This window comes from Kitasatospora sp. NPDC058048 (assembly GCF_042885555.1).
In the GTDB taxonomy this organism is placed as follows: domain Bacteria; phylum Actinomycetota; class Actinomycetes; order Streptomycetales; family Streptomycetaceae; genus Kitasatospora; species Kitasatospora lactacystinica.
Window position 1 is genome coordinate 1 of record NZ_JBHVRT010000004.1, and the last position, 111674, is coordinate 111674.

Here is a 111674-nt window from a genome sequence, read left to right on the forward strand (position 1 = left end):
GCTCCGTGGGGGAGCACCCGGCCGATCGCCGTGCGCGTGCGGTGGGGCGGGGGCGTCCGCCTCCGCGCGGGGTCGGGCGAGCGCGTCCGCGTCCGTGTGCGGGTGGGCAGCCGGGCGGGGCCTGCGGCCGTCCGGTCGCGGCGCGGACGGGCCTGCGGTGCCCGTCGGCTACCGGGGTGCCCGGCCGGCGCCGGAGGCGAGCTCCTTGGCCGCCTCGGTGAGGTCCTTGGCGGTGTCGATGGCCCGCCAGTACACGCCCTGCGGCAGCTGGTAGCCCGCCAGCCGCTTGCCGCGGGCCAGCTGGGGGAAGGTGGTGCGCTCGTGGTCGCCCACGTCCGGCAGCAGCTCGGCGAACTCCGGGCTGAACACGTACAGGCCGGCGTTGATCAGGAAGGGCGAGGGCGGGGCCTCGATGAAGTCCAGCACGTTGCCGAACTGGTCGGTCTCCACCGCGCCCCAGGGGATCCGCGGCCGGGCCAGCGCGAGCGTCGCGACGGCGTCCCGCTCGTGGTGGAAGGCGGCCATCTCGCGCAGGCTGAAGCGGGTCCAAATGTCGCCGTTGGTGGCGTACCAGGGCTCGTCCGGGCGGGGCAGCGCCTTGGCCGCGTACTTGAGCCCGCCACCGCGCCCGAGCGGCTCCGCCTCGACCACCGTGCGCACCCGCAGCGGCAGGTCCGCCTTGTCCAGCCACTCCTCCAGCACGTCGGCGAGGTGCCCGCAGGAGATCACGACGTCGGTGACGCCCTCCTCGGCCAGCCAGGCCAGCTGGTGGCCGAGGATCGGCGTGCCCGTCCCGGGGATCTCGACCAGCGGCTTCGGGCGGTCGTCCGTGTAGGGGCGCAGCCGGGAGCCCTGGCCGCCGGCCAGGATGACGGCCTGGGTGACGGGCGTCGTGGTCGGCCGGGGCGGGTGGGGCTGCGGGGGCCGGGCGGACGGGAGGTCGGCGGTGGGGCCGGAGTCAGCGGTCATGCCTGAACAATAAGGCGGCGGACGGGGGTGTCCGCCGCCTCGGGGACCGGGGTCCTCCCGGCCTTCCGCAGCCGTCCCCGACCGTCTCCGACCGCCTCCGGCGGTCTCCCGGCCTTCCTCAGCCGACGACGCCGGCCGCGAACGAGCCGTCGCAGACCGGGCGGGCGAAGGAGCGGGCCCGCTGGACGTCGCCCTGGTACTTGCGCACCGCCGCCTTGCCCAGCTCGCCGGCCAGCGAGGTGCAGTAGGGCGTCAGCGAGGGCTGCTCGCGCATCGAGCGCTCCAGCAGGTCCAGCGCGGCGGAGGGGTTCTTCGCGCGCAGCTCGTCGAGCAGCGCCACCCGCAGCGAGTCCTGCGGGGCGAGCCCGTCCGAGGCCCTGGCCGCGGCGCCGGCCGCGTTGTTGGAACGCCCGATCCCGGCGCCGTCGCCGCTCGACGCCGCCACGACCTGCTGGTCGAGCCCGGTCGGCGGGGCCCACGGGACCCGGGTCACGGCGAGGGTGCCGGTGGTCACCAGGACGACCGGCAGGGTCAGGGCGACGGTCTGGCCGATACGGCGCACTAGCTGCTTCACCCTCAGGAGAGTAGCGGTGGGTACGGGCAGGATCGCCCTCCGTTACACCATCGAGTGACACACTGTCCGGTTTCGTCCCTCCGCCGTGTTGACGCGGGGGTGCACGGACGGAGCCCGCCGGACCACGGGGGTCCGACGGGCTCCGGGGAGGCGCGAGGTCGCGTCAGTTGCTCAGGCGCAGGCCGGAGCTGGTGGAGAAGACGTGGGTCTCGTTGGCGATCGGCACGACGTGGATGGTCTCGCCGCGGGCCGGGATCTGGCGGCCGGGCACGCGGACGACCAGCTCGTGGTCCTTGCCGCCGATCTGGGTGGTGCCGTAGACGAAGCCGTCCGAGCCGAGCTCCTCGACCACGTTGACGGTCACCGCGACGCCCTCGATGCCGCCCGACGGGACGACCTCGAAGTGCTCGGGGCGGATGCCGACGGTCACCGTCTTGTCGGCGCCGGCGCCGGACAGGTCCTCGCGGGAGATGTTGACGACCGAGCCGCCGAACTTCACGCCGCCGTCCACCAGCGGCACCTCGACCAGGTTCATGGCCGGCGAGCCGATGAAGCCGGCCACGAAGAGGTTGGCGGGCTTGTCGTACATGTTGCGCGGGGTGTCGACCTGCTGGAGCAGACCGTCCTTGAGCACCGCGACCCGGTCGCCCATGGTGAGGGCCTCGGTCTGGTCGTGGGTGACGTAGACCGTGGTGATGCCCAGGCGGCGCTGGAGTCCGGCGATCTGGGTGCGGGTCGAGACGCGGAGCTTGGCGTCCAGGTTCGACAGCGGCTCGTCCATCAGGAAGACCTGCGGCTGGCGGACGATCGCGCGGCCCATCGCGACGCGCTGGCGCTGACCGCCGGAGAGCGCCTTCGGCTTGCGGTCCAGGTAGTCGGTCAGGTCGAGGATCTTCGCCGCCTCCTCGACCTTGGTGCGGATGTCCGCCTTGTTCACGCCGGCGATCTTGAGCGCGAAGCCCATGTTGTCGGCGACGGTCATGTGCGGGTAGAGCGCGTAGTTCTGGAACACCATGGCGATGTCCCGGTCCTTCGGCGGCAGGTGGGTGACGTCGCGGTCGCCGATCCGGATCGCACCGGCGTTGACGTCCTCCAGACCGGCCAGCATGCGCAGGCTGGTCGACTTGCCGCAGCCCGAGGGGCCGACCAGCACGAGGAACTCGCCGTCCGCGATCTCCAGCTCCAGCGCGTCCACCGAGGGCTTGTCCGCCCCGGGGTAGACGCGGGTTGCCTTGTCGTACGTGACAGAAGCCATGGTTGTCGCTCTCCTTCACCGGCAGGAACGTGCCGGACGATCCGAGTAAAGGGGGGTTTGTCAGGGTTCCGCCGGGCCGCCAGTGGTCTGAACCACTGCTCGAACCGACTCCCGGCGACGCTACCTGCGGTTCCGTGACTTGTCAGCCCCCACCCGACCCGATTTCGGCATCGGTTCCATCACGCCCACCCATCCCACCAAGCCCCGGATATCCCCCCATCCCGTCACCCGGGCCCGGTAGACTGCCCCCGGTGCCGCCGTGATCCGTCGCGGACGGCCACCGTGCCTCCTTAGCTCAGCTGGCCAGAGCACCGCTCTTGTAAAGCGGGGGTCGTCGGTTCGAACCCGACAGGGGGCTCCGTGGCGGAGACGCCAGAAGGGCCAGCTCACCGGGGTGATCCGGTGGGGCTGGCCCTTCGTCGTTGCTGCGGTGCTACTCCGGCTGTGCCACGGGCGTGCCAGAAGGGTCCGGCGGATCGTCCTTGCCGAGTTCCTTGCGGGCGGCTTCGCCCATGCGATCCGCGATGGCACGATCGCGGTCGTTGCTCCGGTGCTGGTAGATCAGCGCAGCCCGGAAGGTGCTGTGGCCCATCCGTGCCATGAGTTCGCGGAGGGTCGCGCCGTTCCGCGCGGCGAGCTCGTTCCCGAAGTGCCGGACGTCGTGGAAGTGGACCTGCGACGGGAGGCCGGCCTTCTCCTTCGCCGCCACCCAGTCGTCCCGGAAGTTGCTCCGGCGCAGTCGACCGCCCCGCGGACCGACGAAGAACAGGCCGTCCTGGCCCTTGGCGGCATGGAGCTCCAGGTGGTGCTCCAGGTCCGGGACGATCAGGTCCGGGAAGGCCACCGGGCGGAAGCCGGCGTCACTCTTGGGTGCCTTGGTGATGAGCTTGCCGCTGCTCAGCTCGGCTTGGTTGCGGCGGACCCAGAGGATGCGCGCTTCCAGGTCCACGTCACGCCGACGCAGGGCAGCCAGTTCGCCGAGCCGCAGCGCGGTGAACGCGGTCAGCAGCACCAGCGCCCGCCACTGGGGCTGGATGGCTTCCGCCACGGCGTAGATCTCCTGGAGGGTCAGCACCGGGCGATCCGGGACGTCGTAGGTGTCGGCGCCCTTGATCCGGCACGGGTTGCGCTTGATCAGTTCGTCGTCCACGGCGGTGGTCATGATGCTGCGGAGCAGTTGGTAGGCCTTGACGACGGTCGGCTCGCCGGCTCCCGCTTCCAGGAGGCGGGTTCGCCACGTCCGGACCCGGGCGGGCGTGATGTCGGAGAGGAAGCGTGAGCCGAACGTCGGCTTGATGTGCAGCCGGAGCACTCCCTCGTACCGCTCCCTGGTGGTGTCCTCCAACTTCCGCTCTTTGAGCCACTCGTCGGCGAAGTCACCGAACTTGACCTTCCCGGCGTCCGGGTCGGTCCACTGATTGCGCTTGATGTCGGCCTCGATGAGCGTGAGTACGACGTCGGCGTCCGTCTTGGTGGGGTAGGTCTCCTCACCGGGCCGCATCAGGCCGGTGACCGGGTCGGGATAGCGGATCTGCCAGCGGCCGGACGGGAGTTTGCGGACCGAGCCGAAGCGCCGGCGGTTGCCCTTGTCGTTGGCCATCAGGCCACCGCCCGCAGCCGACGGGACCGGGTGATCGGCTGGACGGTGTTGGCAGCCACGTATGCGGCGAGGGCTGTTTCCGGGATACGGACGTGGTGGCCGACCTTGACGAAGGTGATCCGGCGTTCCGCGACCAGGCGGCGGGGGAAGCGTTCCCCGCTGCTCTCCCAGGTGCCGAGGCGTTCGGCGACTTCCTTGACGGTCAGCAGGCGGTCCATGCTTCGTCCCCCTCTTCTCGCGCGAGTTGTGCGCGCATCTCCTGTCGGTCGGTGGTGTGGCGTTCGTGCAGGTCCCGGGCGATGGTGGCGGCGAGCAGGGACTCACCCGGGGAGTTTCCGGCGCCGGCGAAGGCCCAGTGGGCGACGACCAACGTTTCGGCTTCGGGCAGGTCGTCCAGGTCGGGGAGGCCTGCGGCGAGCAGGCGTTCCCGGAGCTCGGTGCGGGCCTGGTCGGCGCGGTAGTCGGCGCGGACCTGGCGGAGGGCGCCGAGCGTGGTCGAGTAGGTGGGGGACTTGCTGGAGAAGTGGCCGCGGAAGCCGAGCATGTGGGACCAGTGGGCGAGCAGGCGGCCGGGGTAGTGCTGGTCGAGGTCCCAGCAGGCTTCGATCAGGCGGCGAGTGTGGGCGGGCAGGTCGGGCCGGTCGAGTTCGTGGCGTTCAAGGATGCGGCGGTCCACGGTCTCGGTGGTCTCGGCGGACTTGGTGGCGTATTTGGCCACGTACGAGGCGACGGCCTGCTCTGTGATCTCTCCGGTCGAGAAGGCGCCGATCGGGCGCACGTCCACCTGCGTGCCCCACTCCAGGACTCGGGCGGGCTGGTCACCACCGGCGGCGACGGGGACGCTGGCGCGGCGGGCAGCGGCCCGGATCGCGGCGTCCAGGAGCGCGACCGTGGCCCACGCGGGCGGAGGCGTGCCAGGGCCCTTGGGTCCGTCGATGCGGATCACGGCGTGGAAGTGCACGGCGCCCCGGCGCTGGTACTCGGCGACCTTGCCGAACGAGATCTTCGCCTGCTCCTTGAACTCGTACTGGCACAGCCCGGCCATCTTCGCCATCACCCGGAACAGGTAGATCGTGAAGCGGCGCCACAGGTCCGGGGCGTGGTTGTTCCACAGCACCGCGTGGCCGTAGTCGTAGCGCTCCGGGTTGAGCGGCGTGCCGAGCAGGGGCGAGCTGGAGGGGTGGGTGGAGCTGCAGCGGCAGGTGCCGTTGTCGGGCCGGTTGTGGACTGGGCCGAACGAGGGGGCGGTCAGGGTGGCGAAGACCCGGGGGTGGGAGCGAACGGTGGTCGGGACGCCCTTGGCGGTGTCTCCGGCGAGGCCGGCGCGGATCAGGTGGAATGTGTCCGCCGAGTAGGTGCGGGCGCACGAGGGGCACCGGGAGGCCCGGCGGTTGCCGCAGGCGATCTTGAGACGCCCACCGGGCTCATGGACGGTGGAGTAGCGGTGCCAGACGGCGCCGGTCGGGGCGTGCGTGAGGGTGCGAAAGCCAGCCAGATGAATCGGGTTCGAGCAGCCGCCGGTCCGGCGGATCTGGTCGGCGAGTCGGGGAAGGTCTCCCCGGGAGGCAAGCCGGGCCAGGTCCGCGAGGGCCAGCCGGTTCGGGAGTTGGTCGAGCACGGGGTCATCTCCTGTGGGAGGGCCCCGGAGCCGGGCGAGCGAGCGGCTCCGGGGCGGAGCGGCTCAGGACTGGTCGGCGGGCTTCTGGTGGCGGTTGGTCCACTCCTCGGCGCAGACCTTGTGGACGGGCTTGCCACGGTCGGAGCGGAGGTTGGTGGGCTTGTCGCAGACGCCGCAGGGCTCGGGCTTGGTGGCCCAGTGCTTGGAGTCGCGCCAGTCGAGGAGGGCCATCGGTCAGGCCGCCTTGGCGGCGGTGGCCAGCGGGCGGGCGACGGTGCCGGCGCCGTGGCAGGTCGGGCAGGTGACCGGGACGGTGGCGCGGGAACCGTCGCGCAGGCGCACGCCGGTGGCGATGTGTGCGGTGGCGTGACCCGAGCAGTTCGGGCAGATGCGGGTCGGGGCGTGGCTGTGCTGCGGCATGATGGTGCTCTCCTTCGTGGGCTTCGGTTCGGGAAGGGGTTGCGGCCTCGGGGCGGCGGGATGCTTGGCGGCGTGTTGCCGCCCCGGGGCCGGTCTTCGAATCAGCGGCGGCGGGAGGTGCGACCGTCGCGCTTGTGCGCGTACATGTCCCGGTCGGCGGAGGCGAGCGCGTCCGTGAGCGAGGCGACCGGCAGCTCGGCGACGGGGCAGATGCCCACCGAGGCGGAGGCCGGGAGCGTGAACCCGGCGTATGGGACCGGCTGGTTGAGGGCCGCGCGGAGGTCGGGCAGGCGCGCGGGGGCGTTCAGGACGGCGGCGGCGAACTCGTCCCCGCCGAGGCGGGCAGCGATGCCGGGGCGGCCGTACCAGGCGGACAGGCGGACGGCGGTGGCGGTGATCACGGCGTCGCCGGCGGCGTGGCCGTAGGTGTCGTTGGTGGCCTTGAAGTCGTCCAGGTCGATCAGCAGCACCGAGGCGCGGTCCGGGTGGCGCTGGGTCAGCCGGTGGGCGCGGGCGGTGAAGCCGTCGCGGGTGTGGAGCCCGGTGAGTGGGTCACGACGGGCGGTGGCGAGGCGCTGGCTCAGCCAGGTGCCGTGGGTGGTCCATCCGATCAGCGGTACACCGGCGGCAAGGATCGTGGGCACGTCCATGTGCGGTCCTTCGTGATGGGTGTGGTTGGGGTCGCGGTCTCCGGGGCGCCGGGATGCTGGCGGCGTGTTGGCCGTCCCGGGGAGGTCAGAGGCCGAGGCGCTGGGCTCGGCCGGCGGCTTGGTCGAGCAGGCGGTGGATGTCGGCCCGGCGGGTGGTGGGGCGGTCGTTGTACTCGTCCGGGGAGCGGACGGGGCGGCCGGTGGCGTGCAGGATCTCCATGAGCTGGACCCGGGCGGTGGTGACGGTGGCCGGGGTGCCATAGCCGTGGGCGAGGACGGCGGCCTGGGCGCCGAGGAGGCAGACGCGCCCGGCCGAGTCCCACATGGCGCCTTGGAGCCAGCCGAAGGCGTCGATGTAGCGGGAGGTGAGCCGGAGGTGGTCGGCGGCGCTCACGGGGACAGGGCGAACAGGGCGGTGGGTGATCCGGTCGAGGAGCGTGAGCCGCGGGGCCGGGTAGCCGGCGTTCCAGGCCTGGACGGTGGAGCCGAGCGGCGAGACGTACGGCACGGCGATGCGGGCCGGGGCGGGCAGTGAGGCCAAGTACGCCTCGATTTCGGCGACGAGGCCGGAGCCGTCCACGGTGACCAGGGGCGGCAGGCGGACAGTGGTCTTCACGGGCAACTCCCTTGTTGTGTTGTCTACTTGGTGGTGGTCTTGTTGATGATGTTCACGCCGTCGTGGGTGGTGTTGTCGATCAGCGGGGCGGCGGAGGTGTCGGCGAGGTAGAAGCCGAGGAGGACCAGCGCGGCGACGGCCCACCAGCGCAGTCGGAGGTTCCGGACGATGAACCAGGCGGCGAGCGCGAGGATGAACAGGAAGGGCAGCTGGACGTTCATCACGTAGGTCCTTCAGGCGAGTTCGGCGGCGAGCGCCGAGGCGAGCGGGTCTTGGACTCCGAGGCGGGCGCGGAGTGTGGCGGCATCGATCGGAGTGCCGGTCCGGGTGCGGTGGTCGTCGGCGACCTTGCGGGCGTGGTCGAGGAGGAAGCCCGGAACCGCGGGCGTCGGGGCCGGCGCGGGGACCGGGGGCGGTGCCGGGGCGGGAGCCGGTTCGATCGCCGGGACAGCCGCGGGCGGCGGGACGGGCGTCGGCTCGACATCCGGTTCGGTGATCGGTTCGGCGGCCGGAACGTACAGCGGCGGGACGTCGTCAGCCTTGGCGTCGTCCGGTTCCTGATCGACCGGCGGGGCTTCCTCGGCGGGCACGGCAGCCGAGTGGGCCAGCAAGGTGCCACCGAGGAACGCGGCGGCGGGCCAGCCGGCGACCAGGACTCGGAGCCAGGCCGGGGCGTTGCCGAGGTCGAGCAGTCCGGCGGTGCCTACGTTGGCGCCGAGCGAGGCCGCCAACGCGATCACGAACCAGCACCATGCGAGCCGGCGAGCGGCCCCGGAGCGCATCCGGCGCCAGGCGGCGACGAGCAGGAGGTCGACGGACACTGGGTAGGCCCAGGACTTCCAGCCGCTCTGGCCGGCGGCCTCGGCGAGGTCGTGCAGGTGGGCGAAGGAGAGAGCGGCGGCGATCACCGCTTGCGCCAGTACGGCGTCCAGCTTGGGAAATCGGCGCATATCGATTCACCCGGTACTGGTCGCTCGGCGGGTGGCGGTGACGTAGAGGCGACGCTGGCCGGAGTCCCGCGCGGGGAACTCCTTGACGTCGTGCACCCGCCACAGCCGACAGAGGTCGGCGACGACAAGCGGCACGTCGTTGACGTCGCAGATCACGCGAATCTGGATCACAGCGATGCCTCCAGGGCGACGCCGGTACCGAGGCAGTCCAGGCACGTGGCCTCCTGCTCGGCGATCCGACGACGGTGGGCGCCACGGCCGACGTACACGGACTCGGTGGTCTGGCCGGTGCCCTTGCAAGGCTGACAGGGCGCAGGCTTCGGCGGCGCGGTGCGCTTGCGGGCGGCCACCAGGGTCACCGGCGGTTGCGCTGGGCGCGGTCGGCGGCGGCGCGGGCCTCTCGGGCGACCTGGGCGGCGTCGCGGTCGTCCGGGTTGGCCTGGGCGATGCGCTCCAGCAGGTCCGCCTTCTCGGCGAGCAGCGGACCGGTGTCGGTGTCGTTGTCGCGGGCGGCCTTGAGGCGGCCGAGGAAGGCGCCGATCTCGGCGATGGACGGCTTGCGGGACATGGGCGGGTCTCCTCCTGGTCGAGGCATGGCGGGGGTAGGGACTTGGCGCGAAGCGGTCGCGCCGGCCGTTGGGTGAGGTGTCGCTACTCGGCGGCCGGGACCGGCGCGAAGCTCGGCGGCGCGGAGGGCATCGGCGGGATGTTCGCCGGCGTGGCGGCCGGCGGGCGGAAGGCCGCCAGGCGGTCCAGGTCGGGCGTCAGGTGCGCGAACTCGGCGCAACGCTCGGCGACTTCGGTGAGCGAGCGGAACGGGGTGCGGATCGCGGACCACTGGCCGGAGGTGTCGCCGGCGACGGCCATCCCGGGCATGTCGGGGCTGATCCGGGTGGACGCGGCGACGGCAGCGTCGGAGATGTCACCGAGCCCCATCTTCGCCGTCTCCAGGTCGTTGACCCGGTGGACGGTGCGGCCGGTGAGCTGGGAGCGGAGCAGGGTCGCGCCCTTGCCCAGCTCGGAGCCGAAGCGCTGGCCCGAGATCTCCAAGAAGATGCCGGCGGCGCGGGCGAGTTGGGCGAGCCGGATGAGCGCGGTGACGATCTGGTTCCGTCGCTCCTCATCGGCCTTGCTGGCCACGAGAAACAGCTCCGCGATCTCGTCCACCACGACCACGATCGGCACCGGCCGAACCTTCGCGGGCAGGCCCCAGATGTCGGCGGTCAGGTCCTCGGCCGCCACCGATCCAGGGACACCCTGGTGGTCGCGGATCAGGTCGTACCGGTCGTCCATCTCGACCAGCAGCGCGAGCAGCAGGCCGAGCGCTTCCCCCTGGTCGGTGGCCAGCGCAGACATCCGCGGAGCGAAGGGGCGCTGTTCGACGCCGCGCTTGCAGTCGATGCCCACCAGGGCAACGGGCTGCGGAGCGAGGCCGTGGATCAGGTTCCGGGTGAACATCGACTTGCCGGACTGGTTGGCGCCGAGGTTCAGCCCGTTCGGGGCCTGCCGGTAGTCCCGGTGGTGCACGGTGCCGTCGGCCCGCAGCGCGACCGGGATCCGCAGCAGCTCACGAGACTTGGCGCCGGCACGACGCGGCATGCGCACGTTCCGCAGTACGTCGAAGCCGACGATCCGCAGGTCCACCACACCGGGCTTGACCTCCGAGACGTGCACCGCGTGAACGCCCCAGGCGTGCCGCAGGCGCTCGGCCGCATCGTCCAGGTCCGACGTCTGCTGACCACGGGCGAGCCGGAGCCGGACCCGCAGGCCGGTCGAGCTCGCCTGCATGCCCCGGATCCTCGGCATCGCGGGCTTCGCCGGCCGGTTGGTGGCGGACGAGGCCATGGCGCGCCAGAACGAGGGTTCCACAGTGAGCCCGCAGGCCTCCATGACGTTCTCGAAGTCATGCCGGATGCGGTGGATGGTCAGCGGGAGACCGACGGTCGCCCAGTAGGTCCGGGGCATCTTCGCCTTGGCGTAGAGCGCTCCGGAACCGACGGCGGCCGCGGGGACGCTCAGCTCCAGGAGCGTCGCCGTCAGGGTGTTCACGGCGATCAGGCGTTCGTGCCGGCGAGGGCCGGCGCGGCGGCGACGGTCACGGCGTCGGCCCGGAAGGCGATGCCGGAGCGCTTCTGACCGTTGAACTCGTTCTCCCACGGCCGGGCGATGAGCCGGGTGAGGCTGACCAGCACGCCCGGCGCCAGCCCGTCCGGGATGCCCGGCTGCGGAACGGTCAGGGACAGGATGTCGGCCTCACCGTTGGCCACGAACGTGACGTCCAGGGTGACCAGCGGCGCGCCGGTCTCGGCGTCCATGGCCATCTCGCCGGTACGGCGGTCCTTGAGCTTCGGGCGGGGCGCCTGGGCGACCATCACCAGCGCGGCGGTCGTGTCGACGGGGATGAAGCGCATTCTCTGGCTCCTTCATCGGGCACCCGGGTCCATGAGCACAGCCGGGTGCTTCTCCTCTAGCGGAGTGAAGCTCATGCACTCATGTACATGAGCTGATGGATAGAAGAGTGCCTGACTCCTGTACATGAGTCAACCCGCCGCGAGGAAGAATCTCGCGACGGGCTGCTGGAGTTGAGGTGGCGTCAGTCCCGCGCTGGGAAGCGGTAGTCAAGAACGAACTGGTCAGCAGCCATCACGGTGTCACAGACCTCGACGACGCGGCCGGCGTCCGAGATGGCGTCCCGGACGAGATGGATCACCGGGGAGCCGGGGCTCAACGCCAACGCCGCCGTCTCCGCCTTGGTAGCCAGGCGGGCCCGGACCGTCTCGGTGAACTCAGCCAGCCTGTGGCCGTGCTCCTCCAGCCGTGCGTAGATGCCACCGCCGCCGGGGTTCTCGGCGAAGGTCTCCGGGATGTCCTTGACCACGTCCCACGGCAGGTAGGACGTTGCTTCCTCGGTCGGAGTCCCGTCGCGGAAGTACCGTCGCTTGCGCGCCAGCACCTTCGAGCCGGCGGGCACGTTCAGCCGCTCGGCGATCTCCTCCGGGGCGTCGACCGGTCCGACGAAGAGCACGTTCACGGAGGGCTTGCCGCCGGATTGCTCGGCCTCGGCAAGGTAGGCCGCCTTGCCGGCGAGCCGGTGGGCACGGCGGAAGCGGTCCGAGGACTTGCGCTGCACCGGAGGGCGGGAGCGGACGAAGGAGCCGCGGCCGTGGTGCGTCTCGATCAGCTGCGTCGTCCGCAGTTCGGCGACGGCCTTGCGGACCGTTCCGGAGGCCACTCCATAGCGCTCCATGAGCTCGGCTTCGCTGGGGATCGCCGCCCCGGGGGCCAGGACCCCGGACCGGATCTGCGATGCCAGGTCATCCGCGATCTGCTGGTACTTCGCCTTCGCCGTCGATGCGGCCTCGCCACTCGCCATGGTGCTGAAAGGTCTCCTATTCTCCTGTACATGAGTACCAGTCCCTCGCAACAACTTTCAACGCCTCTCCACTCCGTGTCTGTGGCCGGGGCGGTAGTGCGTGAGGACGGCCGGATTCTCGCGATCCGGCGGGCCGACAACGGCACCTGGGAACCGCCCGGCGGAGTGCTGGAACTGTCGGAGACGGTCGAGGACGGCGTGCGCCGCGAGGTGTACGAGGAGACCGGGATCAAGGTCTCGGTGGAACGGCTAACCGGGGTCTACAAGAACGTGACCCGGGGCATCGTCGCCCTGGTCTTCCGGTGCCACCCCGAGGGCGGCAGCGAGCAGCTGTCCGACGAGTCGACGGCCGTCGCCTGGCTCACCCCGGAGGAGATCACCGACCGCATGGGCGAGGTCTACGCCGTCCGCCTGCTCGACGCCGTCCGGAGCGACACGGTCCCGCTCGTCCGGACCCATGACGGGCGGACGCTCATCGACATGCCGCGGGCAAACTGAGTCAGCGAGTCTTCTTTCCGCGCTTGCCTATCTGGCTCCAGACATGGCGGTGGCGAGCGATGGTGAAGACCCGGTCCACCCTGCTCGGGGACAGTGCGGCAGGCCGGGTGGGCAGGACGTCGGCGATCTGTTCGCCATCGATGACCGTCACCGCCGGCGCCGCCCCAAGCGTGATCTTCTGGGCGCCGACGACGGCGATGACCGGGTGAACAGGCACCTCGAAGCCGCACCACTCGGTGAGCAGCCTGGCGGTACGGCTCGCCTCGAACTCCGAGTTCTCCAGGTACGGGAAGCCGTTGCGGTTGACCTTCACCACCTTGTCGCCGACCCAGACGGTGGCGCCCGGGTGGTGCTTCGAGTTGACCGTGAAGACGCCCGGCGGACCGATCACCACGTGGTCGATATCGGACCCGGACGGCAGCGGCACCCCGTGAAGAACCTTCCAGCCGGCGACCTTCAGCGGCTCCAACCGGGCCCCGACGATCTGCTCGCCCTCCAGGCCACGAAGCGTGCTCGGATCGCCGAGACGCTGGCGGGAGAGCTTGGCAGCGAGGCGGACAAGCAGCCCGTACCGCTCTTCGCCCTCACGCACCAGGCTCTCCAGCCCGGCACCGGGCCGGTTCCGCGAAAGGTCGTCCTCCTCGCGCATCGGAGGCAGAAACGGGACCTCCGTCCGCGGCTGCGGTACCGGTGCTGTGCGCACTCTCGGAGGTGGGTTCTTCTCTCCGCGGCGCTGGATGGTGTGGGGTGGGACGTGACTGCCGAAGGACCGGCACCACTCTTCGACCTTGGCCAGCGCGGACTCCTCGAACTCCGGGAGCTCGACCATGACGACGCCGGTTTTGCAGTCCAGCCAGGCCACCGAATCGCTGCGGTCACCAGCCTTGTTGACGTAGAGCCGTTCCTTCCCCGGCACCCGCCAAGCCTTGACCACCAGCTCCGCCATTCGTCCCCCTCCGGCATGGCCCGTCTGACCAAGGTCAGCATGCCCACGGACCGATCGGCAGGAACGCTGAGAGTCAGCCAGCCATGCCAGCGGCTAGGAAGCGCGGCCGGAGCAACCAGGGGTGTCTACAAGTTCTATGGCGTGGGCGTCGATGCCCGTGCACAGCCAGGCGGGCGGTGTGTGGGATGGGGAGAGGTAGCAGGGGAGTTGGGGTGAGGGGATGGGGTGGGAAGGTGACTGTTACGAGTTTCGCTACTGGTTCAAGGGCGCGCACAGCGCGCCAGCGCGCGGCCCAGCCGCTCGCCGTCGCTCCTGTCTTGCGCCCCGCTTCGGCGGCGGCCGGCCGCGCACATCGAGCGTGCGGCCGGGAGGGATGCCGAGGTCAGAGCCCGCCGGGGCTGGGGCGGGCGGCTCCACGGTTTTACCCACCTCCCAGGCTCGGGACCCGAGTCGAGCAAGAACGGGGGGCCACTCGGCCAAATTGCGGTCAGGCCCAGAAGCCCTGACCGAGTCGCAACAGCTTACGGCCCCCCGATCATGCCCGACCCCAAACCAGGCAGGACACCGGCCAAAACCGCTCCACCGCCCTCGTTCTGAGCCTTGCAGCTACAGCGAGTTTGTTGCTTGTCGGCACGCTAGAGAGCAGAACCTCTTCCAGAGATCTGGCATTGACGACCGCACCTCCATCATCGGCTGAAGCTTTGCCCCATCCCATTTTGAAAACCAAGAAGCCAGCCCAAAGTCGTCATACTTGACGACCTTTACTATTGATCGGCGCAATTCGCTGGTGTCGCCGCGGATGCCGGCCAATTCAAATAGGTCTATGTAATTCTCGGAGGCCCTTCTTCTCCCCTCGGAGGTGGCTTCATCATTTATTGGCCCGACGGTCTCTAGAGTCGCCTCGCCTATTTGATCGAAGGAATCTCCATTGAAGCGTGGCGCTATCATGCCCGTGTCAATGTCGAGCACGAGGTGGCGCCACGGGTCGGTTCGCGTGGGGTTTATGAGTAGTGGCTGGCCGTTGCCATCAAGGGGAAACCTGGCCCCCTTGCTCCTGTTGCATTCAGGGCAAATGAGAATTAGGTTTGACCATCGAAATGCCAGCTGATAGTCCAGTTTGATTGGATGAAAGTGATCAACGTCGGCTGAGCGAGAGTCCACACAGTATGCGCACCTCTTCCTGGCTCCAGACATGTGCGCCAGGACTTGAACAACGCGACTGGCCGCGACCGTACCTCGATACCTGTCCCACTCGGCGCGCGACTCGCCGTAGTTTGATACCTTTTTACTTCGCTTGTGTAGCTCAAGTCGCGAAGCGATAGGCAGAGCTTCTCGCACCACACTTCTCATTGTGGCCAGCCTTCAGACAAAGAGCTGGAGCTGTTCAAGCTCCCGCTGCTCCTCGGGGGCCAAATTGGCGCCTGCCATTTCTTTAGCCTTGAGCCTGGCTCGCCGTGTACGAGCTGTGACCGCCCGCGGAGAGCGCGTGTTCCTTAGGCCAAAGGCGGGAGTTAGGAGAATTTCGTCAGGCTTCCCGGCGATCACCCTGGCATAGTCCTCTTCTGTGAGCATGAATGGCTCACCCTGGCCAGGTTGAGGGATGTGATAGATGCGACCATTGTCTGCAGCCTGGCATACCAATGGACTGTGCGTGGTGACGATGAACTGGACGAGCGGGAAATGCTGCTTCAGCCAGAATCCGATCTCTCGCTGCCATGCCGGGTGGAGATGTGAGTCAACTTCGTCAATCACAACAACCCCTGGGCGATTGACGTAGTGGATGCCGTCCTCATTCATCTTCACAATGTCGGATGGGCCATAAACTTCAACCATGTGCCTGAAAATATCGATCAGCATAGCCAGTGCAGATCGGTATCCTTCGCTCATGTCAGAAAGCGGCATTCTCCGATTTGCGGAATCTGTCAGCCATATCCCGTCTGAGTTTACCTCATCGATTTGAACCCCTTCGCGAAGGAAGTTGTCTCCAAGGATCTTTAGGAGATTGTCAAGGGTGACACTCTCGATACTTTCGGTCAGCTTCGATTCGAGCTTTTTGTAGTTGAGTTGCTTCACCCACTGCTCGCATTCGCTGAGTGTTGCGTCCTCCTTGAAGAGAGTTGCAAATCGCGGAATTCTCCCGGGGATTACCATTAGGCGCTGAGCCTCTGGAGAACTCCCATAGAGCCTCCTGAATGGACCGTATCCGAGTGTGAACCATCCGGCTGTGCCGGGTGCCCACGGGCCGTTGACTGCACCCTTCTTCTTGTTTCGGAAGACGTCAGCTGGAGACATCGTCCAGGCGTTGTTCTCTCGCTCAAACTCGACTTCTGCCCAGAACGTGCTCTGGATGGGGAATCCGCCGCGGGAGCTTTTGTCGTATTCGTGATTTGGCTTGATTTCGAGTGAAATTGTGCCCGAGTCGAAGCCTTCGGTCGCCCATCCGCGAAGATCTGGAATCAAAGCCCTTGCGTCACTGGGGCCGAGAAGGGAGAGTGCGATTGACTTCAGGAGGGCGGTCTTTCCTGACCCGTTATCCCCTGTGATAACGCACCATCCTGCGTAATTCTCGCCGTCTTCGCAAAAATCAAGGTCGGCGTGCTCGAATCCCTTGATGTTCTTCACTACTAGGCGCTTGATATACATCGATCACCTGTCAAGTCACATGGGGCGGCGTCTGCTCGGTGCGGGCGAAGCCGCAGGGTCATCCTCTCGCAGCGCTATAAGTGCAGTCCAGAACCCCGCGGCCACGCGGCGCCGAGCGCTTAACTGCTTGGAGCATGTCGATGGGGGAGGAGCTCCTCAGACAGGGAACAGGCTTCCTTCCCGAAGCGCCGGTGACGCGGGCTTCACAGTTGGGCTGGCCCACAGCCGCCGCTTGCAGCGTGGCGAACGGGCCGCGTGCCACAGGCGTGCCAGAACGGGCGGTACGTGGCGGTGAATCGCGGGCGCCGGCGGTGAGGCGAGCCGGGAACCCGCAGGGTGGCCGAGCCGCAGGTCACGCTGGGTGTCGAACGCCTGTCCTTGTAAAGCGGGGGTCGTCGGTTCGAACCCGACAGGGGGCTCAGGTGTACGAGGGAAGGGCCGGTCCGACGGGTTGTCGGGCCGGCCCTTTCGCGTGGGCGGGGTCAGTCCGGGGGGAGGGCGAGGGTGGCGACGGCGCCGCCCTCGGGGTGGTTGGTGAAGGTCAGGGTGGCGCCGATGACGCGGGCGTGGCCGGTGGCGATGGTGAGGCCGAGGCCGTGCCCGCGGCCGCGTTCGGGGGCGTTGGTGCGGAAGCGCTGCGGGCCGTGCCGGAGGAGGTCCTCGGGGTAGCCGGGGCCGTGGTCGCGGACGGTGATCCGCAGGCCGTCGACGTGCAGGTGAACCGGGCCGGCGCCGTGGCGGTGGGCGTTGAGGATCAGGTTCCCGAGGATGCGGTCCAGCCGGCGCAGGTCGGTGCGGACCTGCCGGTCGGCGGTGATGTCGACGGTGACGTCCAGGCCGGTGAGGGAGACGGTGCGGCGTGCCGCGCGCTCCAGGGGGACGGCGGAGAGGTCGGGGGACTCCGCGTCGGCGTCCAGGCGGGAGACCTCCAGCAGGTCCTCGACCAGGCCGCGCAGTGCCTGGACCCGGTTCTGCACGAGCTGGGTGGGGCGTCCGGGCGGCAGCAGCTCGGCGGCGGTGACCAGCCCGGTGAGCGGGGTGCGCAGCTCGTGGGCGACGTCCGCGGTGAAGCGCTGCTCGTCCTCCAGGCGCCGGTGCAGGGTGCGGGACATCAGGTCGACGGCGGCGGCGAGGTCGGCGACCTCGTCCTTGCCGTCGACGAGTTCGCCGATCCGGGTGTCCGTCCCGCCGGCCGCGATGCCCCGGGCGGCGGTGGCCGCGGTGCGCAGCCTGCGGCTGATCCGGTCGGCGACGAGCACGCCGGCCAGCACGGTGGTGAAGACCGCGGCGACGACGGTGAGCAGGATGATCCGGTCCAGGTCGGCGATGGCCTGCCGGTCCTGGGTGAAGTCCACCCGGACGGACAGCACCCCGTTCTGCACCGGGCCGGCCGCCCACATGGACTCGCCGGTGCCGTCGGCGGCGAGCAGCGAGCCGTGCCGGCCGCCGTCGGCGAGGGCGCGCAGTCGGTCGGGCAGGGCCGGGTCGTTCACGGCGGCGCCGTGGCCGGCCACCTCGCCGTCGCGCCCGTAGCCGGCCAGGGCCGAGTCGAGGGCGGCGAGTGCGGAGGAGCCGGCCTGGTCCACGTGCTGACGGATCATCGCCTGGTGGACCAGCAGGCCGACGGCCACCGCGACCAGGACGGCGATGGCGGCGACGGCGGTGGCGATCTGGCGGCGCAGGGTCATGCCGGGCGCCGCAGCTTGTAGCCGAACCCGCGGACGGTCTCGATCCGGCCGGAGCCGATCTTGGCGCGCAGCCGCTGTACGTGGACGTCCACGACCCGGGTGTCGGCGCCCCACTCGTAGTCCCAGACGCGTTCGAGCAGGGTGGAGCGCTCCAGCACGATCCCGGGCGCGGCGGTGAACTCCAGCAGCAGCCGCAGTTCGGTGGGCGTGAGCGGGACGAGGCGGCCGTCCACCCGGACCTCCATGCTGTCGGTGTCCACCTGGAGGCCGTCGAAGCTGCGGACGGACGGGGTGGGGGCGGGGGCGGTCGGCGGGACCGCCGGCTGCGGAACTCCGGGGACTCCGGGGGTGCCGGGGAGCGGCGGGGCGTCGGCCGCCGGGGCGTCCGCTGGCGGTGGGGCGTCGGTCGCCGGGACGACCCGGACGCGGCGCAGCACCGTACGGATCCGGGCGACCAGGACGGCGCTCTCGAAGGGCTTGACCACGTAGTCGTCCGCCCCGGCCTCCAGCCCGGAGACCACGTCCACCGGGTCGGTCCGGGCGGACATCATCAGGATCGGCAGCTGGCTCTCCTCCCGGATCCGGCGGCAGAGGCCGACCCCGTCGAGCAGCGGCAGCATGACGTCCAGCAGGAGCAGGTCGGGCCGGACGGCGTGGAACGCCTCCAGCCCCTCCAGGCCGTCGGCCGCCGTGGTGACCGGGAAGCCGTAGCGCTCCAGGGCCATCCGGGTGGCCTCGCGGATCACCTCGTCGTCCTCGACCAGGAGGATGTGCGGGTGGGCGGGGGCGGTGGCGGGGGTCATCGCTTGGCTTCCGGGAGCACGGCGGGGACGGAGGGCCCCGAGGGGGTGGAGGGCGCGGCGGGCCCGGAGGACGGCCGGACGGGGCGCGGGGACGGGACGGCGGCCTCGGGGGCCGCCTGCCTCGGCGCGAACGGGGTGGGGCGTGCCACTGCCGGGCCGGACTCGGGGGCGGCGGTGTCCGCGCCGGTGTGCGGGAGCAGGCCGACGCCCTCGTCCTTGCGTTCCTTCAGGACGAGCCTGTTGTCCTTCCACTGGTAGAGGCTGGTGGTCCGGGCGTAGGCGCTGGTGGGCTCGAACAGCCGCAGGTCGGTGCCGACGGTGGCGGCGCTGAACGCCGGCAGGACCTGTACCTGGAGGACGGGCAGCAGGTGCTCCTCGGCGAGGGCGTAGACGTGCAGCACGACCCGCCCGGGGGTGGTGACGACGGTGATCAGCTCGGGCTGCCCGTCCCCGGAGAGGTCGCGGAACTCGGGGGCGCGGACCTCGCACCCGGCGCAGGAGCCGAGCGCCTGGCGCTCCTCCGGGCCCACGTTCGGGTCCTTGGCGAGGACGGTGCGCACGTCGACCGCGGTGATGTCGTGCCCGGGGACGGTCACGTCCGGTACGGGCTGCGGCGGCTCCTGGGTGACGCCGGCCGCGGCCGCGGACGGCGGCGGGGAGGTGGGCAGCTTCGGCCAGAGCGGCTGGGGCACCGGCGGCGGCGTGACGGCCCGGACCGGGCCCTGGTCGCGCAGGTCGCCGGGGGTGGCGCGGCCGAAGGCCAGGCCGGCGAGGGCGAGGACGACGACCAGGCCGGCCAGGGTGGCCACCTGGACGGCGCCGGGCCGGCGGCGGGGTGGTGGTGTCGCTGCCACGGTCGGTGTTCGTCCTCCTGCTCTGCGGCGTCGCTCCGGTCGTCGTTCCGGTCGTCGCTCCCGTCACCGCCCCGGTGGTAGGTCGCGCGGTCGGCGGTCGGCGGTTCCGCGACGGTAACTTCGTGCGGGCCGTGCGGGCTGTGCGGGCTGTTCGGGCTGTTCGGGTAGTCCGGACCACGTGGGTCGTACGGCTCGTACGGTCCACGTGGTTCATGTGGTTCATGTGGTCCGTACGACCCGTCCCGGCCGTCAGGCCAGGTCCGCCAGCACGATGATGTTGTCCGTCCAGTGGCCGTCCGAGCCGATCCGCCCGCCGCAGGTGATCAGCCGGAGTGCGGGCGCGGGCGTGTCGCCGTACACCTGCTCGGTCGGGAAGTGGTCCTTGGCGGCCTGGAGCAGCGTGCGGACCTTGAAGTCCACGGTGCTGCCGTCGGCGCGCCGGATCCGGATCAGCTCGCCGGGCCGCAGCTTCGGCAGCTGCTTGAAGACCGCCGGGCCGTGCGCGGTGTCGTAGTGCCCGATGAGCACGGCCGGGCCGTTCTCCCCGGGCGTGGGGCCGTTGCGGTACCAGCCGACCTCCTCGCCCCGGTCGGCCGGCGGCACCTCGACCGTTCCGTCGGCGTTCAGGCCGAGGTCGGTCACCGGTGCGTCCACTCCGACGGAGGGGACCAGCAGGCGGGTCGGCGGCGAGGACGCGTACGGCTTCGGGGCGGTGGACGTGGATGTGGACGCGGCGCCGGTCGTGGCCGGGGGGCCCGGGGTCATCGCCGGGGCGTCCGTGCCGGTGCCGGTGCCGTGCCCGGAGGTCTCGACCCGCACCACCGGGGTCTCCCGGCCGGACAGCGCGAGCGAGGTGCCGAGCACCAGGCAGAGCAGGCCCGCGGTGCCGAAGGCGGTGCGGCGCAGCGGGCCCGGAGCGGGCCGGGCGGCGCGTCGGCGGCCCCGCCGGTGGTCCTTGGCGCGACGGCGGGTGTCGGTCCCCGCCACCGGGACGGCCCCGGCGCCGCTTCCCCGCCCGGCCGGGTTCGGGGAAGCGGCGCCGGGGTGCCCGGCGGACTCGGGACCGGTGTCAGCCGCGCGCACCGGAGCGGCGGCGCAGAACGGCGAAGCCCAGGGCCGCGGCGCCGACGGCCGCGACGGTGCCGCCGCCGGCGAGCATCAGGCCGGAACCCTCGGAGGCGGCGGAGCCGTCACCGGCCTGCGCGGCGCCCTTGGGCACCTCGCGGACCTGCGGCTGGGCGCCACCGGGCGCGACCGGGGCGGGCGAGGCGACGCCCTTGGGGGCGGCCACGGCCGGCGAGGCGTCGGCCTTCGGGGCGGCGGACGGCGTGGGCACGGCGGTCCTCGGCGCCGCGTCGCCGCTCGGGGCGGCGACACTGGGGGCGGCCGGCTTCGGCACGCCGTCGGCCCAGGCCTGCCCGCCGCTGATGGTGGCCAGCAGCGCGGCGCCGGTCAGGGCGCAGACCGCCAGGACGCGGCGGGCGGGCGAGTGGTGGGTACGGCTCCTGCTCATGCGGGGTGTCTCCATCTGCATCGGTCGGTACCTGGGCGGCCGGCGGTCCGCGGTGCGGTGCGCGGTGCGGTTGGCACCGCGTTCGCTCCGCGCTTCGCGGGCCCCGGTGTGCTGGTGTCGCGGGACGTCCGTCGTCGGCGCCGGACGCGTACGTCCTCGTCGCGGACGCCCTCCGGCCGGCTCGATCGGTTCGGCCGGTGGCGTCGAGGACGACGGTAGGAGGGCCGTGTCGCGGTCCTCGGCCGGTCGTGTCACGGCTGCCCATCGGCTGCGTAACGGCCGCCGCCCGTGACGTCACTCGGGGCCCGAAACCCCGCCGCGCGCCGCGCGCCGCCGCCCTGCGGCTACCGCCCCGCCCGCAGTCGGCGGAGGGTCCAGCCCGGGCCGAGCGGCCGGGTGTGGGCCGTGAAGAGCTCGGCGGCCCGGCGGTAGGAGAGGCGGGCGTGGCCGGTGTACGGGCAGCGGTCGCGGGCGGGGGTGCCGGCGGGGGCGCGGCGGTCGGTGAGGAAGAGCGGGCCGGTGGCGCGGCCGGCCACCAGGAGGGGGAGCAGCCGGGCGGTGCCGGACTGCCAGTGGATGGTGGCCTGCCCGGGGCGGGTGCGGCGGCGGGGCAGGTCGAGGTGGTCGGCGTCCAGGGCGAGGACGGTCTCGATCGCGGCGCCGGACTCGTGCAGCAGGTGCCAGAGCGCCTGTTCGCGCAGCGGCGCGCGGAGGGTGAACAGGGCGTGCAGTTCCTCGGGGGTCAACGGGCCTGCGGCCGCTGCGGGTTCGGGCAGCGGGCGGGCGAGCAGGCCGGTGGTCGGGTCGCCGTCGAGCCAGCCCCTGGCCCGCCACCAGGCCACGGCCGCGCGCAGGGTGGAGAGCTCCCGGTTGAGGGTGTGCGGGTCGGTGTCGGCCGCGCGCCGGGCGGCCGCGTCGCGCAGCCGTTCGGCGGCGTCCGGGTGGTCGAGCAGTGCGAGCGGCAGGACGGGCGGCCGGGCCCGCCGCCGTTCGGGGCCGGTGGGGGAGGGCCGGTCGGCGAGCGCCCAGGCCCAGGTGTCCAGCGCGATCCGGTAGATCCGCCGGGAGCCGGCGGCGAGCCCGGAGGCGGCCAGGTAGCGCTCGACGGCGACGGCGTACTCGACCGGTGGGAGTCCTGCCGCAGTTTCTGTCACGATCGCCTTCTTCCGCAGTAAATCAATTCCGCCAAGCCGCTCGAACCCTAGCCAGGAATCGCAGTAAAGGGCAGGTCGGGAGCCCTTGAAAGACGAATTTACTGCGGCAGTTCGCTCCGTTCGGAAAATTGACTCCAAAAGGCTCAACTTTTTCGCCGGAATCCCTTGAAGCGCTCCCCGCCGGACCGCAGACTTGCTGCACATGGCAATGCAGACCGAACGGATCCCGGCCCGCAGAAGGCGACTGGGAGACCGTCTCGCCGTGCTCGGCGAGCGCGAATTCACGTGGTTCTTCATCGGATACACGACCTCCCTGATCGGCTCCTCGATGGCGCCGGTCGCGGTCGCCTTCGCGGTGCTCGACGGCGAGGACGGCGCCGGGGGAGCCGGGGGAGCCGGGGGTGGCGGCGGCACCGCCCTGGGATGGGTGATGGCGGCCCGGATCCTCCCGGTGGTGCTGGTGCTGCTGGCCGGCGGGGTGATCGCGGACCGGCTCGGCAGCCGCCGGGTGATGCTGGGCTCGGACCTGCTGCGCGGCCTGGTCCAGGCGCTGTTCGCCGGACTGCTGGCGGCCGGGCACGCGCCGGTCTGGTCGATGGTCGCGCTGGTGGCGCTCTGGGGGGTCGGCGAGGGGCTGTTCATGCCGGCCTTCGGCGCGATCGTGCCCGATCTGGTGCGCCGCAAGGAGCTGATGGCGGACGCCAACACCCTGCTGGGGCTGGCCCGTTCGGTGTCCACCGTGGTCGGCCCCGCCGCCGCCGGGCTGGTCACCGCCGCCTGGGGGCCGGCGACGGTGCTGCTGGCCGACGCGGTGACGTACGGCGTCGGCGCCTTCGCGCTGGCCAGGTTGCGGCTGCCGGTACGGGCGGCGGCGGGCGGCGAGGAGTCGATGATCCGGGACCTGCGGGCCGGGTGGTCGGAGTTCGCCTCCCGCCCGTGGCTGTGGATCACCACCGCGCAGATGGGCCTGTTCAACCTGCTGGTCTGGGCCCCCTTCCTGGTGCTGGGCCCGCTGCTCTCGCAGCGGGACCTCGGCGGCGCCCGGGCCTGGGGCCTGGTGATGGGCGTGTACGGCGCCGGGGCGGTGCTGAGCGGCCTGCTGATGCTCGGCCGGGCGCCCGCCCGTCCGCTCGCGGTGGCGTCCGCGGCGGCGCTGGCCTGGGCGCTGCCCTCCGGGGCGCTCGCGGCCGGGGCGGGGCTGCCCTGGGTGGCCGCCGGCGCGCTGGTGGCCGGGGCCGGCTCGGCGGTCTGCGGGACGCTCTACAACACCACCCTGCAGAAGTGGGTGCCGGTGGAGCTGCTCGGCCGGATGACGGCCTTCGGCGTCCTGGGCGCCTTCGCCCTCGGCCCGCTCGGACTGGCGGCGGCCGGGCCGCTGGCGGGCCGGTTCGGCGCGGACACCGTGCTGCTCGTCGGGGCGGTCTGGCAACTGGCGGCCGGGGCCGTAGTGTTGGCCGTACCGGCGGTACGGAACCGCCGCTGGGAGGAGGGCCCGGACAGCTGACCAACCCCTCGGACGGCTTCGGGGCGCACCCCCGGCCCACCGCGCACCGCGCCCGGCCGGCCCCGGAGCGCAACCGGCTGCCCCTCCCGCGCACGCAGGCCTCCGCGGCGGGCGGGGCGGCCGACCCGGTCGTACGGTGGAGGACGGGGGAGACGGAGGAGGTCGATCATGCCCGGCTCGCTCACCATCAGCCATCACGGGACCGCGGTAACCCTGGACCACGCGGACGCGGAGCGGCTCGCCATCGTACTGGCGGACCTGGCGTACCTGCTGGAGATCCCGGGGTCGAACCGGCTCAGTGACGACCAGCTGGCCGTGCTGTGCGAGGGACGGTCCCCGGACCGCGCCGATCTGGTGCACTGGTGCGCTTCGCTCGCCCGCGGGCTGAAGACGCAGCTCTGACCGGAGCCGCCCGTGCCGCAGGCGGGCCGTCGTACGGCGGACCGCCGCGCGACGGCCTGCCACCCCGGTACCCGTCGCGCGACGGCCTGCCGCACGACGGCCCGGCGCGCGATCGCCCGCCGTACGATGGCGCGCGGGGCGGGGACGCCCCCCGGGTGCCGGGGTGGCCGGCGGCCGGTCCGGCGGAGGGTGGGGGCCCGAGCGTGTCGCAGTCCTGGTCGATGTCCTGGCTGACCGTGCCCACGCCGCTGCCCAGCGGGCCGATGCGCATCGCGGTGACCCCGCTCGGCGTGGCGTCGGCCGGTTATACCGGGTCGCGCGAGGGCGAGGTGCCGGCGTGCACCGACGAGTCGAAGATCACCGCTGTCACCGAGCGGATCGGCGCCTACCTGGCGGGCCGCACCCGCGAGTTGGGCCTGCCGGTCGACTGGAGCCTGAGCTCCGGCCCGCACCGCGCGGTGCTGCAGACGCTCTGGCGCGAGGTGCCGTACGGCCGGACCATCACCTACGGCGAACTGGCCGCCCGCAGCGGGGTGTTCGAGGACATCACGGAGCCCGGCCTGGCCGCCCGCACGGTCGGGCAGATGATGGCCGCGAACCCCGTCCCCCTGCTGGTGCCCTGCCACCGGGTGGTGGCGGCGGACGGGATCGGCGGCTTCGGCGGCGGCCGGGTCGGCATCGAGGTGAAGCGCTGGCTGCTCACCCTGGAGGGCGTGCTGGAGCCGACCCTCGACTGGAACGGCCCGCTGTAGCGGCGGGGGTGCGGGCGGCGGCGAGCGGCCCGCGGCCGGCGGTGGGCCCGCCGCCCACCTCGGTCGTCACACCCTGGCCGCCGCTCCCGCCGCTCCCGCCGGCCGTCACACCCGGGCCGCCGCCGGCTGCGCCCCCGGAGACACCCGCCCGGGCCCCTGCTGCGGGTGCACCGGCCGGATGCCGGGCACCAGGGTGTACTCGATGCCGCGCACGTCCGGCTCCGCCCCCGAGCACTCCGGCCGCTCGCCGAGCGCCAGCCGCACCGCGTCCCACGGCAGGTTGAGTCCGCACAGCCGCAGCTGGTGGAGCCCGGCGGCGGGGCGGGTGTTGACGTCGATGACCACCGGCAGGCCGTCGAGGCGGCGGAACTGGACGTTGGACAGGTACGCCATCCCGGTCGCCCGGACCAGCCGCCGGACGGGCTCCAGGTAGCACTCCTCGGTGGTGAAGCCCCGGCGGCGGCCCTCCTTGGTGCGCCCGACCGCGGCGAGCGGGCTGCCGTCCCGGTCGGCGAGGCAGTCCACCGAGACCTCCGGCCCGTCCAGGTGGGGCATCACCAGCAGGTCCACCGGCTCGCCGTCCGGGCCGCCCCCGGCCAGTGCCGCGGCGACCTGTTCGACCTGCACCCGGTGGTCCCAGCCGGCCAGCCGCCGTGCGTCGTAGGGCTCCCGGGTGAGTACCCGGAAGCCCGCGCCGCCGGCGCCGGTGGTGGGCTTGAGGCAGGCGGTGCGGCCGGTGTCCTCGATCCGTTCGACGGCGTGCCACAGCTCGGCGGGGGTGCGGACCCGCCACCAGGGCGGGGTGGGCAGTCCGGCCCCGGCGATCGTGGCGTAGCCGTCCGCCTTGCTGGTGAAGGCGGCTATCGCGGTGGCCGGCGGGCAGAGCAGCGTGGTGCCGATCGCCTCGAACTCCGGCCGGGCGAGGGCGATGGCGAGCTGGTGCAGCTGGGGGACGAAGACGTCGATCGCGTGCCGGGCGCAGTAGTCCAGGGCGTATCCGACGTAGCCGTCCGCGGCCAGGCCGGCGGGCTCCGGGGTGCCGTGGTCGGCGGCGGCGAGCACGGGGGAGTCCGGGTCGCCGTGGGTCGCGTGGACCACGACGGGGCGCGGGGCGGCGCGCAGTTGCTCGATGAAGAAGACGTTCTCGGCGTAGGTGCGGTTCAACCAGACACGTACGGGTGCACTCATGTGACCCTCCCAGGAGGGAAGTTGACGAAGGGTCAGGGCACCCTAGCGGCCTGTTCGAACGGCCCGGACGGCAGGGGCGCCGTGGGCGGATGGTGGCGCGGGGTGGCGCGGGCCGGGGCTTCGATGGGGGAGGATGGGGCGCGGCACTCCGATATGTTCGAATAAATAGTCGAACAAATATCGATCGGGTGATCCATTCGTACTATTTGTTCGGCCATTCGGAACCACTCGAACGAGTGATTGCGGGGCGCCCCTGAATGGGCCCACCATGAAGCTGCAACACGCATGTGCAAGGCGACGCTTCATTGGGATATGCGAAGGGCTCCCCTCATGTCGACCGAAACGAATGCCGGTATTCCCGCGCCCGGTGCGCAACCGGAGATCCGGCAGCAGCAGAGTCTGAGCACGGCGGGCGCGCGGAACCTCGCGACGACCACCAAGTCCGCGCCGCAGATGCAGGGCATCAGCCCGCGCTGGCTGCTCAGGAGGCTGCCCTGGGTGCAGGTGTCCGGCGGCACCTACCGGGTGAACCGCCGCCTGCGCCACTCGGTCGGCCGCGGCCGGGTGGGTTTCGTCAAGACCGGCGCCGAGGTGCGGATCGTCCCGCCCACGCTGGCCGAGGTGCCGGTGCTGCGCGGCTTCCAGGACGAGGCCGTGCTGGAGGAGCTGGCCTCGCGCTTCGTGCAGAGGGACTTCGGCGCGGGCGACGTCCTGGTCCAGGCCGGGGCGCCGATCACCGAGGTGTTCCTGATCGCCCACGGCAAGCTCGACCGGCTGGGCACCGGCAAGTACGGCGAGGAGACGGTGGTCGGCACCCTCGCCGACGGCGACCACCTCGGCGACGAGGCGATCCGGCAGGACGGCGGCGACTGGCCGTACACCGTCCGCGCCGCGACCTCCGGCACCGTACTGACGCTGTCCTGGCCCTCCTTCCAGGAGCTGCACGACCGCTCCGAGGCGCTGCAGCTCCAGGTCATCGAGTACCTGAACGGCTTCCAGCAGGCGCAGAACAAGCACGGCGAGGCCGCGATCGGCCTCGCCGCCGGCCATCAGGGCGAGTACGAGCTGCCCGGCGCCTTCGTCGACTACGAGCTCAAGCCGCGCGAGTACGAGCTGAGCGTCGCGCAGACGATCCTCAAGGTGCACACCCGGGTCGCCGACCTCTACAACCAGCCGATGAACCAGACCGAGCACCAGCTGCGGCTGACCATCGAGGCCCTGCGCGAGCGCCAGGAGCACGAGCTCGTCAACAACCCCGAGTTCGGCCTGCTCGCCAACGCCGCGTACGAGCAGCGGTTCCAGACCCACTCCGGCCCGCCCACCCCGGACGACATGGACGAGCTGCTCAGCCGCCGCCGCGGCACCAGGATGTTCCTGGCCCACCCCAGGGCCATCGCCGCCTTCGGCCGGGAGCTCAACAAGCGCGGCCTCTACCCGGGGACGGTCGAGGTCGAGGGCAAGCAGATCATGTCCTGGCGCGGCGTCCCGGTCTTCCCGTGCAACAAGATCCCGATCGTCGGGAGCACCAGCTCGATCATCGCGATGCGCATCGGGGAGGACAACCAGGGCGTCATCGGCCTGCACCAGACCGGAATTCCGGATGAATACCAGCCCAGCCTTTCGGTGCGGTTCATGGGAATCGACGACAAGGCCATCATTTCCTACCTGGTGAGCGCCTACTACTCCGCCGCGATCCTGGTGCCGGACGCGGTCGGTGTCCTGGAGAACGTGGACATCGCGCAGTACTGACGGATCGCGCAGTACCGACGGTTCGCGGGGCCGCTCGCAGAGCCGCGCCGTCCGCCGGGGCCGTCCACCGGCCCCGGCCGGGCGGGTGCGTACCGGCCCGGCGCGTACCGGCACAGCGGCCCGGCGCGTACCTGCTGCGCAGCGGCCCGGCGCGCACCGGCACAGCGCAACCCCGGCCCGCCGCCGGCGGGCCGTCCCACGACAGGCGCCCGACAGGGGGAACCACCCATGACCAGTCCCACGCTGGAGCGGGACCACAAAGAGGGCCACGAGGCGGCCGACATCCTCGCCCGGACCCGCGCCCTGGTCGACCCGGTCCTGCGGGCCGCCGTCGACTCGCTGCCCGGCACCATGCGCAAGGTGGCCGGCTACCACTTCGGCTGGTGGGAGGCGGACGGCACCCCAGCCCAGGCCTCCGCCGGCAAGGCGATCCGACCGGCCATGGTCCTCGCCGCCACCCAGGCCCTGGGCGGCAAGCCCAACGAGGCCGTCGCCGCGGCCGCCGCGGTGGAGCTGGTGCACAACTTCACCCTGCTCCACGACGACGTCATCGACCGGGACGACACCCGGCGCCACCGGCCCACCGCCTGGCGGGTGTTCGGCACCACCGAGGCCATCCTGGCCGGGGACGCCATGCACTCCCTCGCGCTGCGCCTGCTCGCCGAGGACACCCACCCGGCCGCCCACGGCTCGATCCGCCGGCTCGCCGACTGCGTGGTGGAGCTCTGCGAGGGCCAGCAGATCGACTGCGCCTTCGAGCGGCGCAACGACGTCTCGCTGCCCGAGTGCCTGGCGATGGCGGAGGCCAAGACCGGCGCGCTGCTGGGCGCGGCCTGCGCGATGGGCGCCCTGTACGCGGGCGCCTCCGAGGAGGCGGCGCAGGCGCTGGACTGCTTCGGGCGGGAGATCGGCCTGGCCTTCCAGCTGATCGACGACCTGATCGGCATCTGGGGGGATCCGGCGGTCACCGGCAAGCCGGTCGGCGCGGACCTGGTCGCCCGGAAGAAGTCGCTGCCGGTGGTCGCGGCGCTGGGATCCGGCACCGTCGAGGGCAAGCTGCTGGCCGAGCTGTACGCGATCGAACGCCCGCTGGACGCCGAGGAGTTGGCGCAGTGCGCGGCGGCCGTCGAGGCGGCCGGCGGGCGCGGCTGGGCGCAGGGCGAGTCCTGCGAGCGGATGGCCGCGGCGATGGCGCAGCTGGCCGCCGCCGTCCCGGAGCCGGCTGCGGCGGATGAGCTGCTGGCGCTCGCCGAGCTGGTCACCCGCCGCACGCACTGAACGGGGCACCCGCGCCGAACGCGTCCCCATGGGGCTGTGAGGAGCGCCCTGAGGAGCGCCCCAAGGAGTCCTGCCGGGCGTGGCGCCGGGAGCGGGACCGGGAGTGGCGCTGGGAGTGGGAAGTCGGCCGGACCGACTTCCCACTCCCATCGCCGGGCACCGCTGCCGACCGGCGCCGCCGTCAGCCGAGGGCGGCCAACAGCCGCCGTTCCTTGGCGGGTTCGATGCCTTGCCGCACCGCCGCCCCCGGCCGCCCCTTGCGCCCCTCGGCGTCGGTGTCCTCGACCGGCCCGCGCCGCCGCAGCCACTCCCAGGTGTCCCGCGCCGTCTCGGCGAACGGGCGGCAGCGCAGCCCGGCCGCCTCCGCCCGGCCGGTGTCGGCCAGCCAGGCGCCCGCCATCTCGGGCAGGTCCGGTACCCAGAGGGGGAGTTCGGTCCACGCGCCCACCTGGTCCGGCCCCTCGGCGAGCAGCGGCTCGTCCGGCACCCAGACCAGCTCGGTGTCCGCGGCCCCCGCCACCTCCCGGCAGGTCGCCAGCCACTCGCCGAAGCTCAGCCGCCCGGGCGGCGCCGTGGTGATACAGCGCCCCGCCGTCCCGGCCGTCAGCAGGTCCAGCCCGAAGCCGGCGAAGTCCCGGACGTCGATCACCTGCATGGTCCGCCGGGGATCCCCCGGGGCCAGCACCCGCCCACCGCGCGCCATCCGCTCCAGCCACCAGGGCAGTCGGCCGCCGAACTCGTACGGTCCGACGAGCAGTCCGCTGTTCAGCACCAGCGTGCGCCCTGCGCCGAACCCCGCCAGCACGGCGCGCTCGCAGCCGGCCTTCAGGGCGGTGCCGGGCGGCTGGCCGGGCGGGGTGTCGGCGGGGCAGGGGTGCAGTGCGGAGTCCTCGTCGACCGCCCGGGCGGGCCAGTCGGCGAAGGCGTGCACGGAGGAGACGAAGGTGTAGTGGCCGGCCCGCTCGCTCAGCAGCCGGGCGCTGAGCGCGGCCTGGGCGGGCTGTTGGGCGGAGGTGTCGACGACGGCGTCCCAGCTGCGGCCGTCCACCAGCCGGGCGAGGTCCCCGGCACTGTCGCGGTCGCCCCGGACCGCCTCGACGCCGGGCAGGTCGGCGGCGCTGCGACCGCGGTTGAAGGTGGTCACCCGGTGGCCCCGGGCGAGGGCCTCGGCAGCGTAGGCCCGTCCCAGGAAGGACGAGCCCCCAAGTAAGAGGATCTTCATACCGAGGACCCTCTCCCGGCCGCACCGCCCGTACGCCCGGATTCGCGGTCAGCAGATGCCGGGCCGGATAAGTCGGGCCGCAGAAGTCGGGCCGCAGAAGTCGGGTCACGGGAGTCGGTTCGCCGGATGCAGCGGGGCGTCCGGTCCGACATGCCGCCCCACCCGGCCCCGCTTAGCATCCGAGGTGTACCGCGGTCGGCGACCGAACCCCGGTCCGGCGCCCGCCCGGAGCACGGCCCGGACCGCGGACCCGTCGGCCGCCGCCGGTGACGAACGGCCCGCCGACGCCGAGCACTCCGCCGACCGGCTGCCCGCCCCGGACGAAGGACCCGCGATGAACCAGCCCGAGCTGGAGGCCCTGGCCGCCGACGCGTACGTCTACGGCTACCCGCTGGTCGCCGGCCTCACCATGGTCGAGCGCTTCGCCCGCGGCGGCCTGGGCACCCTGCCGGCGGCGCCGTTCAACCACATCAGCCACGCCACCCGGCTGGCCGGTCCGGCCGACCGCTTCGTCTCGGTCAACAACGACACGATCTACTCGATCGCCCAGCTCGACCTCTCCGAAGGCCCCCAGGTGCTGCGCGTCCCGGACACCGCGGGCGCCTACTACGTGCTGCAGATCATCGACGCCTGGACGGACAACGTCGCCTACCTCGGCCGCCGGGCCACCGGCACCGGCGCGCAGACCTGGCTGATCGTCCCACCCGGCTGGCACGGCACCCCGCCGGACCCGAACCGGGTGATCGAGCTGCCGACCACCGTCGGCACCCTCGTCGGCCGCTTCGCCTGCACCGGGCCGGAGGACCTGCCCCGGGTCCGGGCCCTCCAGTCCGCCCTGGAACTGGAGCCGCTGGAACCCGGCGGCCTGGTCGCCGGACTCCCCGAGCCGGACGGGGACGTCCCCGAGCGGCTGGCCTTCTTCGAACGGCTGCGGGTCTGGATGCAGGCCTTCCCGCCCGCCACCGCGGACATCGAGTACCAGCGCCGCTTCGCCCCGCTCGGCCTGCTGGACGACGGCGCCTCGCCGTACCGCTCGGCCGCCCCCGAATGGACGCTGACGCTGGCCAAGGGCCTGGCCGCCGGGCGCGAACGGGTCGAGGACGCCACCCGCCCGCCCGAGGACCACCCGCCCGGCGAGTGGCGCAGCACGCTCCACCTGTTCGACTACAACACCGACCACCTGGGCCCCGGCACCCTGGACGACCCCGAGTGGCGCATCCCCGACCGCCGCGCCGCCTACCTCAGCCGGGCCGCCGCCGCCCGGGCCGGCCTCTGGGGCAACCACGCCTACGAGGCCTCGTACGCGATGACCTACGACGACTCCGACGGCCGACCCCTCACCGGGGCCCACGACTACACCCTGCGCTTCGACCAGCCGCCTCCGGCCGGGGCCTTCTGGTCCGTCACGATGTACTCCGTCCCGGACTACTACCTGGTGGAGAACCCGATCGACCGCTACTCGATCGGCGACCGCACCCCCGGCCTCGTGCACGGCGAGGACGGCTCCCTCACCCTGGCTCTCCAGCACGACCAGCCCGAGGACCCGGCCGCCGCCGCCAACTGGCTCCCCACCCCGTCCGCCGAGTTCCGCCCCATCCTCCGCATCTACCAGCCCGAGCCCGCCGTCCTGGACGGCAGCTACCAGCCCCCGCCGATCCACCGGGCCTGACGCCCCGCAACCCGCCCACCGCCCTCTCCCGCTGGTGTGCTGGCTCCGCACCTCGCACGGGAAGTCGGCCTGGTCGACTTCTCGTGCTTCCTCGGTCCGGCCTCTGGGGACGGAATTGGCAGGCCGGTCTGCATCGCCGCTGACGCCCGACGCGTTGGGCGTGAGAAGTCGGCCCGCTCGACTTCTCACGCAATCCTCCCCGCCCGGGCTCGCGGCCGGGACGTGCAGGCCGGTCCACGCGCGCTGCTGGGCTGACCCTGTTGCGCGCAAGAAGTCGGCCCGCTCGACTTTTCGGGCGCCCTTGGCCCGGCTTCTGGGGGTGGCAGTGGCCGGCCGGTCTGCATGGCCGCCGATGCCCGACTCGCTGTGCGTGAGAAGTCGGCTCGGCCGACTTCTCACGCGCCCGGGTGCCCCGGCGGGCTGTGGCGTCAGCGAGATGGCGGTGGGGTGTTCGGACCGGGGGCGGTGGTGGCCGTGCCCGAGGAGGACGAGGAGCCGGACGGCGAGGGGGACGACGTGGGCGGGCTCGACGTGGCGGGGGCCGCCGTGGGCGAGGTGCCAGCGGAACCGGTCGGTGTCGGCGTCGGCGCCGGTGCCGGTGCCGGTGCCGGTGTCGAGGACGGCGACGGATCGGCCGGGGAGGAGGCGGAGCCACCGCGGTTGTGCGGCCCGCCCTCCAGGGTGACCACCGCCTGCGAGGGTGGCAGCGCGATCCGGGCGGTCCAGTGCGCGGTCGGCGCCTGGTCCTCGTCCACGGTGACGATCACGGTGATCCGTTGGCCGGGCGCCAGGGTGCCGGAGTCGCGGCTGAGCCGGAGCCAGCCGGCCTCCGTCACCGCGTGCCAACGGATCTCGGTGGTGCCGGAGTTGGTGAGGGTGAGGATGGTCCGGCTGCCGTACTCGGCGGCCTCGACGGTGAGCAGCCCGGCCGGGGCGGGTTCTCCGGTGCCCGTCGCGGAGGCCCGGTCGACGGATGGGGCCGGTGCGGCGACCAGGGCCGGGCTGTCGAGCGGGGTCGCGCCGTGGGTCGGGACCGGGATCACCGAGCCCTGGAAGGTGAGCCGCGGAAACCCAGGAAGCAACGTTTCTGCACCGTCCACACCGGCACCATCCGCGACCATCCCGGCCCCGGCCCCCGCCAGCTCCAGCCCGGGCACGCCGGGCGCACCCGACCCCGTCGGGCCGTCCACCGCGGGCCGTGGCCCCTGCCCGGCGGGCCGCCCGGCCCCGTCCACCCGCACCGCCGACACCGAGGCCGCGGAACCCGAGCCGCCACCGCCCCGGTGCCCGGCCCAGAGCGCGATCACCGGCGCCGCCAGGACGGCCGCGAGCACCCCGGTGGTCACCACCCGCCGGCGCACCGCCAGCCCGCGTCCTGCGTCCGGCGCCCGGTGCCGGGGGAAGCCGCTCTGGTCGAACCGCAGCCCCGGCTCCGCCACCCGAGTCGCCGCCACCCGAGCAGCCGTCGCCGGAGCATCCGCCGCCCGAACGGCAGCCGCCCGGGCGGTCGCCGAGCCGGTGACCGCGCCGGTGACCGCGCCGGTCCCGGAGGCGTCCACCGGAGCGCGCAGCAGCGCCAGCCCCGACAGCCCGGCCGCACCCTCGGCGGCCTCGTGCGCGGCCACCCGCTCCGCCGTACCCCGGCAGGTCGGGCAGTCCAGCACGTGCTGCACGAGTTCCCGTCGCAGTGCCGGGCCGAGCACCCAGTCCCGCCAGGACTCCGCCCCGGCGCCGCCGAGCCGGTCCAGCTCCGGGCAGCTGCCCACGCCGAGCACCAGCAGAGCCGCCCTGGTCCGGGCGACCTCGGCCTCGGCTCCGGCCAGTAGCGCGCGGGTCCGCTCGAACGGCAGGCCCAGTACCGCCGCCACCTCCAGCGGGGTCAGCCGGTGCCGGACGGACAGCTCCAGTGCCTCGCGCTGTTCCGGGCCGGTGCCGGCCGCCTCGGGCCAGGCGAGCGAGGACAGCTCGCGCCGCCGCCGGGCCGCCTCGGCCTCGGTCTCGTCCGCCTCGGCCTCGTCCGGCGCGGATCCGGCCGCTGCCGCCGCCCGCCCGGTCCCGGACCCGGTCCCGGACCCGGCACCCGCCACGGCCGGGCCACCGTCCGCGAGCCAGCGCAGGCAGCAGTACCGGGCGAGCGAGAACAGCCAGGCGCGGAGCAGCCCGGGCTCGGCGAGCCGGGCGCCGTGCCGCCGGGCCAGTTCGCGGACCTCGCGCAGGGCGTCGGCGGCCGCGTCGTGCTCGCAGAGCACCGAGAGGCAGTAGGTGAACAGGCCGTCCACCTGCCGGTCGTACGCCGCGAGCGCGGCGCCGGTCCGCTGCTCGACGGGATCGGCCGAGCCTGCGGCCCCGGCCGATCCCGTGGCCCCGGCCGACTCGGCGGGCCCGACCGGTCCGGTCAGCCACCGGGACCTCCCCGGCCGGCCCGACCACCCCGGCCCGACCGCCCCGGTCGGCCCAACAGTTCTCGTCGTCACCCGTCCGACGGTAGAGAACGCGGACGGCTGACTCCGACCATTCGCCGCGTATGTACTTCTTTCGGGTAACAACATCGTCCATCTGTCTGGATGCGCGGCGGGCCCGCCGTCGGCCCATCGTTGTCACACCCAGGCGCTACGGTGGGCCGCATGCCTCCGCGTTCCAAGACCACCGCCAAGCCCCGCCCGGCGTACCGATGCACCGAGTGCGGCAACCAGCTGCCCAAGTGGGTCGGCCGCTGCCCGGAGTGCAACGCCTGGGGCACGGTCGAGGAGTACGGCGCGGTACCGATCCGCACGACGGCCGCCGGTCCGGTCAGCGCGCCCGCCCGCCCGATCGCCCAGGTGGACGGCCAGGTCGCGACGGCCCGTTCGACGGGTGTGCCGGAGCTGGACCGGGTGCTCGGCGGCGGCCTGGTGCCCGGCGCGGTGGTGCTGCTGGCGGGCGAGCCCGGCGTCGGCAAGTCCACCCTGCTGCTGGACGTCGCCGCCAAGGCGGCCACCGCGCAGCACCGCACGCTCTACGTCACCGGCGAGGAGTCGGCCGGCCAGGTCCGGCTGCGCGCGGACCGGATCAACGCCCTCTCCGAGCACCTCTACCTCGCCGCCGAGCAGGATCTCGGCGCGGTGCTCGGGCACATCGAGGCGGTCAACCCCGGCCTGCTGATCCTGGACTCGGTGCAGACCATCGCCTCCGCGGAGCTGGACGGCGCCCCCGGCGGCCCGGCCCAGGTCCGCGAGGTGGCGGGCGCGCTGATCCGCGCGTCCAAGGAGCGCGGCATGGCCACCCTGCTGGTCGGCCACGTCACCAAGGACGGCCAGATCGCCGGCCCGCGCCTGCTGGAGCACCTGGTGGACGTGGTGCTGAGCTTCGAGGGTGACCGGCACGCCCGGCTGCGGCTCATCCGCGGGGTCAAGAACCGCTACGGCGCCACCGACGAGGTGGGCTGCTTCGAGCTGCACGACGAGGGCATCGTCGGCCTGGCCGACCCGTCCGGCCTCTTCCTGACCAGGCGTGACAAGCCCGTTCCCGGCACCTGCCTCACCGTCACCCTGGAGGGCAAGCGCCCGCTGGTGGCCGAGGTGCAGGCGCTGATGGTGGATTCGCAGATCCCCTCGCCGCGGCGCACCACCTCGGGCCTGGAGTCCCCCCGGATCGCGATGATCCTGGCCGTGGTCGAGCGGCACGGCGGGGTGAAGCTCGGCAAGCAGGACATCTACACCGCGACGGTCGGCGGGGTGAAGCTGACCGAGCCCTCCGCGGACCTCGCGGTGGCGCTCGCGGTGGCCAGCTCGTCCACCGACACCCCGCTGCCCAGCAACCTGGTGGCGATCGGCGAGGTCGGCCTGGCGGGCGAGGTGCGGCGGGTGACGGGTGTGCAGCGGAGGCTCGCCGAGGCGCACCGGCTGGGCTTCACCCACGCCCTCGTCCCGCCGGACCCGGGCAAGGTGCCGCCGGGCATGAAGGTGGTCGAGGTGGCCGACATCGGCGAGGCGCTGCGGGCCATCCCGGGCCGCCGCCGATCGGCCGCCAAGCCGCGCACCGAGCCGCGCGGTGAGGCACCGTCGGCGCCGCCGGCCCCGCGTTCCGCCCGGGCCGCGGACCGCCCCGCGGCGTACCCCGAGGAGCTGATGGAGGGCTGGGAGCCGCTGGACTCCGACGAACTGCGCTGACCCAAGCCCTGCCGAAGCCACACACAGTTAGACTTTCCCCAGTCTCATTGGCCAAAAGGCAGTACCGAGCGGTACTGAGCGACAGAGCAACAGACCGCGGACCGGCGCACGGCGTGAGGCGCGCGGCACGGGTCGACCGGAGGAGTCACGTGGCAGCCAGCGACCGGGGGGCGGACAAGGCCTCCCGCGAGGAGGCCCTGCTGCGGGCCTCCCTCACCGCCATCGCGCCCGGTACCGCGCTTCGTGACGGCCTGGAGCGGGTCCTGCGGGCCAACACCGGCGGTCTGATCGTGCTGGGCTTCGACAAGACCGTCGAGTCCCTGTGTACCGGCGGCTTCGTCCTGGACGTCGAGTTCAGCGCCACCCGGCTGCGCGAGCTGTGCAAGCTCGACGGCGCGGTGGTGCTCGACAAGGACATCACCAAGATCGTCCGGGCCGGCGTGCACCTGATGCCGGACTCGACCATCCCCACCGACGAGACCGGCACCCGCCACCGCACCGCCGAGCGGGTCAACCGGCAGACCGGCTACCCGGTGGTCGCGGTCTCGCACTCGATGCGGCTGATCGCGATGTACGTCAACGGCACCCGCCGGGTGCTGGAGGACTCCACCACCGTCCTGTCCCGCGCCAACCAGGCGCTGGCCACCCTGGAGCGCTACAAGCTGCGCCTGGACGAGGTGGCCGGCACGCTCTCCGCGCTGGAGATCGAGGACCTGGTGACGGTCCGGGACGTCACCGCCGTGGCCCAGCGCCTGGAGATGGTCCGGCTGATCGCCACCGAGATCGCCGGCTACGTGCTGGAACTCGGCATCGACGGCCGGCTGCTCTCGCTCCAGCTGGACGAGCTGATCGCGGGCGTGGAGCCGGAGCGCGAGCTGGTCGCCCGGGACTACTTCCCGGAGCGGGCCGCCAAGAAGGGCCGGACGGTCACCGAGGTGCTGGCCGACCTGGAGGCGCTCACCCACGCCGAGCTGCTGGACCTCCAGACCGTCGCCAAGGCGCTCGGCTACTCGGGTTCGCCGGAGTCGCTGGACTCCGCCGTCTCGCCGCGCGGCTACCGCCTGCTGGCGAAGATCCCGCGCCTGCCCAACACGGTCATAGAGCGCCTGGTCGAGCACTTCGGCGGCCTCCAGAAGCTGCTCGCCGCGAGCATCGACGACCTGCAGACCGTCGAGGGCGTCGGCGAGACCCGCGCCCGCTCGGTCCGCGAGGGCCTGTCCCGCCTTGCCGAATCGTCCATCCTGGAGCGCTACGTCTGACCTGACGCGCAGCCGTACGGATGCCCGAACTCGGCGACGGCCCCCGGGGGGACAGACCTCCCCGGGGGCCGTCGCACGTTCGCAGGAATCGGAGCCGCTCCGAACCGGAGCCGCACCGAACGGGAGCCGTGCCGCGCCGAATCGCGGAGCACCGCGGAAAACTGCACCGAACACGCCCCCGGACGCGACGGAGCCCCCGGCCGCGCGGCGGCCGGGGGCTCCAGGAGAAGTTGACCGGTTCTCAGCTGTCCAGTCGGATCGAGGCCCGCGCCGAGACCTTGTCCCCGGAGAGCCCGGTGAGCTCCGCGAGCACCACGTAGGTGCCGCTCGGCGGCGGCGTCTGGTCGGCGGTCGCGCACTGCGGCTTGCTGCGGCTGCGGTCCCAGGTGAAGGTCTCGGTCTGGCTGCCGTTCGCGCCGAGCTGCACCCAGATGTTGCCCTTGTCGGCCGGGCAGTCGCCGGAGGACCAGACCCGGTCGTTGGTGCTTCCGCTCACCGTGATCACGGAGGCGGTGCGGCCCAGGTCCACCCGGCAGTTGGTGCCGGAGGAGTTCTTGACCGTCAGGGCCAGCCGGGGCTTGTCCTTGGGCTGGTACGAGTTCTGGGTGCCGGCCAGCTCCAGCGCCACCTGCGAGGAGGCGCAGACCGGCAGCGCCATGATCTCGGGGGTGTTAACGGCCGGGGCACCGCCCGTGCCGCCGCCGCCCGTACCGCCGGACCCGCCCGTACCGCCGCCGGTCGCCGGCGCCGCGCCGCCTCCGGGGGCCGGGTTGGCGCCGCCGGTGCCGGTGCCGCCGCTGAGGTTGACCTCGGTGCCGCCGCCGCCCGCCACCGGGCCGCCGGTGCCGCCGCCAGGACGCGCCGCGGGGCCGCTCGGGGAGGCGCCGGGCGTGATGGCCTGGGCCGGGGTCTGGTTCTGGGACTGGGACGGAACGGCCTGTGCGGCCTTGCCCGGTGAGCCGCCGTCACCGCCTCCGCCCGGGTCGATCATCAGCCAGGCGATCAGGGCGACGACCGCCGCGGCGGCGACGAGCACGACGATGCGCCGACGCCAGTAGATCGAGGCCGGCAGTGGTCCGACGGGTTGACGCAGAGAAGGCACGATCAAACTCTACGAGACTGTGTGTGGCGATTGACTCACCAACACCGCACAGTCGCCCCTTCTTTCACATGATCCGCCATTTGATCCGTTCGAGCGAGCTCCAATCGGACGATTTCCGGAGCTGCCCCGGGAGGATCCGGAGTGGCCTGATCCACTTCGGCCCGGTCGGCGGGCATGGGAGGATCGAAGGGCCATGACTGCCATCACCACCCCCGCCGTCCCTGTCTCCGCCGCCGACGCCGCCCGGCTGCCGATGCCCCTGCCGCTGTTCCACTCGACCGTCCTGGACTGGTACGAGGCGAGCAAGCGGGACCTGCCCTGGCGGACCCCCGACGCGACGCCCTGGGCGGTCATGGTGAGCGAGTTCATGCTCCAGCAGACCCCGGTCAAGCGCGTGCTGCCCGCCTGGGAGGCCTGGCTCACCCGCTGGCCGACCCCGGCCGCCCTCGCCGCCGAGCCGTCCGGCGAGGCGGTCCGGATGTGGGGCCGGCTGGGCTACCCGCGCCGGGCGCTGCGCCTGCACGCGGCCGCGGTGGCGATCACCGAGGAGCACGGCGGCGAGGTCCCGGACGACCACGCCACGCTGCTCTCGCTGCCCGGGGTGGGGGAGTACACCGCCGCCGCCGTCGCCTCCTTCGCCTTCCGCCAGCGGCACGTGGTGCTGGACACCAACGTCCGCCGGGTCTTCGCCCGCGCGGTGACCGGGGTCGAGTACCCGCCCCAGGCGACCACCGCGGCCGAGCGCCGCACCGCCACCGCGCTGCTGCCGGACGACGCGGAGACGGCGGCCACCTGGGCGGTCGGCGTGATGGAGCTGGGCGCGCTGGTCTGCACCGCGCGCGGCCCGGAGTGCGGGGACTGCCCGCTGTTCACCGCCTGCGCCTGGCAGCGGGCCGGCCGCCCGCCGTACGAGGGCCCGGCCCGGCGCGGTCAGTCCTACGAGGGGACGGACCGCCAGGTGCGCGGCAAGCTGCTCGCGGTGCTGCGCGAGGCGCACGGGACGGTGCCGCAGGCCCGGCTGGACGTGGTCTGGCCGGACGCGGTGCAGCGGGCCCGGGCGCTGGACGGCCTGGTGGCGGACGGCCTGGTCGAGCCGGTCGAGCAGGGCGTCTACCGGCTGCCCCAGTAAGCGGCGGAACACGACGGCGCCCCCGGGAGAGGACCTCCCGGGGGCGCCGTCGTGTGCGGGGACCGTCAGACGGCCGCCGCCTCCAGCGAGGCCTCGGCCGGCTTCTCGCCCTTGCCGGTCCCGCGCAGCGGCACCTCGCGGAGGAACACCGCCGCGGCGATCGCGATCACGGCCACGCCCGCGCCCCACAGGAAGACGGTGTGCATGCCGTTGGACACCGCGTGGTTGTAGGCGTCCTGGACGTAGTCCGGCAGCTTGTGCAGCTCCTCCAGGCTGCTCTGCTGCGGGTCCTTCATGCCGCCCGGGGGCATCGGCTTCCCGGCCAGCATCTCCGCCATCGTGTCGGTCACCCGGTTGTTGAACAGCGCGCCGAACAGCGCGACACCGAAGGAGCCGCCGATGGTGCGGAACAGGGTGGCGGTGGAGCTGGCCACGCCCATGTCCTTGAGCTCGACGCTGTTCTGCGCGACCAGCATGGTGATCTGCATCAGGAAGCCCATGCCGGCGCCGAGCACGACCATCCAGCAGGCCGAGGTGAACCTGCTGGTCCCGATGCCCATGGTGGAGAGCAGGATCAGGCCGGCGGTCATCACGATGGTGCCGATGATCGGGTAGATCCGGTACTTGCCGGTCTTGGTGACGGCCTGGCCGACCACCAGCGAGACGATCAGCATGCCGAACATCATCGGCATCAGCAGCAGACCGGAGTTGGTCGCCGAGGCGCTCTGGACCGTCTGCTGGTAGAGCGGCAGGAAGACGGTCGAGCCGAACATCACGAAGCCGACGATGAAGCCGATGATCGAGACCAGGGTGAAGTTCAGGTTCCGGAACAGGCTCAGCGGGAGCATCGGCTCCTCGGCCCGCTGCTCCACGTAGCAGAAGGCGATCAGCGAGGCGGCGGCGAGCGCGGTCAGGCCCAGGATCTCCTTGGAGCCCCAGGCGTACTGCTGGCCGCCCCAGGTGGTGATCAGCACCAGCGAGGTGATGCCGGTGGTGAGCAGCACGACGCCCGCGTAGTCGATCTTGGCGGTGTTGCGGACCTTCGGCAGCTTCAGGGTGACGACGACCACGGCGAGCGCGATCACACCGAGCGGCAGGTTGATGTAGAAGGTCCAGTGCCAGCTCAGGTGGTCGGTGATGAAGCCGCCGGCCAGCGGGCCGCCGATGGTGGCGAGGGCCATCACCGCGGCGAACATGCCCTGGTACTTGCCGCGGTCGCGCGGCGGGACGAGCGCGCCCATGATCGACATGACGCCGACCATCAGACCGCCGGCGCCCAGGCCCTGTACGGCGCGGAAGCCGATCAGCTCGTTCATGTTCTGCGCCAGGCCGGACAGCGCCGAGCCCACCAGGAAGATCACGATCGAGGTGAGGAAGGTGCCCTTGCGGCCGTACATGTCGCCGAGCTTGCCCCAGACCGGGGTGGAGGCGGCGGTGGCCAGGGTGTACGCGGTGACCACCCAGGACAGGTGCTCGCCGCCGCCGAGGTCGTGGACGATGGTCGGCATCGCGGTGCCGACGATCAGGTTGTCGAGCATGGCCAGCAGCATGGTGACGACCAGGCCGACCATGACGAGGCGGATCTCGCGGGGCGACCGCGGTTGCTCCTCCTCGGCCGTCCTGTCCTCCGGCGCCGGGCCGGTGGTCTTGGGCTGTGACATGAGAGGGGTCTCCCGGAGGGTGGTTCGGACGGAGCGTCGTGCCGTGCGGCGGCTCACTTACTTGTCGCCCGGCTAGTTTATCGACCGTCGGCACGGTAGGTTGTTTACTAGCCGGTCGTCAAGCCAGTTTCCCGACCGGCCTTCTGGGCAGGGAGAATGAGTCCGGGGCGGCCGCCGTCCCGGGGTCCGCAGTAGTCACCGACGCAGTCATGAGGCAGGCCATGGGCACTCCGCACAGCCCCCGCAGCGACACCCGGGCTCGCATCATCGAGGTGTCGCTGGAGCTCTTCTCCGAGCAGGGCTACGAGCAGACCTCACTGCGCGAGATCGCCGACCGCCTGGGTGTCACCAAGGCCGCGCTCTACTACCACTTCAAGACCAAGGACGACATCGTCCTGGGCATCGTCGAGCGGATGGCCGCGCCGATCGACGAGACCGTCGCGTGGGGCCGTCAGCAGGTCTGGAGCCCGGAGGTGCGCGACGAGCTGATCCGCCGCTTCGCGGACGGGATGGCCGAGCGGGCCCCGCTGCTGCGCTTCTTCCACGAGAACCAGCCCGCGCTGCGCGAGTCCCCGGCCGGGCTGGCCTTCAGGGATCGCATGATCACCATGATGCAGCTGGTGCACGGGCCGGACGCGGACTTCCACGACCGGCTGCGGGCCGCGATGGCGCTGTTCACCGTCCATTCGTCGCTGTTCCTGGTCAAGCAGGACAACGCGGACTGCGGTCACGCCCCGAACGTGTGGGGCGAGCGGCTGCCCCCCGCCGACCTGGACGAGGCGATCCGCGCGGCCCGGGACATCGCGCTGGAGATCGGCGCCCGGATCAGCCACCCCGCGCCCGGCGCCGGCTGAGCGCCGCGGGGCGGCTCAGAAGTTCGTGACGCCGTGCCCCGCGAGGTAGGCGATCGGGTTGACCACCGCGCCGTAGCGGTTGCTGGTGCGGATCTCGAAGTGCAGGTGCGGCCCGGTCGAGTTGCCGGTGCTCCCGGACATGCCGATCCGCTCGCCCGCCGACACCCGCTCGCCGGCCGAGACGGCGACCGAGGACATGTGGGCGTACTGCGCGAAGTGCCCGTCCGCCAGCCGCAGCACGACCTCCTTGCCGTACGCGCCGTCCCAGCCGGCCGACACCACGGTCGCGTCGCCGACCGCCAGCAGCGGCGTGCCCGGGGCGACCGCGAAGTCCACCCCGGTGTGGTACCCCGCCGCGTAGCTGCGGTTGGGCTTCCCGTACGGGTTGCTGGTCGGTGCGTTCGGCACCGGCGCCGACCATCCGGGAGCCGGGGCCGGCCCGGGGTCGGGCGCGGGTCCGGGCTCGGGAGCCGGCTCGGCGGCGGCTTCCGGTTCCGGTGCCGGTTCCGGTGCCGGCGGGTCGAACGGCAGCAGGTTGGCCGCCACGGCCACGGACTGCTGCGCGGAGTCGCCGTCGTCGGGCAGCTTGTAGGCGCTGGGTCCGGCCACCTGGACCAGCCCCGCGCTCGGCACGTCCACCTTCGGCACGGTGAAGGCCGAGCTGCCCGGGGTGGTGGGCAGCACGGTCTGCGCCGAGGCCGAGCCCGGAGTGGCGACCAGCAGCACGCCGGCGAGCAGCACGGCGGCCGCTCCGGCCGAGACCAGCGCGTGGTCGTGCTCGGCCCGCTGCCGGCTGCCGGGCAGCGTGGTGTGCCGGGGCGATCCGAGCGTGCGCAGCGGCGCGGCGTGGGTGCGGACGGCACGGTCGAGCCGGGGCTGCCAGGCCGCGGCCTGGGCCGCCGTACGGGCGGCGAGCGTGCGCAGCGGCGCGGCGTGGGTACGGACGGCGTGGTCGAGCCGGGGCTGCCAGGCCGCGGCCTGGGCCGCCGCACGGGCGGCGAGCCGGCGCAGGGCCGGCGCCAGGGGCGGGACGTTGGACATCGCTTGCCGTACCTCACGGGTCGTACGAGGGCAGCACGAAGGGCCCGTTCGGGCGCGTGCTGAGCGGGGGACCACTCAGGTTTAACGGTCACCGAGCGGAGTCCCAAACGGGCTGACGTACTACGGCGTGTAGTCGGCGTGGCGCCGGAGATTCAAACCGATGGAGTACCGATCATGAGATCCGATCGTCCAGGTCCGCTCCGGCGCGCCCGTCGGTCCCCTCGGGCCCGCTACTACCGCCGGTCGTACCGGGCCGCGGGCCTGTGACCAGCGCCACGCGCGGCCCGGGTTTGGCGGGCTCGAACCGCTTTCGTGCGGACCGCTGACCGGTCCGGCCCGCTGCGGCACCATCGAGCCATGTATGGCAACAGGAGCGAAGACCCCGACGCCAGTGACCGCCCGAGCCTGCCGGACCGCCGCTTCGCCGCCCTGCGCGGCTGCGAGCGGCTGCTGTCCGGCGTCCGGCCGCAGAGCATCCGCGAACGCCTCGCCGACCTGGCCGGCCCGCTCCCGGACGCCGGCCCCGGGCCGCACACCGCTCCCGGGCCGGACACCGCCGCCGGGCCGCACGCCGTCCCCGACCTGGACGGCCGCCCGGACCAGTACGGCGACGGCGTGGTCCGCACCCTGGAGCACCGGGTCGCCGAGCTGCTCGGCACCGAGGACGCGGCCTTCTTCCCGACCGGCACCATGGCCCAGCAGATCGCCCTGCGGATCCACGCCGAGGCGGCCGGCCCGCGCACCGTGGTCACCCACCCGCTGGCCCACACCGACCGGCACGAGCGGCACGCGCTCGGCGTCCTGTCCGGCCTGCGCAGCCTCTGGCCGACGACCGAGCCGCGCCAGCCCACCGCCGAGGAACTGCGCGCCCTGGACGAGCCGTACGCCGCGCTCAGCCTGGAGCTGCCGCTGCGCGACGCCGGGTTCGTGCTGCCGGACTGGGCGGAGCTGGTGGAGCTGGCCGCGGTGGTGCGGGAGGAGCACGGTGCGGCGCTGCACCTGGACGGCGCCCGGATCTGGGAGTCCGCGGTCGCCCTCGGCCGGCCGCTGCCGGAGCTCGCCGCCCTGGCCGACTCGGTCTACGTCTCCTTCTACAAGACGCTCGGCGGGATCAGCGGCGCCGCGCTGGCGGGTCCGGGCGGCTTCGTCCGCACCGCCCGGGCCTGGCGGCACCGCTACGGCGGGCAGCTCTACCAGCAGTGGCCGTTCGCGCTGGCCGCGCTGACCGGACTGGAGCGCGAACTGCCGCGGCTGCCCGGGTACGTGGCGCACGCCCGGACGGTCGCCGCGGCGCTGGACCGGGCGTTCGCCGCCGTCCCCGGCGCCCGGGTGCACCCGGCCCCGCCGCACACCCACCAGTTCCAGCTCTGGCTGCCGCACCCGGTCGGCGAGTTGGAGGAGGCCGGACTGGGGCTGGCCGAGGACACCGGGATCGGCCTGTTCGGTGCCTGGCGCGCGGGCGGGCCGCCCGGGCTGTCGATGACCGAGGTCACGGTCGCGGCGCCCGCCCTCGACTGGACCGCCGCCGACGTCACGGTGGCGGCCGCCGCCTTCCTGGACCGGCTGGCGGCCGTCCGGGCCTGACAAAGCGTCCGGCCCGCCCCCGCGCGCTGCGGGGACGGGCCGGACGTGGAGTTGTCAGAGCTGCCTGGTCACAGGCCGATCGCTACCCGGGGGGTGACGATCAGTTGTCGACCGGGCGGACCCGGATCCAGGTCTCCAGGTAGTTCGAGGACTCGTTCTCGACCTCGATGCTGGTGCCCGTCTTCGGGACGTCGACACCGGCGTACTGGTTGTCCTTGCTCCACCACGACTTCAGGTCGTTGAACTCGTCGACGCCCTTGGCCTTCGGGATGACGGTCTCGACGCCGGCCTTGTGCAGGGTCAGCGGGGAGACGCGACGGGAACCGAAGGTGGAGTCGAAGCCCTGGACGCGCGGCTTCATCAGGGCACCGTCGGACCACTTCAGCGGCGTCGGGTGCGAGTCGACCGGCAGGACCAGGCCGTGGCCCGGGTGGGCGCTGACGTTGTTGTCGGTCTGCGACTCGTCCCAGAACCAGATCAGCAGACCGGGCTGGTACGAGTAGTGCTCGACCCAGCCCGGCTTGTCGGCGAAGCCGAAGTTGTACGGGCCGGTCTTCAGGGTCTGGTCGAAGGACACGTACTGCCGGTTCTCCGCGATGTAGTACTGCGCGTAGTCCTTGGTGTACGAGCCGCTGAAGCGGGAGAACCCGTCGGCCACCCAGCCGTTGTCACCGTTCTCGACGTCGTCGCTGAACACGGTGGCGCCGTCGGCGACGACCGCGACGTTGTCCAGGGTCAGGCCGCGGAAGTGCAGGCCGCCGTCGCTGGTGTGGCGGTAGCGGAACTTGATCTTCTGGCCCGCGAAGGCGTCCAGGTTGAACGACAGGTCGCCCCAGGCGGCCACCTGGCCGCTGAGGGCCGGACGGCCGTTCTCGCGCGGCAGGGCGGTGCCGTTCCAGGTGCCGTCCACGACGGTCCAGTTCTTGCCGCCGTCGGTGGAGACCTCGCCGAACGCGTAGTCGAAGTCCTGCTCCAGCTCGTACCAGGCCTTGGCGTTGATGCTGGCCTTGGCCTTGCCGGTCAGGTCGATGTCGCGGGTGAGCGTGACGTTCAGGTTGTCGGCGCTGCCGCTCCACCACTCACCGGTGCCGCCGAACGGCTTGTTGATGTCGGTGGTGATGCTCTTCTTCGGCAGGTCGACGATCAGACCCTGCGGCAGGTTGCTGTTGTACTCCGCCGGGCCGATGTGGTGGGTCGACTCGGTGCCGGCCTTGGCGCGGTCCGCCTTCAGCCAGCCGAGCTGGTACTTGCTCCAGCCGTCGAGGTCGTTCGGCATGTCGCCGATGCTGTTCTTGCCCTCGCCGAGCCAGGAACCGGAGGACATCAGCGACCAGAAGCCGACCGAGTTGTCGATGCCCTTGCCGGCGGTGTCGTAGAGGTCCGGCAGACCGAGGTCGTGGCCGTACTCGTGGGCGAAGACGCCGAGGCCGCCGTTCTCGGGCTGCATCGTGTAGTCGCCGATCCACAGGCCGCTGTTGCCGACCTGGACGCCGCCGAGCTTGTTGCCCTCGGGACCGGCCGAGCCCTGCAGGTTGCCGTAGACGTACGAGCGGTGCGCCCACAGGGCCTTGGTGCCCTGCTTGCCGCCACCGGCCGACTTGTCCTCGCCGGCGTGCACGATCTGGAAGTGGTCGATGTACCCGTCGGGCTGGTTGAAGTTCCCGTCGTGGTGCGAACCGTAGCGGTCCCACTGGTCGTACGAGGCCAGGGTCGCCTTGATCTGCGCCTCGGTCTGACCCTTGGCCTGCTGGTCCTTGTACCAGATGTCCACGGCGTCGCGGATCAGGTCCTGGGCGCTGGCGCAGACGTTGGAGCCGCAGTAGTCGGAGCCGTACCGGGCCTCGTTCCACGGGACGCGGACCCAGTCCTGGACCACGCCGTCGACCGAGTAGCGGCCCGAGGACTGCTTCTCGTAGTAGGTCTTCAGCGAGGGCTTGTCCTTGGCGAAGTACAGGTCCTGGTAGTGCTGCTGGTTGTAGTCGGCCTGCCACTGGGTCGAGTTGTTGGTGGCCGGGTCCGGCTTCTCGATCTCGTTGTGCTTGGGGCCGGCCTCGCCGCCGTACTTGACCTTGCCGTCCGGCGTCTTGGTGGTGTTGTCCACCTGGTCACCGAAGTCGACCAGGATGGTGAAGATCTTGTCCGTGCGCTCGCGGGCGAGCTCCACGTACTTGTCCTTGCCGAGCTTCACGCTGGTGCTGCCGTTGTGCTGCTCGACCTCGGCGGTGCCGTTGAGCAGCTTCTCGGTGGCGGCCTTCTGCTCCGCCTCCACCTTCGCGGTCAGCGGGCCCGGAAGGTTGTGCTCGGTGTTCTGGACGGCTTCGGCCGGGTCCCGCGGGACCGGGGCCGAGCCGGCGGCGACGGCGGTGCCCGGGAACAGGCCCGCGCCGAGCGTGACTATGACCGCTGCGGCCGTGGCAGCCGCAGCGGTTCTCCTGGTGCTCTTCAACGTTGTGACGTCCTCCCCGACCGGGGCCCAGCTCTTGGCCAAAGCCCGGCAAACCAAAATGAAAGACAGGTGGACGTCATTTGATACAAGCGTGCACAGAAAAGATAGACCTTGACCGTGACATGGTCACGGCGCTATCCTCCGCGACTCCCTATCACCTGACCGTCTGTCAACCGTATGTTGGTTAAAGCTCGCTGAGAAACCGAGCGCACCCGCACCAGCCCATGCGGAAGCCGCCGTCCCGGTCCGCACCGGTGCCGACCGCGGAGGGGCCGGAACGCACCGAGCCCCCGGCGCGAACGCCGGGGGCTCGGTGGCTGTGAAGTTGTCTGTTAAAAGTTGGGTTACTTCGTCAGGTCCGGACCGGACGAGGCGACCGCGGCCGGGGTGTCCGCGACGGCCGACTTCTCCTCGCCGCGGAAGGTGAACTTGGCCTCCTTGCCCTCACCGTCGACGTCGACGACGACGATGTGGCCGGCCCGCAGCTCACCGAAGAGGATCTTCTCGGAGAGGTGGTCCTCGATCTCGCGCTGGATGGTGCGGCGCAGCGGACGGGCACCCAGGATCGGGTCGTAGCCGCGCTTGGCCAGCAGCTTCTTGGCCTCGACGCTGAGCTCCAGGCCCATGTCCTTGTCCTTGAGCCGCTCGTCCACCTTGTCGATCATGAGGTCGACGATCTGGATGATGTCGTCCTCGGACAGCTGGTGGAACACCACGATGTCGTCGACGCGGTTCAGGAACTCGGGGCGGAAGTGCTGCTTGAGCTCCTCGCCGACCTTCGCCTTCATCCGCTCGTACCCGGTCTGGGTGTCACCCGTGGCCGCGAAGCCCAGGTTGAAGCCCTTGGAGATGTCCCGGGTGCCGAGGTTGGTCGTCATGATGATGACGGTGTTCTTGAAGTCGACCACGCGGCCCTGGGAGTCGGTCAGGCGACCGTCCTCCAGGATCTGCAGCAGCGAGTTGAAGATGTCCGGGTGGGCCTTCTCGACCTCGTCGAAGAGGACGACGGAGAACGGCTTGCGGCGGACCTTCTCGGTCAGCTGGCCGCCCTCCTCGTAGCCCACGTAGCCGGGCGGGGAGCCGAACAGCCGGGAGACGGTGTGCTTCTCGGAGAACTCGGACATGTCGAGCGCGATCAGCGCGTCCTCGTCGCCGAAGAGGAACTCCGCCAGCGTCTTGGACAGCTCGGTCTTACCGACGCCGGACGGGCCGGCGAAGATGAACGAACCGCCGGGGCGCTTCGGGTCCTTGAGGCCCGCACGGGTGCGCCGGATGGCCTGGGAGAGCGCCTTGATGGCGTCCTTCTGGCCGATGACGCGCTTGTGCAGCTCGTCCTCCATGCGCAGCAGGCGGGACGTCTCCTCCTCGGTCAGCTTGAAGACCGGGATGCCGGTGGCGGTGGCCAGGACCTCGGCGATGAGCTCCTCGTTGACCTCCGCGACGACGTCCATGTCGCCGGCCTTCCACTCCTTCTCGCGCTTGGCCTTGGCCTGCAGGAGCTGCTTCTCGTCGTCGCGCAGGGACGCGGCCTTCTCGAAGTCCTGCGCGTCGATCGCGCTCTCCTTCTCGCGGCGCACGTCGGCGATCTTCTCGTCGAACTCGCGCAGGTCCGGCGGCGCGGTCATCCGGCGGATGCGCATCCGGGAGCCGGCCTCGTCGATCAGGTCGATCGCCTTGTCCGGCAGGAAGCGGTCCGAGATGTACCGGTCGGCCAGGGTGGCGGCGGCGACCAGGGCGGAGTCCGTGATGGAGACCCGGTGGTGGGCCTCGTAGCGGTCGCGCAGACCCTTGAGGATCTCGATGGTGTGCGGCAGCGAGGGCTCGGCGACCTGGATCGGCTGGAAGCGGCGCTCCAGCGCGGCGTCCTTCTCCAGGTGCTTGCGGTACTCGTCCAGGGTGGTGGCACCGATGGTCTGCAGCTCGCCGCGGGCCAGCATCGGCTTGAGGATGCTGGCGGCGTCGATGGCGCCCTCGGCGGCGCCCGCGCCGACCAGGGTGTGCAGCTCGTCGATGAACAGGATGATGTCGCCGCGGGTGCGGATCTCCTTGAGCACCTTCTTCAGGCGCTCCTCGAAGTCACCGCGGTAGCGCGAGCCGGCCACCAGGGCGCCCAGGTCCAGCGTGTAGAGCTGCTTGTCCTTGAGCGTCTCCGGGACCTCGCCCTTGACGATCGCCTGGGCCAGGCCCTCGACCACGGCGGTCTTGCCGACGCCGGGCTCACCGATCAGCACCGGGTTGTTCTTGGTGCGGCGGGACAGCACCTGCATGACCCGCTCGATCTCCTTCTCGCGCCCGATGACCGGGTCGAGCTTGGCCTCGCGGGCGGCCTGGGTGAGGTTGCGGCCGAACTGGTCCAGGACCAGGGAGGTCGACGGGGTGCCCTCGGCGGGCCCGCCGGCCGTGGCCGACTCCTTGCCGCCGCCGGTCTGGTAGCCGGAGAGCAGCTGGATGACCTGCTGGCGCACCCGGTTGAGGTCGGCGCCCAGCTTCACCAGGACCTGGGCGGCGACGCCCTCGCCCTCGCGGATCAGGCCGAGCAGGATGTGCTCGGTGCCGATGTAGTTGTGGCCGAGCTGAAGGGCCTCGCGGAGCGACAGCTCCAGCACCTTCTTCGCCCGGGGGGTGAAGGGAATGTGACCGGACGGGGCCTGCTGGCCCTGGCCGATGATCTCCTCGACCTGCTGGCGAACGGCCTCAAGAGAAATCCCGAGGCTCTCCAGGGCCTTGGCGGCGACGCCCTCGCCCTCGTGGATCAGACCCAGGAGGATGTGCTCGGTGCCGATGTAGTTGTGGTTGAGCATCCGGGCTTCTTCCTGAGCCAGGACGACAACCCGCCGCGCGCGGTCGGTGAACCTCTCGAACATCGTTTATCGCTCCTCAGAGCGGTCGGGCAGTTCGGGGTCCGTCCCCGCCCTGTCCTTCCGCATGCTAGTCCCGCTCAGCGGCGCGGCCCACGGATTCACTCCCCGGTAGAGGAGCGAGATGCTGCGCGACCAGCCGACACCAATCCCAACCTGATGCTGGGAAACGGTGTTCCCGCAGGCGGGCCGGATGCACCGGATTCCGCTACGCCATCGGCGAACACGCGCCGCCGGGGCGCGGCCGGAACCGTCGGGCCGGTCGCACATACTGCCCCTGGACGGGCCGAAGAACCCGTCCACCTGCATTCATACCCGGTATCGGGGCGGTTCTCGCGCAGTTTCCGCGGTGGCGGTGTTCGCCTGGCGAGAAGTCGGGCCGTGGTGACGGCGGTTCAACGGCGGCCGGGGCCGGGTACGCCGTCCCGGGTGTCCTCGTTACCGCTTCGCCCTTACAGCGTTGCACAGCCCGTGATTGTTCCGCCGCCCGAGCCCGTGCCCCGCAGGCCCCCGGTGCCGCGGCCCCGCGGGCACGCGCCGCGGGGCGCGGAGGAGACTCCTCCGCGCCCCGTGCGTGTGATGGCGGCGCCGCCTCCGGCCGCCGGGGCCCCGCACCCGCTCCGGCGGGCCTGCGGCGCCGGGATCAGGACGCGTTGGCCTTCTCGTAGGCCTCGCGGACGTTGCTCGGAACGCGGCCGCGGTCGTTGACCTCCAGGCCCTGCTCCTTGGCCCACGCGCGGATCTTGGCGGTGTCCGGGGCGCCGCCGCCGGCCGGCCGCGCCGCGGCGCTGCGGCCCGGGCGACGGGCACCGGCGAGCCGGCCGCTCTGCTTGCGGCCCTTCTCCACGTACGGCGCCAGCAGACCGCGCAGCTTGTCCGCGTTGGCGCTCTTCAGGTCGATCTCGTAGGCAACGCCGTCGAGCGCGAACGTCACCGTCTCGTCCGCCGAACCGCCGTCGAGATCGTCTTCAAGAATGACCTGCACCCTCTGTGCCACGGGCTTCCCTTTCCGCTAAACGACCCATTGCCTAAGGAAAGGAAAGCGCCTTTCTCCGGAAAACACAAACCCTTGACCCGGGTGGACCGGCTCAGAGGTGCAGCAGCATGCGCGAGTTGCCCAGTGTGTTGGGCTTCACCCGCTCCAGGTCGAGGAACTCGGCGACGCCTTCATCGTACGAGCGGAGGAGTTCTTCATAGACATCCGTAGCGATCGCCGCCGGGTCTGTCGTACCATCATCGGTTTCCTGGAGCTCGCCGATCTCGACGAAACCGTGTTTCGCGAAGAACGCGACCTCGAACGTCAAGCAGAAAATCCGACGGACGCCCAGCCAGCGTGCGGTCTGCACCAGCTTCTCCAACAGCAGGTGCCCGATCCCGGTGCCCCGGACGACCGGATCCACCGCGAGCGTGCGGACCTCGGCGAGGTCCTCCCACATCACGTGCAGCGCGCCGCAGGCCACCACGACGCCGTTGTCGTCGCGTTCCGCGACCCAGAACTCCTGGACGGATTCGAACAGTGTGACTGTGGGCTTGTCCAGCAGAATGCCGTCGCGCGAGTAGGTGTCGATGAGCCTGCGCACTGCCCGCACGTCCGTGGTCCGCGCCCGGCGGATGGTGACCTCCATGGTCCCGGACGTTATCGCGCCGCTCCCGGTTCCGTCGCACCGGTATCGGGTCCGTCGTCCGCGGAATCCGCCCCGGTCGGATCGGACGGGAACAGAGCCGCCACCCGCAAGGCGTCCCGGAGCGCTTCGCGTTGCTCGGGGGACATCAGGCCGAAGAAGTGCACCAGGGCCGCCGCCGGATTGTCGCTGGTGGCCCAGGCGTCGTTCATCAGCGCCGCCGTGTACGCCTCGCGCGAGGAGACCGGTTCATATCGATAGGCCCGGCCGACCCGCTCGCGGCGCAGCCAGCCCTTTCTGTGGAGCTTGTCCAGGACGGTCATCACCGTGGTGTACGCGATTTCGCGTTCCGACCGCAGATCCAGGAGAACCTCGCGAACCGTGACCGGTCGGTTCCACTGCCACACCCGGGTCATGATGGCGTTCTCAAGTTCGCCGAGTTGCCGGACCATAGTGCGGCCAGGATAGGGAGTGAATGGGGCAAATCTTGTGAAGTACGCCAAACCGGCGCGCCGCCACCCCCGGGAATCGGGAATGGCGGCGCGCCGGTCGTTCGGGGCGGCTGACGGCGTCGGTCGCGGGTTCCGCCCGCCGGTCCTCGCGGGGCCTGTCGGCCCGCGCGGGATCAGTCGACGTCTTCCTTGGCCCGCTGGGCCCCGCCCTGGCTGCGGACGATGGCCCGCACCAGGAATCCGAAGCCGATCGCCATGACCAGCGGCGGCACGATCGCGCTGACGTAGTCCATCAGGTCACTCCTCCTCGGTCTTCTCCGCCGTCGCGGCGGAAGCCTTCGGCTCCGGCTTCACCAGCGGGAAGAGCACCGTCTCCCGGATGTTCTTGCCGGTCAGCAGCATGATCAGGCGGTCCACGCCGAGGCCGAGGCCACCGGTCGGGGGCATCGCGTACTCCAGGGCGCGCAGGAAGTCCTCGTCCACCTGCATCGCCTCGACGTCGCCGCCGGCCGCAAGCAGCGACTGGGCGGTGAGGCGGGCGCGCTGCTCGACCGGGTCGACCAGCTCGGAGTAGGCGGTGCCGATCTCGGTCCCGAAGATCACCAGGTCCCACTTCTCGGCCACGCCGGGCTGCGAGCGGTGCTGGCGGGTCAGCGGGGAGACCTCGGTCGGGTAGTCCTTGATGAAGGTCGGCCGGACGGCGTTCTCCTCCAGCAGGCGCTCGACCATCTCCAGCACGATCTGGCCGTGGCCCCAGTCCTTCTCGAACGGGATGCCGTGCTCGGTGGCCAGCTTGCGCAGCTCCTCGACGCCGGTCTCCGGGGTGACCTGCACGCCCAGGTGGGCGGAGATGCCCGGGTAGACCGCGACCTCCTCCCACGGCTCGGCCAGGTCGATCTCGTGCTCGACGCCGTGCGCGTCCACGCCCTTGATGACCGTGGTGCCCAGCGCGTCCCGGGCCGCGTTGACGATCGTCTCGCGGATCAGCTCGGCCTGGGTGTCGTAGTCGCCGTACGCCTCGTACGACTCCAGCGAGGTGAACTCCGGGTTGTGGGTGGAGTCCGCGCCCTCGTTGCGGAAGTTGCGGTTGATCTCGAAGACCTTCTCGGCGCCGCCGACCACGAGCCGCTTGAGGTACAGCTCGGGGGCGATGCGCATGTAGAGGTCGATGTCGTACGCGTTGATGTGCGTCTTGAACGGACGGGCGTTGGCGCCGCCGTGCACCGGCTGCAGCATCGGGGTCTCGACCTCGATGTAGCCGCGGTCCTCGTAGGTGCGGCGGATCGAGCGGACGACCTTGCTGCGCAGGTGCAGGATCTCGCGGGCCTCGGGGTTGACGATCAGGTCCACGTAGCGCTGGCGGACCCGGGCCTCCGGGTCGGTCAGGCCCTTGTGCTTGTCCGGCAGCGGACGCAGGCACTTGGCGGTGAGCTCCCAGCGGTCCACCATCACGGACAGCTCGCCGCGCTTGGAGGTGATCACCTCGCCCTCGACGCCGACCTGGTCGCCGAGGTCGATGTCGGTCTTCCAGGCCGCCAGCCGCTCCGGGCCCAGCTTGTCCAGCGAGAACATCACCTGGAGGTCGCCGGTGCCGTCCCGCAGGGTGGCGAAGCAGAGCTTGCCGCCGGTGCGGGAGAGGATCACGCGGCCGGTGACACCGGCCCGTTCGCCGGTCGCGGTGTCCGGCTCCAGGTCCGGGTGCTTGGCACGCAGGTCCGCGATGGTGGTGGTGCGGGGGAATCCGACCGGGTACGGGTCGACGCCGGCCGCCCGGAGCCGGTCCAGCTTCTCGCGCCGGACGCGCATCTGCTCGGGAAGGTCGTCGGTCGCGGGAACAAGGCTCTGATCGCTCACCCCACAAGGGTAGCCAGCCACACACGGTGCTCCGCGCCGGGATTCCCGCGGGGGAGGCCGTGACGGCGGCCTCCCCCGGGGAACGGACCGGTCGGGTCAGCCGTTGCGGCGGGTCCGGAGCCGGCGGGCGGTGACCAGACCGGCGGCGCCGAGCACCACGGCGGCGGCGCTCGTCGCGGCCAGCGGCAGGGCGGCGGAGCTGCCGGTGGCGGCCAGCGGGCCGTCGGAGGCCCGGACGCTCCCGGAGCCGCCGGTGCCGGTGCCGCCGGTACCGCCGGTGCCCGTGCCGGTCTCCCGGGCGGGGCTCGCGGAGTCCTTGTCGCTGAGGCCGGCCGGGACGACCGCGGTGGTCGGCGCGGGCGAGGGGTCGGTGACGGGCGCGGTGGTGGGCGTCCCGGTCGGGGTCGGGGCGGGGGTGCCGCCGGTGCCGGGGGTGGTGGCCGGGGTGGCCCGCAGGGCGACCTTCAGCAGGTCGTTGGCGGGGTTGCGGTCCCAGCTCATGACGGCGCTGGGGTGGCCCGGCTCGTAGGAGCTCGCCATGTTCTGCAGCGAGACCGTCGCGGTGAGCTCGTCGGTGCCCGCGGGGACCGAGAGGGTCAGCTTGTGGGAGTTGGTGGCGCCGGCAGGGATGAAGAACCCGCCCAGCCCCTCGCAGTTGAACTTGTTGAGCGGCTTGTCGGACTTCTGGCCGAGGACGTAGTCGTACGGCTGGCAGGTCGACGGCAGGCCGGTGACGGTGACCCCCTCCGGGAACTGCACCTGGAGTTCGGGCGCGCTCTCGCCGCCGCTGCGGTCCATGATCGAGGCCGGGCCGCCGCTGACGGCGCCGAGGGTGAAGGTGCCGGTGGTGCCGGAGGCGTCCGGTGCCCAGGAGCCGTTCACCGCGAAGTCGGCGTAGTTGTCGGCGAGGACCTCCTGCTCGGTGGAGTAGGCGTTCATGTCGAGGCCGTCCGGGATCCCCTCGCCGGAGGTCGGCACCAGCACGGCGGGAGCGCCGGTGCCGCGCTGGAACGACATCCGCCGGCGCAGGTCCGCAGCGCTGCTGCCGCTCGCTCCCTCGTCTGGGAAGACGGCGTAGTCGGCGAAGGCGTAGCGGGCGTCCGCGCCCACGGTGAGGTCGAGGCCGTTCAGCTTGACGGCCTGGCCGGGGGCGATCTCGCCGTCGATGGTGCAGATGCCGTGCACGGTGGGCATCGGGGAACCGAAACCGTGGCCCGCCCAGTCGCCCTTGTCCTTCGCGTACTCGCAGTTGGAGGGCCAGGTGGCCACGTCGAGGCCCGGGGTCAGGTAGACCTCGACGACCGCCCGCCGGGCCGCGACCTCGCCGTGGTTGGCGAAGGCGAGAGTCGACGGGAGCGTGCTGCCGACCTTGACGTCACGCTGCTCCGAGGGCTCCTTGGTACGGAAGCCGGCACCGCCGATCTCCACCTGGATGTCGGCCTCGGCGGTCTCGGCGCCGGGGGCGCTGAGGGTGGCGTGGACGGTGCCGGTGGAGCCGGGGCGGACGCCCGCGACGGCGCTCAGCCACGGGTGGCTGGTGATGTTGATGTTCTCCAGGTCGAGGCGCCAGATGTCGCAGGTGATCACCTTGCCCGCGGTGGCGCAGCCCGGGACGCTGAGCGTGGCCAGCCCGTCGATGCCGGTGGTGTCGAACGCGAGCTTGGCGCCGGTCACGACGTCGGTGCCGGTCCGGCCGATCCGCAGGTGGATGTTCTCGCCGAACTGGGGCTGAGGGGCCGGCTGGGTCGAGATCTGGATCGTGCCGGTCGGGAAGATCCGGAGCTGGGTGCCGGCGGCGTGCGCCGGGACGGCCGCGGTGCCGGCGGCCAGGGCGGCCACGATCGTGGCCGTGCCCGCGCCGAGGATCCGGCGCGTGCGAGTCGAAAGCATGTGAATCCCCCGTGTTGGAGTGGTGAGGCTCCGCACCCTAGGGATTGTTGAACAGTCGTCAACCCGGTTGATCCGTGGCCAATTCGCCCAGGACGGGATCGAACGGCCTGGTCATCGGGGTGAAGGTTATGAAGACGTGATCGACGGCGGCCGGCGGGATCACGGCATTGTCGACACATGGACCGGCCTGCGGGCGATGGAGCGGCCTGCCGGCGGAGGGCCGGCGCACGAACGGAGGGGAGACCGCGGTGGCGGTCTCCCCTCCGTTCGGCGGACGGGCCGGTTCAGCCGGTGCCGGTGGCGAGTTCGACGTCCTCGGTCTCCTCGGGGGACAGGTCGGCGGGCGGGACGGGACGGGCCGGGGGCTTGGGGCGGCGGCCGAACAGCTCGGCGGGGGTGGGCATCCGGTGCGGACGGGGCGGGGTCTTCGCGGCGGCGGGCTGCTCCGGGCGGGACTCGGTGCTGCTCATGGTGGTCCGTCCTCCTACGGGGGTGGGGTGACTGTGCGGCGGTGCGGCGGGGCTCGGTACGGCCACCAGGTGGCGGGGCTGCCCGGTGTGGAGGGCGAGCCGTTCGCGGACGGCGGCCTCGGCCAGCGCGTGGCAGCGTCCGGCCAGCCGGGAGCGGCGGGCCCGCTCGCCCTGGCCGCAGGGCTGCCGGCTCAGCCCGCGCAGCGCGGTGAGGTCCTCGGGCCCGGGCAGGTACCCGTCGGACACCGCGTCCTCCAGCCGTTCCAGGTAGCCGGGGGCGCTGCCGGGCAGGGCGGAGCGGTAGCGTCCGAGGTCGGCGAGCAGGAAGGCGCGCAGTCGGCCGCCCTCCTGGACGGCCTCGTCGATCGCCTCGGTCAGGCGCAGGGCGTCCTGGACGTCCTCCGCCCAGAGTTCGGCGCCCGGCCCGGCGAGGGCCGGCCGGTCGGGCCGGAGGTGGACGGGGACGGCGGGGTGCAGGGCTTGGGCGAGGGCTCGGCGCAACACGCGGACTTCGTCGGCGCTGAAGGCCATACCGCCGCGCGATCCGTGTGGCGTAGGCATGGGCTGACACTACGTGAGGAATATCCGATTTGTCGGTAACGTCGCGCCGAACCACCCATGTTCGGCCTGGTGAAAAAACCTTTCGCCGCCACCTGTAACGCCATCCGGGGGCCAGCTGGTCATCCAGGTGTCAGGGGAGAACGAGCGAGGGGGCCGGGCAGGATGCAACCGGACGGTCAGGGGAAGGCGTCCCGGGGCGGGCGGCGGGACGAGGACTTCCAGGCCTTCGCGGCCGCCCGCGCCAGACCGCTCTACCGGTCGGCCTGCCTGCTCGCCGGCGGGGACACCCACCTCGCCGAGGACCTGGTGCAGGAGGCGTTCGGGCGGATCTACGTCCAGTGGCACCGCACCTTCCCGTTCGGGGCCAAGCGCCGGATCGACAACCCGGCCGGGTACGCGCACACCGTGCTGGTGCGGGTCTTCCTCTCGCACCGCGGCCGCCGCTCCAGCGGCGAGCGGCCGGTCGACGCGGTGCCGGACGGCGAGGCCCCGCAGGGCGACCCGGAACTGCGGCTGGCCCTGGTGGACGCGCTCGGCCGGCTCGCGCCGCGCGACCGCGCGGTGCTGGTCCTGCGCTACTGGGAGGACCGCAGCGTCGAGGAGACCGCGGCGATCCTCCAGCTCACCCCGGGGGCCGTCCGGACCCAGTCCTTCCGGGCGCTCGGCCGGATCCGCACGTTGCTCGGCGGCGGCCTCGACGAGCTGGCCGAGCGCTGAGCCGGCCGGCACGGCACGGCGATGTCTCCGCACGGCGACGTCTCCGCACTACTCACGTCAACTCGATTGGTAGAGAGGTTGGTTCAGCATGTCCGCTGAGCACGACGGGCCCGACGAGCGGTTCGAGCAGTCCTTCACCGAGGCCCTCGGCCGGGCGGGCGGGTCCTACGACGCCGAGGCCACCCGGCTGGTCGACACCGGCTGGTCGTACGGGCGCCGGCTGCGCCGCAGGCGGCGGATCGGCACCGTGGCGGGCGTCGCCGCGCTGGCCCTGGTCGGGGTGGGCGCGGCCGGGATCGGCAGCCTGCTGCCCGGGCCCGGCCCCGTGCCGAGCGGCCCGGCGTCCGCCGGCCCGGCCTCCTCCGGTGCGGCGGTGGGCCCGCCGGTCTCCGGCCCGGAGTTCCAGCGGATGCTCACCGAACTGCTCCCGCCGGGGACGGTGGAGGTGGGCGAGGCGCGGGGGACCGAGAGCGACACCCCGCAGCTGCGGCTGGTGCTGGACGACGGGAACGGCCCGGTCCAGTACCTGTTCTGGATCATGCGCAACGGCGTCGAGCCCGGCTGCCTGGGCCCGCTTCCGGGCGACGCCTGCAGCGAGACCGACCTCCCGGGCGGCGAGCACCTGACCCTCTACCAGGCGGGGACGCGCCCCGGTGAGCCGGCCGGCTCCAAGACCTGGTCCGCCACGTTGACCGGGACCGGCTACGAGCTGATGCTCCAGGAGTGGAACCGCAAGCCGCTGGATCAGGGCACGCCGATCACCCGTACCGACCCGCCGCTGACGCCGGACGGGCTCGCCGCGGTGGTGAAGGACCCGCGCTGGAAGAAGGTCGTGGCGGCCATCCCGAAGGACCCGCGGGCGGGCAAACCGCTCCCGACCCCGCAGCCGGGCACGACTCTGCTCACCGTCCCGACGCCCGCGCCGACCGGCCTGACCACCCTGCTGCCCTCCGACGCGGTGGCGGGGGCCGCGTCGGCCCTGCCGGGCCTCCCGACCCCCGGCCGCTGAGCGCCGCTCAGCTCGCGGGGCGGTTGCGCTCGTACACCAGGCGCAGGCCGATCAGGGTCAGCCAGGGCTCGTGCACGTCGATGGTGGCGGCCTCGCCGAGGACCAGGGAGGCGAGACCGCCGGTGGCGATCACCTGGACGTCGTCCGGGTCCTTGGAGAGCTCCCGGGCCATCCGCTCGACCAGGCCGTCGACCTGCCCGGCGAAGCCGTAGAGGATGCCGGACTGCATGCCCTCGACGGTGTTCTTGCCGATCACGTTGCGCGGGCGGGCCAGCTCGATCTTGCGCAGCTGGGCGCCGCGGACGCCGAGCGCCTCGACCGAGATCTCGATGCCGGGGGCGATCGCGCCGCCGACGTAGTCGCCGCGCGCGTTGACGGCGTCGAAGGTGGTCGCGGTGCCGAAGTCGACCACGATGCACGGGCCGCCGTACAGGTGGTTGGCGGCCAGCGCGTTGACGATCCGGTCGGCGCCGACCTCCTTGGGGTTGTCCATCAGGACGTGCACCCCGGTCTTCACGCCGGGCTCCACGATCACCGCGGGGACGTCGCCGTAGTAGCGGCGGGTCACCTCGCGGAGCTCGTGGAGCACGGCGGGGACGGACGAGCAGATCGCCAGGCCCTCCACCGCGGCCTCCTTGACCGCGGTGTGGTTGCCCATCAACCCCTGCAGCAGCACCGCCAGTTCATCCGCCGTGCGGCGCGGATCGGTGGAGATCCGCCAGTGTTCCACCACTTCCTCGCCGTCGAACAGGCCGAGCGTGGTCTGGGTGTTGCCGACGTCGATGGTGAGGAGCATGGGCCGCTTTCTGCGAGTCGGGACGGGGCCGAGCGGGTCCGGACGGTCAGGCGCGCAGGTCCAGGCCGATGTCCAGGATCGGCGAGGAGTGGGTGAGCGCGCCCACGGCCAGGTAGTCGACACCAGTCTGGGCGACCTCGCGCGCGCTGGCCAGGGTCAGTCCGCCGGAGGCTTCCAGCTTCGCCCGGCCGGCCACCAGCGCGACGGCCTCCTTCAGCTGCCCGACGGTGAAGTTGTCCAGCAGGATCAGGTCGGCCCCGGCCTCCAGCACCGGCGTGATCTGCTCCAGGGTGTCCACCTCGACCTCGACCGGCAGCTCCGGGTACGCGGCCCGGACGGCCCGGAAGGCCTCGGCCACGCCGCCGGCCGCGACCACGTGGTTGTCCTTCACCAGTGCGGCGTCCGAGAGCGCCATCCGGTGGTTGGCGCCGCCGCCGCAGCGCACCGCGAACTTCTCCAGCGCGCGCAGGCCCGGAGTGGTCTTGCGGGTGTCCCGGACCACCGCGCCGGTGCCCTCCAGGGCGTCCGCCCAGGCGCGGGTCGCGGTGGCGATGCCCGACAGGTGGCAGAGCAGGTTGAGCGCGCTGCGCTCGGCGGTCAGCAGGTCGCGGGTGCGCGAGCGCACCGAGAGCAGCACCTGGCCGGCCTCGACCCGGTCGCCGTCCTCGACGTGCCGCTCGACCTCGAACTCCTCCTCGCAGACCAGCGAGACGACCGCCTCGGCGACCCGCAGACCGGCCACCACGCCGGCCTGGCGGGCGGTGAAGTCGGCGGTGGCGACGGCGTCGGCGGGCACGGTCGCCACCGAGGTGACGTCCTCGCCGCCGGCCAGGTCCTCGGCCAGCGCCAGGGTGGCGATGTCCTCGACCTCGACCGGGTCCAGCCCGGCCTGCTCCAGCAGCTCGGCCAGCTGCGGGTCGAGACCGGTCTCGTAGCCCTCGCCGTCGCCACAGGCGCAGCCGTCGCCGCAGCCGCCCTGGTCGGCCAGGGGGAGTTCCTCGTGGGAGTGGGTCATGGTTCTACTGCTCCTCAGGGGTGCTGACGGGACCGCCGGTGGCGGCGAGGGTGGTGATCAGGTGGCGCCGCCAGTGGGCGTCGTCGCGCTCGGGGAAGTCCTCGCGCCAGTGGCAGCCGCGGGTCTCCTCGCGCTGCGCGGCGGCCGCGACCAGGGCGGTGGCGACCAGCAGCAGGTTCGCGGCCTCCCAGGTCTCCACCCGGGGGTCGGCCGGCTTCTCCTCGGCGACGTGGGCGTAGGCCTGTTCGGCGAGGAGTGCGAGCCCGGCGGCGGTGTCGGCCATCGACGCGGCGGAGCGCAGGATGCCCGCGCCGCGCGACATCAGCCGCTGGATCTCGGCGCGCGCCTCGGACGGGGGCAGCGGGACGGGCTGCGCGGCGCGCGCGGCGGCGACGTCCACCACGCGCTCGGGCAACTCGCCGGACCGGTCGCGGCCGGCCAGATCGGCGGCGATCCGCTCGGCGAAGACCAGGCCCTCCAGCAGCGAGTTGGACGCCAGCCGGTTGGCGCCGTGCACGCCGGTGCAGGCGACCTCGCCGCACGCGTACAGGCCGGGAACGGTGGTGCGGCCGTGCCGGTCGGTGCGGACGCCGCCGGAGGCGAAGTGCGCGGCCGGGGCGATCGGGATCGGCTCGGTGACCGGGTCGATGCCGTTGGCGCGGCAGAAGGCGAGGATGGTCGGGAAGCGCTGCTCCCACATCTCGGCGCCGAAGTGCCGCCCGTCCAGGAACATGTGCTGGGCGCCCTGCTCCTGCATGCGCCGGGTGATCGCCTTGGCGACGATGTCGCGCGGGGCCAGCTCGGCCAGCTCGTGCTGTCCGACCATGAAGCGGACGCCGTCCGCGTCCACCAGGTGGGCGCCCTCGCCGCGGACCGCCTCGGAGACCAGCGGCTGCTGGCCCTCGGCCTCCGGACCGAGCCAGAGCACGGTGGGGTGGAACTGGACGAACTCCAGGTCGGTGACGGCGGCGCCGGCCCGCAGGGCCAGTGCCACGCCGTCGCCGGTGGAGACCGCCGGGTTGGTGGTGGCGGAGAAGACCTGGCCCATGCCGCCGGTGGCGAGCACCACCGCGCGGGCCCGGACGGCGCCGACGCCGTCGCGCTGGCCCTCGCCCATCACGTGCAGGGTCAGTCCGGCGGCGTGGCCCGCCGCGTCGGTCAGCAGGTCGAGGACGAGCGCGTGCTCGATCAGCTCGATGTCCGGGTCGGTGCGGACGGCGGCGACCAGGGCGCGCGATATCTCGGCGCCGGTCGCGTCCCCGCCCGCGTGGACGATCCGGCGGCGGTGGTGGCCGCCCTCGCGGGTCAGCAGGATCTCGCCGTCCTGGCCCCGGTCGAACAGGGCGCCGGTGGCGATCAGCCGGCGGACGGCGTCCGGGCCCTCGGTGACCAGGGTGCGGACGGCCTCCTCGTCACAGACGCCGGCGCCGGCCACCAGGGTGTCGTCCAGGTGCTGTTCGGGGGTGTCCCCCTCGCCCAGGGCGGCCGCGACGCCGCCCTGGGCCCAGCGGGTGGAGCCCTCGTCCAGCACGGCCTTGGTGACCACCATGGCCCGCAGGCCGGCCTTGCGGACGTTGAGCGCGACGGTGAGGCCGGCGACCCCGGAACCGACCACGACGACGTCGGTGGTGGCGGTCCAGCCGGGGGCCGGGGCGGTGAGGCGGTGCGTGGACATCGGTGGGTGGCTCCTTCAGCGCGAGGCGGCGTCGGCCGCGCCGTTGCCGCCACGGTACGCCGCGTCGCCGCGCAGCAGTCCGGTGCCCTCCTGGGCCTCGGCCGGGTCCCCGCCCAGGCCGGTGATCCGGTTCCGCTCGTCCACGAAGACGACCTTCGGCTCGTAGCCCTTGGCCTCGGCCGTGTCCATCTGCCCGTAGGCGATGAGGATGACCAGGTCGCCCGGGTGGACCAGACGGGCGGCGGCGCCGTTGATGCCGATCACGCCGGAGCCGCGCGGGCCGGCGATGGTGTACGTCTCCAGCCGGGCGCCGTTGTTGATGTCGACGATGTGGACCAGCTCGCCGGGGAGCAGGTCGGCGGCGTCGAGCAGGTCCTCGTCCACCGTGACGGATCCCACGTAGTGCAGGTCGGCCTGGGTCACGGTGGCCCGGTGGATCTTGGACTTGAGCATGGTGCGGAGCATTGCGGGTCACGCCTCCTGTGAGTGCATGCCGGAAGGGGGGTGGTGCCGGTGGTTCAGCGGTTCAGCGGACGATTCCGTGCTCGACGGTCGTCCGCCTAGCGGCAGATGACGTGGACGTTGTCGATCAGGCGGGTCGCGCCCACCTTCGCGGCGACGGCCAGCACCGCCTCGCCCTGGAAGTCGTCCGCCGCCTCCGAGAAGTCGTGCGGGTCGATCAGGGCGAGGTAGTCCAGGGTGATGCCCTCGGCGCCGTCCAGGGCGGCCGAGGCGGCCTCGCGGACGGCCTTCGGGCCCTGCGCGGCGGCGTCCCGGCCGGCGAACAGGGCCTTGGACAGGGCGAGCGCCTGCGCGCGCTCCTGCTCCGAGAGGTAGCGGTTGCGCGAGGACCGCGCCAGGCCGTCCTCCTCGCGGACGGTCGGCACGCCGACGATCTCCACGTCGAAGTCCAGGTCGGCGACCATCCGCCGGATGATCGCCAGCTGCTGGGCGTCCTTCTCGCCGAAGAAGGCGAAGTCCGGGTCGGTGATGTGCAGCAGCTTGGCGACCACGGTCAGCACGCCGTCGAAGTGGCCGGGCCGGGTGGCGCCCTCGTAGCGCTCGCCCATCGGGCCGGCCGCCATGCGCACCTGCGGCTCGCCGTTCGGGTAGACCTCCTCGACGGACGGCGCGAAGACCACGTCGGCGCCGTTCTCCTCGGCCAGCCGCACGTCCTCGTCGAGGCTGCGCGGGTAGCGCTCCAGGTCCTCGCCGGCGCCGAACTGCAGCGGGTTGACGAAGACCGTCACCGCGACCCGGCCGTCCCGGCCGACCTGCTTGCGGGCGGCCCGGATCAGCGCGGCGTGGCCCTCGTGCAGCGCGCCCATGGTCATCACGACGGCGTTGTCCACCGGCTGCTCGTCCGGCCAGAACGCGGCCTCGAATTCGTCCACGGTGCGGGTCACGACGGCCCGGTGGACCTTGGGCGTCCGCTGGGGCTTGTTCGACTGCTTACCGCGTGCCATCTAGCGCTTCTCCTCGTTCAGTACGTCCAGCAGCGCCGCCGCCGACGTTTCGTCGATCGTCCCGTTGGCGAGCGCCCGCTGCGCGGTGGCGCGGGCCATCGCACGGTAGGCCGCCGGGATGTCCGGGGACACCGTACTGAGCTGCGCCAGGTGGCGCCGCACGGTGCCCGAGTCGCCCCGGGCGACCGGGCCGGTGAGGGCCGCGTCGCCGGAGCGCAGGCTGTTGTCCAGGGCGGCGCCGAGCAGCGGGCCGAGCATCCGGCCGGGCTCGGCGACACCGGCCGTGCGCAGCAGGTCCATCGCCTGCGCGACCAGGGTGACCAGGTGGTTCGCACCGTGGGCGAGGGCGGTGTGGTAGAGCGGGCGGACCTCCTCGGGCACCCACTCGGGCTCGCCGCCCATCTCCACCACCAGCGCCTCGGCGACCGGCCGCAGCTCCTCGGGGGCGGTCACCCCGAACGGGCAGCCGGCCAGCCGGGCCAGGTCCACCGAGGTGCCGCTGAAGGTCATCGCCGGGTGCAGGGCCAGCGGCAGCGCCCCGGCCCGGGTGGCGGGCTCCAGGACGGCGACGCCGTGCGCGCCGGAGGTGTGCACGAGCAGCTGTCCGGGGCGGACCGCGCCGGTGGCGGCCAGCCCGGTCACCAGGTCGGCCAGCGCGTCGTCCGGCACGGTCAGCAGCACCAGGTCGGCGGCGGCCAGCACCTGCGGCGGGGTGACGATCCGCACGCCCGGCAGCAGCGCCTCGGCGCGGCGGCGGGAGGTGGCGGACACCCCGGAGGCGGCGACCACGGTGTGCCCGGCGAGCTGCAGCGCCGCGCCCAGCGCGGGCCCGACCCGGCCGGTGCCGACCACGCCGACGGCCAGCCGGGCCGGGCGGTTGCCGGGGTCGCCGGGAGCACCGAAGACCTGGTCGCCGAGACCGTCGGCGAGCGGGGCGAACTCGCCGGAGTCGGCGAAGCCGGACGGATTCACGTCCACCCTTGTCCTGCCTTGTCCTGAATGACCGTTCCAGTCCACTCGACGGGTACCGGACGTACCGCCCCAGTCTACGGGCGCGCCCGAACGCCGGAGCGGATACGCCTCGGCGGCTCAGTCGGTGGCCCCGGCCCGGATCAGCCCGGCCTCGTACGCCAGCACCACGGCCTGGACCCGGTCGCGCAGGCCCAGCTTGGCCAGGATCCGGCCGACATGGGTCTTCACGGTCGCCTCGGAGAGCACCAGCCGGGCTGCGATCTCGCCGTTCGACAGCCCCTGGGCGACCAGCAGGAACACCTCCCGCTCGCGCTCGGTCAGCGGGCCGAGGACGTCCGAGCCGGGCGCGCTCTGCGGAGTGGGCAGCACCTCGGCGAAGCGGTCGATCATCCGGCGGGTGGTGGTCGGGGCGACCACCGCGTCCCCGCCGTGCACGGCGCGGATCGCGGCCACCAGCTCGGTCGGCGGGACGTCCTTGAGCAGGAAGCCGCTGGCGCCGGCCTTGAGCGCGGCGAAGGCGTACTCGTCCAGGTCGAAGGTGGTGAGGATGAGCACGTGCGGGGCGTTCGGCAGCGGGCTGCCGTCCTCGGCCAGGCAGATCCGGCGGGTCGCCTGCACGCCGTCCAGCCGCGGCATGCGGACGTCCATCAGGATCACGTCCACCTCGGTGCGCCGCAGCTGCTCCAGGGCCTGCGCGCCGTCGCCCGCCTCGGCGGCGATCTCGATGTCGCCCTGCGACTGGAGGATCATCCGGAAGCCGGTGCGCAGCAGTTCCTGGTCGTCGACGAGCATCACGCGGATGGTCAAGGTGGGACTCCTTGGGGGGATGGACGGCGGACGGGGGATGAGGACCGGACGGGGGCTGGGGGCTGGGGGGCGGGGCTGGACGGAGGGGCTAGTGGGCCGTCCTGAGCGGCAGGACGGCGCGGATCCGGAAGCCTCCGCCGGGGCGGGGGCCCACGTCGAGGCTGCCGCTGACCATGCCGACGCGCTCGCGCATGCCGATCAGGCCGTGGCCGAGACCGTCCACGCCGCCGGCGACCAGTTGCTCGTGGGTGCTGCCGCGCCCGTCGTCCTCCACCAGGACGGCCAGCTCGCGCTCGCCGAAGTCGACCGCGACCCGGGCGTGGACATCGGGGCCGCCGTGCTTGCGGACGTTGGTGAGCGCCTCCTGGACGATCCGGTAGACGGTCAGCTCGACGCCGCGCGGCAGCTCGCGCGGCTGCCCGGAGGTGGCGTAGTCCACGTCGAGTCCGGCCGTGCGGACCTGCTCCAGCAGCTCCGGCAGCTCCTCGACGCCCGGCTGCGGCACGTACTCCTCGGCCTTGGTGTCGGAGGTGCGCAGCACGCCCAGCAGACGGCGCATCTCGACCAGCGCCTGGCGGCCGGTGGAGGCGATCGTGCCGAGCGCCTCCTTCGCCTGCTGCGGGGAGTTGTCCAGGACGTACGCGGCGCCGTCGGCCTGGACGATCATCACCGAGACGTTGTGCGCGACCACGTCGTGCAGTTCGCGGGCGATCCGGGCCCGCTCGGCGGCGACCGCCACCTTGGACTGGGCGTCCCGCTCGCGCTCCAGCCGGGCGGCGCGGTCCTCCAGCTCGGTCAGGTAGGCGCGGCGCACCCTGGTCAGCCTGCCCCAGGCCCAGCAGAGGATGAACGGTGTGCTCATCAGCAGCGTGATCAGCGCCGCCTCGCCGAAGGTGTACGGGCGGGTGTGCGCGTCGCCCGCCCGGTCGAAGACCGTCTTCACCGGCTTCATCTGCCAGAACACCAGCGGCCCGGCGGCCAGGCCGGCCACCAGGGCCAGCCGGGAGGTCCACTTCTGGCCGAAGGCGGCGCCGGTGTAGGCGAAGACCAGGTAGGCGATCGAGGAGCCGCCCGGCGACACGTTCGCGACCACCTGGCCGACACCGATGCCCGCGGCGGCGGCCACCGTGAAGTCGGGGTAGCGCCGCCGGAAGACCATCAGCAGCGGCAGCAGCACCGCGACCAGGATCGAGGCGTCGAAGCGCCAGCCCTCGTCGAGGGAGGCGTCGTTCGGCAGCAGGCCGAAGAACAGCACAATCGACGCCCAGGCGGCGTCGACCACCATGGGGTGACGGCGGAGCCAGGCGTTGAGTCGATGCACGTGTCCAGCGTAGGCAGTCGCCCGGTGTGCCCAGGTCCGCCGGTAGGGCGATCCGTCCTACTCCGTAGGTCGGAGAAGCACCTGATCCGATGGGGAGGGGCGGTCCGGCGCCGGGTAGCGTCCCACCCCATGACTTGGATGCGGTGGGCGCCCGCCATGGAACAGGCCCTGTACGACCCCGGGCGGGGCTTCTACCGCAGGCCGGAGGGCCCCGCCGGGCACTTCCGCACCTCCGTGCACGCCTCGCCGAGGTTCGCCCGTGCGGTGGCCCGGCTGCTGCTGGAGGTTGACACGGCCCTCGGTCGTCCGGAGGAGCTGGCCCTGGTCGACCTGGGGGCCGGGCGGGGCGAACTGCTCACCGGCGTCCTGGCCGAGCTGCCCGCGCAGGTGCTGGCGCGGCTGCGCCCGTACGGCGTGGAGATCGCCGACCGCCCGGCCGGACTGCCGTCCACAGTCCTGTGGACGGACGAGCCGCCGCGCGGGGTGACCGGGCTGCTGTTCGCCAACGAGTGGCTGGACAACGTCCCGCTGGACGCCGGCGAGGTCGACGAGGACGGGGTGCTGCGCTACGTCGAGGTGGACACCGCGACCGGGGAGCAGCGGCTCGGCGAGCCGGTGTCGGAGGCCGACGCGGCCTGGGCCGCCCGCTGGTGGCCGGTCGCGGAGCCCGGCGAGGTGGTGGAGTTCGGCGGCCCCCGGGACGCCGCCTGGGCCCGGGCCGTGGCCGGGCTGGAGCGCGGCCTGGCCGTCGCCGTCGACTACGGGCACACCGCCGGGCGGCGGCCGCCGTTCGGGACGTACGCCGGCTTCCGCGACGGCCGGGAGGTGGCCCCGGTGCCGGACGGCTCCTGCGACGTCACCGCGCACGTCGCGCTGGACGCCGTCGCCGCGCCCGCTCTCCACAGCCTGTGGACAACCCAGCGGGAGGCCCTGCGCGCGCTCGGCGTGAGCGGCGGGCGCCCGGCGCTCGCGCTGGCCACCAGCGACCCGGCCGGCTACCTGCGGGCGCTGAGCGGGGCGGGGGAGGGGGCCGAACTGACCGACCCGGGCGGGCTGGGCGGGTTCGGGTGGCTGGTACAGGCCGTCCGGATGTCGGAACCTGAGAGCCTGGCGCCCCTGCCGGGATGGCAGACTCTGGGGGCATGAGGGAGACCACGGTCGGCATCGGGGCGGGAGCCGAGAACTTCACCGGCGCGGCGGGCACCACCGACATGGTGCTCAACATCGGCCCGCAGCACCCGGCCACCCACGGCGTGCTGCGGCTTCGGATGCTGCTCGACGGCGAGCGCATCGTGAGCGCCGAGCCGGTGATCGGCTACATGCACCGGGGCGCCGAGAAGCTGTTCGAGGCCCGGGACTACCGGCAGATCATCATGCTGGCCAACCGGCACGACTGGCTCTCCGCCTTCTCCAACGAACTCGGCGTCGTCATGGCCGTCGAGCGGATGCTCGGCATGGAGGTCCCCGAGCGGGCGGTGTGGATCCGCACCCTGCTCGCCGAACTCAACCGGGTGCTCAACCACCTGATGTTCCTCGGCTCGTACCCGCTGGAACTCGGCGGGATCACCCCGGTCTTCCACGCCTTCAACGGCCGCGAGGACCTCCAGCACGTGCTGGAGGAGGCCTCCGGCGGCCGGATGCACTACATGTTCAACCGGGTCGGCGGCCTCAAGGAGGACCTGCCGGCCGGCTGGCTCGGCCGGGTCCGCGCCGCAATTGCCACCGTGCGCTCGCAGCTGCCGGTCTTCGAGGACCTCGTCCTCGGCAACGAGATCTTCCGCGCCCGCACCGCCGGCGTCGGCATCCTCACCCGGGCACAGGCCGAGGCCTACGGCGTCAGCGGCCCGATCGCCCGGGCCAGCGGCCTCGACCTCGACCTGCGCCGCGACGAGCCGTACCTCGCGTACGGCTCCGAGGAACTGCGACAGGTGCTCACCGTGGTCACCCGCGAGGAGGGCGACTGCCTGGCCCGCTTCGAGTGCCTGCTGGAGCAGACCCTCAACTCGCTGGACCTCGCCGACGCCTGCCTCGACAAGCTCGCCACGCTGCCGCCCGGCCCGGTCAACCAGCGGCTGCCCAAGGTGCTCAAGGCGCCCGAGGGCAGCACCTACGCGTGGACCGAGAACCCGCTCGGGATCAACGGCTACTACCTGGTCTCGCGCGGCGACAAGACGCCGTGGCGGCTCAAGCTGCGCTCGGCGTCCTTCAACAACGTCCAGGTGCTGACCGAACTGCTGCCGGGGACGCTGGTCGCGGACATGGTGGCGATCCTGGGGTCGATGTTCTTCGTGGTCGGCGACATCGACAAGTAGGGCGGTGCCGGTGGGCGGGGCGGTGCCGGGCGGTGGCCGGTGCCGGGGGGTGGCCCGGTGCCGACCGGTGGGGCCGGTCAGTCCTTCGCCGGTCGGTCCTTCTTGGACTTCCTGACCGGGTCCGCCGGGTGCGGGGCCACCCTGCGGTCGCCCTTGGTGGCGATCCGCTCCTCGCACAGCCGGGCCAGCACCTCGTACCCCTTCCGTCCCATCAGCTCGGTGAGCTCGGGGCGGTAGCTGACGTACACCGCCTCCGCGCCCTGGTGAGCCGCCGGGGCACCGGTGCACCACCAGTGCAGGTCGTGGCCGCCAGGGCCCCAGCCGCGGCGGTCGTACTCGCCGATCGTGACCTGGAGGTAGCGGCTGTCGTCGGGGCGGTCGATCCAGTCGTAGGTGCGGCGGACCGGCAGCTGCCAGCAGACGTCCGGCTTGGTCTCCAGCGGCTCGCGGCCCTCCTTGAGCGCGAGCGCGTGCAGCGCGCAGCCGGCCCCGCCCGCGAAGTCCGGGCTGTTCACGAAGATGCAGGCGCCGTCGACCCGGCGGGTCTGGCGGTCGCCGTCCTCGTCCAGCATGGTGATGCCGCCGTCGGACGTGATCCGGCCCTCGGCGTCGGTGCCCTCGGCGAAGTTCTCCCACAGCTCGGGGGTCAGCCGGGCCGCGTGCCCCAGGACGCGCTTCTCGTCGTCCTCGTCCGAGTAGTGCGCGCCGAGCGTGCAGCAGCCGTCCGACTCGCCGCGGCCCTCGCGGATGCCGTGGCAGCCCTGGCCGAAGACGCAGGACCAGCGGGAGGTCAGCCAGGTGAGGTCGCAGCGGAAGACCTGCTCCTCGTCGGCGGGGTCGGCGAACTCGACCCAGGCGCGGGGGAAGTCGAGCGGGACCTCGTCGCGCGGGATCTCGCGCCGCAGGGTCGGCATCGCGAGATCGACGGGGGCGGGGGCGGCCTCGGGCTTCGCCTTGGACTTCTTCTTGGACGTTTCTGCTGGTGCCACCCGGCAAGGGTAGAGCTTTCGGCGGCGGGAGCGCGGTGGCGGGACCGGTGACGGGGGCCCGAAGCGGGGCCGGAGCGGGGCCGGAGCGGGCCCGAAGCGGGGCCGAAACGAGGTCGAGGCGGGGCCGGAGCGGCGGGACCGAGCGGCGTGAAGGCGGGGTGAAGAGCTCCGGCGGGCCCTGCGGGCGGGGCCGGAGGCGGGCCTACGATGGCGGCCGGTCCGCCACGGGCCGCTACCGGGCCGTCACCGGCCCGTGACGGGGAGGTACGGGGATGGCAGGCGGCAGCACCGGGGCGTCCGGCCGCGCGGGCGGGGAGTTCGTCCTCAAGCCGTGGGAACTGCACGGCGAGGGGCGGGAGTTCGAGAAGCTCGGCGGCGAGCTGGCGAAAGCCGTCACCGCCCTGGAGCAGGGCCTCGCCGCGCTCGGCGCGCCCTGGGGGACGGACCGGCCGGGCAGCGGCTTCGCCGCCGTGTACGGGCAGGCGCGCGGTGAACTCGTGGGCGGGCTGAGCGGATTGGCCGAGAGGGTGACCGGGGTCGGGGCCGGGCTGCACACCATGGCCGCGCGGACGGCCGACGCGGACAGCTCGGCGGCGAGCGGGTTCGGGGCTACGGCGGTGCCGGGGGCGGCAGGTGCGGCGGTGCCGGGGGCGGCGGCAGGTGCGGCGGTTCCAAGGGGGCCGGGGGCCTCGCCGGTGGTGCCCGCGGTGTACTCCACGGCGCCGGGGGCAACCCCGGGGGCGGCTCCCGCCGTCCCCAAGGACATGTCGGTCTGACGGACCCGGCTCGAAGGGGGAAGCGCGTGTCCCGGAAACTGCCCGAGGAACTGGTCCCGGTGCTGGCCCGGACCGGCCAGCAGTGGCCGCAGGCCGACGAGGAGGGCCTGCGCAGGGCCGCCGGGGTCTGGCGCGAGTTCGGCAAGGAGGCCGACCGGCTCACCCGCCGCTGCGGCGAGTCCGTCCGGCGGGTCACCGCCGACAACTCCGGCCACGCGGTCGAGGCCTTCGGCACGTACTGGCAGAGCTTCAGCGCCGGCGGCAAGGGCCACCTGGACGACGCGCACAGCGCGGTCGGGCTGGTCGCCGGGGCCTTCGACACCGCCGCGCGCGCCGTGGACACCTGCAAGGCCGAGATCGTCGCGACCCTGCAGCAGCTCGCCGCCGACCTCCGGCACGCCGAGGAGCAGGCGGCCAAGGCCAAGCAGACGGCCGCCGAGGTCGCCGAGGTCGCCGCGGCGGCAGGCGATGACCCGGCGCGGAGCGGGGTGGTCGGCGGACTGGAGAAGGCCGTCGGCGGCTTCGCGTCCAAGCTGAGGAACACCGCCACCGAGCAGGTCGCGGCGGGCGTGGCGGCCGTCGCCGTCGAGGCCGCCGGGCTGAAGATCGGCGGACTGCTCGCCGAACTCGGCCGCGCCATGAAGGACGCCCTGTCCGGCGTGCTCAAGGAACCGGCCGCCGTCGCCCTGCTGAAGCTCGGCCCCGCGCAGGGGACGGGGATCACCGCCGCCTCGTACCGCGGCGGCGCGTTCGACCCGCTCGCCGCCGGGCTGCCCGCCGCCCTCGGCGAACCGGGCGTGCTCGGCGCGGACGGCTCCGGACTGGTCCTGCTCGCCGGGAAGGACGGCAAGCCGCTGGTCGGCGTGCCCGGGCTGACGGTCAAGGTGGACGAGCACGGCACGCCCGTCCTCGGCCAGGACGGGCAGCCGGTCATCCTCCGCGCCGACGGCACACCGGTGGCCGACGCCACCGGGCTGCTGGTCGTCCCCGGGCCGGACGGCAAGCCGGTGGTCGGGGTGGCGGACCTCGCCGTCCGGCTCGACGAGCACGGGCAGCCGGTGCTCACCGACGAGAACGGCAAGGCGGTCCGCGGGGTGCCGCTCGCCGGGCTGACGCCGGGGGCGGACGGGCCGGGGGGACCGGGTGGGCCGGACGGGCCGGGTGGGCCAGGGGGTGACAAGCCCGGCGGGCCGTCGGATCCGAGGACGCCGGGCGTGGTGACGGTGGCCTCGGCCGCGGTGGCGGAGCCGGGGGCGGTCGTCGGTGGGCCGGACGTGGCGGTCGCGGCGAACGTGACGGCCGGGGCGTCCGCGGGGGCGCCTGCGGGCGGGGCCGGGGGCGGGTACGCCGCCGCCGGGGGCCCGCCGGGGCAGCATCGGGCGACGGGGAGCGGGGGCGGTGACTGGTCGCCGTCGGCGCTGTCGGCGCCGTCCGCGGTCGCGCCGGTCCGGCAGGGCGGCGGGCCGGCGGTCCGGGTGGACGGGGACTACCCGCTCCAGGCGCCCGCGGCCCCCGCGCACGGCGGTGGTGGTGGCGGTGCGGGTGGTGGTGGCGGAGGTGGGCCGGTGACCGTACGGACGGACTCGGTGAGTGCGCCGACCGCGCCCGTCACCGCGCCGTCCGCCGGTGGCCCCGCGTCCGGCCCGGTGTACAGCCCGGCGTACGGCTCGGCGCCGGACGCTCCGCCGCCGGTCCGGCCGGTCGCAGTGCCCGGCCAGTTCGGGACTCCGGTGTACGGCGGGTACCAGCCGGCCGGACAGGCCGGGCCCGTCGGCACCGTCGGGCCCGGGCCGCTGGCGGGCGCCGCCGGCGGGCCCGTGAACGTGGCGGCGCCGTTCGGCAGCGGTGTCGGGGCGGGCGGCGGGTCGGCCGTCGGTGGGCCGGCCGTCGGCGGGCCGCAGCCCGGCGCGCCGGTGGCCCGGACCCCGGCCGGTGCGGCACCGCACCCGGTCGTCGGACCGCCGCCGGTCCACGCCGCGCCGCCGGCCCCGGCCGCACCACCGATCGTAGGGACCACCCCGGTGGTCGGCCGGCCCGAAACCCACCCGGTGGAGGCCCGGAGGCGGGAGAACGCGGCGGGACTCGCCGACCAGACCCTCGCCTGGGGCGCGGTCCCGGTCGCGACCGCCCACGCGATGGCCCTCCAACTCGCCCTGCGCGCACGGCGCGGAGCCCGGCCGGACGACCCGGCGGTCCGGCCGCGCAGCATCGCCGACAGCCGTCCGTACGGCCTGCCGGGCGGGCTCGCGCCGGTCGACCCGCAGCACCAGGCCGAACTCGAACGCCGCGCGCCCCGGGACGGGGACGGCCTGCCCGTCCGTCACCCCGACCCGGCGGCCGGCGGCTGGGCGGAGGCCGTCAACGACGGCGGCTACCGCGAACCGGGCCGGGCCAACAACAGCCTGGAGATCGCCCTCTCGGCGGTCGAGTGCTCCACCGGCCGCCCGACCTGCGCGGCCCCGCGCATCCCCACCGACGGCGACGCCGGCGAACGCGGCGGCCGGGACCGCGCCGAACGCGAACTCGGCACCCCCTTCCGGGACCTGGGCGACGGCGGCCGGGCCTTCGACCGCCTCGCCGACGACCTCCGCCGCGCCGGCCACGGCTCCCAGGCGCTACTCCTCACCCTCGACGCCTACGGCCGCCCGCACGCCTGGAACGCCGTCAACCACCAGGACACCGTCACCTACCTCGACCACCAGCTCGCCCGCCGGGCCCCCACCCCCCTCCACCCCGCCACCCACGGCCTCTGGGCCATCGCCCTCACCCCCGAAGGCCGCCCCCTCACCCCCACCCCCTGAGTGCGCAGGAAGTCGACCAGGCCGACTTCCTGCGCAGCCTGCCATGCTGCCCCTCGGCAGTGGAACACGAGGTTGTGGGAGGGACAGCCCGCGGGGGAAGTCGATCCCGCCGACTTCCTGCGCGGCGGCCCGCGGTGGTGTTCCTGAGCGGTGGAACGCGCGGAAGTGGGAGGAGCCCGCGCGAGAAGTCGACCTCGCCGACTTCTCGCGCGGTTGGCCAGGTGCCCTTGCGGAAAGTGGGAGCCGCGTGGGAAGTCGGCTGGTCCGTTTCTACTTGCCCGCGCGGTGGAGTGTGGGGGCGGCAGGCCATGGTGGGGTTCGTGAGGGGTTGCGCAGGAAGTCGACCAGGCCGACTTCCTGCGTGGCCCGCCACGCTGCCCCTCAGCGGTGGAATGCGCGGTTGCGGAGGGGTCCGCGTGGGAAGTCGATCCTGCCGACTTCCTGTGCGGCGGCCCGCGGTGGTTTTTCTGGGCGGTGGCGCGCGGGGCAGTGGAAGGGGCCTGCACGAGAAGTCGGCCCGGCCGACTTTCTGTGTGCATTCGGGGCGGCTGAGTTCGGGTTCGGCAGAAATATGTAGACCGACCGACATATTCACCAGAGTGATGCGCGGGAAGTCGGCTGGGTCGACTTTTCGCGTTCGCGTGCTGGGGTGTGGGGGAGTCGCTGGGTCCCGGGCAGTTCGCCAGGGTGGCCCTGGAGGGGGAGGGGGTGCGTGAGAAGTCGGCCGGGCCGACTTCTCACGCGGATCCGGTCCGGGGGGCTTGGGTCTGCGCGTGAATATGTAGACCGGACGTCATATTCATTCTTCCGGGTCCGGCTGCGGGGCGGCAGGGGATGTGGGCGCCCGCGTGGGAAGTCGGCGGGGCCGACTTCTCGTGCATGAGGCATGAGGGCGTGCGCCTCCGGTGCTTGGTGCGGGCATGGGGCGCGGGCGTAGGGTCGCGGGTCGGGCCGGGATGGGCGGCGGGGAGTGGACGGGACGGGGGTGGCCGGGTGATTTCGCGGGCGCAGGCGGTGGAGGCGGGGCACCGGTGGGTCAACGGGGATCTGCCGCAGGGTGCCGGGGCGGTGCGGCGGGTGTGCACCCACGAGTTCGAGCTCGGCTGGGTGGTGTGGGCGGAGCCCGCACGGGTGGTGGTCGACCCGCGGACGGGGGAGCGGCGGGCGCCCGAGGAGGTGGGGGCGGCCTGTGCCGTGGTGGACCGGGAGAGCGGACGGTTCACGGTGTGGCCCTCGGTGCCGGTGGACGAAGTGGTCGGGCTGTACCGGGACTTCGTGGGCGCCGGCGGCTACGATCCGACCCTCCCGCCGGTGACCGGCCGGGGTGCCCGGGCCGAGCTGACCTACCGGGACGACACGGGTGAGGAACGGTCGCTGGCCCTGCGCTCCGCGGCGGGCCTGCCGCACCCGGCGCTGCGCGGCTGGTGGTGGCTGCGCGAGCAGGGTGTGGCGGCCGAGGACGTGCTCGCCGTCCGGACCGACCTGCGGATGAGCGCCCTGCCCGGCGGCTACTGGTCGTACGCGCTGACCGCCGAACTGCCCCGTGCCCGGATCGACTTCGAGCTCCCGTACGGCCCGCGCTTCGACCACCGGGCCGCCGCCGTACGGGCGCTGCCCGCGTCGCCGGACGGTCCGGCCCGCAACCGGGTGCCCTTCCCCCGCGCACCGGGCAGGGCGCACCAGGCGGGCGAGGCGGCCGACGAGTCCGACACCGCGCTCGCCGCCCGGCTCGCGGAGCGGTTCGGTCCGGCGGGCGTCCAGCGCTTCGAGCCGGCGGACGTCGCCCGCGCCGAACTGCCCGGGGACGCGGCCGCGCTGCTGCTGGCGGTGGGCGTCCCGGTGGCCGTGCCCGGGTTCTTCGCGCTGCACCACCCGGGCACGGAGGCGATCGCCGACGGCACCCGCCAGGGCACCGTCCTGCCCCAGCTCGCCGCGCAGCTGGCCGAGTCCGGGCGTGGCACCAGGGCGGCCGAGCGGGAGCGCCTGGCGCTCGCCGGGCAGTTGGTGCTGGGGACGGACGGCTGGGCGCTGCTGGCCCTCGGCCCGGTGGACGGCGCCGTCCGGGCGGTGGACCCGGACTACGCGACCGTCCGTCACTGCAATGCGAGCCTGCGCGCCTTCGTCCGCTGCCTGGAGGTGTTCGCCGGCTGGTGGCCCGCTCTGCGCGGGCTCGACCCGGTGGCCGCGGGCGGGGCGGTGGACGCCCTGCAACGCGCGCTGGCGGAGGTGGACGGCACGGTGTTCGCCGACCCGGAGAACTGGTGGGCCGTCATCGTGGAGCAGCTGTGGGACGGCCTGTTGTGACGGTCGGCCGTCACAACGGGCTGCGCCCGTGCTGTCACCGTCGCCCACCCACACCGTCGTCGCCGTCGCCCACCCTGCCGTCACCCCGCCCGCCCGCGCGGCCACTGAGGGCCCGGGCGGTCCGGGTGGTCCGGGCGCGGACGACCCGGGGCGGCCGGATCGCCGTCGGCCCCGCCGTCCGGTCCCGGACCAGCGCGAATACCGTCGCACCCCCTCTCACCAGGGTCCGCATCGCGTAGCGTGGAGAGTTATGCGACTCGGTGTGCTCGACGTAGGTTCCAACACGGTCCACTTCCTCGTGGTGGACGCCCATCCGGGCGCTGCCCCGCTGCCGGCCTACTCGCACAAGGCCGAGCTGCGCCTGGCCGAGCTCCTGGACGCGGACGGTTCGATCAGCGCGGCCGGCGTCGAGCGGCTGGTCGGCCATGTCGCGTCCTCGCTGCGGGTCGCCGAGGACAAGGGCGTCGTCGACATCCTCCCGTTCGCCACCTCCGCCGTGCGCGAGGCGGCGAACGGCGAGGAGGTGCTGCGCCGGGTGGCCGCCGAGACCGGCGTCGAGCTGCGCGTGCTCTCCGGACAGGACGAGGCCCGGCTCACCTTCCTGGCCGTCCGCCGCTGGTTCGGCTGGTCCTCGGGCCGGCTGCTCAACCTGGACATCGGTGGCGGCTCGCTGGAGATCGCCTGCGGCCTGGACGAGCAGCCGGACGTCGCCTGCTCGCTGCCGCTGGGCGCCGGCCGGCTGACCGCCCGCTGGCTGCCGGGCGACGTCGCCGACCCGGAGGTGCTGCGCGAGCTGAGACGACACATCCGGGCCGAGCTGGCCGCCGTGGTCGGCGAGATCAACCGTCTCGGCCCGCCGCGGCACGCGGTCGCCACCTCCAAGACCTTCAAGCAGCTGGCCCGGATGACGGGCGCCGCCCCCGCCGACGCGGGCCCGTACACCGACCGCCGGCTCACCCGCAGCGGGCTGGCCTCCTGGCTGCCCCGGCTGTCCGCGATGACCGTCGCCGAGCGCGCCCGGATCCCCGGCGTCTCCGAGGGCCGGGCCAAGCAACTGCTGGCCGGGGCGCTGGTCGCCGACGCCGCGATGGACCTGTTCGGCCTGCAGGAGCTGGACGTCTGTCCATGGGCGCTGCGCGAGGGCATCATCCTGCGCCGCCTGGACGCCATGGACAGCCCGGCCGACCGCCGCCGCCCGGCGCTCACCCCGTAGGCCGGTCGCGCCTGGGCACCGGCCGACCGCCGACCGACCGCGCCCGGGCGACGCGCCGGGTCAACGTGCCGATGGTCACTGCGCCGGTCATCCCGCCCCGTTCGCGGCGTGATCCGCTTACGCTGTCTCCCGTGGTGCAACCAGCGGGCGAGGACGGAACGCAGGAGGGCCGCACTCCCGGGAGCGGGCAGTCGCGGCCGGACGGTCCGCGCCGCCGGCTCGGCAAGGCGGTCACGGGCGCCACCGCCGCCCAGGCCGCCAAGCAGGCCGCGAAGGCCGTCAAGGCCGCCCAGCGCACCGCGAGGACGGCAGCGGCGAAGACCGCGAAGCCGACCGCGGCGGGTCCGGCGAAGACGGCGAACACAGCGAACACAGCGAACACAGCGGACACGGCGGACACGGCGAAGACAGCCACCGCACGGAAGCGCACCGCACGGAAGCCCGCCACCGGGAGGAGCACCCCGAACAGAGCCGCCGCGAAGCCCGTCCCGAAGGAGACCCGCACCGCCCGGGCCGCCGGCGCCGCCAAGGCCGCCGTCCAGTCCGTCCGCTCGGTCAAGGCCGCCAAGCGCGACGCCGCCCGCCCGCCGCTGCTGCGCACCACCGACCGGCTGGTGCTGCCGCGGCACCCGGCCCTGCACATCCCCGACACCAAGGTGGTGCTGTCCACCGCCTCGGTGTATCCGGCGAGCACCGCCGTGGCCTTCGAGCTGGCCGCCAAGCTCGGCTACGACGGGGTCGAGGTGATGGTCTGGAACGACCCGGTCAGCCAGGACATCGACGCCCTGCGCCGGCTCTCCGACGCCCACCGGCTGCCCATCCTGGCCGTGCACGCGCCGTGCCTGTTGATCACCCAGCGGGTGTGGACCACCGACCCGTGGACCAAGCTGGTCCGGGCCCGGGCGGCGGCCGAGAAGCTGGGCGCGAGCGCGGTGGTCGTCCACCCGCCGTTCCGCTGGCAGCGCCAGTACGCCAAGGAGTTCGTCGAGGGCATCAACCGGATGGCGGGCGAGACGGACGTCCGCTTCGCCGTCGAGAACATGTACCCGTGGCGCTACCGCGACCGCGAGATGCTCGCGTACGCGCCCGGCTGGGACGTCACCGACGAGGACTACCGGCACTTCACGATCGACCTCTCGCACGCCGCCACCTCCCGGATCGACACCTTCGCGATGGTCGAGCGGATGGGCGACCGGCTCGCCCACGTCCACCTGGCCGACGGCAGCGGTTCCGGCAAGGACGAGCACCTGATCCCCGGCCGCGGCAAGCAGCCCTGCGCCGAGCTGCTGGAGCACCTCGCCCGCACCGGTTTCGACGGCCACGTGGTGCTGGAGGTCAACACCCGGCGCTCGGCCTCCCCCGCCGAACGCGAGGCCGATCTGGCCGAGGCCCTCGCTTTTACCCGCTTGCACCTGGCCACCCCCTCGCGCGTACGCTGAGCCGTCCGGCCGGATCGGGCGCGAACCGCCCTGTCGAGGGGGAGAAGTGACGAACGATCAGAACGCCGGCGAGGCCGGCGGCTTCAGTGAGGTCCGCAACTTCCGCGAGCTGGCCGGGAGCTTCGGCGCGGTGGCCGCCGCGTACGACCGCGGCCGCCCCGGCTACCCGGAGGGGCTCTTCGACGAGCTGGAGCGGCTCTGGGGCCGCAGGCTCAAGGGCGCCCGGGTTCTGGACGTCGGCGCCGGCACCGGCATCGCCACCCGTCTGCTGGCCGCCCGCGGCGCGGACGTTGTCGCGGTCGAGCCCTCCGCCGGGATGGCCGCGCAGTTCCAGGCCGTCTCGCCGGACCTGCCGCTGGTCCGCGGCGTCGGCGACGACCTGCCGTTCCACGACGGTTCCGCCGACCTGGTCACCTACGCCCAGGCCTTCCACTGGACGCACCCCGAGAAGTCCGTCCCCGAGGTGCTGCGGGTGCTGCGGCCGGGCGGCGCCGTCGCGGCCTGGTGGAACGTCTTCGACGAGAGCGTCCCGTGGGTGCGCGCCCGGGACGAGCGGCTGTGGGCGGCGCTGTCGGGCCGGTACCACGGCTACCGCCGGATCGCCGAGCTGACGGCGCCCTTCGCCGCCGCCGGGCTGGAGGTCTCCCGTGCCGAGCTGCGCTGGCAGCGGCAGGTGCCGGTCGAGCAGGTGGTCGACAACCTCACCTCGCGCTCCTACTTCGCCTCGCTGGCCCCTGAGCGGCGCGAACCGCTGCTCGCCGCCGAGCGCGCGGCGCTGCTGGCCGAGTTCCCGGACGGGCAGGTGGTCGAGCCGTACGTCCTGGACCTCACCGTGGCCGTCAGGCGGGACTGACCGGGGAGGCCCGCCGCCTGCCCGCATCGCGGACGGAGCGTCCGCCGGCCGGACGGCGGGCGTAGGCTCGGTACCCACAGCGGCCCCCGGACCCTCCCAGCAGCGGGGTGCCCGCGAGAGCCCCGAAGGAGTGGAGCACAGTGCCCGAGCTGAGGTCCCGTACGGTCACCCACGGTCGCAACATGGCAGGCGCCCGGGCGCTTCTCCGGGCGGCCGGCGTAGCCCGCGAGGACTTCGGCAAGCCGATCATCGCGGTCGCCAACTCCTTCACCGAGTTCGTGCCCGGGCACACCCACCTCCAGCCGGTCGGCCGGATCGTCTCCGAGGCGATCAAGCGGGCGGGCGGCATCCCGCGCGAGTTCAACACGATCGCCGTGGACGACGGCATCGCGATGGGCCACGGCGGCATGCTCTACTCGCTGCCCTCGCGGGACCTGATCGCCGACTCGGTCGAGTACATGGTGAACGCGCACTGCGCCGACGCTCTGATCTGCATCTCGAACTGCGACAAGATCACCCCGGGCATGCTGATGGCCGCGCTGCGCCTGAACATCCCGACCGTGTTCGTCTCCGGCGGCCCGATGGAGGCCGGCAAGGCCACCCTGGTCGACGGCACCGTGCGCAAGCTCGACCTGGTCGACGCGATCTCCCAGGCGGTCAACGAGAACGTCTCCGACGAGGACATCGCGATCATCGAGGAGAACGCCTGTCCCACCTGCGGTTCGTGCTCCGGCATGTTCACCGCCAACTCGATGAACTGCCTGACCGAGGCGATCGGCCTCTCGCTGCCGGGCAACGGTTCGGTGCTCGCCACCCACACCGCCCGCCGTGCCCTCTACGAGGACGCCGGCCGGACCGTCGTCGAGATCACCAACCGCCACTACGGCCAGGACGACGCCTCGGTGCTGCCCCGGGCGATCGCCACCCGCGCCGCCTTCGAGAACGCCATGGCCCTGGACATCGCCATGGGCGGCTCGACCAACACCATCCTGCACCTGCTCGCCGCCGCCCAGGAGGCCGAGCTGGACTTCGACCAGCGGGCCATCGACGCGATCTCCCGCAAGGTGCCCTGCCTGTCCAAGGTCGCGCCGAACGGCTCGTACTACATGGAGGACGTGCACCGGGCCGGCGGCATCCCGGCCATCCTCGGCGAGCTGTACCGGGGCGGGCTGCTCAACGAGGACGTCCACACCGTGCACGCCGACTCGCTCGCCGAGTGGCTCAAGACCTGGGACGTGCGCGGCGGTTCGCCCTCCGCGGAGGCCGTCGAGCTGTGGCACGCCGCGCCCGGCTGCGTCCGCTCCGCCGAGGCCTTCTCGCAGTCCGAGCGCTGGGAGTCGCTGGACACCGACTCCGCCAAGGGCTGCATCCGCAGCGTCGAGCACGCCTACTCGGTCGAGGGCGGCCTGGCCGTGCTGTACGGCAACCTCGCCGAGGACGGCTGCATCGTGAAGACCGCCGGCGTGGACGAGTCGATCTGGACCTTCAGCGGCCCGGCCGTCGTGGTCGAGTCCCAGGAGGACGCGGTCGAGGCGATCCTCGCCAAGCGGGTCAAGGAGGGCGACGTCGTCGTCATCCGCTACGAGGGCCCCAAGGGCGGCCCGGGCATGCAGGAGATGCTCTACCCGACCTCCTTCCTCAAGGGCCGGGGTCTGGGCAAGGCCTGCGCGCTGGTCACCGACGGCCGCTTCTCCGGCGGCACCTCGGGCCTGTCCATCGGCCACGCCTCTCCGGAGGCGGCGTCCGGCGGCACCATCGCGCTGGTCGAGGACGGCGACACCATCTCCATCGACATCCCCGGCCGCCGGATCTCCCTGGAGGTCCCGGAGGAGGTCCTGGCGGAGCGCCGCCGGGCCCTGGAGGCCGCGGGCGGCTACCGGCCGAAGAACCGCGACCGGCAGGTCAGCCAGGCCCTGCGTGCCTACGCCGCGATGGCCACCTCCGCCGACAAGGGCGCCGTCCGCGACGTGTCCAAGCTCGGCTGACCCGGCCGGGCCCGCACGGAACGGCACCGGGCCCGTACGGAACGGCACCGGGCCCGTACGGAACGCGGCAGGGCCCGCACGGAACGAGGAGGAGCCGTCCCACCGGCCGGGACGGCTCCTCCGCCGTGTGCGGCGGTCGGGTGATAATCGACGGCGTGAGCGAGCAGCCCCCCACCCCCGCCCCCACTCCCGTCGGCGCCCCCGAGCCGGAGCCGATCCGCTGGTTCGGCACCAGCTGGCTGAACCGGGACAACGGCTACTGGCCGCGCCGGGTCGCCGTGTCGATCGGCGCCCTGGTCGCGGCGGCCGCCGTGGTGCTGCTGCTGCGCTTCGGCATCGAGGGCATCGCCCTCTCCGACAACGGCACGTTCCTCAACGGGCTGCTGACCGCCGCCATCGCGGTCTGCTCGATGATGGCCGTGCGGCGCACCTGGAAGGTGCTCACCGAGGGCAAGGACCAGCTGACCGGCTGGATGGCCGAGGAGAAGTCGCTCGGCGCGGTCTGGCTGATCGGCGGGGCCGGATCGCTGCTCGCCTACTTCGCCCGCAGCCTGGTCGAGGCCCCCGGCGAGGCGGTCCGGCGGGCCGCCTACGAGCGGGCCGTCGCCCAGTACGAGAAGCGCCAGGCGGGCCGCAGCCGCCGGCCCGACGCCAAGGCGCCGGGCCGGGCCAAGCGCAAGCGCTGACGCCTCCCGATCAGACCCTAGGTCCGGCTGACGCTGCCGCACTGGTCGGCCGGGGTGATGTCCTTGCTCCGGTCGTACGGGTCGGTGGTCGGGCCGCTCGGTGCCGGGTCGTGGCTGGTGAACTGCTGGAACTGCGGGTGCAGGAAGCCGTCGTAGACGTCGCAGGCGCTGTTGCCCGCGTCCCACTGGGTCTTGGCGAACACCAGCTTCTTCGCGTCGACCTTGTAGTGCTTCGGGTCGTAGAAGCGGACGTCGTCGACCTTGCGCACGATGGTGCGGGTCGTCCAGGTGTCGCCGTTGTCGGTGGCGGCGGTCCGGGTGACCAGCCCGACCGGCTTGGCGGTGCCGCCGGGCGCGGTGTCCGGGGTGCGGCGGCGGGACGAGGCCAGCTTCTCCGCGTCCGGGCCCGGCTGCAGCGGGTAGACGAAGGTGAAGTCGGTGTGCACCAGCACGCCGCCGTCACCGTCCTCCTCGAAGCTGATCCGGCCCTGGACCTTGACGGTGGTGCCCACCAGGGCGGCCTCGCGCGGGTCGAAACGGGTGAACCAGCTGGTCGGGTCGGTCTCCTTGGCGGGGTGGTCGAGGGCGGCGACGGCGTTGGCCCGCTCCTGGCGGTCGAGCATCGCCAGGGCGGCGTCCGGACGGGCCCCCGCGATCACCCGGGGGTCGAGGTTGGAGGCCGTCAGGTAGTCCTTGACCGACTGGAGCTGGGCGGCGACCTCGTCGGCCGAGAAGACGCCGACGGCCTTGGCCTCGGGCAGCACGAAGGCCTCCGGGCCGTTCGGCCAGCCCTCGGCGGGGGAGCCCTTCCAGGGGTGGTCCACGGTCGGCTGGTCGTCGGGGGTGGCCGGCGGTGCCGAGGTCGGCCTGGCGGTCTCCGGGGCGACGGTGGGCACCGGGCCGGCGGAGGAGCTCTTCCAGACGTGGTCCGAGAACCATGTGCGCAGCCCGTCGACGTTCAGGACGGAGAGCACCACCGCGATGGTCAGCACCACGAGCACCGGTGTGCGCCAGCCGCGCCGGCGCGGGCGGCGGGGGTTGCCCCACGGGTCGAGCGCGGCGGGCTTCGGCTTGCGCCCGAACCGGCCCTTGGACGCGGACGGGCCGTCGTTGACCGAGCGGCGGCCGCCCGGGTCGACCGGCGGGGTGTGCTTCCACCGGGCGGACAGCATGCGGGTGCGCCCGCTCTGCTCCTTGACGGTGGCCCCGCGGACGAATTCCTCGTCCAGGACGAGGTCGGCGAACGGGTCCTTCCCGCCCGCCTCGCGGCCCGTCTCGGGGCGCGGTTGCGGATCTTCGGCTGTCGGCATCGCGCCAGTATGCCGACAGGGTGTGACGATCCGTTGATCGGGGGCACACTTCGTGGTGAACGCGTGTGCGTGATCCGTGGGAGCGGTGTCGTTTGTCCGGAAACGGGCAGGTCGCGGGTGGCCGTCAGCCCTTGCCGCGGGCCTGCTTGACCGACCCGACCACCCCGGCGATCGCCAGCAGGAGGCCGGCCGGCAGCAGCGAGAGGAAGAAGGCGCCGAACAGGCCCTCGTCGCCGAGGAACAGCTGGGCCAGCGTGTTCAGCGCCAGCAGGCCGCCGGCGGCCGGGAGCGCGGACTGCCACGGGTGCTCGTTCGCCCAGCGGCGCAGTCGCCGGTCGGTGGTGTCGCGCCGCAGTTGGCCGCCGACGGTGCCGACCAGGAAGAAGAAGAACAGGCCCCAGCCGGCCGGTGAGGCCAGCATGCTCAGCGACCAGTTCCCGGAGATCGCCTCGATCCCCAGGGCCGTCGCCCCCACCACCGCACCGACCCCCGCGGCGGTCCGCCACGGGCCCACGGTCGCCGAGGCGACGGCGAGTTGCCGGTTCTCACGTCGGGACATTTCGTCGTGTGCCATGACTCCACGGTGCGCTCCCCGGAGCCGGGAGGCCATAGGGGAAACCCCGGAGTTCTCTCCCTAGGGGCAAGGGTCGTTCGGGTCCGTGGCGACCACGGGTCGGACGGTCCCCGCGTGTGCCGGTGGGCGGTGCGAGGATGGCCGCAGTACCGAGGCAAGGAGCGGACGATGGGCAGCAGCGCAGCACGCGGACAGAAGATCGCCTTCCTGGGCACCGGCAAGATCGGGGAGGCCCTGCTCTCCGGTCTGCTGCGGGCGGGCAAGGATCCGGCCGATGTCCTGGTGACCGCCCGCCGCCCGGAGCGGGCGGCCGAACTCGCGGCCCGCTACGGCGTGGTGGCCGTCTCCAATGCCGAGGCCGCCAAGCTCGCCGACACCCTGATCCTGGCGGTCAAGCCGCAGGACATGGGCGCCCTGCTGGAGGAGCTGGCCCCGCACGTCGGCGCGGACCGGCTGGTGATCTCGGCCGCGGCCGGCGTTCCCACCGCCTGGTTCGAGGAGCGGCTGGCGGCCGGCACCCCGGTGGTCCGGGTGATGCCCAACACCCCGGTCCTGGTGGACGAGGGGATGAGCGTCATCTCGGCCGGTTCGCACGCGGGGGAGGAGCACCTGGTGCGCGCCGAGGAGATCTTCAGCTCGGTCGGCAAGGCGCTGCGGCTGCCCGAGTCCCAGCAGGACGCGGCCACCGCGCTCTCCGGCTCCGGTCCGGCCTACTTCTACTTCCTGGTCGAGGCGATGACCGACGCCGGCATCCTGCTCGGGCTGCCCCGGCAGGTGGCGCACGACCTGATCGTGCAGTCCGCGATCGGCGCCTCGGTGATGCTGCGCGACTCCGGCGAGCACCCGGTGAAGCTGCGCGAGGCGGTCACCTCCCCGGCCGGCACCACCATCGCGGCGATCCGCGAGCTGGAGAACCACGGGGTGCGGGCCGCGCTGCTCGGCGCCCTGGAGGCGGCGCGGGACCGTTCCCGGGAGTTGGCCTCCGGCGGGAAATGACCGCTGCGCGACCCCTCCCGTAATCGCGGCGCACCCCCTACGCTCTCGCCAACATCGTCCTACCGGTCGGTAGCGAGGTCTGCGAGGTCCGTGTGGAGTCCGCCTGGAGGTCCGCTTGAGTGCCGCACCGTCCGCAGGGCCCGTCCCGTCCGCCACGGCGCCCGGTCTGCGCGTCGGGCGGGCGGCGCTCGCCGTCAGCTTCCTGCTCCAGGGCGTCACCTTCGCCCTGCTGGTCACCTGCATCCCGGAGATCCAGCACCGGTACGGGCTGAGCGACGGGCTGCTGCCGGTCTTCCTGGCCGCGGTGCCGGTTCTGGCCGGGGTCGGTTCGATCGTCTCCGAGCAGCTGGTGAAGCGCACCGGCGCACGGACCGTGCTGCGGGTGGTCCAGCCCGCCGTCTGCCTCAGCCTGGCGGCCGCCGGACTGGGTGGCACGCTGTGGCAACTCGCCCTGGCCCTCGGAGCGTTCGGGCTGCTGGTGGGCGCGCTGGACGCCAGTATGAACATGCTCGGGGTGGGGCTCCAGCACCGCTACGGCCGCTCGATCATGATCGGCTTCCATGCGGCGTTCAGCCTCGGCGGCATCCTCGGCGCGGCCCTGGCGGGCCTCGGCTCGCACTACGACCTCGGGCTGCCGGTGCTGTTCGGCACGGCCGCCGCGGTGATCGCCCCGCTCGCCCTGCTGACCGGCGGCCTGCTCGCCGGCCCGGCCGAACTCGGCGACGCCGTCCGGGAGGCCGCGGAGGCCGCCGCCCGGTCCGTCCCCTGGCGTCCGCTGCTGCCGCTCTGCCTGGCGATGGCCTTCGCGTACATCGCGGACGCCTCGGTCTCCAACTACAGCGTCAAGTACCTCACCGACGGGCTGGGCAGCCGGGAGGACCTCGCCAAGCTCTCCTACCTGGGCTACATGGTCGCGATGCTGCTCGGCCGGGCACTGGGCGACCGCGCGGTGCAGCGCTTCGGCGCCGTCCCGGTGGTCCGTGCCGGTGCCGCGCTGGCCGCGCTCGGCTTCGGGCTGGCCGCGGTCGCGCCCGACGCCTGGGCGGGCATCGCCGCCTTCACCGTGCTGGGCTTCGGCATCTGCGCGATCATCCCGCAGGTGTTCGCGGCCGGCGGACGGCTCTTCCCGGCCGACTCCGACGCCGCGGTGGCCCGGCTCAACCTCTTCAACTACGTGGGGTTCCTGCTGGGTTCGCCGCTGGTCGGGGCGATCGCGGACGCCGCCTCGTACCGCTGGGCGCTGCTCGCCCCGATGCTGCTGGTGCTCGCCGTGCTGCCGCTGGCCGACCGCTTCGCCCCGGCCCCCGCCCCGGAACCCGCCCGGGCCCCCGCCGTCGGGTGACGGCGGGGGCGGTCGACGGGACGTGGGGTCAGCTGATCACGGTCTGGAGCTCGGGCACTCCGTAGGTCCAGCCCTGGTCCTTGGCCGTGCCGTTGCCGACCTGGCCGAACTCGTAGTAGACGTACGGCGCCCAGTTCAGCGTGTACGGCGCGGTGCCCCACGCCGGGGTGTCGGTGATCTTGACGGTGAGCGTGACGCTCTTCGTCGCCCCGGGCGCGATCGGCGCGTTGAAGTGGAAGTTGGCGCTGTTCCCGTTGATCGCGCAGTCGGAGGTGTCACCGGTGCAGCTGAGCACGGTGAACGCTCCGGCCTGCGTGTTGGCCGGCCAGGTCGGCTGGACGGCCTCGTAGGCGAAGTAGATGGGACTGGTCTCACTGTTGGTGAGCGACAGCGTCAGGGTCAGCTGGTCTCCCGCCTTCGCCGTCGACTTGTCGACCGCGAACGTGGTGCCGCTGACCGCGGCGGAGGCCGGCTGGGCGGCGAAGAAGACGCCAAAACCCAGTATTGCAGCGAGAATTACCCCAAGGCGTTGCACGCTGAATGGCTTCATGGCGGAGAGGATATGGAGTCGCAAAGCGTTTGTCTGCACCGCCTCAACACCCGCCTCCACAGCTGCCCCACAACTTCCGTAGTTTCATTGCGCACCCCGGGCCCGGCGGCTCCCGCGAGTGCCGCCCCGGCGCGCCCTGACGGCGGTCCGGCCACCGCCACCCGCTACGGTGGAGGCCATGCCCGAAGCCGAGCGTGACACCCCCTGCGGCCTGCACCTCTTCTGGGACGAGGCTGTCACCGCCTACGACTTCGGCCCCGGCCACCCGATGGACCCGACCCGGCTGGCCCTCACCATGCGCCTGGTCGAGGCCCTCGGACTGAGCACCGGGCCCGGGGTGACCGTCCGCTCCGCGCCGCCCGCCGGCGAGTCCACCCTCCGGCTGGTGCACACCCGGGAGTACGTCGAGGCGGTCCGGAACGCCGCCGCTCATCCCGAGCGCTCCGACCCGCTGCACGGACTGGGCACCGACGACAACTGGTCCTTCCCGGCGATCCACTCGGCCTCGGCACTGATCGCCGGCCAGTCCGTGGCCGCCGCCGAGGCGGTCTGGCGCGGCGAGACCCCGCACGCCGTCAACTTCAGCGGCGGGCTGCACCACGCGATGCCCGGCAAGGCCTCCGGCTTCTGCGTCTACAACGACCCGGCGCTGGCCATCGCCCGGCTGCTCGAACTCGGCGCCGAGCGGGTCGCCTACGTCGACGTGGACGTCCACCACGGCGACGGCGTCCAGGCGGCCTTCTGGAACGACCCCCGGGTGCTCACCGTCTCGCTGCACGAGCACCCCGCCACGCTCTTCCCGCAGACCGGCTGGTCGATCGAGACCGGTGGCGAGGACGCCCCCGGCTCCGCCGCCAACCTGCCGCTGCCCGCGGGCACCGGCGACGCCGGCTGGCTGCGCGCCTTCCACGCCCTGGTGCCCGAACTGCTCGACGCGTTCCGGCCACAGGTCCTGGTCACCCAGCACGGCGCCGACACCCACCTGGAGGACCCGCTCGCCCACCTCGCCGTCACCGTGGACGCCCAGCGGCTGATCGCCGAGGCGCTGCACGACCTCGCCCACCAGTACGCCGGCGGTCGCTGGGTGGCCACCGGCGGGGGCGGCTACGCCGTGGTGGACGTCGTCCCGCGCACCTGGACCCACCTGGTCGCCACCGCCGCCGCCCGGCCCGTCGACCCGGCCACCGAGACCCCCGAGTCCTGGCGCGCCGAGGTCTACCGCCGCACCCGCCGCCCGGCCCCGCTGCGGATGACCGACGGCGCCCGCCCCGCCTGGCGCGACTTCGACTCGGGTTACGATCCGGCCGACCGGCTCGATCAGGCCATCCTCGCCACCCGGCGGGCGGTGTTCCCCCAGCACGGACTGCTGGCCTGAACCCGCCGCCCTGGTCAGGCCGTGCGTACGCCGGGCGGTGCCATCGGCCGATCGGCTACGTACTGCAACGGTCCTATCTCTCACCGTACGAGGACTGCACTTCCCCTCTTCCCACTGGTACCACCCATAACTACTCTGGGGATACACGTGTGCCGGTGGAGTCACCGGAGGGGAAGCCGGTGCCTTGCACACGGGTAAGGGTCGGGTGATGGTCATGAGTTCCGTCGAGCGCCCCCTTCAGGAAGTCGTCTTCCTGACCGTGGCGGAGGTCGCCGCGGTCATGCGGGTGTCCAAGATGACGGTGTACCGACTGGTGCACAGCGGAGAGCTGCCGGCCATCCGGGTCGGACGGTCCTTCCGGGTGCCCCAGCAGGCGGTGCACGAGTACCTCAAGGAGTCCTACGTGCGGCTCGAGAGCGCGTAGCGGCGGCGCGCGGGTGCGGGGTCCACACCGGTGGGCACCGCACCCGTTCGTCGGGGATTTCCCCCGAGTTTCCCGGTATCGGGGAGCACGATTACGGCCTTAGCACCATGGACGGTAGGCTAGGCCCTCACGTCAGTCGTATGGACTCCGTCTCTCACGGGCGAGAGTCTCAGTGAGCGAGGGTTGTTCCGTGGGCTCTGTCATCAAGAAGCGTCGCAAGCGTATGGCCAAGAAGAAGCACCGCAAGCTTCTGAAGAGGACCCGCGTTCAGCGTCGCAACAAGAAGTAAGCGCCCCCGGCCGCGCCTAGCGCGCCCAGCGCTTCCACCGCCCGCCCAGCCCCTCGTGGCCTGGGCGGGCGGTGTCATTTCACGGCCCGGCAGCGTGGCGCGGTACGGTGCACGCAGGCCGCTCGGGCCGGGGAACGGGGGCAGCACCGTGGGCGTGGTCGTACTCGTCACCGGCGTGGCGCGCCATCTCGGTGCCCGCTTCGTCGCCGAGGTCCGCCGCCGGCCGGGCGTGGACCTGGTGGTCGGCGTGGACGTGCAGCCGCCCCGACTGCCGCCCGAGGAGCCGGCCGGTCCGGCCGCCCCGTACCGCTTCCACCAGCTCGACCTGCGCCGCCCGGCGCTCTCCCGGGTGCTCGCCGAGCACCGGGTGGACACCGTGGTGCACCTCAGCGTCAGCGCCACCGGCCTGGGCTCCACCAACCGCTCCGCGGTGAAGGAGTCCAACGTGATCGGCACCATGCAACTGCTCGGCGCCTGCCAGAAGGCCCCCGGGGTGCGCCGGCTGGTGGTGAAGTCCACCACCGGCGTCTACGGATCCGCGCCCCGCGACCCGGCGGTGTTCAGCGAGCGGATGCAGCCCAAGGACCCGCCCGGCGGCGGCTTCGCCAAGGACGCGGCGGAGGTCGAGGGCTATGTGCGCGGCTTCGCCCGGCGCCGCCCGGACGTCGCGGTGACGGTGCTGCGCTTCGCCAACATCGTCGGCCCGGACGCGGACACCCCGCTCAGCGAGTACTTCGCGCTGCCCGTGCTGCCGACCGTGCTCGGCTACGACCCGCGGCTGCAGTTCGTGCATGAGGACGACGCCGTCGCGGTGCTCTGCCGGGCCGCCGACGAGCCCGCGCCGGGCACCGTCAACACCGGGACCTTCAACGTGGCGGGGGAGGGCGTCCTGCTGCTCTCCCAGTGCGCCCGCCGGCTGGGCCGGCCCACCCTGCCGCTGCTGCTGCCCGCGGTCAGCTGGATGGCCGTACTGGCCCGGCAGACCCGGCTGGTCGACGTCTCGCCCGAGCAGCTGCGGCTGCTCACCCACGGCCGGGTGGTGGACACCGCGCGGCTGCGCGACACCTTCGGCTACCGCCCGGCGTTCGGCACCCCGGAGGCCTTCGCCGACTTCGCCGCCGCGCAGGGGCCGGGGCTGCTGCCGCCCGAGCGGCTGGCCGCCGTCACCGACCGGCTGACGGCCCTGCTCGGCCCGGAAGGGGCCGCCCCCGCGGGGCCGGCCGCCGGACCGGACGCCGTACCGAACCGCCCCCGCCGACCGAGGAGCTGAACCCGCGATGAGTGCCGCAGCCGAGAACGCGTCGGGCGAGGCCAAGGTCATCCCGATCGAGTCCGCCCCCAGCTGGACCTCGCCCGAGGGGCCGAAACTGGCCGACCGGCTCGCCGAGGCCGTCGGCGGCGTGCTGTCCGGGCCGCTCGGCCCGGCCGCCACCGGGCTGTTCGGCAAGGGCTGGGAGGGCCGTGCCGCCGAGCGGCTGGCCTTCCTGCGCCGCCGGGTGACCGGCGACTACGAGGTGGACGAGTTCGGCTTCGACCGGGAGCTCACCGAGGAGGTGCTGCTCTCGCTGCTGCGCCCGCTGGCCGAGAAGTACTTCCGGATCGACGTCCAGGGCGTGGAGCACATCCCGGCCGAGGGCGGCGCGCTGATCGTCGCCAACCACTCCGGCACGATCCCGCTGGACGCCCTGATGACCCAGGTGGTCATCCACGACCACCACCCCGCCCGGCGGCACCTGCGGATGCTCGCCGCCGACCTGGTCTTCGTACTGCCCGGCGTCAACGAGCTGGCCCGCAAGGCCGGCCACACGCTGGCCTGCAACGAGGACGCCCAGGCCCTGCTGGAGCGCGGCGAGGTCGTCGGGGTCTGGCCGGAGGGCTTCAAGGGGATCGGCAAGCCGTTCTCCGAGCGCTACAAGCTCCAGCGGTTCGGCCGCGGCGGCTTCGTCGCCTCGGCTCTGCGGGCGCGGGTGCCGATCGTGCCCTGCTCGATCGTCGGGGCCGAGGAGACCTACCCGATGATCGGCAACGTGAAGACCCTGGCCCGGTTGCTGGGCCTGCCGTACGTGCCGGTCACCCCGACCTTCCCGTGGCTGGGCCCGCTCGGGGTGCTGCCGCTGCCGACCAAGTGGACGATCCGCTTCGGCGAGCCGATCGCCACCGACAGCTACCCGGCGGAGGCGGCGGACGACCCGATGCTGGTCTTCGACCTGGCCGACGAGGTGCGCGAGACCATCCAGCACACCCTCTACCAACTGCTGGTGCAGCGGCGTTCGGTGTTCTTCTGACGGTGCCTTTCCGACGGTGCTCCGCCGGCGGTGTCCTTCCGGCGGGGGTCGGGCCGAGGAGGCCCGGGTCCTTCCGCTGGGCCGGGGCTCCACGGAAGGACCCGGGTACGGCGGGGGCCCGGCGGATATCGCACTCCGCCGGGCCCCCACCGCCCTGCCGTCAGCCGCCCAGGATGCGCAGCCCGGGCAACAGGTCCGGGAGCAGCGGGGGCACCTCGACGCCCTGCGGCTGGGCCGCGTTCGGGGCGCCGGGCGTGGCCTGCTGCGGGGCCGCGTCGGCGCTCGGCGAGGGCTTGGTGCCGGTGAGGCCGCTGGTGAGGCCGCCGACCAGGCCGTTGACGGCGTCGGGGGCGCTGCTGGGCAGGGTGTCCGGCAGGACGCCGCCCTTGCCCCCGGTCCCGGAGGCGCCGGAGCCGGGGTTGGCCGGGGCGTGCTCGGGGGCGCCGGGGCGGTTGCCGGCGGAGCCCGGGGCCCGGTCGGCGCCGGCCGTGGTGCCGGATCCGGCCGCGGGGGAGCCGGCCGGGGAGCCGTCGGTGGAGTGGGAGGAGCCGTCGCCCGCTCCGGAGCCGGCTGCGCCACCGCTCTGAGCGGGGGGCAGGACCAGGCGCAGGGGCGCGACGTCCTCGCTTATGTCGTCGAAGAGGCGGTTCACCAGGTCGGCCTGCTGGGTGAGCTGGACGGGCAGCCGGCCCTGCAGCTCGCTCCAGCGGCCGTCCTCGTCGTGGGCGAAGCCGGCCAGCGCCCGCATCGGGTCGAGCGAGCCGTTGCTGCGGTAGACCGAGCGCAGCAGCTCGCGGCCCCTGAGGGCGTCGGCGTGCATGTCGTCCAGGGCGCGGCGGACCTGTTCGACGGTGGCCGGGCTGAGGCCGCCGGCCGGGCCGGTGCGGCCGACCAGGGTCTTGGCCTCGCCGAGTCGGGTGGCCGCGTTGTCGAGCAGCAGTTCGCCGCGCTCGGAGTCGGAACCGGCGAAGTCGAGCCGGAGTCCCTCCAGCCCGCGCTTGAGGCCGTACAGCGTGTCCCCGGGGAGGGCGTGGGCGCTGGCCGCGGCGGCGCCGGTCAGGCTGCCGACGGCGAGCCCGGCGACCAGCCCGCCGATCGCGAACCGGCGGCTCCAGCGGCCGCGCGGCGCCGTCCGGATCGCCCGGTGGCGGCGCTGCCGGGGCACCGGGGTGCCCGTCCCGCCGGCGAAGGCCTGCTCGAACGCGGCCATCAGCTGGGCGCGTTGGACCGTGCGGACCTCCCGGGCCAGCACCGGCCCGGGCAGCGCCCCCAGCGCGTCGGTCAGACCGACCAGTTCGGCCATCGCGACCGGACCGGCGCCGGTGGCGGCGGCGTTGTCCGATTCGGCGTTGGCCGCAGCGCGTTGCTCTGCCTGGTGGGCCTCCAGCGCCTCGGCGAAGGCCTTCGCCCGCCGGTGCTCCAGCACGTTTGCCGTCACGGGCCACACCTCCCTTCGTCGTTGTCGACACCCTGGCCTGCCGGACGGTTGCCCTGGCTGGCCAAAGCCACTCCATCGGGTGATAGGCCGCAATTCGACTTGACCGTACGCCTGGTGGGGGCTTGCACGTTGGCCAACGAGTGGTGCGGGCGGTCGGTTACGCACGGCTGATCATCGGACCGACCGTTCACCCTGACGTGTCGGCCGGGCGCGAACGGTGACGGACGGCCGTGCCGTATGGCACCGGGGTCGTCCTCGGCACGGTTCATCGCGCGTCGGGCGGGAGCAGCCGGGCCAGGGTGCGGACGGCGCGGTACTGGAGGGTCTTGATGGCGCCCTCGTTCTTGCCCATGATCCGGGCCGTCTCGGCCACCGAGAGCCCCTGCAGGAAGCGCAGGGTGACGCACTCCTGCTGCTGCGGGTTGAGCCGGCGCACGGCGTCCAGCAGGGCGGCGTTGGAGAGCGACTCCAGCACCGACTCCTCCGGGCTGCGCTCGCACTCGTTGGAGTCCAGCATCTCGCCGGTGGTGACCTCCAGCCGGAAGCGGCTGGACTTGAAGTGGTCGGCGACCAGGTTGCGGGCGATGGTGACCAGCCAGGCGCCGAAGTCCCGGCCCTGCCAGGTGAAGGTGCCGATCCGGCGCAGGGCGCGCAGGAAGGTCTCGCTGGTGAGGTCCTCTGCCGTGGCCCGGCTGCCGACCCGGTAGTAGATGTAGCGGTAGACGGTGTCCGCGTAGTGGTCGTAGAGCCGGCCGAAGGCCTCGCTCTCGCCGGCCTGGGCCCGCTCGACCAGCTCCATGATCGGGTTGTGCTCGGTCTCGTAGCCGGGGTTGGGCGCCGTCCGGGCGCGGCCCCGGCCGGTGCCGGTGCTGCCGGTGCGGCCGCGCGAGCCGGTGCCGGCCGAGCCGGCGGCGGTGGTGCGCAGTGCCGGGCCGGGCGGCTGGGGCTGGGGCTGGACGAACGATCCTCCAGCCGGCGCGAGTTGGGGCAGGACGGCGAACTGGCTGCGGAGCAGGGTGCGCAACAGGGTCAGGCCGGTGGAGATCTGCCGCTCGGCGGTCGGCCGACCGCGCAGGCCGGTGCGGGGGCGCAGGGGCGCGGACGACGGGCGGGAGGGTGCAGGCGCGTCGTTCCGGACGGGTGGGTACACGGGACTCCCAGAGGCAGAACTGTGGACGGATCACCTCCGCCTGCGCGGAGAGCACTCCCCGAAGCGTCCGTTCGAGCGGGACGCGTGGTGACGTGCATCCAGGAGAGAATAACGCTTTGTGCAATGACAGCTACACCGTGTGGTCGAAGTGGTCGTTTGGGATCCATTTGTTGTGCATATTCGGCTGACACTGACCGGAGCTGTCATCGTTCATCCGGCTCAACGTGATCGAACAGGCGCTCAGGGTGACCAATTCGGCGGCCTGGGGGGCGGTTTCCCAGCCTTGGGGCTCGGCAACCCCTGACTTTCCCGGCCTGGCGAACGATCAGAACCGGTCACCGGGCGACAGGTTCGTGCAGGTGACTCGGACCACCCTGTGGTGCAGGGGAGTTCGCCCGTAAGAGGGGCCAGGTCAGAGGCCTTGTTGACGCCTGCTCACCCGCCGGGGCGAGCCCGTCCGGACGGCGTCCCGACGACCCGCGGACGACCCGCCGGCGACCTCCCGACCGTCTTGGGGCGGCCCTCGGGCGCGCCCCCGGCGGCCTTCGGGAGCCCGCGCGGCCCCCGGCGCGGGAGGTTCAGGAGCGGCGCCTGCGCCGGTTCAGCGCCACCCCGGCCGCCGTCGCGCCGGCCAGCACCCCGAGCGCGGCCGCGGCCGGCAGCCCCACCCGGGCCGCCTTGCGCCCGGTCCGGAAGTCCCGCACCCGCCAGCCCTGGGTCCGGGCGTGGCGCCGCAGCGCGCCGTCCGGGTTCACCACGTACGGGTGGCCGACCAGCGAGAGCATCGGGATGTCGTTGGCCGAGTCGCTGTAGGCGGCGCAGCGGTCGAGGTCGAGGCGTTCGCGCCGGGCCAGCGCACGGACGGCGGCGGCCTTGGCCGGGCCGTGCAGCAGGTCGCCGACCAGCCGGCCGGTGTACAGGCCGTCCCGGGCCTCGGCGACGGTGCCCAGCGCGCCGGTCATGCCGAGCCGCCGGGCGATGATCCTGGCCACCTCCAGCGGGGCGGCGGTGACCAGCCAGACCCGCTGGCCGGCGTCCAGGTGCATCTGGACCAGGGCGCGGGTGCCGGGCCAGATCTTGTCCGCCACGACCTCCTCGAAGATCTCCTCGCAGATCGCCTCCAGGTCGGCGGTGGGCTTGCCGGCCACGATGCCGAGGGCGGACTGCTTGGCGTCGGAGATGTGGTCCGGGTCCTCGGTGCCGTGCAGCCGGAACCAGGCCTGCTGCCAGGCGAAGCGGGCGATGTCGCGGCGGGTGAGGAAGCCGCGGCGGTAGAGGCCGACGCCGAGGTAGAAGATCGCGGCGCCGCGCAGGATGGTGTTGTCGCAGTCGAAGAAGGCGGCGGCGCGGGGGTCGTCCGGGTCCGGGGTGTGGTTCTCGGTCGAGGCCTTGGGGGCCTTGGGGGTTTTGCCGGGCTTCGCCGCGGCCGGCGCGTCCGTTCCGGTACTGCCGTCCGTTCCGGTACTGCCGTCCGTTCCGGTACTGCCGTCCGTTCCGGTACTGCCGTCCGTTCCGGTGGTGTCGTCCGGCCCTGCGGTGCCGTCCGGCCCGGGCTCGGCCCGCAGCGCGGCCTCGGCCGCCTCGGCCGCGGCTTCGCCGGCCAGGGCGCTCCGCTCGCTGCTGGAACGCCTTGCCTGGGTGAGCCTTCTGAGCACGGCCATGTCACCGAGGATAGCCAGCCGGGCGCGCGGCGACCGTGACGGAGCCGTGCCCGCGAGGTGAACAGCTCCACCGGGTGCCGGGCGCCCCCGGGCGGGCGGGTGCCATGGCGGAGAATGGGGTGGTGAGCCCACTGCTGCGACGTAAGAACCCCGAACCCGCGGACCGGACCGTGACCCTGGTCGGCAAGCCGGGCTGCCACCTGTGCGACGAGGCCCGCGAGGTGATCCTCCGGGTGACGGGCGAGCTGGGGGCGTCCTTCGAGGAGCGGGACATCACCCAGGACGAGGAGCTGTACCGCCGCTACTGGGAGCAGATTCCGGTCACCCTGATCGACGGTCGCCAGCACGACTTCTGGCGGGTCGACGAGCGCCGTCTGCGCACTGCCCTCGGCGGCTGAGCGGGGCCTGACCGGGCGTTCGTCCGTGTACCGACCCCCCGCCGATCGGCGGGGGAGGTTCGCCGAATCGTTGCCAAAGACACGCCGTTCCGGCGTGGGGCGGGGCGGGTTGGTCGGCTTACGATCGAACGCGTTTGCGCCTGTGGGGGGCCGAGCACACGAGGAGTGCGCCATGCTTCCCGGTCCTGCCCCCGGGGTGTCCGGAGCCCCGGAGCCCCGGACGGTCCCCCGGGGCTTCGCCGTGGTGGACGTGGAGGCGACCGGCCGCAGCCCGTGGCGGCACCGGGTGGTCGAGGTGGCCGTGGTGCTGCTCGACGAGCGGCTGCGTCCCGAGGGCGAGTTCGCCACCCTGCTGGATCCGCTGGGCCCGGTCGGTCCGACCCATGTGCACCGGATACGCCAGTGCGACGTGGAGGGCGCCCCGCGCTTCCGGGAGATCGCCCCGCGGCTGCTGGAGCTGCTGGCCGGCCGGGTGCTGGTGGGTCACCACGTCAGCTGCGACCACGCCTTCCTGGATCGCGAGTTCGCCCGGATCGGGGTGCCGCTGCCGCCCGTGCCGCTGCTGTGCACGATGCTGCTGGCCCGCGCGCACCTGCCGCAGGCCCGCGGCCAGGGCCTGGCGGCCTGCGCGGAGGCGGCGGACCTCGGCTGGTATCCGGCGCACACCGCGCTGGGCGACGCCCGGGTGACCGCCGAGCTGCTGCGGCACTGCCTGGGTGCCCCGTCCTGCCCGCCGGGCGACTGGACCGGCCCGCTGCGCGAGGCTGCCGAGGTGCCCTGGCCCCGGCTGGGGCGGGCCCGTTCCCACTCGTCCGGCGCCGGCGTCCCGCTGCTGCGCAGGGAGGCCCCGTACGGCCCCTGGCTGCCCGGTTCGCGAGCCCCGGAGGTCGTGCTGACCCGGGCCGGTGCTATGCGGTCGATGGCGTGATGCGCATCACTGTGTAGGGACAAAACGGACACCATCTTTGTGCACACGTTCACAAACGCATAGCCTGGCTGCCAAAGCCCAGCTTCACCCACAGGAGCACCGTGGCAATCGGCCGATCACCACAGAGCAGTTCGCAGACGCCCGACCAGGGCGCCGCGCGCCGACCGTCGCGTGCCCGGGGCATCCCGGAGGCGACAGTCGCCCGCCTGCCCCTCTATCTGCGGGCCCTCACCGCGCTCTCCGAGCGCTCGGTGCCGACCGTCTCCTCCGAGGAGCTGGCCGCCGCGGCCGGCGTGAACTCGGCCAAGCTGCGCAAGGACTTCTCCTACCTCGGCTCCTACGGCACCCGCGGCGTCGGCTACGACGTCGAGTACCTCGTCTACCAGATCTCCCGCGAGCTCGGCCTGACCCAGGACTGGCCGGTCGTCATCGTCGGCATCGGGAACCTCGGCCACGCGCTCGCCAACTACGGCGGGTTCGCCTCCCGCGGCTTCCGGGTGGCCGCCCTGTTGGACGCCGACCCCAACGTGGTCGGTTCCACCGCGGCCGGACTGCCGGTGCGGCACATGGACGAGCTGGAGTCGATCGTCGAGAGCCAGCACGTCTCCATCGGCGTGATCACCACCCCGCCCGGCGCCGCCCAGCAGGTGTGCGACCGGCTGGTGGAGGCCGGCGTCACCAGCATCCTGAACTTCGCCCCGACCGTGCTGACCGTCCCGGACGGCGTGGACGTGCGCAAGGTGGACCTCTCCATCGAGCTCCAGATCCTCGCCTTCCACGAGCAGCGCAAGGCCGGCGAGGAGCCGGACGACCGTGCCGAGTCGGTGCTGGACCGCGCCCCCGGTCCGGTCCGGGCGGCCGCCGCCAAGCTGCGCCGCGCGGCCGGCGGCAGCGGCAAGCCCCGGGGCACCGTCGAGTCGGCGGCCAAGGACCAGGCCGAGCAGGCCAAGGGAAAGTCCGCCAAGGGCGGCGACGGGGATCTCTCCGCGGTGATGCCCGCATGAACACCGAGAGCTGTGGGGGGCGGGCATGAGCCTTCTCGTCGTAGGGCTGAGCCATCGCACCGCCCCGGTCGGGGTGCTGGAACGCGCCGCGCTGACGGGTGACGTACCGACCCGGCTGCTGCACGACGCGGCCGCCACCGCGACGGTCGGCGAGGCCGCGCTGCTGAACACCTGCAACCGGATCGAGCTGTACGCGGACGTGGACAAGTTCCACGCCGGCGTCGCCGAGCTGTCGCTGCTGCTGGCCCACCACAGCGGGGTGGACCTGGAGGAGCTGACCTCCCACCTGTACGTCCACTACGAGGACCGCGCCGTCCACCACCTCTTCTCGGTGGCCTGCGGCCTGGACTCGATGGTCGTCGGCGAGGGCCAGATCCTCGGCCAGCTGCGCGACGCGCTGGCCAAGGCCCAGGAGGAGCACACCGCCGGGCGCGGCCTGAACGAGCTGTTCCAGCAGGCCCTGCGGGTCGGCAAGCGCGCGCACAGCGAGACCGGCATCGACAAGGCCGGCCAGTCGCTGGTCACCTTCGGCCTGGAGCAGGTCGCGGCGGGCGCGGGCGAGATCGCCGGCAAGCGCGCGCTGGTGGTCGGCGCCGGCTCGATGAGCTCGCTGGCCGCCGCCACCCTGGTCCGCTCCGGCGTGACCGAGCTGCTGATCGCCAACCGGACCCCGGCCCGCGCCGAGCGGCTGGTCGAGATCCTCGGCCCGGACGTGGCCTCGGTCCTGGACCTGGCCAAGGTGCCGGAGGCGCTCGCCGAGGTGGACCTGGTGATCTCCTGCACCGGCGCGGCCGGTGTGGTGATCAAGGCCGAGGACGTGGCCGCCGCGGTCGCCTCCCGGCGGGACGCCCAGGGGCTCCGCCACGGGGCGTCCGAGCCGCTCGCCCTGCTCGACCTGGCCATGCCGCGAGACGTCGACCACACCGTGCACGAGCTGCCCGGCGCCCTGCTGGTCGACCTGGAGAGCCTCTCCCACGCGCACGCCGCCAGCCCCGGCGCCGGCGACGTCGACCAGGTCACCCGGATCGTCTCCGACGAGGTGACCGCCTTCGGCGCCGCCCAGCGGGCCGCCCGGATCGCGCCGACCGTGGTCGCGCTGCGCTCGATGGCCTCCGACGTGGTCGCCGCCGAGCTCGGCCGGCTGGACTCCCGGCTGCCCGACCTGGACGAGCGCTCGCGCGCCGAGATCACCCAGACCGTCCGCCGCGTCGTCGACAAGCTGCTGCACGCCCCGACCGTCCGGGTGAAGCAGCTGGCCGCCGAGCCGGGCGGCGCCTCCTACGCGGAGGCGCTGCGCGAACTGTTCGACCTCGACCCGGCGGCCGTGCACGCCGTGTCGGGCACGCCCGTCGGCGGGGCGCCCCAGCCCTCGGCCGGGGGCACCAGATGAACCGTCAGCCATCCCACGAGTACCACCGGGACGATCACCTCATGAATGGTCAACCGATCACGGAGCAGCCCTCGGCCACCGCGGCCCTGCGGCTCGGCACCCGGCGCAGCGCCCTCGCCATGGCGCAGTCGGGCATGGTGGCCCGCGAGGTGACCAGGGTCACCGGGCGCGCCGTCGAGCTGGTCGAGATCACCACCTACGGCGACACCTCCCGGGAGTCGCTGGCGCAGATCGGCGGCACCGGGGTGTTCGTCTCCGCGCTGCGCGACGCGCTGCTGGAGGGCCGGATCGACTTCGCCGTGCACTCGCTCAAGGACCTGCCCACCGCCGCCCCCCGGGGGCTGGCGCTGGCCGCCGTCCCCGAGCGCGAGGACGTCCGGGACGCCCTGGTCGCGACCGAGGGCCTGGCCCTGGAGGAGCTGGTGGAGAAGCTGGCCGGCGCCGGCCGCCCGGCCCGGATCGGCACCGGCTCGCCCCGCCGGATGGCGCAGCTGAACGCCTGGGCCAACGCCCGCGGCGCGCAGCTGGAGACCGTCGCGATCCGCGGCAACGTGGACACCCGGATCGGCTTCGTGACCAGCGGCGAGCTGGACGCGGTGGTGCTGGCGACGGCCGGCCTGAACCGGCTCGGCCGCAGCGCCGAGATATCCCAGCACCTCGACACCGAGGTGATGGTCCCCGCCCCCGGCCAGGGCGCGCTCGCGATCGAGTGCGCCACCGCCGACACCGGGCTGACCGCCGCGCTCGCGGCGCTGGACCACGCCCCCACCCGGGTCGCCGTGGCCGCCGAGCGCGCCCTGCTGGCCACCCTGGAGGCCGGCTGCTCTGCGCCGGTGGCCGCGCTGGCCACCTGGGGCCGGGAGAACGAACTGCGGCTGGACGGCGTGGTCGGCGACCCCGACGGAACCGCCCTGCTGAAGATGTCCGCCAACGGTCCGATCGTCCTCGACGAGACCGCCGAGCAGCAGGCGGTGGCCCTCGGCCGCGCGCTGGCTGACCGGCTGCTCGCCGCGGGCGCGGCCGCCCTGATGGGGGAGCGAGCCCGATGAGCCCCACCACCGCCACCGATGCCCTGTTCCCGGTGGGACAGCCCGCCACCGGACGGTGCACCTTCCTGGGCGCGGGCCCCGGGGACCCGGGCCTGCTGACCCTGCGCGCGGTCGAGGTGCTGTCCACCGCCGACGTGCTGGTCGCCGACCCGCTGACCGCCGCCGCCGTGCGCAGCCACTGTCCGGCCGGCGTGCAGGTGCACGCCCCCGCCGCCGAGGGCACCGACTTCGACCTGGCCAAGCTGGTCGCCGAGGCCGTCCGCTCCGGCAAGCACGTGGTCCGCACCGTCGACGGCGACCCCGGCCTGGACGGCTGCGCCGCCGAGGAGATGCTCAGCTGCGCGGGCGACGGGATCCCGTTCGAGGTGATCCCGGGCGTCGCCCAGTCGGTCGGCGTCCCGGCGTACGCGGGCGTCCCGCTGCGCGGCGGGTCCGGCACCGACGTGCGTTTCGTGGACGGCGCCGCGCTGCTGGCCGGCAGCCCGGTGGACCTGGGCGCGCCGGAGACCACCCTGGTGGTCCGCACCACCCTGGGCCAGCTGCCCGCCACCGCCACCGCGCTGGTCGCGTGCGGCCGCAAGCCGGAGTCGGCGCTGAGCGCCACGCTCTCCGGCACCACCACCCGCCAGCGGACCTTCACCTCCACCCTGTCCGGCATCGCGGCCGACCTGAAGGCCGCCCGGGTGCTGCCCTCGCCGGTCTCCGCCCCGGTCGACCCGGCCACCTCGGTGATAGCCGTGGTGGGCGAGCAGGTCGCCCACCGGGCCTCGCACTCGTGGTTCGAGACCAAGCCGCTGTTCGGCTGGAACGTCCTCGTGCCGCGCACCAAGGAGCAGGCCACCGGCCTGTCCGAGCAGCTGCGCTCGTACGGCGCGGTGCCGCAGGAGGTGCCGACCATCGCGGTCGAGCCGCCGCGCACCCCGCAGCAGATGGAGCGGGCCATCAAGGGCCTGGTCACCGGTCGCTACGAGTGGATCGCCTTCACCTCGGTGAACGCGGTGCGCGCCGTCCGGGAGAAGTTCGAGGAGTACGGCCTGGACGCCCGCGCGTTCGCCGGGATCAAGGTCGCGGCGGTCGGCGAGACCACCGCGCAGGCCCTGGTGGACTTCGGCGTGAAGCCGGACCTGGTGCCCTCCGGCGAGCAGTCCGCGGCCGGCCTGCTGGAGGACTGGCCGCCGTACGACCCGGTCTTCGACCCGATCGACCGGGTGCTGCTGCCGCGCGCCGACATCGCCACCGAGACCCTGGTGGCCGGCCTGGTCGAGCTCGGCTGGGAGGTCGACGACGTGACGGCGTACCGGACGGTGCGCGCCTCGCCGCCGCCGGCCGAGACCCGTGAGGCGATCAAGGGCGGCGGTTTCGACGCGGTGCTGTTCACCTCGTCCTCGACCGTCCGGAACCTGGTCGGCATCGCGGGCAAGCCGCACAACGTGACCGTCATCGCCTGCATCGGCCCGGCCACCGCCAAGACCGCCGAGGAGCACGGCCTGCGGGTCGACGTGATGGCCCCGGCGCCGTCGGCGGCCGCGCTGGCCCAGGCGCTGGCAGACTTCGGGGCCAAGCGCCGCGACACCGCGACGGCCGCCGGTGAGCCGGTCTACCGGCCCAGCGAGCGTCGTCCCGGCTCGCGCCGCAAGGCCCGCTGACACCCCTCATGGCCGGGGGCGGCCGACCGTCGCCCCCGGCACTGCACAACCGTTCGGAGAGAGAAGCCGTGTCCGCTGAATTCCCGTACGTACGCCCGCGCCGACTGCGCCGGAGCCCGGCGATGCGCCGCCTGGTGGCCGAGACCCGGCTGCACCCGGCGGAGCTGATCCTGCCGCTGTTCGTCCGTGAGGGCGTCAGCGAGCCCGTCCCGGTGAGTTCGATGCCGGGCGTGGTCCAGCACACCCGGGACACCCTGCGCAAGGCCGCGGTGGAGGCGGCCGAGGCGGGCCTGGGCGGCCTCATGCTGTTCGGCGTCCCGCAGGTGCAGGACGCGATCGGCAGCGAGGGCACCAACCCGGAGGGCATCCTCCAGCAGGCGATCCGGGACGTGGTCTCCGAGGTCGGCGACTCCCTGGTGGTCATGTCGGACCTCTGCCTGGACGAGTACACGGACCACGGCCACTGCGGTGTGCTGGCCGCGGACGGCAGCGTCGACAACGACGCCACCCTGGAGCGCTACGCCGAGATGGCCCGGGTGCAGGCCGACGCCGGCGTCCACCTGGTCGGCCCGTCCGGCATGATGGACGGCCAGATCGCCGTGATCCGGCGGGCGCTGGACGAGGCCGGGCACCAGGACGTGGGCATCCTCGCCTACACCGCCAAGTACGCCTCGGCCTTCTACGGCCCGTTCCGCGAGGCCGTCGGCTCCTCGCTCAAGGGCGACCGCAAGACCTACCAGCAGGACCCGGCCAACGCCCGCGAGTCGCTGCGCGAGCTGGCGCAGGACCTCGCCGAGGGCGCGGACATGGTGATGGTCAAGCCGGCCATGGCCTACCTGGACATCCTGCGCCAGGTCGCCGACGCCTCCCCGGTGCCGGTCTCCGCGTACCAGGTGTCCGGCGAGTACGCGATGGTCGAGGCGGCCGCCGCGAACGGCTGGATCGACCGGGAGCGGATGATCATGGAGACGCTCACCTCGATCCGCCGCGCGGGCGCCGAGCAGATCCTCACCTACTGGGCCCTCGAAGCCGCCGCGATGCTCAAGTAGCGGACCCCGTACGGCGGAAGGCCGGGCCGCTCCCGTGGGGGAGCGACCCGGCCTTCCGGGTTTCTGTCGGGCCGTGGACTCAGATGCCCACGTCGCCGGCGTGCGCGAAGCCCGCGCCGCCGCCGATCACGTCGGTGGAGGTGGCGGCACCGCCGCCGAAGCCTCCGGCGACGACGTCACCGGCGTGGGCGACGCCGAAGCCCCCGCCGGCCACGAACGGCTGGTCGGCGGAGGCGACGAACTCGCCGCCGCCGGCCAGGCCGACGTGGGCGAAGGCCGGGGTGGCGGCACCCGCGAGCGCCAGTGCGGCGGCGGCGGTCAGGGCGGCCTTGGCCAGCTTGCTCTTCATGGAACTGCCCTCTCTCTGGGAGCGCCCCGCGGGCGCTCTGACACGTGATCACAACCGGCGGTCCTGATCGGCGATCCACGCGCCGGACCGGCCCGCCGCTCACCCGTCCGGACCGCGCTGCGGCGCGGCCGGCCGGACACTTCGCCCGCACAGCCCGGAGGGCCCGGGGAGGTGTTCCTCCCCGGGCCCTCCGACCGTGCTGTGCCCCTTGATCAGCCGATCAGGTGCGAGACACCCGCGTCGCCCGTGGACTGGGTGTTCTGGCCGACGTTGCAGATCTGCTTCGGCTGGTTGTTCAGGACCGGGACCTCGACCGGAACCGCGATGCCGATGACGGCGACGGCGACGTTGTGGATCTCCGGCAGGCAGATGTTCGGGTTGTCCAGAACGTGGCTGTTCGGGCTGCCGTTGCCGGCGGTGCCGGTGTGGTTGGTGCCGCCGTTGCCCTGGACGGAGGTGGCGGCGCCGTCCGAGTCGACGATGGCGGAGGCCGAGCCGGCGGACATCGCGAAGGCGGCGGCGGCCAGGCCGGCGGCGGCGAGGGACTTCTTGATCATCTCTGGTTTTCCTCTCGGGGTGAATCGGGGAGCGATTCGTAGGTGGATCGTGAGGGTGGTGCAGGGAGAACGGAGCGGCGACCGATCAGCCGATCAGGTGGGACACGCCGCCGTCGCCCTGGCTCTGGGTTCCCTGGCCGACGGTGCAGTACTGCCTGCCGCCGTTGTTGGCGATCGGGACCTCGACCGGGACGGCCACGCCGAGCACGCCGACCGCGATGTTGTGGATCTCCGGCAGGCAGATGTTCGGGTTGTCCAGGAAGTGGAAGTTCGGGCTGTTGTTCCCGACCGTGCCCGTGAAGTTGGTACCGCCGTTGCCTTCGATGGAGGCGGCGGCGCCGTCCGCGTCACCGATGGCGGAGGCGGGCGCGGCGGCACCGGCCAGCGCGGCGACGGCCAGGCCGGCGGCGGCGAAGGACTTCTGGATCATGGCGAGATCCCTCTCTGAAATGCTCTTTGGATTCCGTGCGTACAACGCTGAGAACGCTCAGACCCGGTCTGCAGTCACTGACGTCCAGATCAAAGAACGACGGCACGGAAGGTTACGGGGATTTTTGAAAAGAGTCCCGGAGGCGCGACGGCGGGGGGAATCCGATCGGATTATTACTCCGAACCGGTTAACGGCCGCAATCCGCACTCCCGGTCACTCGTTGAGCAGATCGCTTTCCGGTTGCGGCCCCGCAGCCCTTCCCAGTGATCCCCAGTACGGACAGCAGAACGGTGAAAAGCATGAAGTTCTCCCAGCGGGCCGGCGCGATGCTGCTGGCGGTCGGTGCCGGTGTGCTCGCCTCCCAAGGTGCGGCCGGCGCCGCCACCCCGATCGGCCCCGACCAGGTCGGCGCGCTGGAGGACGCGCTGGCCACCCAGCAGGTCCCGGCGGACATCCCGCTCGCCCCGCTGGGCAGCCGGCTCACGGCCGGCATCCCGACCTCGCTGGTGATGCCGCCGGCGCCCGGCCGGACCACCGGCGGCGGCGGCGCGCTGCTCCCGGAGCAGATCCTTCCCCAGCTGACCACCGGCAAGGTCGGCCCGAGCGCCAAGGCCGATCTGCCGCTCCCGCTGGTCGACCAGGGCGCCGACCTCGGCAAGGTGCTGCTGGACGCCCCGGCCGCGCCGCTGCACGCCAAGACCCCGGGGCTCACCCTCGGCGAACCGCTCTCGCTCGCCCAGGACGGCGCCGGCCAGCTCGCCGACGGCCGGCTGAAGGTGGACGAGATCGACCCGCGCCTGATCTCCGGCGCGGTGCAGGTGGTCCCCGGGGCCAAGGCCAGCCTCGGGGGCGAGGACAGCCGGCTCTCCGTCACCGACACGGCGGCCGCCCTGGCCGGGACCACCACCGGGACCGCCACCGGCGTGGTGCAGACGACCGGGCTGGCGGGCCTGACCCAGCTCTGACCCGGCTCCGACCCGGGCGCCGCGCCCGGGACGAGAGCCCGGGACGAGAGCCCGGGGGCTCAGCCCGGCAGGAGGCCGGTCAGCCCGCCGACCAGCGGGAGGTCCTTGACGCCGCCGCCGGCGCTCAGCGGGCCGGTCAGCGTCCCGGTGCCGACGGCGGGCAGGCCCTGGTCGGGCTGGAGGGCCGCGCCGTTGTTGAGGAAGTCGGCCGAGGAGTTCGCCCACGGGTCCAGCCGCAGGCTCTTGATCGGCGCGATGCCGTAGCCGAGGCCGGTGGTGGTCCCGCCCAGCGCCTGGCCGAGGTCGGTCTTGGTCAGCGTGGCCGGGCCGGCCGGGGCCTCGCCCGGGGCGGTGGCGGCCTGCGCCGAACCGGCGCCGAGCAGCACCGCGGCACCCACGGCGGCGGCCAGTCCGGCCGCGTTCTTCTTCGAAACCATCGTGATCACCCTTCGGTGGATCGGGGATCCCGGACGGCTGTCCGGGGACGCCGAACTGCCCCCCGGCCGACTGGTCGGGGGGCAGGACGGCCGGAACACGTGCCGATCGGGGATCAGCAGTCGTCCGCGGGCGGCGGGGGCAGCTCCACGTTGGCGCAGGCGTTGCCGAAGGCCGGGTTCAGCAGGCCGACCACGTTGATGGAGTTGCCGCACAGGTTGACCGGAACGTGCACCGGGACCTGGATCTGGTTGCCGGAGATGACACCGGGGGAACCGACGGCCGCGCCCTCGGCGCCCGCGCTGGCGGCGGCGGAGCCCGCCGCGCCCAGCACCAGGCCGGCAGCGGCGGCGGAGAGGACGGCGGCCTTCTTCATGTTCTGCATGGGGGGTTGATCTCCTCGATCACACACGGGTGGAGCGTGCCGCGCCCCGGCGCTGCGGGGCGCGGCACGGGCTCGGTGAATCGGCTGTCGCCGGTGCGGCGACCGCGGGTTCAGCCGATGTTGGCGCACTGGTTGCCGAAGGCCGGGTTCAGCAGGCCGATGATGTCGATGCTGTTGCCGCACAGGTTGATCGGGATGTGCAGCGGGATCTGGATCTGGTTGCCGGAGAGCACGCCGGGGGAACCGGCGGCGACGCCCTCGGCGCCCGAGCTGGCGACCGCACCGCCGGCGGCACCGAGCACCAGGCCGCTGGCGGCCAGGGACAGGACGGCGGCCTTCTTGAAGTTGCGCATGTCATTCCTCCGATTTCTGCCCGACGGAATGGGAATGTCGGGAGTCGGGCGAGCGCGAATACTCACCCGAAGGCTTCAGGGATTGCCGTGATTGTCACTCGGTCGGCGCATATCGGCGTGTTCCGCCCATGGCTCGGGCGTGGCCGTGGCTGCCGGGTCGCGGTGCCTCCCGAAACGATTCCCGCACGGCCGGGAAAGGCTTCGGACAAAGGCGCGACCAGGTGGAATTCCGGTCGGGCGTTCCGGCACGGGTTGCCGGACGCCGGGTTCTGGGAGGCCCGCCGCGCGGGGGCCGGTGGAGACCGGGTTCCGTGAGGGAGAACGAGGCACCGCGCGGGGGGAAACGGTCCGACCCTCCGATCACCCGAATGCCCGGTCCGCGGCGCCGTTGCGCCGGATGGGTGACAGTGCCGGGACCGTCGCAACCGGTCCGGTGGGGTCTCGTTCTAGATGTCGCACTCCCCGTGCATATCTGTCGAACAGTCAGGAGGCTCGTATGAGCATCAAGAAGACCGCCGCCGTCGGCGCGGCCGTGGTGGGCATCGTGGCCGCCGGCGCCGGTTCCGCGATGGCCAGCTCCGGCGCCCAGGGCGTCGCCGCCGGTTCCCCCGGTGTCGTCTCCGGCAACCAGATCCAGGTCCCGGTGCACGTTCCGGTCAACCTGTGCGGCAACACCATCGACATCATCGGCCTGCTGAACCCGGCGTTCGGCAACAAGTGCGCCAACGTGGGCTGAGCCCGCACCCGGTTCGGCCGGTGCGAGCCGCCGTTCCGCGCCTCCCTCCTGGGGCGCGGGGCGGCGGCTCTTCGTTGTGCCGTGAACGTGTCGGTCCGTCGGTTCCCGGCGGTGTCACGAGTCTTGTTGCGTTACTTGTCAGTACCTAGAATGCGAGACCTGCTCACCTTTCCTGCTCCTCTCTTGCTCCGCACCGCTCGGCTCCCCGCCAGGGCGGTCCCCCACCCCCGCAAGGAGTCGCGTGTGATCAGGTCATCCCTGCCGGTGGCACGGCGAACGCGTACGGGTGCGTCCCGGTGCGCGGCACTGCTCGCCACCGGAGCCCTCCTCGCCACCCTCGGCCTGGCCGGCGCCCCCGCCGCCCTGGCCGACCCCGCCCCGGCCGCGCCCGCGGCCACCCGTCCGGCCGCGATCGTCGCCCTCGGCGACAGCGCCATCTCCGGGGAGGGCGCCGGCACCGACACCAACGACGGCTACTTCCCGGAGACGGACAGCCCCACCAACTACTGCCACCGCCACCCCAAGTCGGAGATCTTCGTCACCGACATCCCCGGGGTCACCCCGATCGACCTGGCCTGCTCCGGCGCCCAGACCGGCGACCTGGTCAGCGACCCGGAACTGGCCAAGGTCACCGGCCCCGGCAGCGGCGACTTCGGCGAGCCCAAGCAGGACGTCAAACTCGCGGACACGGCGGCCAAGTACGACGTCAGGATGGTCGTCGTCACGATCGGCGCCAACGACGACTTCGACTTCAGCGGGATCATGATGCACTGCCTGGCGCAGTACTTCCCGATCCCCAAGGACCAGGGCTGCCGGGACACCATCGGCAGCGACGAGATCCGCCGGCGCGCCAAGGGCGTCCAGCCCAAGGTGGTCGCGGCGCTCCAGAACATCCGTCAGACCATGCGCAGGGCCGGCTACGCCGACTCCTCGTACCAGCTGGTCTACCAGTCGTACTTCAACCCGATCACCCCGGACATTCGGCGCAACGACTACCTCGGCAAGATCGCCGACGGCTGCCCGGCCTTCCCCGAGGACCTCGCCTGGGGCCACAACTGGGTGGTGCCGACACTCAGTGACGCGCTGCGCGGCGCGGCCGAGCAGGTGCCCGGCGTCCGGTACCTGGACCAGCGGCGGGTCGCCTTCGGGCACGAGGTCTGCGCGGAGTGGACGTCCTCCCCGTACGAGTACTCCAACGGGGACGTCATCAACCTCTCCGAGTGGGTGCGCAACGGCTGCGACTCGCAGATCGGCATCCCCGGGCTGTGCATGAACATGATCCGCCAGTCGTACCACCTGCGGGTGGCCGGCTACCGCGGCGAGGGCGTCTGCCTCGGCCAGTTCTACGCCCGGACCGAGCTGACGCAGGCGTACTGCACGCTCAACCAGCAGAACACCACCTCGATCCAGCCGCTCACGCCCGGACAGCCGTTCGGGGACGTCCCCGAGGACGGCGCCTGGTACCAGCTGACCAACGCCGCCAGCGGCAACGCGCTCGACCTCACCGGCGGCGGCAGCTACGGCGACTCCACCAACGGGCGGCCCGCGATCACCTATCCGGCCACCGGCGGGCTCAACCAGTCCTTCGTCCTGGAGGCCAAGGCGGGCGGCAGCTACGAGCTCGACTTCAGCGGCAACCGGAACATGTGCCTGGACGCCAACGCCGGCTCCACCGCCCCCGGCACCCGGATCCAGCAGTGGGGCTGCAACGGCGGCGGCAACCAGCACTGGGTGTTCACGCCGGCCGGCGACGGCCGCTACAAGATCGCCGACTCCCAGGACCGCAGCAAGGTCCTGGCCGCCGGCAGCGCCCTCGACGCCAAGGGCAACCCGTACGTCGAACTCGCCACCGACACCGGCGCCGCCAACCAGCTCTGGCAGCTCACCAAGCTCGGCATCGTCTACGTCCACGGCTGATCCACCCCGCACGCGCCCAGGCCGTCGCCGCCCCCGACCGGGCGGCGACGGCCTGGTTTTCGGCACGGGTGGCACGGCGCCGGACAGGGCTCCGGGGGCACCAGGGGGCCTCGGTTCGGGGGCGTGCCGTAGGCTCACGGGAAAATCGTTGCGCCGGAGCCGCGCGGACCACGAGCGGGGCGGGGAGTACCCAGACCAGATGAGCACGGCATCGAGCACTGAGTCGTCCAGCACCCAGTCCGGAGCGCCCGCGGCGCCCGCAGCGGAGTCGGCGGAGACCCCCGAGGAACGGACCGGCCGGGAGCCCGGCCGGTTCGGGGCACTGGTGGACCGCTTCGGGCCCGCACTGGGCGCGTACGCGGCGGTCAAGGCCATCGGCGTGACCGTCTTCATGCTGCTGCTCTCGCACACCGGCGACTACCTGACCAAGCAGCCGGGCCGCGGGGGCGCTGCCAAGCCCTGGGACGTGCTGGGCACCTGGGACGGCGTCTGGTACCAGCGGATCGCCGAGAACGGGTACAACCCGCAGCTGATCCCGCTGCACGGCTTCCCGCTGGCGACCTACTACGAGAACTCGGCCGCCTTCTTCCCGCTCTACCCCTGGCTGATGCGGCTGGTCGGCGCGGTCACCGGGCTCGGCCCGTACGGCTCCGGGATCGTCGTCTCGGTGCTGGCCTCGCTGGTCGCGGCGGCGGGGATCTTCGCGATCGCCGAGCGGCTCGGCGGCTTCCGGGCGGGCGTGATCGCGGCGGTGCTCTGGGGCCTGTTCCCGGGCTCCGGCGTGGAGTGGGCGGTCTACTCGGACTCGCTGTTCGTCGCGCTGTCCGCCTGGGCCTGCTACTGCGTGATGACCCGCCGCTGGCTCGCGGCCGGTGTGCTGACGCTGGTGGCGGGCCTCAACCGGCCGACCGCCGCCGTGCTGATCGCCGCCGTCTCGATCGCCGCGCTGGTCGCGCTGGTCCGCCGCACCGACGGGGTGGCCCGTCCGCTGACCGCGATGCTGATCACGCCCTGGGGCCTGCTCGGCTACGTCGCCTGGGTCGGCTGGAGGATGGGCGACTGGGGCGGCTACTTCAAGCTCCAGCAGGGCGCCTGGAACCGCTACTTCGACGGCGGCTCCTCCACCCTGCGCACGATCAGGGACGTGATCACCGGCCACTGGACCTACTGGCAGGCCAACCCCGTCCCGGACCTGATCGCGATCGGCCTGCTGATCGCCCTGCCCGGGCTGGTGCTGCTGCTGTGGCGCACCCGGCCGCCGCTGGTGCTGTGGATCTACACCGGGCTCACCATCTTCACCGCGCTGAGCACCAACCAGATCTTCGGCAACATCTCGCGCTACCTGCTGCCCGCCTTCCCGCTCTGCATCGGCCTGGCGGTGGCGCTGCGCCGGGTGCGGCTCTCCTCGCTGGCCTGGCTGCTGGGGATGCCGGTCCTCGCGGCGGGCTGGTACGCGGGCTATGCGCTGTTCGAGTTGGGCATCCCGTAGACCCGGCGTTGGTTGGCTACGGGATCATCCGGGAGCAGACGGGCCGTTGCTAACCTCGGACGTATGACGACGACCCCGCCGCCCGTGCGCCAGATCCGCGACATCTCCGGGCTGATGGACCACGCGAGCCACGTGCTGGCCACCCGGATGGCGGCCGCCTTCACCGAGCTCGGGATCACCCCGCGCGCCTACTGCGTGCTGTTCCACGCGCAGGAGTCCGAACGCACCCAGATCCAGCTGGCCGAGCTGGCGGACCTGGACAAGACGACCATGGTGGTCACCGTCGACGAGCTGGAGAAGGCGGGCCTGGCCGAGCGCCGCCCGTCCGCGACCGACCGGCGGGCCCGGATCGTCTCGGTCACCGAGGCGGGCGAGCGGGCCGTGGTGCAGGGCACCGCGATCGCCGACCGGGTGCACCGCGAACTGTTGGAGGCGCTGCCGCAGCCGGAGCGCGAGGTGTTCGTCTCGGCCCTGACCCGCCTGGTGGAGGGCCATCTCGCGGAGCCGGTCGAGGTCGAGCGCACCGTCCGCCGTGCCCGCCGCTCCCGGGGCTGACCGCCCGGCCCCAAGCTGCTCCCGAGATAGATAGTCCCGAACAAAACGATCTGATAGCGTCCTACCCGGTACTCGACGAACCGGGAGAACCGCCATGACCACGCACGCCCCGGCCGCGCCCACGCCGGCCTCCGCAGCCCCCGCCACCGCCCGCTCCCGCACCCTCGCCCTCGCGGTGCTCTGCGCGGGAATGCTGATGATCGTCCTGGACGGCTCGATCGTCACCGTGGCGCTGCCCGCGATCCAGGGCGACCTGCACTTCTCGCCCGCCGGCCTCACCTGGACGGTCAACGCCTACCTGATCGCCTTCGGCGGCCTCCTCCTGCTGGCCGGCCGGCTCGGCGACCTGATCGGCCGCAGGCGGATGTTCGTCGCCGGGCTCACCCTCTTCACCGCCGCCTCGCTGCTCTGCGCCGTCGCCACCGGGCAGCAGGCGCTGATCGCCGCCCGCTTCCTCCAGGGCGTCGGCGGCGCGATGGCCTCCGCCGTCAGCCTCGGCATGATCGTCACGCTCTTCCCCGAGCCGGCCGAGCGCGGCCGGGCGATCGGCGCGTTCAGCTTCGTCGGCGCGGCCGGCGCCTCGATCGGCCAGGTCCTCGGCGGGGTGCTCACCCAGGCGCTCAACTGGCACTGGATCTTCCTGATCAACCTGCCGCTCGGCCTGGCCGCCGTCCTGCTCTCCCTGCGGCT

Annotated in this window: 106 protein-coding genes, 1 tRNA gene and 1 pseudogene (1 of these 108 running past the window's edge); 45 read left to right on the forward strand and 63 right to left on the reverse strand. The window is 73.0% G+C overall.

The genetic code is table 11. The annotated features are described in order from the left end of the window. Positions 1-168 precede the first annotated feature (168 nt). The 3 genes from ACFVVA_RS05340 to ACFVVA_RS05350 all read right to left on the reverse strand — a co-directional run bounded on the left by ACFVVA_RS05340 (position 169) and on the right by ACFVVA_RS05350 (position 2798). Positions 169-969, reverse strand: a complete 801-nt coding sequence (locus tag ACFVVA_RS05340) for an NDP-sugar synthase (RefSeq protein ID WP_387685914.1) — start codon at positions 967-969, stop codon at positions 169-171. 118 nt (positions 970-1087) lie between these two features. After that, the gene (locus tag ACFVVA_RS05345) at positions 1088-1543 is read right to left on the reverse strand and encodes a hypothetical protein (RefSeq protein ID WP_387685916.1); all 456 of its coding nucleotides are present in this window, start codon (positions 1541-1543) and stop codon (positions 1088-1090) included. A gap of 163 nt (positions 1544-1706) precedes the next feature. Continuing rightward, on the reverse strand, positions 1707-2798 hold the full coding sequence (locus ACFVVA_RS05350; RefSeq protein WP_387685918.1) for an ABC transporter ATP-binding protein: 1092 nt from the start codon (positions 2796-2798) through the stop codon (positions 1707-1709). Positions 2799-3082: 284 nt separating this feature from the next. On the opposite strand from ACFVVA_RS05350, the gene ACFVVA_RS05355 reads away from it, so the two are divergent. Then, positions 3083-3156 (forward strand) — tRNA-Thr (locus ACFVVA_RS05355). A gap of 75 nt (positions 3157-3231) precedes the next feature. On the opposite strand, the gene ACFVVA_RS05360 is transcribed toward ACFVVA_RS05355, so the two are convergent. The 15 genes from ACFVVA_RS05360 to ACFVVA_RS05430 form a co-directional block, all read right to left on the reverse strand. Then, positions 3232-4398 (reverse strand): tyrosine-type recombinase/integrase, encoded by a 1167-nt coding sequence (locus ACFVVA_RS05360; RefSeq protein ID WP_387685920.1) that lies wholly within the window; start codon positions 4396-4398, stop codon positions 3232-3234. Continuing rightward, positions 4398-4616: an excisionase family DNA-binding protein gene (locus ACFVVA_RS05365; RefSeq protein ID WP_387685922.1), complete on the reverse strand. Its 219-nt coding sequence runs from the start codon at positions 4614-4616 to the stop codon at positions 4398-4400. Before ACFVVA_RS05365 ends, ACFVVA_RS05360 begins: the two co-directional genes overlap by 1 nt. Then, complete coding sequence (repSA, locus tag ACFVVA_RS05370; RefSeq protein ID WP_387685924.1) at positions 4601-6016, reverse strand: replication initiator protein RepSA; 1416 nt, start codon at positions 6014-6016, stop codon at positions 4601-4603. Before repSA ends, ACFVVA_RS05365 begins: the two co-directional genes overlap by 16 nt. A 63-nt stretch (positions 6017-6079) precedes the next feature. Further along, a complete protein-coding gene (locus tag ACFVVA_RS05375; protein ID WP_387685927.1) occupies positions 6080-6247 on the reverse strand; it encodes a hypothetical protein in 168 nt (55 codons plus the stop codon). A 3-nt stretch (positions 6248-6250) separates the two neighbouring features. Beyond that, on the reverse strand, positions 6251-6436 hold the full coding sequence (locus ACFVVA_RS05380; RefSeq protein WP_387685929.1) for a hypothetical protein: 186 nt from the start codon (positions 6434-6436) through the stop codon (positions 6251-6253). Positions 6437-6537: 101 nt separating this feature from the next. Further along, complete coding sequence (locus tag ACFVVA_RS05385; protein ID WP_387685931.1) at positions 6538-7086, reverse strand: GGDEF domain-containing protein; 549 nt, start codon at positions 7084-7086, stop codon at positions 6538-6540. 85 nt (positions 7087-7171) lie between these two features. Further along, positions 7172-7702 carry a hypothetical protein gene (locus ACFVVA_RS05390; RefSeq protein WP_387685933.1) on the reverse strand — a complete coding sequence of 177 codons (531 nt, stop codon included), beginning with the start codon at positions 7700-7702 and terminating at the stop codon, positions 7172-7174. Between the two features lie 23 nt (positions 7703-7725). Then, positions 7726-7923 carry a hypothetical protein gene (locus tag ACFVVA_RS05395; RefSeq protein ID WP_387685935.1) on the reverse strand — a complete coding sequence of 66 codons (198 nt, stop codon included), beginning with the start codon at positions 7921-7923 and terminating at the stop codon, positions 7726-7728. Positions 7924-7935: 12 nt separating this feature from the next. Then, on the reverse strand, positions 7936-8652 hold the full coding sequence (locus ACFVVA_RS05400) for a DUF2637 domain-containing protein (RefSeq protein ID WP_387685938.1): 717 nt from the start codon (positions 8650-8652) through the stop codon (positions 7936-7938). Positions 8653-8658: 6 nt separating this feature from the next. Further along, on the reverse strand, positions 8659-8823 hold the full coding sequence (locus ACFVVA_RS05405; RefSeq protein ID WP_387685940.1) for a hypothetical protein: 165 nt from the start codon (positions 8821-8823) through the stop codon (positions 8659-8661). After that, a complete protein-coding gene (locus ACFVVA_RS05410; protein WP_387685942.1) occupies positions 8820-9011 on the reverse strand; it encodes a hypothetical protein in 192 nt (63 codons plus the stop codon). Before ACFVVA_RS05410 ends, ACFVVA_RS05405 begins: the two co-directional genes overlap by 4 nt. Next, positions 9008-9220 carry a hypothetical protein gene (locus ACFVVA_RS05415; protein WP_387685944.1) on the reverse strand — a complete coding sequence of 71 codons (213 nt, stop codon included), beginning with the start codon at positions 9218-9220 and terminating at the stop codon, positions 9008-9010. Before ACFVVA_RS05415 ends, ACFVVA_RS05410 begins: the two co-directional genes overlap by 4 nt. Before the next feature lie 83 nt (positions 9221-9303). Then, positions 9304-10701, reverse strand: a complete 1398-nt coding sequence (locus tag ACFVVA_RS05420) for an FtsK/SpoIIIE domain-containing protein (RefSeq protein WP_387685946.1) — start codon at positions 10699-10701, stop codon at positions 9304-9306. A 5-nt stretch (positions 10702-10706) separates the two neighbouring features. Beyond that, positions 10707-11063, reverse strand: a complete 357-nt coding sequence (locus ACFVVA_RS05425; protein WP_387685948.1) for a hypothetical protein — start codon at positions 11061-11063, stop codon at positions 10707-10709. A 182-nt stretch (positions 11064-11245) separates the two neighbouring features. Beyond that, positions 11246-12025, reverse strand: coding sequence for a GntR family transcriptional regulator (locus ACFVVA_RS05430; protein ID WP_387685950.1), 780 nt, complete (start codon positions 12023-12025; stop codon positions 11246-11248). 18 nt (positions 12026-12043) lie between these two features. Between ACFVVA_RS05430 and ACFVVA_RS05435 the strand changes: the two genes are divergently transcribed. Then, positions 12044-12523 (forward strand): NUDIX hydrolase, encoded by a 480-nt coding sequence (locus ACFVVA_RS05435; protein ID WP_387686360.1) that lies wholly within the window; start codon positions 12044-12046, stop codon positions 12521-12523. A gap of 1 nt (position 12524) precedes the next feature. On the opposite strand, the gene ACFVVA_RS05440 is transcribed toward ACFVVA_RS05435, so the two are convergent. The 10 genes and pseudogenes from ACFVVA_RS05440 to ACFVVA_RS05485 all read right to left on the reverse strand — a co-directional run bounded on the left by ACFVVA_RS05440 (position 12525) and on the right by ACFVVA_RS05485 (position 22124). Beyond that, positions 12525-13469: a nuclease-related domain-containing protein gene (locus ACFVVA_RS05440; RefSeq protein WP_387685952.1), complete on the reverse strand. Its 945-nt coding sequence runs from the start codon at positions 13467-13469 to the stop codon at positions 12525-12527. 606 nt (positions 13470-14075) lie between these two features. Then, a complete protein-coding gene (locus ACFVVA_RS05445; RefSeq protein WP_387686387.1) occupies positions 14076-14438 on the reverse strand; it encodes a hypothetical protein in 363 nt (120 codons plus the stop codon). Positions 14439-14519: 81 nt separating this feature from the next. After that, positions 14520-14819, reverse strand: a pseudogene (locus tag ACFVVA_RS05450) (HNH endonuclease); the annotation flags it as partial. A 12-nt stretch (positions 14820-14831) separates the two neighbouring features. Then, on the reverse strand, positions 14832-16112 hold the full coding sequence (locus ACFVVA_RS05455; protein WP_387685953.1) for an AAA family ATPase: 1281 nt from the start codon (positions 16110-16112) through the stop codon (positions 14832-14834). A 482-nt stretch (positions 16113-16594) separates the two neighbouring features. Continuing rightward, positions 16595-17800 (reverse strand): sensor histidine kinase, encoded by a 1206-nt coding sequence (locus ACFVVA_RS05460; RefSeq protein ID WP_387685955.1) that lies wholly within the window; start codon positions 17798-17800, stop codon positions 16595-16597. Beyond that, positions 17797-18603: a response regulator gene (locus tag ACFVVA_RS05465; protein WP_387685957.1), complete on the reverse strand. Its 807-nt coding sequence runs from the start codon at positions 18601-18603 to the stop codon at positions 17797-17799. Before ACFVVA_RS05465 ends, ACFVVA_RS05460 begins: the two co-directional genes overlap by 4 nt. After that, positions 18600-19457, reverse strand: a complete 858-nt coding sequence (locus ACFVVA_RS05470; protein WP_387685959.1) for a hypothetical protein — start codon at positions 19455-19457, stop codon at positions 18600-18602. Before ACFVVA_RS05470 ends, ACFVVA_RS05465 begins: the two co-directional genes overlap by 4 nt. A gap of 249 nt (positions 19458-19706) precedes the next feature. Next, positions 19707-20444 (reverse strand): class F sortase, encoded by a 738-nt coding sequence (locus ACFVVA_RS05475; RefSeq protein ID WP_387685962.1) that lies wholly within the window; start codon positions 20442-20444, stop codon positions 19707-19709. Positions 20445-20526: 82 nt separating this feature from the next. After that, entirely contained in the window at positions 20527-20970 is a 444-nt protein-coding gene (locus ACFVVA_RS05480) for a sortase-dependent protein (RefSeq protein WP_387685964.1), read from the reverse strand. Positions 20971-21314: 344 nt separating this feature from the next. After that, a complete protein-coding gene (locus ACFVVA_RS05485; RefSeq protein WP_387685967.1) occupies positions 21315-22124 on the reverse strand; it encodes a hypothetical protein in 810 nt (269 codons plus the stop codon). 202 nt (positions 22125-22326) lie between these two features. Here ACFVVA_RS05485 and ACFVVA_RS05490 point away from each other — a divergent pair, with 202 nt between their 5' ends. The 3 genes from ACFVVA_RS05490 (at position 22327) to ACFVVA_RS05500 (ending at position 24782) form a co-directional block, all read left to right on the forward strand. Next, entirely contained in the window at positions 22327-23628 is a 1302-nt protein-coding gene (locus tag ACFVVA_RS05490) for an MFS transporter (protein WP_387685969.1), read from the forward strand. Between the two features lie 168 nt (positions 23629-23796). Further along, entirely contained in the window at positions 23797-24030 is a 234-nt protein-coding gene (locus tag ACFVVA_RS05495; RefSeq protein WP_387685971.1) for a hypothetical protein, read from the forward strand. A gap of 203 nt (positions 24031-24233) precedes the next feature. Further along, the gene (locus ACFVVA_RS05500; protein WP_387685973.1) at positions 24234-24782 is read left to right on the forward strand and encodes a methylated-DNA--[protein]-cysteine S-methyltransferase; all 549 of its coding nucleotides are present in this window, start codon (positions 24234-24236) and stop codon (positions 24780-24782) included. A 105-nt stretch (positions 24783-24887) separates the two neighbouring features. On the opposite strand, the gene ACFVVA_RS05505 is transcribed toward ACFVVA_RS05500, so the two are convergent. Then, positions 24888-25970, reverse strand: a complete 1083-nt coding sequence (locus ACFVVA_RS05505; RefSeq protein ID WP_387685975.1) for an ATP-grasp domain-containing protein — start codon at positions 25968-25970, stop codon at positions 24888-24890. A gap of 330 nt (positions 25971-26300) precedes the next feature. Between ACFVVA_RS05505 and ACFVVA_RS05510 the strand changes: the two genes are divergently transcribed. Together ACFVVA_RS05510 and ACFVVA_RS05515 are read left to right on the forward strand one after the other, a co-directional pair. Further along, positions 26301-27719: a family 2B encapsulin nanocompartment shell protein gene (locus ACFVVA_RS05510; RefSeq protein ID WP_387685977.1), complete on the forward strand. Its 1419-nt coding sequence runs from the start codon at positions 26301-26303 to the stop codon at positions 27717-27719. Between the two features lie 228 nt (positions 27720-27947). Then, a complete protein-coding gene (locus tag ACFVVA_RS05515) occupies positions 27948-28997 on the forward strand; it encodes a family 2 encapsulin nanocompartment cargo protein polyprenyl transferase (protein WP_387685979.1) in 1050 nt (349 codons plus the stop codon). Between the two features lie 181 nt (positions 28998-29178). Here the strand turns inward: ACFVVA_RS05515 and ACFVVA_RS05520 are convergent, their stop codons facing one another. Further along, the gene (locus ACFVVA_RS05520; RefSeq protein WP_387685982.1) at positions 29179-30219 is read right to left on the reverse strand and encodes an NAD-dependent epimerase/dehydratase family protein; all 1041 of its coding nucleotides are present in this window, start codon (positions 30217-30219) and stop codon (positions 29179-29181) included. A 334-nt stretch (positions 30220-30553) separates the two neighbouring features. Between ACFVVA_RS05520 and ACFVVA_RS05525 the strand changes: the two genes are divergently transcribed. Continuing rightward, positions 30554-31888, forward strand: coding sequence for a DUF1254 domain-containing protein (locus ACFVVA_RS05525; protein ID WP_387685984.1), 1335 nt, complete (start codon positions 30554-30556; stop codon positions 31886-31888). A 428-nt stretch (positions 31889-32316) separates the two neighbouring features. Here the strand turns inward: ACFVVA_RS05525 and ACFVVA_RS05530 are convergent, their stop codons facing one another. Continuing rightward, complete coding sequence (locus ACFVVA_RS05530; RefSeq protein ID WP_387685986.1) at positions 32317-34362, reverse strand: sigma-70 family RNA polymerase sigma factor; 2046 nt, start codon at positions 34360-34362, stop codon at positions 32317-32319. A gap of 150 nt (positions 34363-34512) precedes the next feature. Here ACFVVA_RS05530 and radA point away from each other — a divergent pair, with 150 nt between their 5' ends. Both radA and disA read left to right on the forward strand, forming a co-directional pair. Next, positions 34513-36036 (forward strand): DNA repair protein RadA, encoded by a 1524-nt coding sequence (radA, locus tag ACFVVA_RS05535; RefSeq protein WP_359914589.1) that lies wholly within the window; start codon positions 34513-34515, stop codon positions 36034-36036. Between the two features lie 200 nt (positions 36037-36236). After that, positions 36237-37295: a DNA integrity scanning diadenylate cyclase DisA gene (disA, locus tag ACFVVA_RS05540; protein ID WP_188306273.1), complete on the forward strand. Its 1059-nt coding sequence runs from the start codon at positions 36237-36239 to the stop codon at positions 37293-37295. 241 nt (positions 37296-37536) lie between these two features. Here disA and ACFVVA_RS05545 read toward each other — a convergent pair whose 3' ends face one another. Further along, positions 37537-38397 (reverse strand): hypothetical protein, encoded by an 861-nt coding sequence (locus ACFVVA_RS05545; RefSeq protein ID WP_387685988.1) that lies wholly within the window; start codon positions 38395-38397, stop codon positions 37537-37539. A gap of 193 nt (positions 38398-38590) precedes the next feature. On the opposite strand from ACFVVA_RS05545, the gene ACFVVA_RS05550 reads away from it, so the two are divergent. Continuing rightward, positions 38591-39526, forward strand: a complete 936-nt coding sequence (locus ACFVVA_RS05550; protein ID WP_380554610.1) for an A/G-specific adenine glycosylase — start codon at positions 38591-38593, stop codon at positions 39524-39526. A 65-nt stretch (positions 39527-39591) separates the two neighbouring features. Here the strand turns inward: ACFVVA_RS05550 and ACFVVA_RS05555 are convergent, their stop codons facing one another. Beyond that, positions 39592-41187, reverse strand: coding sequence for an MDR family MFS transporter (locus ACFVVA_RS05555; protein ID WP_387685991.1), 1596 nt, complete (start codon positions 41185-41187; stop codon positions 39592-39594). A 221-nt stretch (positions 41188-41408) separates the two neighbouring features. Between ACFVVA_RS05555 and ACFVVA_RS05560 the strand changes: the two genes are divergently transcribed. Continuing rightward, a complete protein-coding gene (locus tag ACFVVA_RS05560; protein WP_387685993.1) occupies positions 41409-42041 on the forward strand; it encodes a TetR/AcrR family transcriptional regulator in 633 nt (210 codons plus the stop codon). 15 nt (positions 42042-42056) lie between these two features. Here ACFVVA_RS05560 and ACFVVA_RS05565 read toward each other — a convergent pair whose 3' ends face one another. Further along, positions 42057-43082, reverse strand: coding sequence for a M23 family metallopeptidase (locus tag ACFVVA_RS05565; RefSeq protein ID WP_387685995.1), 1026 nt, complete (start codon positions 43080-43082; stop codon positions 42057-42059). A gap of 357 nt (positions 43083-43439) precedes the next feature. Between ACFVVA_RS05565 and ACFVVA_RS05570 the strand changes: the two genes are divergently transcribed. After that, positions 43440-44666: a threonine aldolase family protein gene (locus ACFVVA_RS05570; protein WP_387685997.1), complete on the forward strand. Its 1227-nt coding sequence runs from the start codon at positions 43440-43442 to the stop codon at positions 44664-44666. Between the two features lie 100 nt (positions 44667-44766). On the opposite strand, the gene ACFVVA_RS05575 is transcribed toward ACFVVA_RS05570, so the two are convergent. From ACFVVA_RS05575 to ACFVVA_RS05610, 8 genes are all read right to left on the reverse strand, one after another. Next, on the reverse strand, positions 44767-47112 hold the full coding sequence (locus ACFVVA_RS05575) for an immune inhibitor A domain-containing protein (protein ID WP_387685999.1): 2346 nt from the start codon (positions 47110-47112) through the stop codon (positions 44767-44769). Positions 47113-47456: 344 nt separating this feature from the next. Then, positions 47457-49976, reverse strand: coding sequence for an ATP-dependent Clp protease ATP-binding subunit (locus ACFVVA_RS05580; RefSeq protein WP_387686001.1), 2520 nt, complete (start codon positions 49974-49976; stop codon positions 47457-47459). A gap of 637 nt (positions 49977-50613) precedes the next feature. Continuing rightward, the gene (locus ACFVVA_RS05585; protein ID WP_387686004.1) at positions 50614-50967 is read right to left on the reverse strand and encodes an Lsr2 family protein; all 354 of its coding nucleotides are present in this window, start codon (positions 50965-50967) and stop codon (positions 50614-50616) included. A gap of 91 nt (positions 50968-51058) precedes the next feature. Then, entirely contained in the window at positions 51059-51595 is a 537-nt protein-coding gene (locus tag ACFVVA_RS05590; RefSeq protein WP_359910474.1) for an amino-acid N-acetyltransferase, read from the reverse strand. A gap of 11 nt (positions 51596-51606) precedes the next feature. Then, a complete protein-coding gene (locus ACFVVA_RS05595; RefSeq protein WP_387686007.1) occupies positions 51607-52044 on the reverse strand; it encodes a BlaI/MecI/CopY family transcriptional regulator in 438 nt (145 codons plus the stop codon). 297 nt (positions 52045-52341) lie between these two features. Next, complete coding sequence (gene lysX, locus ACFVVA_RS05600; RefSeq protein ID WP_387686008.1) at positions 52342-53898, reverse strand: bifunctional lysylphosphatidylglycerol synthetase/lysine--tRNA ligase LysX; 1557 nt, start codon at positions 53896-53898, stop codon at positions 52342-52344. A 96-nt stretch (positions 53899-53994) separates the two neighbouring features. Next, positions 53995-55788: a hypothetical protein gene (locus tag ACFVVA_RS05605; protein ID WP_387686010.1), complete on the reverse strand. Its 1794-nt coding sequence runs from the start codon at positions 55786-55788 to the stop codon at positions 53995-53997. Between the two features lie 284 nt (positions 55789-56072). After that, on the reverse strand, positions 56073-56819 hold the full coding sequence (locus ACFVVA_RS05610) for a hypothetical protein (RefSeq protein ID WP_387686012.1): 747 nt from the start codon (positions 56817-56819) through the stop codon (positions 56073-56075). Between the two features lie 162 nt (positions 56820-56981). On the opposite strand from ACFVVA_RS05610, the gene ACFVVA_RS05615 reads away from it, so the two are divergent. Together ACFVVA_RS05615 and ACFVVA_RS05620 are read left to right on the forward strand one after the other, a co-directional pair. Then, positions 56982-57536 (forward strand): SigE family RNA polymerase sigma factor, encoded by a 555-nt coding sequence (locus ACFVVA_RS05615; protein WP_387686014.1) that lies wholly within the window; start codon positions 56982-56984, stop codon positions 57534-57536. 88 nt (positions 57537-57624) lie between these two features. Next, the gene (locus tag ACFVVA_RS05620; RefSeq protein ID WP_387686016.1) at positions 57625-58545 is read left to right on the forward strand and encodes a hypothetical protein; all 921 of its coding nucleotides are present in this window, start codon (positions 57625-57627) and stop codon (positions 58543-58545) included. 7 nt (positions 58546-58552) lie between these two features. Here the strand turns inward: ACFVVA_RS05620 and ACFVVA_RS05625 are convergent, their stop codons facing one another. The 8 genes from ACFVVA_RS05625 to ACFVVA_RS05660 form a co-directional block, all read right to left on the reverse strand. Next, positions 58553-59341: a type III pantothenate kinase gene (locus ACFVVA_RS05625; RefSeq protein ID WP_387686018.1), complete on the reverse strand. Its 789-nt coding sequence runs from the start codon at positions 59339-59341 to the stop codon at positions 58553-58555. Between the two features lie 46 nt (positions 59342-59387). Beyond that, positions 59388-60356 carry a carboxylating nicotinate-nucleotide diphosphorylase gene (nadC, locus tag ACFVVA_RS05630; RefSeq protein ID WP_387686020.1) on the reverse strand — a complete coding sequence of 323 codons (969 nt, stop codon included), beginning with the start codon at positions 60354-60356 and terminating at the stop codon, positions 59388-59390. 4 nt (positions 60357-60360) lie between these two features. Further along, the gene (locus ACFVVA_RS05635) at positions 60361-62031 is read right to left on the reverse strand and encodes an L-aspartate oxidase (protein WP_387686022.1); all 1671 of its coding nucleotides are present in this window, start codon (positions 62029-62031) and stop codon (positions 60361-60363) included. 15 nt (positions 62032-62046) lie between these two features. Next, a complete protein-coding gene (gene panD, locus ACFVVA_RS05640; RefSeq protein ID WP_387686024.1) occupies positions 62047-62496 on the reverse strand; it encodes an aspartate 1-decarboxylase in 450 nt (149 codons plus the stop codon). 95 nt (positions 62497-62591) lie between these two features. Further along, a complete protein-coding gene (panC, locus tag ACFVVA_RS05645) occupies positions 62592-63497 on the reverse strand; it encodes a pantoate--beta-alanine ligase (protein WP_387686026.1) in 906 nt (301 codons plus the stop codon). Further along, the gene (locus ACFVVA_RS05650) at positions 63498-64475 is read right to left on the reverse strand and encodes a DUF2520 domain-containing protein (protein ID WP_359910508.1); all 978 of its coding nucleotides are present in this window, start codon (positions 64473-64475) and stop codon (positions 63498-63500) included. It abuts the gene before it with no gap. Between the two features lie 111 nt (positions 64476-64586). Then, complete coding sequence (locus ACFVVA_RS05655; RefSeq protein WP_359910511.1) at positions 64587-65276, reverse strand: response regulator transcription factor; 690 nt, start codon at positions 65274-65276, stop codon at positions 64587-64589. Between the two features lie 88 nt (positions 65277-65364). Then, a complete protein-coding gene (locus ACFVVA_RS05660; RefSeq protein ID WP_387686362.1) occupies positions 65365-66561 on the reverse strand; it encodes a sensor histidine kinase in 1197 nt (398 codons plus the stop codon). Positions 66562-66726: 165 nt separating this feature from the next. Between ACFVVA_RS05660 and ACFVVA_RS05665 the strand changes: the two genes are divergently transcribed. Beyond that, positions 66727-67743 carry an SAM-dependent methyltransferase gene (locus tag ACFVVA_RS05665; protein WP_387686029.1) on the forward strand — a complete coding sequence of 339 codons (1017 nt, stop codon included), beginning with the start codon at positions 66727-66729 and terminating at the stop codon, positions 67741-67743. After that, positions 67740-68909 carry an NADH-quinone oxidoreductase subunit D gene (locus tag ACFVVA_RS05670; RefSeq protein WP_387686031.1) on the forward strand — a complete coding sequence of 390 codons (1170 nt, stop codon included), beginning with the start codon at positions 67740-67742 and terminating at the stop codon, positions 68907-68909. The genes ACFVVA_RS05665 and ACFVVA_RS05670 overlap by 4 nt, the downstream gene beginning before the upstream one ends. A gap of 77 nt (positions 68910-68986) precedes the next feature. Here ACFVVA_RS05670 and ACFVVA_RS05675 read toward each other — a convergent pair whose 3' ends face one another. Then, complete coding sequence (locus ACFVVA_RS05675) at positions 68987-69898, reverse strand: hypothetical protein (protein WP_387686033.1); 912 nt, start codon at positions 69896-69898, stop codon at positions 68987-68989. A gap of 272 nt (positions 69899-70170) precedes the next feature. On the opposite strand from ACFVVA_RS05675, the gene ACFVVA_RS05680 reads away from it, so the two are divergent. The 8 genes from ACFVVA_RS05680 (at position 70171) to ACFVVA_RS05715 (ending at position 81955) form a co-directional block, all read left to right on the forward strand. Beyond that, positions 70171-70674 carry a hypothetical protein gene (locus tag ACFVVA_RS05680; RefSeq protein WP_387686035.1) on the forward strand — a complete coding sequence of 168 codons (504 nt, stop codon included), beginning with the start codon at positions 70171-70173 and terminating at the stop codon, positions 70672-70674. 26 nt (positions 70675-70700) lie between these two features. Beyond that, positions 70701-73475: a toxin glutamine deamidase domain-containing protein gene (locus ACFVVA_RS05685; protein ID WP_387686037.1), complete on the forward strand. Its 2775-nt coding sequence runs from the start codon at positions 70701-70703 to the stop codon at positions 73473-73475. A 993-nt stretch (positions 73476-74468) separates the two neighbouring features. Further along, on the forward strand, positions 74469-75779 hold the full coding sequence (locus tag ACFVVA_RS05690; RefSeq protein ID WP_387686039.1) for an SUKH-4 family immunity protein: 1311 nt from the start codon (positions 74469-74471) through the stop codon (positions 75777-75779). Positions 75780-76029: 250 nt separating this feature from the next. Further along, positions 76030-76992 (forward strand): Ppx/GppA family phosphatase, encoded by a 963-nt coding sequence (locus ACFVVA_RS05695; RefSeq protein ID WP_387686041.1) that lies wholly within the window; start codon positions 76030-76032, stop codon positions 76990-76992. Between the two features lie 635 nt (positions 76993-77627). Next, a complete protein-coding gene (locus tag ACFVVA_RS05700; protein WP_380542246.1) occupies positions 77628-78431 on the forward strand; it encodes a sugar phosphate isomerase/epimerase family protein in 804 nt (267 codons plus the stop codon). 46 nt (positions 78432-78477) lie between these two features. After that, positions 78478-79284, forward strand: coding sequence for a class I SAM-dependent methyltransferase (locus ACFVVA_RS05705; protein WP_387686044.1), 807 nt, complete (start codon positions 78478-78480; stop codon positions 79282-79284). 140 nt (positions 79285-79424) lie between these two features. Next, positions 79425-81269 (forward strand): dihydroxy-acid dehydratase, encoded by a 1845-nt coding sequence (gene ilvD / locus ACFVVA_RS05710; RefSeq protein ID WP_387686046.1) that lies wholly within the window; start codon positions 79425-79427, stop codon positions 81267-81269. Between the two features lie 155 nt (positions 81270-81424). Further along, positions 81425-81955, forward strand: a complete 531-nt coding sequence (locus ACFVVA_RS05715) for a hypothetical protein (RefSeq protein ID WP_359902722.1) — start codon at positions 81425-81427, stop codon at positions 81953-81955. Between the two features lie 17 nt (positions 81956-81972). Here the strand turns inward: ACFVVA_RS05715 and ACFVVA_RS05720 are convergent, their stop codons facing one another. Further along, the gene (locus tag ACFVVA_RS05720) at positions 81973-83265 is read right to left on the reverse strand and encodes a hypothetical protein (protein WP_387686048.1); all 1293 of its coding nucleotides are present in this window, start codon (positions 83263-83265) and stop codon (positions 81973-81975) included. A 124-nt stretch (positions 83266-83389) separates the two neighbouring features. After that, entirely contained in the window at positions 83390-83839 is a 450-nt protein-coding gene (locus tag ACFVVA_RS05725; RefSeq protein WP_359902728.1) for a hypothetical protein, read from the reverse strand. Between the two features lie 168 nt (positions 83840-84007). Here ACFVVA_RS05725 and proC point away from each other — a divergent pair, with 168 nt between their 5' ends. Both proC and ACFVVA_RS05735 read left to right on the forward strand, forming a co-directional pair. Continuing rightward, positions 84008-84835, forward strand: a complete 828-nt coding sequence (gene proC, locus ACFVVA_RS05730; protein ID WP_387686051.1) for a pyrroline-5-carboxylate reductase — start codon at positions 84008-84010, stop codon at positions 84833-84835. Positions 84836-84950: 115 nt separating this feature from the next. Next, positions 84951-86177 (forward strand): MFS transporter, encoded by a 1227-nt coding sequence (locus ACFVVA_RS05735; protein ID WP_387686053.1) that lies wholly within the window; start codon positions 84951-84953, stop codon positions 86175-86177. A gap of 28 nt (positions 86178-86205) precedes the next feature. On the opposite strand, the gene ACFVVA_RS05740 is transcribed toward ACFVVA_RS05735, so the two are convergent. Next, a complete protein-coding gene (locus ACFVVA_RS05740; protein WP_359902736.1) occupies positions 86206-86727 on the reverse strand; it encodes a hypothetical protein in 522 nt (173 codons plus the stop codon). A gap of 178 nt (positions 86728-86905) precedes the next feature. On the opposite strand from ACFVVA_RS05740, the gene ACFVVA_RS05745 reads away from it, so the two are divergent. The 5 genes from ACFVVA_RS05745 (at position 86906) to ACFVVA_RS05765 (ending at position 91100) form a co-directional block, all read left to right on the forward strand. Continuing rightward, positions 86906-88102 carry an acetoin utilization protein AcuC gene (locus ACFVVA_RS05745; RefSeq protein WP_380351274.1) on the forward strand — a complete coding sequence of 399 codons (1197 nt, stop codon included), beginning with the start codon at positions 86906-86908 and terminating at the stop codon, positions 88100-88102. A gap of 214 nt (positions 88103-88316) precedes the next feature. Continuing rightward, positions 88317-88526 (forward strand): helix-turn-helix domain-containing protein, encoded by a 210-nt coding sequence (locus ACFVVA_RS05750; RefSeq protein WP_045699258.1) that lies wholly within the window; start codon positions 88317-88319, stop codon positions 88524-88526. A gap of 190 nt (positions 88527-88716) precedes the next feature. Next, positions 88717-88815: a 30S ribosomal protein bS22 gene (locus ACFVVA_RS05755; RefSeq protein ID WP_003948845.1), complete on the forward strand. Its 99-nt coding sequence runs from the start codon at positions 88717-88719 to the stop codon at positions 88813-88815. A gap of 148 nt (positions 88816-88963) precedes the next feature. Next, entirely contained in the window at positions 88964-90085 is a 1122-nt protein-coding gene (locus ACFVVA_RS05760) for an NAD-dependent epimerase/dehydratase family protein (RefSeq protein WP_387686056.1), read from the forward strand. A gap of 7 nt (positions 90086-90092) precedes the next feature. Further along, positions 90093-91100, forward strand: a complete 1008-nt coding sequence (locus tag ACFVVA_RS05765; protein WP_387686058.1) for a lysophospholipid acyltransferase family protein — start codon at positions 90093-90095, stop codon at positions 91098-91100. A gap of 160 nt (positions 91101-91260) precedes the next feature. Here ACFVVA_RS05765 and ACFVVA_RS05770 read toward each other — a convergent pair whose 3' ends face one another. The 3 genes from ACFVVA_RS05770 to ACFVVA_RS05780 form a co-directional block, all read right to left on the reverse strand. Continuing rightward, positions 91261-92538: a DUF5667 domain-containing protein gene (locus tag ACFVVA_RS05770; RefSeq protein ID WP_387686060.1), complete on the reverse strand. Its 1278-nt coding sequence runs from the start codon at positions 92536-92538 to the stop codon at positions 91261-91263. A 265-nt stretch (positions 92539-92803) separates the two neighbouring features. Next, positions 92804-93613 carry an ECF subfamily RNA polymerase sigma factor, BldN family gene (locus ACFVVA_RS05775; RefSeq protein WP_387686365.1) on the reverse strand — a complete coding sequence of 270 codons (810 nt, stop codon included), beginning with the start codon at positions 93611-93613 and terminating at the stop codon, positions 92804-92806. A gap of 653 nt (positions 93614-94266) precedes the next feature. Further along, entirely contained in the window at positions 94267-95349 is a 1083-nt protein-coding gene (locus tag ACFVVA_RS05780; RefSeq protein ID WP_387686062.1) for an HAD family hydrolase, read from the reverse strand. Between the two features lie 104 nt (positions 95350-95453). Here ACFVVA_RS05780 and ACFVVA_RS05785 point away from each other — a divergent pair, with 104 nt between their 5' ends. From ACFVVA_RS05785 to hemB, 7 genes are all read left to right on the forward strand, one after another. Further along, complete coding sequence (locus tag ACFVVA_RS05785) at positions 95454-95747, forward strand: glutaredoxin family protein (RefSeq protein WP_387686064.1); 294 nt, start codon at positions 95454-95456, stop codon at positions 95745-95747. A 172-nt stretch (positions 95748-95919) separates the two neighbouring features. After that, the gene (locus ACFVVA_RS05790) at positions 95920-96675 is read left to right on the forward strand and encodes an exonuclease domain-containing protein (RefSeq protein WP_387686065.1); all 756 of its coding nucleotides are present in this window, start codon (positions 95920-95922) and stop codon (positions 96673-96675) included. A gap of 101 nt (positions 96676-96776) precedes the next feature. Next, entirely contained in the window at positions 96777-97679 is a 903-nt protein-coding gene (locus tag ACFVVA_RS05795) for a redox-sensing transcriptional repressor Rex (protein WP_359902755.1), read from the forward strand. A gap of 25 nt (positions 97680-97704) precedes the next feature. Continuing rightward, on the forward strand, positions 97705-99069 hold the full coding sequence (locus tag ACFVVA_RS05800) for a glutamyl-tRNA reductase (RefSeq protein ID WP_387686067.1): 1365 nt from the start codon (positions 97705-97707) through the stop codon (positions 99067-99069). Between the two features lie 41 nt (positions 99070-99110). Next, on the forward strand, positions 99111-100118 hold the full coding sequence (gene hemC / locus ACFVVA_RS05805) for a hydroxymethylbilane synthase (RefSeq protein WP_387686069.1): 1008 nt from the start codon (positions 99111-99113) through the stop codon (positions 100116-100118). Next, positions 100115-101764, forward strand: coding sequence for a uroporphyrinogen-III synthase (locus tag ACFVVA_RS05810; protein ID WP_387686070.1), 1650 nt, complete (start codon positions 100115-100117; stop codon positions 101762-101764). The genes hemC and ACFVVA_RS05810 overlap by 4 nt, the downstream gene beginning before the upstream one ends. Before the next feature lie 68 nt (positions 101765-101832). Then, positions 101833-102813, forward strand: a complete 981-nt coding sequence (gene hemB, locus ACFVVA_RS05815) for a porphobilinogen synthase (protein ID WP_387686072.1) — start codon at positions 101833-101835, stop codon at positions 102811-102813. Between the two features lie 79 nt (positions 102814-102892). On the opposite strand, the gene ACFVVA_RS05820 is transcribed toward hemB, so the two are convergent. The 3 genes from ACFVVA_RS05820 to ACFVVA_RS05830 form a co-directional block, all read right to left on the reverse strand. Continuing rightward, entirely contained in the window at positions 102893-103162 is a 270-nt protein-coding gene (locus ACFVVA_RS05820; protein ID WP_359902770.1) for a hypothetical protein, read from the reverse strand. A gap of 212 nt (positions 103163-103374) precedes the next feature. Then, the gene (locus ACFVVA_RS05825) at positions 103375-103719 is read right to left on the reverse strand and encodes a rodlet layer protein (RefSeq protein WP_359902772.1); all 345 of its coding nucleotides are present in this window, start codon (positions 103717-103719) and stop codon (positions 103375-103377) included. A gap of 85 nt (positions 103720-103804) precedes the next feature. Then, complete coding sequence (locus tag ACFVVA_RS05830) at positions 103805-104149, reverse strand: rodlet layer protein (RefSeq protein WP_359902775.1); 345 nt, start codon at positions 104147-104149, stop codon at positions 103805-103807. Between the two features lie 299 nt (positions 104150-104448). Between ACFVVA_RS05830 and ACFVVA_RS05835 the strand changes: the two genes are divergently transcribed. Further along, positions 104449-105114 (forward strand): hypothetical protein, encoded by a 666-nt coding sequence (locus ACFVVA_RS05835; RefSeq protein ID WP_387686076.1) that lies wholly within the window; start codon positions 104449-104451, stop codon positions 105112-105114. Between the two features lie 59 nt (positions 105115-105173). Here the strand turns inward: ACFVVA_RS05835 and ACFVVA_RS05840 are convergent, their stop codons facing one another. The 3 genes from ACFVVA_RS05840 to ACFVVA_RS05850 all read right to left on the reverse strand — a co-directional run bounded on the left by ACFVVA_RS05840 (position 105174) and on the right by ACFVVA_RS05850 (position 106287). After that, positions 105174-105551, reverse strand: coding sequence for a hypothetical protein (locus ACFVVA_RS05840; protein WP_380351282.1), 378 nt, complete (start codon positions 105549-105551; stop codon positions 105174-105176). Between the two features lie 113 nt (positions 105552-105664). Beyond that, positions 105665-105934, reverse strand: a complete 270-nt coding sequence (locus tag ACFVVA_RS05845; protein WP_387686078.1) for a chaplin — start codon at positions 105932-105934, stop codon at positions 105665-105667. A gap of 110 nt (positions 105935-106044) precedes the next feature. Further along, a complete protein-coding gene (locus ACFVVA_RS05850) occupies positions 106045-106287 on the reverse strand; it encodes a chaplin (RefSeq protein WP_359902786.1) in 243 nt (80 codons plus the stop codon). A 496-nt stretch (positions 106288-106783) separates the two neighbouring features. On the opposite strand from ACFVVA_RS05850, the gene ACFVVA_RS05855 reads away from it, so the two are divergent. The 5 genes from ACFVVA_RS05855 to ACFVVA_RS05875 form a co-directional block, all read left to right on the forward strand. After that, positions 106784-107023: a chaplin gene (locus ACFVVA_RS05855; RefSeq protein ID WP_387686081.1), complete on the forward strand. Its 240-nt coding sequence runs from the start codon at positions 106784-106786 to the stop codon at positions 107021-107023. A gap of 243 nt (positions 107024-107266) precedes the next feature. Next, the gene (locus ACFVVA_RS05860) at positions 107267-108940 is read left to right on the forward strand and encodes an RICIN domain-containing protein (protein WP_387686083.1); all 1674 of its coding nucleotides are present in this window, start codon (positions 107267-107269) and stop codon (positions 108938-108940) included. 199 nt (positions 108941-109139) lie between these two features. Further along, positions 109140-110429, forward strand: coding sequence for a glycosyltransferase family 39 protein (locus ACFVVA_RS05865; RefSeq protein WP_387686086.1), 1290 nt, complete (start codon positions 109140-109142; stop codon positions 110427-110429). A 63-nt stretch (positions 110430-110492) separates the two neighbouring features. Then, positions 110493-110984, forward strand: a complete 492-nt coding sequence (locus tag ACFVVA_RS05870; RefSeq protein WP_359902797.1) for a MarR family winged helix-turn-helix transcriptional regulator — start codon at positions 110493-110495, stop codon at positions 110982-110984. Positions 110985-111078: 94 nt separating this feature from the next. Beyond that, positions 111079-111674, forward strand: the start of a protein-coding gene (locus ACFVVA_RS05875; RefSeq protein ID WP_387686088.1) for a DHA2 family efflux MFS transporter permease subunit. Its footprint extends 853 nt past the window's final position; 596 of the gene's 1449 nt are visible here — the first part of the coding sequence; the start codon lies at positions 111079-111081; the stop codon falls past the right edge of the window.

What these genes read in the sequence shown, in the direction of transcription:
- ACFVVA_RS05340 (WP_387685914.1), bottom strand. Translation starts at nt 969, where the DNA reads ATGACCGCTGACTCCGGCCCCACCGCCGACCTCCCGTCCGCCCGGCCC.
- ACFVVA_RS05350 (WP_387685918.1), bottom strand. Translation starts at nt 2,798, where the DNA reads ATGGCTTCTGTCACGTACGACAAGGCAACCCGCGTCTACCCCGGGGCG.
- ACFVVA_RS05360 (WP_387685920.1), bottom strand. Translation starts at nt 4,398, where the DNA reads ATGGCCAACGACAAGGGCAACCGCCGGCGCTTCGGCTCGGTCCGCAAA.
- ACFVVA_RS05365 (WP_387685922.1), bottom strand. Translation starts at nt 4,616, where the DNA reads ATGGACCGCCTGCTGACCGTCAAGGAAGTCGCCGAACGCCTCGGCACC.
- ACFVVA_RS05375 (WP_387685927.1), bottom strand. Translation starts at nt 6,247, where the DNA reads ATGGCCCTCCTCGACTGGCGCGACTCCAAGCACTGGGCCACCAAGCCC.
- ACFVVA_RS05380 (WP_387685929.1), bottom strand. Translation starts at nt 6,436, where the DNA reads ATGCCGCAGCACAGCCACGCCCCGACCCGCATCTGCCCGAACTGCTCG.
- ACFVVA_RS05385 (WP_387685931.1), bottom strand. Translation starts at nt 7,086, where the DNA reads ATGGACGTGCCCACGATCCTTGCCGCCGGTGTACCGCTGATCGGATGG.
- ACFVVA_RS05395 (WP_387685935.1), bottom strand. Translation starts at nt 7,923, where the DNA reads ATGAACGTCCAGCTGCCCTTCCTGTTCATCCTCGCGCTCGCCGCCTGG.
- ACFVVA_RS05400 (WP_387685938.1), bottom strand. Translation starts at nt 8,652, where the DNA reads ATGCGCCGATTTCCCAAGCTGGACGCCGTACTGGCGCAAGCGGTGATC.
- ACFVVA_RS05415 (WP_387685944.1), bottom strand. Translation starts at nt 9,220, where the DNA reads ATGTCCCGCAAGCCGTCCATCGCCGAGATCGGCGCCTTCCTCGGCCGC.
- ACFVVA_RS05425 (WP_387685948.1), bottom strand. Translation starts at nt 11,063, where the DNA reads ATGCGCTTCATCCCCGTCGACACGACCGCCGCGCTGGTGATGGTCGCC.
- ACFVVA_RS05430 (WP_387685950.1), bottom strand. Translation starts at nt 12,025, where the DNA reads ATGGCGAGTGGCGAGGCCGCATCGACGGCGAAGGCGAAGTACCAGCAG.
- ACFVVA_RS05440 (WP_387685952.1), bottom strand. Translation starts at nt 13,469, where the DNA reads ATGGCGGAGCTGGTGGTCAAGGCTTGGCGGGTGCCGGGGAAGGAACGG.
- ACFVVA_RS05455 (WP_387685953.1), bottom strand. Translation starts at nt 16,112, where the DNA reads ATGTATATCAAGCGCCTAGTAGTGAAGAACATCAAGGGATTCGAGCAC.
- ACFVVA_RS05460 (WP_387685955.1), bottom strand. Translation starts at nt 17,800, where the DNA reads ATGACCCTGCGCCGCCAGATCGCCACCGCCGTCGCCGCCATCGCCGTC.
- ACFVVA_RS05465 (WP_387685957.1), bottom strand. Translation starts at nt 18,603, where the DNA reads ATGACCCCCGCCACCGCCCCCGCCCACCCGCACATCCTCCTGGTCGAG.
- ACFVVA_RS05480 (WP_387685964.1), bottom strand. Translation starts at nt 20,970, where the DNA reads ATGAGCAGGAGCCGTACCCACCACTCGCCCGCCCGCCGCGTCCTGGCG.
- ACFVVA_RS05490 (WP_387685969.1), top strand. Translation starts at nt 22,327, where the DNA reads ATGGCAATGCAGACCGAACGGATCCCGGCCCGCAGAAGGCGACTGGGA.
- ACFVVA_RS05495 (WP_387685971.1), top strand. Translation starts at nt 23,797, where the DNA reads ATGCCCGGCTCGCTCACCATCAGCCATCACGGGACCGCGGTAACCCTG.
- ACFVVA_RS05505 (WP_387685975.1), bottom strand. Translation starts at nt 25,970, where the DNA reads ATGAGTGCACCCGTACGTGTCTGGTTGAACCGCACCTACGCCGAGAAC.
- ACFVVA_RS05510 (WP_387685977.1), top strand. Translation starts at nt 26,301, where the DNA reads ATGTCGACCGAAACGAATGCCGGTATTCCCGCGCCCGGTGCGCAACCG.
- ACFVVA_RS05515 (WP_387685979.1), top strand. Translation starts at nt 27,948, where the DNA reads ATGACCAGTCCCACGCTGGAGCGGGACCACAAAGAGGGCCACGAGGCG.
- ACFVVA_RS05520 (WP_387685982.1), bottom strand. Translation starts at nt 30,219, where the DNA reads ATGAAGATCCTCTTACTTGGGGGCTCGTCCTTCCTGGGACGGGCCTAC.
- ACFVVA_RS05525 (WP_387685984.1), top strand. Translation starts at nt 30,554, where the DNA reads ATGAACCAGCCCGAGCTGGAGGCCCTGGCCGCCGACGCGTACGTCTAC.
- radA (WP_359914589.1), top strand. Translation starts at nt 34,513, where the DNA reads ATGCCTCCGCGTTCCAAGACCACCGCCAAGCCCCGCCCGGCGTACCGA.
- ACFVVA_RS05550 (WP_380554610.1), top strand. Translation starts at nt 38,591, where the DNA reads ATGACTGCCATCACCACCCCCGCCGTCCCTGTCTCCGCCGCCGACGCC.
- ACFVVA_RS05555 (WP_387685991.1), bottom strand. Translation starts at nt 41,187, where the DNA reads ATGTCACAGCCCAAGACCACCGGCCCGGCGCCGGAGGACAGGACGGCC.
- ACFVVA_RS05560 (WP_387685993.1), top strand. Translation starts at nt 41,409, where the DNA reads ATGGGCACTCCGCACAGCCCCCGCAGCGACACCCGGGCTCGCATCATC.
- ACFVVA_RS05565 (WP_387685995.1), bottom strand. Translation starts at nt 43,082, where the DNA reads ATGTCCAACGTCCCGCCCCTGGCGCCGGCCCTGCGCCGGCTCGCCGCC.
- ACFVVA_RS05570 (WP_387685997.1), top strand. Translation starts at nt 43,440, where the DNA reads ATGTATGGCAACAGGAGCGAAGACCCCGACGCCAGTGACCGCCCGAGC.
- ACFVVA_RS05580 (WP_387686001.1), bottom strand. Translation starts at nt 49,976, where the DNA reads ATGTTCGAGAGGTTCACCGACCGCGCGCGGCGGGTTGTCGTCCTGGCT.
- ACFVVA_RS05590 (WP_359910474.1), bottom strand. Translation starts at nt 51,595, where the DNA reads ATGGAGGTCACCATCCGCCGGGCGCGGACCACGGACGTGCGGGCAGTG.
- ACFVVA_RS05595 (WP_387686007.1), bottom strand. Translation starts at nt 52,044, where the DNA reads ATGGTCCGGCAACTCGGCGAACTTGAGAACGCCATCATGACCCGGGTG.
- ACFVVA_RS05605 (WP_387686010.1), bottom strand. Translation starts at nt 55,788, where the DNA reads ATGCTTTCGACTCGCACGCGCCGGATCCTCGGCGCGGGCACGGCCACG.
- ACFVVA_RS05610 (WP_387686012.1), bottom strand. Translation starts at nt 56,819, where the DNA reads ATGCCTACGCCACACGGATCGCGCGGCGGTATGGCCTTCAGCGCCGAC.
- ACFVVA_RS05615 (WP_387686014.1), top strand. Translation starts at nt 56,982, where the DNA reads ATGCAACCGGACGGTCAGGGGAAGGCGTCCCGGGGCGGGCGGCGGGAC.
- ACFVVA_RS05620 (WP_387686016.1), top strand. Translation starts at nt 57,625, where the DNA reads ATGTCCGCTGAGCACGACGGGCCCGACGAGCGGTTCGAGCAGTCCTTC.
- ACFVVA_RS05625 (WP_387686018.1), bottom strand. Translation starts at nt 59,341, where the DNA reads ATGCTCCTCACCATCGACGTCGGCAACACCCAGACCACGCTCGGCCTG.
- nadC (WP_387686020.1), bottom strand. Translation starts at nt 60,356, where the DNA reads ATGACCCACTCCCACGAGGAACTCCCCCTGGCCGACCAGGGCGGCTGC.
- ACFVVA_RS05635 (WP_387686022.1), bottom strand. Translation starts at nt 62,031, where the DNA reads ATGTCCACGCACCGCCTCACCGCCCCGGCCCCCGGCTGGACCGCCACC.
- panD (WP_387686024.1), bottom strand. Translation starts at nt 62,496, where the DNA reads ATGCTCCGCACCATGCTCAAGTCCAAGATCCACCGGGCCACCGTGACC.
- panC (WP_387686026.1), bottom strand. Translation starts at nt 63,497, where the DNA reads ATGGCACGCGGTAAGCAGTCGAACAAGCCCCAGCGGACGCCCAAGGTC.
- ACFVVA_RS05660 (WP_387686362.1), bottom strand. Translation starts at nt 66,561, where the DNA reads ATGGTGGTCGACGCCGCCTGGGCGTCGATTGTGCTGTTCTTCGGCCTG.
- ACFVVA_RS05665 (WP_387686029.1), top strand. Translation starts at nt 66,727, where the DNA reads ATGACTTGGATGCGGTGGGCGCCCGCCATGGAACAGGCCCTGTACGAC.
- ACFVVA_RS05670 (WP_387686031.1), top strand. Translation starts at nt 67,740, where the DNA reads ATGAGGGAGACCACGGTCGGCATCGGGGCGGGAGCCGAGAACTTCACC.
- ACFVVA_RS05680 (WP_387686035.1), top strand. Translation starts at nt 70,171, where the DNA reads ATGGCAGGCGGCAGCACCGGGGCGTCCGGCCGCGCGGGCGGGGAGTTC.
- ACFVVA_RS05695 (WP_387686041.1), top strand. Translation starts at nt 76,030, where the DNA reads ATGCGACTCGGTGTGCTCGACGTAGGTTCCAACACGGTCCACTTCCTC.
- ACFVVA_RS05720 (WP_387686048.1), bottom strand. Translation starts at nt 83,265, where the DNA reads ATGCCGACAGCCGAAGATCCGCAACCGCGCCCCGAGACGGGCCGCGAG.
- ACFVVA_RS05725 (WP_359902728.1), bottom strand. Translation starts at nt 83,839, where the DNA reads ATGGCACACGACGAAATGTCCCGACGTGAGAACCGGCAACTCGCCGTC.
- proC (WP_387686051.1), top strand. Translation starts at nt 84,008, where the DNA reads ATGGGCAGCAGCGCAGCACGCGGACAGAAGATCGCCTTCCTGGGCACC.
- ACFVVA_RS05740 (WP_359902736.1), bottom strand. Translation starts at nt 86,727, where the DNA reads ATGAAGCCATTCAGCGTGCAACGCCTTGGGGTAATTCTCGCTGCAATA.
- ACFVVA_RS05745 (WP_380351274.1), top strand. Translation starts at nt 86,906, where the DNA reads ATGCCCGAAGCCGAGCGTGACACCCCCTGCGGCCTGCACCTCTTCTGG.
- ACFVVA_RS05750 (WP_045699258.1), top strand. Translation starts at nt 88,317, where the DNA reads ATGAGTTCCGTCGAGCGCCCCCTTCAGGAAGTCGTCTTCCTGACCGTG.
- ACFVVA_RS05765 (WP_387686058.1), top strand. Translation starts at nt 90,093, where the DNA reads ATGAGTGCCGCAGCCGAGAACGCGTCGGGCGAGGCCAAGGTCATCCCG.
- ACFVVA_RS05780 (WP_387686062.1), bottom strand. Translation starts at nt 95,349, where the DNA reads ATGGCCGTGCTCAGAAGGCTCACCCAGGCAAGGCGTTCCAGCAGCGAG.
- ACFVVA_RS05785 (WP_387686064.1), top strand. Translation starts at nt 95,454, where the DNA reads ATGGCGGAGAATGGGGTGGTGAGCCCACTGCTGCGACGTAAGAACCCC.
- ACFVVA_RS05790 (WP_387686065.1), top strand. Translation starts at nt 95,920, where the DNA reads ATGCTTCCCGGTCCTGCCCCCGGGGTGTCCGGAGCCCCGGAGCCCCGG.
- ACFVVA_RS05800 (WP_387686067.1), top strand. Translation starts at nt 97,705, where the DNA reads ATGAGCCTTCTCGTCGTAGGGCTGAGCCATCGCACCGCCCCGGTCGGG.
- hemC (WP_387686069.1), top strand. Translation starts at nt 99,111, where the DNA reads ATGAATGGTCAACCGATCACGGAGCAGCCCTCGGCCACCGCGGCCCTG.
- ACFVVA_RS05810 (WP_387686070.1), top strand. Translation starts at nt 100,115, where the DNA reads ATGAGCCCCACCACCGCCACCGATGCCCTGTTCCCGGTGGGACAGCCC.
- ACFVVA_RS05820 (WP_359902770.1), bottom strand. Translation starts at nt 103,162, where the DNA reads ATGAAGAGCAAGCTGGCCAAGGCCGCCCTGACCGCCGCCGCCGCACTG.
- ACFVVA_RS05825 (WP_359902772.1), bottom strand. Translation starts at nt 103,719, where the DNA reads ATGATCAAGAAGTCCCTCGCCGCCGCCGGCCTGGCCGCCGCCGCCTTC.
- ACFVVA_RS05830 (WP_359902775.1), bottom strand. Translation starts at nt 104,149, where the DNA reads ATGATCCAGAAGTCCTTCGCCGCCGCCGGCCTGGCCGTCGCCGCGCTG.
- ACFVVA_RS05835 (WP_387686076.1), top strand. Translation starts at nt 104,449, where the DNA reads ATGAAGTTCTCCCAGCGGGCCGGCGCGATGCTGCTGGCGGTCGGTGCC.
- ACFVVA_RS05840 (WP_380351282.1), bottom strand. Translation starts at nt 105,551, where the DNA reads ATGGTTTCGAAGAAGAACGCGGCCGGACTGGCCGCCGCCGTGGGTGCC.
- ACFVVA_RS05845 (WP_387686078.1), bottom strand. Translation starts at nt 105,934, where the DNA reads ATGCAGAACATGAAGAAGGCCGCCGTCCTCTCCGCCGCCGCTGCCGGC.
- ACFVVA_RS05850 (WP_359902786.1), bottom strand. Translation starts at nt 106,287, where the DNA reads ATGCGCAACTTCAAGAAGGCCGCCGTCCTGTCCCTGGCCGCCAGCGGC.
- ACFVVA_RS05855 (WP_387686081.1), top strand. Translation starts at nt 106,784, where the DNA reads ATGAGCATCAAGAAGACCGCCGCCGTCGGCGCGGCCGTGGTGGGCATC.
- ACFVVA_RS05865 (WP_387686086.1), top strand. Translation starts at nt 109,140, where the DNA reads ATGAGCACGGCATCGAGCACTGAGTCGTCCAGCACCCAGTCCGGAGCG.
- ACFVVA_RS05870 (WP_359902797.1), top strand. Translation starts at nt 110,493, where the DNA reads ATGACGACGACCCCGCCGCCCGTGCGCCAGATCCGCGACATCTCCGGG.